98 protein-coding genes and 3 tRNA genes (2 of these 101 running past the window's edge) are annotated in these 115,343 nt (G+C 58.9%); 44 read left to right on the top strand and 57 right to left on the bottom strand.

Annotation, left to right across the window (positions count from 1 at the left end):
- The 3 genes from ACB035_RS02955 to sixA all read right to left on the bottom strand — a co-directional run.
- Positions 1 to 792: the 5' portion of a DMT family transporter gene (locus tag ACB035_RS02955; RefSeq protein WP_193860387.1), read on the bottom strand. The gene continues 126 nt to the left of window position 1, outside the view; only the first 792 of its 918 coding nucleotides appear in the window; the start codon lies at positions 790 to 792; its stop codon lies beyond the left edge, outside the window.
- 164 nt (positions 793 to 956) lie between these two features.
- Positions 957 to 1,163 carry a DUF1107 domain-containing protein gene (locus tag ACB035_RS02950; protein ID WP_005336998.1) on the bottom strand — a complete coding sequence of 69 codons (207 nt, stop codon included), beginning with the start codon at positions 1,161 to 1,163 and terminating at the stop codon, positions 957 to 959.
- 133 nt (positions 1,164 to 1,296) lie between these two features.
- Entirely contained in the window at positions 1,297 to 1,764 is a 468-nt protein-coding gene (gene sixA / locus ACB035_RS02945) for a phosphohistidine phosphatase SixA (protein WP_371166634.1), read from the bottom strand.
- 162 nt (positions 1,765 to 1,926) lie between these two features.
- Here sixA and ACB035_RS02940 point away from each other — a divergent pair, with 162 nt between their 5' ends.
- Entirely contained in the window at positions 1,927 to 4,713 is a 2,787-nt protein-coding gene (locus ACB035_RS02940; RefSeq protein WP_371166633.1) for an insulinase family protein, read from the top strand.
- 331 nt (positions 4,714 to 5,044) lie between these two features.
- Here the strand turns inward: ACB035_RS02940 and ACB035_RS02935 are convergent, their stop codons facing one another.
- Positions 5,045 to 5,692, bottom strand: a complete 648-nt coding sequence (locus tag ACB035_RS02935; protein WP_005337003.1) for a thiopurine S-methyltransferase — start codon at positions 5,690 to 5,692, stop codon at positions 5,045 to 5,047.
- Positions 5,693 to 5,975: 283 nt separating this feature from the next.
- Entirely contained in the window at positions 5,976 to 7,346 is a 1,371-nt protein-coding gene (locus ACB035_RS02930) for a leucine-rich repeat-containing protein kinase family protein (protein WP_371166632.1), read from the bottom strand.
- Between the two features lie 321 nt (positions 7,347 to 7,667).
- Between ACB035_RS02930 and ACB035_RS02925 the strand changes: the two genes are divergently transcribed.
- From ACB035_RS02925 to ACB035_RS02905, 5 genes are all read left to right on the top strand, one after another.
- A complete protein-coding gene (locus tag ACB035_RS02925) occupies positions 7,668 to 8,432 on the top strand; it encodes an SDR family oxidoreductase (RefSeq protein WP_371166631.1) in 765 nt (254 codons plus the stop codon).
- Between the two features lie 51 nt (positions 8,433 to 8,483).
- On the top strand, positions 8,484 to 9,311 hold the full coding sequence (locus tag ACB035_RS02920; protein WP_371166630.1) for a bifunctional transcriptional activator/DNA repair enzyme AdaA: 828 nt from the start codon (positions 8,484 to 8,486) through the stop codon (positions 9,309 to 9,311).
- A gap of 765 nt (positions 9,312 to 10,076) precedes the next feature.
- Entirely contained in the window at positions 10,077 to 10,883 is an 807-nt protein-coding gene (locus ACB035_RS02915) for an SIR2 family protein (protein ID WP_371166629.1), read from the top strand.
- Positions 10,884 to 11,308: 425 nt separating this feature from the next.
- Complete coding sequence (locus ACB035_RS02910; RefSeq protein ID WP_371166628.1) at positions 11,309 to 12,193, top strand: hypothetical protein; 885 nt, start codon at positions 11,309 to 11,311, stop codon at positions 12,191 to 12,193.
- Positions 12,194 to 12,275: 82 nt separating this feature from the next.
- Positions 12,276 to 12,950: a hypothetical protein gene (locus ACB035_RS02905; RefSeq protein ID WP_371166627.1), complete on the top strand. Its 675-nt coding sequence runs from the start codon at positions 12,276 to 12,278 to the stop codon at positions 12,948 to 12,950.
- Between the two features lie 418 nt (positions 12,951 to 13,368).
- Here the strand turns inward: ACB035_RS02905 and guaA are convergent, their stop codons facing one another.
- The 3 genes from guaA to ACB035_RS02890 all read right to left on the bottom strand — a co-directional run bounded on the left by guaA (position 13,369) and on the right by ACB035_RS02890 (position 17,502).
- On the bottom strand, positions 13,369 to 14,958 hold the full coding sequence (gene guaA / locus ACB035_RS02900; RefSeq protein ID WP_149153088.1) for a glutamine-hydrolyzing GMP synthase: 1,590 nt from the start codon (positions 14,956 to 14,958) through the stop codon (positions 13,369 to 13,371).
- Positions 14,959 to 15,042: 84 nt separating this feature from the next.
- Positions 15,043 to 16,506 carry an IMP dehydrogenase gene (gene guaB / locus ACB035_RS02895; protein WP_005360033.1) on the bottom strand — a complete coding sequence of 488 codons (1,464 nt, stop codon included), beginning with the start codon at positions 16,504 to 16,506 and terminating at the stop codon, positions 15,043 to 15,045.
- Positions 16,507 to 16,950: 444 nt separating this feature from the next.
- On the bottom strand, positions 16,951 to 17,502 hold the full coding sequence (locus ACB035_RS02890) for a cytochrome b (RefSeq protein ID WP_371166626.1): 552 nt from the start codon (positions 17,500 to 17,502) through the stop codon (positions 16,951 to 16,953).
- 291 nt (positions 17,503 to 17,793) lie between these two features.
- Here ACB035_RS02890 and xseA point away from each other — a divergent pair, with 291 nt between their 5' ends.
- Positions 17,794 to 19,173 carry an exodeoxyribonuclease VII large subunit gene (gene xseA, locus ACB035_RS02885; protein ID WP_371166625.1) on the top strand — a complete coding sequence of 460 codons (1,380 nt, stop codon included), beginning with the start codon at positions 17,794 to 17,796 and terminating at the stop codon, positions 19,171 to 19,173.
- 127 nt (positions 19,174 to 19,300) lie between these two features.
- Here the strand turns inward: xseA and ACB035_RS02880 are convergent, their stop codons facing one another.
- Positions 19,301 to 20,020 (bottom strand): GntR family transcriptional regulator, encoded by a 720-nt coding sequence (locus ACB035_RS02880; protein ID WP_005337027.1) that lies wholly within the window; start codon positions 20,018 to 20,020, stop codon positions 19,301 to 19,303.
- A 247-nt stretch (positions 20,021 to 20,267) separates the two neighbouring features.
- Between ACB035_RS02880 and mngA the strand changes: the two genes are divergently transcribed.
- Together mngA and mngB are read left to right on the top strand one after the other, a co-directional pair.
- Complete coding sequence (mngA, locus tag ACB035_RS02875; protein WP_371166624.1) at positions 20,268 to 22,214, top strand: PTS 2-O-a-mannosyl-D-glycerate transporter subunit IIABC; 1,947 nt, start codon at positions 20,268 to 20,270, stop codon at positions 22,212 to 22,214.
- An 86-nt stretch (positions 22,215 to 22,300) separates the two neighbouring features.
- Positions 22,301 to 24,955: a mannosylglycerate hydrolase gene (gene mngB, locus ACB035_RS02870; protein ID WP_371166623.1), complete on the top strand. Its 2,655-nt coding sequence runs from the start codon at positions 22,301 to 22,303 to the stop codon at positions 24,953 to 24,955.
- 163 nt (positions 24,956 to 25,118) lie between these two features.
- Here mngB and ACB035_RS02865 read toward each other — a convergent pair whose 3' ends face one another.
- Together ACB035_RS02865 and ACB035_RS02860 are read right to left on the bottom strand one after the other, a co-directional pair.
- Positions 25,119 to 26,108, bottom strand: coding sequence for a D-alanine--D-alanine ligase (locus ACB035_RS02865; RefSeq protein ID WP_042055738.1), 990 nt, complete (start codon positions 26,106 to 26,108; stop codon positions 25,119 to 25,121).
- 204 nt (positions 26,109 to 26,312) lie between these two features.
- A complete protein-coding gene (locus tag ACB035_RS02860; protein WP_335848752.1) occupies positions 26,313 to 26,921 on the bottom strand; it encodes a 2OG-Fe(II) oxygenase in 609 nt (202 codons plus the stop codon).
- 349 nt (positions 26,922 to 27,270) lie between these two features.
- Between ACB035_RS02860 and ACB035_RS02855 the strand changes: the two genes are divergently transcribed.
- Together ACB035_RS02855 and ACB035_RS02850 are read left to right on the top strand one after the other, a co-directional pair.
- The gene (locus ACB035_RS02855) at positions 27,271 to 27,747 is read left to right on the top strand and encodes a glutathione peroxidase (protein ID WP_371166622.1); all 477 of its coding nucleotides are present in this window, start codon (positions 27,271 to 27,273) and stop codon (positions 27,745 to 27,747) included.
- A 182-nt stretch (positions 27,748 to 27,929) separates the two neighbouring features.
- Positions 27,930 to 29,333 carry a DEAD/DEAH box helicase gene (locus ACB035_RS02850; protein WP_371166621.1) on the top strand — a complete coding sequence of 468 codons (1,404 nt, stop codon included), beginning with the start codon at positions 27,930 to 27,932 and terminating at the stop codon, positions 29,331 to 29,333.
- A 98-nt stretch (positions 29,334 to 29,431) separates the two neighbouring features.
- Here ACB035_RS02850 and hutW read toward each other — a convergent pair whose 3' ends face one another.
- Positions 29,432 to 30,793, bottom strand: coding sequence for a heme anaerobic degradation radical SAM methyltransferase ChuW/HutW (gene hutW, locus ACB035_RS02845; RefSeq protein ID WP_371166620.1), 1,362 nt, complete (start codon positions 30,791 to 30,793; stop codon positions 29,432 to 29,434).
- A gap of 256 nt (positions 30,794 to 31,049) precedes the next feature.
- On the opposite strand from hutW, the gene ACB035_RS02840 reads away from it, so the two are divergent.
- Complete coding sequence (locus ACB035_RS02840; RefSeq protein WP_371166619.1) at positions 31,050 to 32,645, top strand: methyl-accepting chemotaxis protein; 1,596 nt, start codon at positions 31,050 to 31,052, stop codon at positions 32,643 to 32,645.
- Between the two features lie 126 nt (positions 32,646 to 32,771).
- On the opposite strand, the gene aroG is transcribed toward ACB035_RS02840, so the two are convergent.
- The 5 genes from aroG to ACB035_RS02815 all read right to left on the bottom strand — a co-directional run bounded on the left by aroG (position 32,772) and on the right by ACB035_RS02815 (position 38,549).
- On the bottom strand, positions 32,772 to 33,827 hold the full coding sequence (aroG, locus tag ACB035_RS02835; RefSeq protein ID WP_042080388.1) for a 3-deoxy-7-phosphoheptulonate synthase AroG: 1,056 nt from the start codon (positions 33,825 to 33,827) through the stop codon (positions 32,772 to 32,774).
- A gap of 220 nt (positions 33,828 to 34,047) precedes the next feature.
- Complete coding sequence (gene aroA, locus ACB035_RS02830; RefSeq protein WP_371166618.1) at positions 34,048 to 35,331, bottom strand: 3-phosphoshikimate 1-carboxyvinyltransferase; 1,284 nt, start codon at positions 35,329 to 35,331, stop codon at positions 34,048 to 34,050.
- 228 nt (positions 35,332 to 35,559) lie between these two features.
- Complete coding sequence (serC, locus tag ACB035_RS02825) at positions 35,560 to 36,648, bottom strand: 3-phosphoserine/phosphohydroxythreonine transaminase (protein ID WP_371166617.1); 1,089 nt, start codon at positions 36,646 to 36,648, stop codon at positions 35,560 to 35,562.
- A 225-nt stretch (positions 36,649 to 36,873) separates the two neighbouring features.
- Positions 36,874 to 37,800, bottom strand: a complete 927-nt coding sequence (locus tag ACB035_RS02820) for an FAD-binding protein (protein ID WP_335820694.1) — start codon at positions 37,798 to 37,800, stop codon at positions 36,874 to 36,876.
- Positions 37,797 to 38,549, bottom strand: a complete 753-nt coding sequence (locus ACB035_RS02815; RefSeq protein ID WP_371166616.1) for an electron transfer flavoprotein subunit beta/FixA family protein — start codon at positions 38,547 to 38,549, stop codon at positions 37,797 to 37,799. Before ACB035_RS02815 ends, ACB035_RS02820 begins: the two co-directional genes overlap by 4 nt.
- A 169-nt stretch (positions 38,550 to 38,718) precedes the next feature.
- On the opposite strand from ACB035_RS02815, the gene ACB035_RS02810 reads away from it, so the two are divergent.
- The 3 genes from ACB035_RS02810 to ACB035_RS02800 all read left to right on the top strand — a co-directional run bounded on the left by ACB035_RS02810 (position 38,719) and on the right by ACB035_RS02800 (position 42,216).
- Positions 38,719 to 40,362, top strand: a complete 1,644-nt coding sequence (locus tag ACB035_RS02810) for an electron transfer flavoprotein-ubiquinone oxidoreductase (RefSeq protein ID WP_371166615.1) — start codon at positions 38,719 to 38,721, stop codon at positions 40,360 to 40,362.
- Between the two features lie 293 nt (positions 40,363 to 40,655).
- On the top strand, positions 40,656 to 41,603 hold the full coding sequence (gene corA, locus ACB035_RS02805) for a magnesium/cobalt transporter CorA (protein WP_005337059.1): 948 nt from the start codon (positions 40,656 to 40,658) through the stop codon (positions 41,601 to 41,603).
- Positions 41,604 to 41,754: 151 nt separating this feature from the next.
- Positions 41,755 to 42,216 carry a DUF2919 domain-containing protein gene (locus ACB035_RS02800; RefSeq protein WP_371166614.1) on the top strand — a complete coding sequence of 154 codons (462 nt, stop codon included), beginning with the start codon at positions 41,755 to 41,757 and terminating at the stop codon, positions 42,214 to 42,216.
- Positions 42,217 to 42,228: 12 nt separating this feature from the next.
- On the opposite strand, the gene ACB035_RS02795 is transcribed toward ACB035_RS02800, so the two are convergent.
- On the bottom strand, positions 42,229 to 42,999 hold the full coding sequence (locus tag ACB035_RS02795) for a hypothetical protein (protein WP_371166613.1): 771 nt from the start codon (positions 42,997 to 42,999) through the stop codon (positions 42,229 to 42,231).
- A gap of 241 nt (positions 43,000 to 43,240) precedes the next feature.
- Here ACB035_RS02795 and ACB035_RS02790 point away from each other — a divergent pair, with 241 nt between their 5' ends.
- Complete coding sequence (locus ACB035_RS02790) at positions 43,241 to 43,792, top strand: lipoprotein (protein WP_042055713.1); 552 nt, start codon at positions 43,241 to 43,243, stop codon at positions 43,790 to 43,792.
- A 195-nt stretch (positions 43,793 to 43,987) separates the two neighbouring features.
- Positions 43,988 to 45,985, top strand: a complete 1,998-nt coding sequence (locus ACB035_RS02785) for a hypothetical protein (RefSeq protein WP_371166612.1) — start codon at positions 43,988 to 43,990, stop codon at positions 45,983 to 45,985.
- A gap of 84 nt (positions 45,986 to 46,069) precedes the next feature.
- On the opposite strand, the gene glgC is transcribed toward ACB035_RS02785, so the two are convergent.
- Positions 46,070 to 47,344 (bottom strand): glucose-1-phosphate adenylyltransferase, encoded by a 1,275-nt coding sequence (glgC, locus tag ACB035_RS02780; protein ID WP_005337070.1) that lies wholly within the window; start codon positions 47,342 to 47,344, stop codon positions 46,070 to 46,072.
- A gap of 189 nt (positions 47,345 to 47,533) precedes the next feature.
- Between glgC and ACB035_RS02775 the strand changes: the two genes are divergently transcribed.
- Positions 47,534 to 49,174: an EAL domain-containing protein gene (locus tag ACB035_RS02775; RefSeq protein ID WP_201946922.1), complete on the top strand. Its 1,641-nt coding sequence runs from the start codon at positions 47,534 to 47,536 to the stop codon at positions 49,172 to 49,174.
- Here ACB035_RS02775 and ACB035_RS02770 read toward each other — a convergent pair.
- The 9 genes from ACB035_RS02770 to ACB035_RS02730 all read right to left on the bottom strand — a co-directional run bounded on the left by ACB035_RS02770 (position 49,137) and on the right by ACB035_RS02730 (position 57,283).
- On the bottom strand, positions 49,137 to 49,631 hold the full coding sequence (locus tag ACB035_RS02770) for a hypothetical protein (RefSeq protein WP_371166611.1): 495 nt from the start codon (positions 49,629 to 49,631) through the stop codon (positions 49,137 to 49,139). The genes ACB035_RS02775 and ACB035_RS02770 overlap by 38 nt on opposite strands.
- 175 nt (positions 49,632 to 49,806) lie before the next feature.
- Positions 49,807 to 50,169, bottom strand: a complete 363-nt coding sequence (locus ACB035_RS02765; protein WP_005337077.1) for a DUF2750 domain-containing protein — start codon at positions 50,167 to 50,169, stop codon at positions 49,807 to 49,809.
- A gap of 180 nt (positions 50,170 to 50,349) precedes the next feature.
- Positions 50,350 to 51,654: an inosine/guanosine kinase gene (locus ACB035_RS02760; RefSeq protein WP_019445536.1), complete on the bottom strand. Its 1,305-nt coding sequence runs from the start codon at positions 51,652 to 51,654 to the stop codon at positions 50,350 to 50,352.
- A gap of 186 nt (positions 51,655 to 51,840) precedes the next feature.
- Positions 51,841 to 52,233: an MAPEG family protein gene (locus ACB035_RS02755; RefSeq protein WP_371166610.1), complete on the bottom strand. Its 393-nt coding sequence runs from the start codon at positions 52,231 to 52,233 to the stop codon at positions 51,841 to 51,843.
- A gap of 34 nt (positions 52,234 to 52,267) precedes the next feature.
- A complete protein-coding gene (gene hemH, locus ACB035_RS02750) occupies positions 52,268 to 53,242 on the bottom strand; it encodes a ferrochelatase (protein WP_180349309.1) in 975 nt (324 codons plus the stop codon).
- Between the two features lie 98 nt (positions 53,243 to 53,340).
- Entirely contained in the window at positions 53,341 to 53,985 is a 645-nt protein-coding gene (adk, locus tag ACB035_RS02745) for an adenylate kinase (protein WP_005337083.1), read from the bottom strand.
- Positions 53,986 to 54,288: 303 nt separating this feature from the next.
- On the bottom strand, positions 54,289 to 55,047 hold the full coding sequence (locus ACB035_RS02740) for a tRNA-(ms[2]io[6]A)-hydroxylase (protein ID WP_005346385.1): 759 nt from the start codon (positions 55,045 to 55,047) through the stop codon (positions 54,289 to 54,291).
- A gap of 205 nt (positions 55,048 to 55,252) precedes the next feature.
- The gene (purF, locus tag ACB035_RS02735) at positions 55,253 to 56,773 is read right to left on the bottom strand and encodes an amidophosphoribosyltransferase (protein WP_371166609.1); all 1,521 of its coding nucleotides are present in this window, start codon (positions 56,771 to 56,773) and stop codon (positions 55,253 to 55,255) included.
- A gap of 21 nt (positions 56,774 to 56,794) precedes the next feature.
- Entirely contained in the window at positions 56,795 to 57,283 is a 489-nt protein-coding gene (locus ACB035_RS02730) for a CvpA family protein (RefSeq protein WP_005337086.1), read from the bottom strand.
- A gap of 8 nt (positions 57,284 to 57,291) precedes the next feature.
- Here ACB035_RS02730 and ACB035_RS02725 point away from each other — a divergent pair, with 8 nt between their 5' ends.
- Positions 57,292 to 57,468 carry a hypothetical protein gene (locus ACB035_RS02725; protein WP_155395816.1) on the top strand — a complete coding sequence of 59 codons (177 nt, stop codon included), beginning with the start codon at positions 57,292 to 57,294 and terminating at the stop codon, positions 57,466 to 57,468.
- A 2-nt stretch (positions 57,469 to 57,470) separates the two neighbouring features.
- On the opposite strand, the gene serS is transcribed toward ACB035_RS02725, so the two are convergent.
- The 5 genes from serS to lrp form a co-directional block, all read right to left on the bottom strand.
- Positions 57,471 to 58,766 carry a serine--tRNA ligase gene (serS, locus tag ACB035_RS02720; protein WP_005337087.1) on the bottom strand — a complete coding sequence of 432 codons (1,296 nt, stop codon included), beginning with the start codon at positions 58,764 to 58,766 and terminating at the stop codon, positions 57,471 to 57,473.
- Between the two features lie 306 nt (positions 58,767 to 59,072).
- The gene (locus ACB035_RS02715; RefSeq protein WP_371166608.1) at positions 59,073 to 60,410 is read right to left on the bottom strand and encodes a replication-associated recombination protein A; all 1,338 of its coding nucleotides are present in this window, start codon (positions 60,408 to 60,410) and stop codon (positions 59,073 to 59,075) included.
- A 152-nt stretch (positions 60,411 to 60,562) separates the two neighbouring features.
- Entirely contained in the window at positions 60,563 to 61,171 is a 609-nt protein-coding gene (gene lolA / locus ACB035_RS02710; RefSeq protein ID WP_041202312.1) for an outer membrane lipoprotein chaperone LolA, read from the bottom strand.
- A gap of 80 nt (positions 61,172 to 61,251) precedes the next feature.
- Complete coding sequence (locus tag ACB035_RS02705; RefSeq protein ID WP_371166607.1) at positions 61,252 to 63,768, bottom strand: DNA translocase FtsK 4TM domain-containing protein; 2,517 nt, start codon at positions 63,766 to 63,768, stop codon at positions 61,252 to 61,254.
- 215 nt (positions 63,769 to 63,983) lie between these two features.
- Positions 63,984 to 64,475 (bottom strand): leucine-responsive transcriptional regulator Lrp, encoded by a 492-nt coding sequence (gene lrp / locus ACB035_RS02700; protein WP_005300047.1) that lies wholly within the window; start codon positions 64,473 to 64,475, stop codon positions 63,984 to 63,986.
- A gap of 150 nt (positions 64,476 to 64,625) precedes the next feature.
- Between lrp and ald the strand changes: the two genes are divergently transcribed.
- The 3 genes from ald to ACB035_RS02685 all read left to right on the top strand — a co-directional run bounded on the left by ald (position 64,626) and on the right by ACB035_RS02685 (position 68,187).
- Complete coding sequence (gene ald / locus ACB035_RS02695) at positions 64,626 to 65,741, top strand: alanine dehydrogenase (protein WP_371166606.1); 1,116 nt, start codon at positions 64,626 to 64,628, stop codon at positions 65,739 to 65,741.
- Between the two features lie 185 nt (positions 65,742 to 65,926).
- Complete coding sequence (trxB, locus tag ACB035_RS02690) at positions 65,927 to 66,877, top strand: thioredoxin-disulfide reductase (protein WP_019445530.1); 951 nt, start codon at positions 65,927 to 65,929, stop codon at positions 66,875 to 66,877.
- Positions 66,878 to 66,939: 62 nt separating this feature from the next.
- Positions 66,940 to 68,187, top strand: coding sequence for a diguanylate cyclase (locus tag ACB035_RS02685; RefSeq protein ID WP_019445529.1), 1,248 nt, complete (start codon positions 66,940 to 66,942; stop codon positions 68,185 to 68,187).
- Between the two features lie 108 nt (positions 68,188 to 68,295).
- On the opposite strand, the gene ACB035_RS02680 is transcribed toward ACB035_RS02685, so the two are convergent.
- Positions 68,296 to 68,766, bottom strand: a complete 471-nt coding sequence (locus tag ACB035_RS02680; RefSeq protein WP_144713543.1) for a glycine zipper 2TM domain-containing protein — start codon at positions 68,764 to 68,766, stop codon at positions 68,296 to 68,298.
- 19 nt (positions 68,767 to 68,785) lie between these two features.
- Here ACB035_RS02680 and aat point away from each other — a divergent pair, with 19 nt between their 5' ends.
- The 3 genes from aat (at position 68,786) to infA (ending at position 70,493) form a co-directional block, all read left to right on the top strand.
- Positions 68,786 to 69,493 carry a leucyl/phenylalanyl-tRNA--protein transferase gene (gene aat / locus ACB035_RS02675; RefSeq protein WP_144713545.1) on the top strand — a complete coding sequence of 236 codons (708 nt, stop codon included), beginning with the start codon at positions 68,786 to 68,788 and terminating at the stop codon, positions 69,491 to 69,493.
- Positions 69,490 to 70,206: an arginyltransferase gene (locus ACB035_RS02670; protein ID WP_019445526.1), complete on the top strand. Its 717-nt coding sequence runs from the start codon at positions 69,490 to 69,492 to the stop codon at positions 70,204 to 70,206. Before aat ends, ACB035_RS02670 begins: the two co-directional genes overlap by 4 nt.
- 68 nt (positions 70,207 to 70,274) lie before the next feature.
- Entirely contained in the window at positions 70,275 to 70,493 is a 219-nt protein-coding gene (infA, locus tag ACB035_RS02665) for a translation initiation factor IF-1 (protein WP_005300033.1), read from the top strand.
- 68 nt (positions 70,494 to 70,561) lie between these two features.
- Here the strand turns inward: infA and clpA are convergent, their stop codons facing one another.
- Together clpA and clpS are read right to left on the bottom strand one after the other, a co-directional pair.
- Complete coding sequence (gene clpA / locus ACB035_RS02660) at positions 70,562 to 72,817, bottom strand: ATP-dependent Clp protease ATP-binding subunit ClpA (RefSeq protein WP_371166605.1); 2,256 nt, start codon at positions 72,815 to 72,817, stop codon at positions 70,562 to 70,564.
- A 59-nt stretch (positions 72,818 to 72,876) separates the two neighbouring features.
- Positions 72,877 to 73,194, bottom strand: coding sequence for an ATP-dependent Clp protease adapter ClpS (gene clpS, locus ACB035_RS02655; protein WP_005337111.1), 318 nt, complete (start codon positions 73,192 to 73,194; stop codon positions 72,877 to 72,879).
- Between the two features lie 229 nt (positions 73,195 to 73,423).
- On the opposite strand from clpS, the gene cspD reads away from it, so the two are divergent.
- The gene (gene cspD / locus ACB035_RS02650; protein ID WP_005300025.1) at positions 73,424 to 73,642 is read left to right on the top strand and encodes a cold shock-like protein CspD; all 219 of its coding nucleotides are present in this window, start codon (positions 73,424 to 73,426) and stop codon (positions 73,640 to 73,642) included.
- A gap of 117 nt (positions 73,643 to 73,759) precedes the next feature.
- On the opposite strand, the gene folD is transcribed toward cspD, so the two are convergent.
- A complete protein-coding gene (gene folD / locus ACB035_RS02645; protein WP_371166604.1) occupies positions 73,760 to 74,614 on the bottom strand; it encodes a bifunctional methylenetetrahydrofolate dehydrogenase/methenyltetrahydrofolate cyclohydrolase FolD in 855 nt (284 codons plus the stop codon).
- 213 nt (positions 74,615 to 74,827) lie between these two features.
- Between folD and ACB035_RS02640 the strand changes: the two genes are divergently transcribed.
- From ACB035_RS02640 to ACB035_RS02605, 8 genes are all read left to right on the top strand, one after another.
- Positions 74,828 to 74,904: transfer RNA gene (locus ACB035_RS02640), tRNA-Pro, on the top strand.
- Positions 74,905 to 74,941: 37 nt separating this feature from the next.
- Positions 74,942 to 75,018, top strand: a tRNA-Arg gene (locus tag ACB035_RS02635).
- A gap of 52 nt (positions 75,019 to 75,070) precedes the next feature.
- Positions 75,071 to 75,146: transfer RNA gene (locus ACB035_RS02630), tRNA-His, on the top strand.
- Between the two features lie 318 nt (positions 75,147 to 75,464).
- Positions 75,465 to 76,175 carry a two-component system response regulator RstA gene (rstA, locus tag ACB035_RS02625; RefSeq protein ID WP_371166603.1) on the top strand — a complete coding sequence of 237 codons (711 nt, stop codon included), beginning with the start codon at positions 75,465 to 75,467 and terminating at the stop codon, positions 76,173 to 76,175.
- 21 nt (positions 76,176 to 76,196) lie between these two features.
- The gene (gene rstB, locus ACB035_RS02620; RefSeq protein WP_371166602.1) at positions 76,197 to 77,522 is read left to right on the top strand and encodes a two-component system sensor histidine kinase RstB; all 1,326 of its coding nucleotides are present in this window, start codon (positions 76,197 to 76,199) and stop codon (positions 77,520 to 77,522) included.
- A gap of 54 nt (positions 77,523 to 77,576) precedes the next feature.
- A complete protein-coding gene (locus tag ACB035_RS02615; RefSeq protein ID WP_005337116.1) occupies positions 77,577 to 77,759 on the top strand; it encodes a hypothetical protein in 183 nt (60 codons plus the stop codon).
- A gap of 153 nt (positions 77,760 to 77,912) precedes the next feature.
- Complete coding sequence (mprF, locus tag ACB035_RS02610; RefSeq protein WP_371166601.1) at positions 77,913 to 80,462, top strand: bifunctional lysylphosphatidylglycerol flippase/synthetase MprF; 2,550 nt, start codon at positions 77,913 to 77,915, stop codon at positions 80,460 to 80,462.
- Positions 80,463 to 80,473: 11 nt separating this feature from the next.
- Positions 80,474 to 81,172 (top strand): AcvB/VirJ family lysyl-phosphatidylglycerol hydrolase, encoded by a 699-nt coding sequence (locus tag ACB035_RS02605; RefSeq protein WP_371166600.1) that lies wholly within the window; start codon positions 80,474 to 80,476, stop codon positions 81,170 to 81,172.
- Positions 81,173 to 81,229: 57 nt separating this feature from the next.
- Here the strand turns inward: ACB035_RS02605 and pflB are convergent, their stop codons facing one another.
- The 4 genes from pflB to ACB035_RS02585 form a co-directional block, all read right to left on the bottom strand.
- Positions 81,230 to 83,512: a formate C-acetyltransferase gene (gene pflB / locus ACB035_RS02600; protein WP_005352571.1), complete on the bottom strand. Its 2,283-nt coding sequence runs from the start codon at positions 83,510 to 83,512 to the stop codon at positions 81,230 to 81,232.
- 46 nt (positions 83,513 to 83,558) lie between these two features.
- A complete protein-coding gene (gene focA, locus ACB035_RS02595; RefSeq protein ID WP_005333620.1) occupies positions 83,559 to 84,407 on the bottom strand; it encodes a formate transporter FocA in 849 nt (282 codons plus the stop codon).
- Positions 84,408 to 84,788: 381 nt separating this feature from the next.
- Positions 84,789 to 86,549, bottom strand: coding sequence for a 30S ribosomal protein S12 methylthiotransferase accessory factor YcaO (gene ycaO / locus ACB035_RS02590; RefSeq protein WP_064335887.1), 1,761 nt, complete (start codon positions 86,547 to 86,549; stop codon positions 84,789 to 84,791).
- A 194-nt stretch (positions 86,550 to 86,743) separates the two neighbouring features.
- Positions 86,744 to 88,177, bottom strand: a complete 1,434-nt coding sequence (locus ACB035_RS02585) for a glycoside hydrolase family 1 protein (RefSeq protein WP_158109222.1) — start codon at positions 88,175 to 88,177, stop codon at positions 86,744 to 86,746.
- Positions 88,178 to 88,343: 166 nt separating this feature from the next.
- On the opposite strand from ACB035_RS02585, the gene ACB035_RS02580 reads away from it, so the two are divergent.
- Positions 88,344 to 89,207 carry a LysR family transcriptional regulator gene (locus ACB035_RS02580; protein WP_111900620.1) on the top strand — a complete coding sequence of 288 codons (864 nt, stop codon included), beginning with the start codon at positions 88,344 to 88,346 and terminating at the stop codon, positions 89,205 to 89,207.
- Between the two features lie 36 nt (positions 89,208 to 89,243).
- Here the strand turns inward: ACB035_RS02580 and ACB035_RS02575 are convergent, their stop codons facing one another.
- Together ACB035_RS02575 and metE are read right to left on the bottom strand one after the other, a co-directional pair.
- Positions 89,244 to 89,993 carry an ABC transporter substrate-binding protein gene (locus ACB035_RS02575; protein WP_120414108.1) on the bottom strand — a complete coding sequence of 250 codons (750 nt, stop codon included), beginning with the start codon at positions 89,991 to 89,993 and terminating at the stop codon, positions 89,244 to 89,246.
- A gap of 175 nt (positions 89,994 to 90,168) precedes the next feature.
- Positions 90,169 to 92,433 carry a 5-methyltetrahydropteroyltriglutamate--homocysteine S-methyltransferase gene (metE, locus tag ACB035_RS02570; protein WP_371166599.1) on the bottom strand — a complete coding sequence of 755 codons (2,265 nt, stop codon included), beginning with the start codon at positions 92,431 to 92,433 and terminating at the stop codon, positions 90,169 to 90,171.
- Between the two features lie 276 nt (positions 92,434 to 92,709).
- On the opposite strand from metE, the gene ACB035_RS02565 reads away from it, so the two are divergent.
- Positions 92,710 to 93,618 carry a LysR substrate-binding domain-containing protein gene (locus ACB035_RS02565; protein ID WP_371166598.1) on the top strand — a complete coding sequence of 303 codons (909 nt, stop codon included), beginning with the start codon at positions 92,710 to 92,712 and terminating at the stop codon, positions 93,616 to 93,618.
- A gap of 6 nt (positions 93,619 to 93,624) precedes the next feature.
- Here ACB035_RS02565 and ACB035_RS02560 read toward each other — a convergent pair whose 3' ends face one another.
- On the bottom strand, positions 93,625 to 94,560 hold the full coding sequence (locus tag ACB035_RS02560) for a LysR substrate-binding domain-containing protein (protein ID WP_371166597.1): 936 nt from the start codon (positions 94,558 to 94,560) through the stop codon (positions 93,625 to 93,627).
- A 192-nt stretch (positions 94,561 to 94,752) separates the two neighbouring features.
- Between ACB035_RS02560 and ACB035_RS02555 the strand changes: the two genes are divergently transcribed.
- The 4 genes from ACB035_RS02555 to ACB035_RS02540 all read left to right on the top strand — a co-directional run bounded on the left by ACB035_RS02555 (position 94,753) and on the right by ACB035_RS02540 (position 98,708).
- Positions 94,753 to 95,490, top strand: a complete 738-nt coding sequence (locus ACB035_RS02555; protein WP_139731006.1) for an isochorismatase family protein — start codon at positions 94,753 to 94,755, stop codon at positions 95,488 to 95,490.
- Between the two features lie 59 nt (positions 95,491 to 95,549).
- Complete coding sequence (locus tag ACB035_RS02550) at positions 95,550 to 96,449, top strand: pirin family protein (RefSeq protein ID WP_371166596.1); 900 nt, start codon at positions 95,550 to 95,552, stop codon at positions 96,447 to 96,449.
- A complete protein-coding gene (locus tag ACB035_RS02545) occupies positions 96,446 to 97,705 on the top strand; it encodes a CynX/NimT family MFS transporter (protein WP_236396912.1) in 1,260 nt (419 codons plus the stop codon). Before ACB035_RS02550 ends, ACB035_RS02545 begins: the two co-directional genes overlap by 4 nt.
- Positions 97,706 to 97,805: 100 nt before the next feature.
- Complete coding sequence (locus ACB035_RS02540) at positions 97,806 to 98,708, top strand: LysR family transcriptional regulator (protein WP_236396910.1); 903 nt, start codon at positions 97,806 to 97,808, stop codon at positions 98,706 to 98,708.
- Positions 98,709 to 98,832: 124 nt separating this feature from the next.
- On the opposite strand, the gene ACB035_RS02535 is transcribed toward ACB035_RS02540, so the two are convergent.
- The gene (locus ACB035_RS02535; RefSeq protein ID WP_236396908.1) at positions 98,833 to 99,723 is read right to left on the bottom strand and encodes a LysR family transcriptional regulator; all 891 of its coding nucleotides are present in this window, start codon (positions 99,721 to 99,723) and stop codon (positions 98,833 to 98,835) included.
- A 101-nt stretch (positions 99,724 to 99,824) separates the two neighbouring features.
- Between ACB035_RS02535 and ACB035_RS02530 the strand changes: the two genes are divergently transcribed.
- The 3 genes from ACB035_RS02530 (at position 99,825) to ACB035_RS02520 (ending at position 103,244) form a co-directional block, all read left to right on the top strand.
- Positions 99,825 to 100,463: an NAD(P)-dependent oxidoreductase gene (locus tag ACB035_RS02530; RefSeq protein WP_021231373.1), complete on the top strand. Its 639-nt coding sequence runs from the start codon at positions 99,825 to 99,827 to the stop codon at positions 100,461 to 100,463.
- A 446-nt stretch (positions 100,464 to 100,909) separates the two neighbouring features.
- Positions 100,910 to 101,953 (top strand): isopenicillin N synthase family dioxygenase, encoded by a 1,044-nt coding sequence (locus ACB035_RS02525; protein WP_371166595.1) that lies wholly within the window; start codon positions 100,910 to 100,912, stop codon positions 101,951 to 101,953.
- A 127-nt stretch (positions 101,954 to 102,080) separates the two neighbouring features.
- A complete protein-coding gene (locus tag ACB035_RS02520) occupies positions 102,081 to 103,244 on the top strand; it encodes a PLP-dependent aspartate aminotransferase family protein (protein WP_371166594.1) in 1,164 nt (387 codons plus the stop codon).
- A gap of 110 nt (positions 103,245 to 103,354) precedes the next feature.
- On the opposite strand, the gene ACB035_RS02515 is transcribed toward ACB035_RS02520, so the two are convergent.
- The 3 genes from ACB035_RS02515 to ACB035_RS02505 all read right to left on the bottom strand — a co-directional run bounded on the left by ACB035_RS02515 (position 103,355) and on the right by ACB035_RS02505 (position 106,611).
- Complete coding sequence (locus ACB035_RS02515; protein ID WP_013723648.1) at positions 103,355 to 105,019, bottom strand: AMP-binding protein; 1,665 nt, start codon at positions 105,017 to 105,019, stop codon at positions 103,355 to 103,357.
- 98 nt (positions 105,020 to 105,117) lie between these two features.
- Entirely contained in the window at positions 105,118 to 105,396 is a 279-nt protein-coding gene (locus ACB035_RS02510; protein ID WP_005333639.1) for a YfcL family protein, read from the bottom strand.
- Positions 105,397 to 105,495: 99 nt separating this feature from the next.
- Positions 105,496 to 106,611 carry an ATP-NAD kinase family protein gene (locus ACB035_RS02505; protein ID WP_371166593.1) on the bottom strand — a complete coding sequence of 372 codons (1,116 nt, stop codon included), beginning with the start codon at positions 106,609 to 106,611 and terminating at the stop codon, positions 105,496 to 105,498.
- 120 nt (positions 106,612 to 106,731) lie between these two features.
- Here ACB035_RS02505 and ACB035_RS02500 point away from each other — a divergent pair, with 120 nt between their 5' ends.
- Positions 106,732 to 107,469, top strand: coding sequence for a TerC family protein (locus tag ACB035_RS02500; RefSeq protein ID WP_042083356.1), 738 nt, complete (start codon positions 106,732 to 106,734; stop codon positions 107,467 to 107,469).
- A 94-nt stretch (positions 107,470 to 107,563) separates the two neighbouring features.
- Here ACB035_RS02500 and ACB035_RS02495 read toward each other — a convergent pair whose 3' ends face one another.
- From ACB035_RS02495 to ACB035_RS02455, 9 genes are all read right to left on the bottom strand, one after another.
- The gene (locus tag ACB035_RS02495; RefSeq protein WP_005333642.1) at positions 107,564 to 108,052 is read right to left on the bottom strand and encodes an OmpA family protein; all 489 of its coding nucleotides are present in this window, start codon (positions 108,050 to 108,052) and stop codon (positions 107,564 to 107,566) included.
- Between the two features lie 35 nt (positions 108,053 to 108,087).
- Positions 108,088 to 109,317, bottom strand: coding sequence for a diguanylate cyclase domain-containing protein (locus ACB035_RS02490; protein WP_371166592.1), 1,230 nt, complete (start codon positions 109,315 to 109,317; stop codon positions 108,088 to 108,090).
- Positions 109,314 to 109,871 carry a YfiR family protein gene (locus tag ACB035_RS02485; protein WP_005333646.1) on the bottom strand — a complete coding sequence of 186 codons (558 nt, stop codon included), beginning with the start codon at positions 109,869 to 109,871 and terminating at the stop codon, positions 109,314 to 109,316. Before ACB035_RS02485 ends, ACB035_RS02490 begins: the two co-directional genes overlap by 4 nt.
- A 189-nt stretch (positions 109,872 to 110,060) precedes the next feature.
- Positions 110,061 to 111,608, bottom strand: a complete 1,548-nt coding sequence (gene tyrR / locus ACB035_RS02480) for a transcriptional regulator TyrR (RefSeq protein WP_371166591.1) — start codon at positions 111,606 to 111,608, stop codon at positions 110,061 to 110,063.
- Positions 111,609 to 111,756: 148 nt separating this feature from the next.
- A complete protein-coding gene (locus tag ACB035_RS02475) occupies positions 111,757 to 111,855 on the bottom strand; it encodes a 4a-hydroxytetrahydrobiopterin dehydratase (protein WP_270905441.1) in 99 nt (32 codons plus the stop codon).
- Between the two features lie 50 nt (positions 111,856 to 111,905).
- Entirely contained in the window at positions 111,906 to 112,244 is a 339-nt protein-coding gene (locus tag ACB035_RS02470; RefSeq protein ID WP_216978931.1) for a 4a-hydroxytetrahydrobiopterin dehydratase, read from the bottom strand.
- Between the two features lie 63 nt (positions 112,245 to 112,307).
- Positions 112,308 to 113,102, bottom strand: a complete 795-nt coding sequence (gene phhA / locus ACB035_RS02465) for a phenylalanine 4-monooxygenase (protein WP_371166590.1) — start codon at positions 113,100 to 113,102, stop codon at positions 112,308 to 112,310.
- Positions 113,103 to 113,255: 153 nt separating this feature from the next.
- Positions 113,256 to 114,686, bottom strand: coding sequence for a gamma-aminobutyraldehyde dehydrogenase (locus tag ACB035_RS02460; RefSeq protein WP_019444919.1), 1,431 nt, complete (start codon positions 114,684 to 114,686; stop codon positions 113,256 to 113,258).
- Positions 114,687 to 114,715: 29 nt separating this feature from the next.
- Positions 114,716 to 115,343: the 3' portion of an ABC transporter permease gene (locus tag ACB035_RS02455; protein WP_042022426.1), read on the bottom strand. Its footprint extends 200 nt past the window's final position; the window shows 628 of its 828 coding nt (coding positions 201–828); the start codon falls outside the window, past its right edge; the stop codon is at positions 114,716 to 114,718.

Below are 115,343 nucleotides of genomic sequence, written 5' to 3'. Positions count from 1 at the left end.
CCGCTCACCCAGCAGGGTGATGGCAAGGCCAGCCGTCATCACCGGCAGCAGGTTCATAAAGATGGCGGTACGATTGGCACCGAGCAGGGCGATCCCCTGCATCCAGAGCCAGGGCGAGAGCGCCGAGGTGGGGATACCGGCATAGAGGATCAGCCACAGGGCCCGACCATCCGGCCACTGGCCATCCACCAGCAAAAAGAAGGGGGTCAGGATCACCACACTGCAGATCACCTGACCGTAGAGCAACGACCAGTTGTCGAGCCCCAGATCCCACTTCTTGAGCAGCACGCTGTAAAGGGCATAAGTACCGGCGGAAATCAGCATATAGACAGAGCCGATATGAATGCCTTGGGTAAACAACCGGGTCGGATCCCCCTGCCCCAGCAAGATAGACAAGCCAAGGATGGAAAGCAGCGCCCCCAGCACGGCGCCCCAGGTGGGCCGCTCACGCAGCAGCCAGATACTGAACAGCACGGTCAGCAGCGGCGTCAGTCCCATCATCAACCCCATCTCGGTGGCTCCCAGGGTTTGCGCCGCGTAGTAACCAAAAGTCTGGTTGAGCACCATGCCCAGCGAGGCCAGCATGGCGATCTGCCAAAGGCCAGCGCGCAGACGGGCACGCGCACGCCATACCCGACGGGCCAGAAACGGGCTTAATACCAGCGCAGCCACCACCCAGCGCGACCAGGCCAAGGCTGCCGGGGACAACACACCAACCGCCAGTTTGCTGACGATGCCATTGCCAGCCCAGATGGCAATGCAGGAGAAGGGAAACAGAAAGGCAAGGGGCATGAGAGGATCCAGACCGAAGAGACAACAGCGGGCCAGTATAGGGGGCTATGGGAGAGAAACAAAGGTGTGGGCCTGAACAGCCACATGGTGAACGCCAGTAGCTAGAAACAAATATGCCCGCAAAAGTGCGGGCATATCAGTGCAGAAACAGGTTCAGAAGCGCATCACGCGGCATCCATGTGCAGTCTTGAGATCAGCTCGTTGACCTCGGTGACTGTCTGGCGGTGGGGAATATCCGCCGGATTCGGCATCAGCAACAAACCGGATTGGAAATCAAACCGCCCCCGACCATGGATGTAAATCCGACCTTTAAAGAAGGTTTTGACATGCTTTGCCACCATCAGTGGTAGGTACTTCTTGAACACTCTCATCGTTTGCAACCTCTTGCAGTTGTATCCGTATGACAGCAGCTTCTGCGAATTAATTCCGTAAATTATTTATAAAAATCCGGAAAACTCGCCCATCTCTTCCCAAAAAATTCAATCTATAACTTTTTATTAACTTTTAGCCTATTGTATGCGGCCCTTCGAGCCAGAGCAAGGCTCCTTTGCCATCGTGCCACTCGATACAAGCGATCCCCGAGGTGGCGAACATGGGTGCTCCTGCTGCCGGGCAGAGGCTTTGCACCAGATAACCCACCAGCGGCAGATGGCTGACCATCAGGATCTGGTCATGTTGCTGCGCCAAAGTGGTGAGGTAGCTGGCCACGAAAGCGGGATCACCGTAAGGGGTAATGTCGCCACTCTCTTCAACGGCTGCTGCGTCAGGTAATTCACTGCATATGGCTTGCCAGGTCTGGCGTGCCCGCAGATAGTTGCTGTGGATCACCAGATCCAGCGGGCCAATCAGCTGAGGCGCCAGCCAGCGGGCCATCTGGATAGACTCTTCAATACCCTGCTCGGTCAATGGACGCTGTTCATCTGTTTTCGCATTCATGCCAGCCTGGCCATGACGCATGATATAGATCTTCATTACAACCTCGCCCAACGGGCCTGTTTTGATAGCCGGGGGATCTTACCCCGCCACGGGTGTGGAAACAATTGCGCTACCTCTCAGAAAAGGGTTTGCCTGACGGGATAGCGGGGTCGATAATCATGTTTAAATTCAAATAAATCCAACGTGAGTCACACGCCAATGAGCCCATATGCCAGTCCCAATGACCATCGGCAATACCATTTTCTGGAGCTGGCCAACCGGCTCAGGGTCTTGTTGATTTGTGATCCCGAAACCGACAAATCCGCCGCCTCACTGGCGGTCAATACCGGCCATTTTGACGATCCCGCCGACCGGCAGGGAATGGCCCATTTTCTGGAGCACATGCTGTTTCTCGGCACCTGCACCTACCCCAAGCCTGGTGAGTACCAGCAATTTATGAGCCGTCATGGCGGCAGCAACAACGCCTGGACCGGCACCGAGTTCACCAACTTCTTCTTCGAGATCGACAACGGCTTCTTCGAAGCGGGGTTGGATCGCTTCTCCCAGTTCTTTATCTGCCCCACCTTTGATCCGGAGTGGGTGGACAAGGAGCGCAACGCGGTCGACTCCGAGTATCGCCTCAAGCTGCAGGACGACATGCGCCGCAGCTATCAGGTGCATAAAGAGACGGTCAACCCGGCGCACCCCTTCTCCAAGTTCTCGGTGGGCAACCTCGATACCCTGGCCGATCTGCCGGGGCGGGATCTGCGCTCCGACCTTATCCGTTTTTACGAAAGCCACTACAGCGCGGATCGCATGGCGCTGGTGATGATCTCGCCGGAATCTATCGATACTCAGTTGCAGTGGTGCTGTCGCTACTTTGCTCCCATTTTGAATCGCAATTTGGGAACCCCGACCCTCACCATGCCGCTCTACCGGCTCGACGATCTCGGCGTGCGCATCCACATCAATCCGGTCAAGGAGACCCGCAAGCTGTCGCTCTGCTTCCCCCTGCCCAATGTGGACGAGTTTTACGACAAAAAACCCCTCACCTTCCTGAGTCATCTGATTGGTTATGAGGGGGATGGCAGCCTGCTCTCCCTGCTTAAGGCGAAAGGGTGGGTCAATCAGCTCTCGGCGGGCGGTGGCATCAGCGGCGCCAACTTCAAGGATTTTGGCGTCAACTTTGGCCTCACTCCTCTGGGCCTTGAACATGTGGACGACATCCTCGCCGCCCTGTTTGGCTATCTGAAACTGATTGGCCGCGAAGGGCTGCAGAGCTGGCGCTATGACGAAAAACGGACCGTGCTCGAATCGGCGTTCCGCTTCCAGGAGCGCGGCCGCCCCCTCGATACGGTGTCGGGGCTGGTGCTCAACCTCTTTAGCTACAAACCTGAGGATCTGCTCTACGGCGACTACATGATGCGCGAATATGACGAGCCGCTGATCCGCCGCTTCCTCGCCAAGCTCACCCCGCACAACCTGCGTATCACCATCACTGCGCCGGAAGTGGCAACCGATCGGCTGGCCCGCTGGTATCAGACCCCCTACAGCGTGGCAACCATTACCGAGGCCGAGAAAATTCGCTGGCAGCAGAGCGAACCGGACTCGGCGCTGGCGCTACCCAAGCCCAACCCCTTTATCAGCAGTAGGCTCGATCCGCGCACGCCAGAGCTTGCCGCCGACATGCCCGCCTGCCTTATCGATCGCCCCGGTTTTCGCCTCTGGCATCTCCATGAGCACCTGTTCAGCGTGCCCAAGGGCAATCTCTATATCTCCATCGATAGCGAACATGCGGTCAAAAATCCGCGCAATATCGCCATGGCACGCCTCGCCGTGGAGCTGTTGGCCGACCACCTCAACGCCCTCACCTATCCGGCTGAGCTGGCGGGGCTGGGCTACCAGATCTATGCCCATCAGGGGGGCTTTACCATCAACCTGAGCGGCTTTGCCGACAAGCAGCCGCTGTTACTCGACATGATCCTCGGCAACCGCACCCTGGGGTATCCGGATCCGGGCCGCTTCGCCGAGATCAAGGAGCAACTCATCCGCAACTGGGACAACCAGTCCAAGGCTCGCCCCATCTCCCAGCTCTTTAACCAGCTCACCAGTTTGCTGCAACCGAACAACCCGCCGTTCGAGCAGTTGCTGCGCCACCTGCGCACGGTAGAGCTGGAGGAGATGCCCGGCTTCGTGGCCCAGCTGTTTGGCGAGGTGCATGTCGAGGCACTGGTACACGGCGACTGGACTGCCGCCGAAGCGCTGGAGCTGGCCGCCCTGATGGAGCGTCACCTGAGCGATATCAATGGCACCAGCAGCAAGCCGAGCGGCGAGACCCGCCGCCCGCTCATCTCCATTCAGGACAGAGGTACCCTTATTCGCGAGCAGGGTTGCGATCACGAAGACTCGGCGCTCCTGGTCTACTACCAGTCCCGTACCACCCGGGCGCGGGATCTCGCCTGCTTTACCCTGGCGAACCACATCATGTCCTCTACCTTCTTTCACGAGCTGCGCACCCGTCAGCAACTGGGGTATGTGGTGGGTGCCGGCAACCTGCCTCTCAATCGCCACCCGGGCCTGATCTTCTATATCCAGTCGCCGGTGGCAGGGCCGCAGATCCTGCTCGATGCGGTGGAGGAGTTTATCGACCTCTTCCCGCTCGCCATGCTCGAATTTACCGAGCAGCAGTGGCAGGAGAGCAAGGCGGGGCTGCAAGCCCAGCTGAGCGAGCGGGATGCCAATCTGCGCAGTCGCGGCCAGCGGCTGTGGGTCAGCATCGGCAACAAGGATCTGGGGTTCGATCAGCGGGAACGGGTCTGCGACGAGGTGGGCAAGTTGAGCCGCGCCGATCTGGTGCGCTTTATCACCCAACTGCGTTCGCGCACCTCCGATCGGCTGATCCTCTGCAGCTATGGTCAGGGGCACGAACATGACGAGCGGATCACCGGCCAGTTTATCGACGACCCGCGGGCATTTCGGCTCAATGCCGCCACCTTCGAGGCCTGATCAGGCCTCGACATCCCCCGTTTTTCCTGCCCACGGCATATCGCAGGCAATAAAAAGCCGACCCATCAGGGTCGGCTGGAAAAACCATAACAATTGCGACCAAAGCCGCCAAAAGTGAACATGAGCGTGAAAATCAGACACTGAGTTGCTGATCAGCAAGCGGGAAAGACCCGAGACTCGCTTTGCAATGCCAACAGTGATTGAGAAACAGCCTCATATTAGGCACTCCCCCCGCCAGTCACGTTGATCTACGTCAAAGGAGGTAGCGAAGAGCGCATAGCCCGACAATTTGTCGGCACAGATCACCCTTTGCCCGCCCGTTAGCTGCCCGTTAGCCACGGCGAACCAGCCGGTAGGCTACCTCATCGAAGTAGGAGAGCTGACCCGACAGCACCCGCGGGTGATCCACCTCGGCGGCGCGCCCCAGCACCTCGATACGAAAGTCCCGTTCGAACAGCGCTCGCACCTCCATCTCACCCACCGAGAAGGGGGGCTGACTCTGCTGCTCCGGCTGATATTCAAGGGTCACCAGCAGGATCTGGCCACCGGTCTCGACCAGCGAACTGATCAGGGCTGCATACTGGCGGCGCATCGCGGTCGGCAGGGCGATCAGCGCCGCGCGGTCATAGACCAGCCGGTAACGGCGACCCAGACTGGGGGCGGCGAAAAAATCCCCCTGAAAAATGCGCAGGCTGTCCACCTGATGGCACTGATAAGGGCCCACCTCGCTCACGGTCGCGGCGAGCTGGTTTTCACTGAAGAACTGACTGACGGCAAGGCTCGATAGCTCGAAACCGTCCACCGGATGACCCTGAGCGCTCAGCCAGAGCATGTCGCGGGATTTGCCACACAGGGGAACCAGCACCGGCTCGTCCGCTTGCTGGGCTGACCACCAGGATTGCAGCCAGTGGTTGAAGTCCGCCTGATGAAAGCCAATCCGGTTCTCTTCCCAACGCTGATGCCAAAATGCAGCTTCCATCGTTATTACCCTTCTGTACTAAAGATGCCTCAATATCACAACTTAACCGGCACCGCGCAACCCTCTGCCCTCCCCTTTTTGCCGCGCAGCCCCAGTGTTTTGACGGATGAATGACTGGAGTTCCCCTTGCCCTGCATCTCGCTGTCACAATGATCGCTATTAGGTGCGTTTATGACGGGCAGAGGCACATCTATCCATGCAAATACGTCATGCATTGATAGCCATTAATGAAAGAAGGAAATGACGTTGGCAGGCCAAAACGTGCCTGCCAACGCCAGAAAGATCACGACAGCGTGGCGCGAGCGGCCGCCAGCTGACGCTCGATATAAGCAAAATCGGGACGATCGGCGGGGAGTTCAGAGAGACAGGCCGCTTTGAGTTGATGCAACCCATCGAGCGTTGAGTCTTGCGTATCGCAATGGGCCAACAGCTCCTCCAGCAGACAACCAAAGGCGCGCACTTCCAGTCGCTCAAGGCCCATGGCCCGCTCGCGGTTGCTGCGCTCATACAAAGAGGCGGCGCCAAAATCCCCCAGTAGAGCGCGAGCCGGCGCGTCAGACCCACGGGCAAACAGAATATTGTGGCCGTAGAGATCCCCGTGCATGATGCCCGCGCGGTGCAGATGGCCTGCCACCGAGGCGATGCCGTGGGCCATCGCCAGCGCATCCGGCACACTCAGATGCAGCCCCTCGGGATAGACATCCCGGGTGCAGGAGTCCAAGCTCGGCGGCCCGGCCAGATTGGCAAAGGCCGGGTCGATCAGCTCCATCACCAACGCCGGAATGCCGGAGGGGTGATCCGCCACCTTGCCCATCACCTTGATAAGGTTTGGATGAGTGCCCGCCGCCAGCGACGCTGCCATCTCGCAGCGGGGCAACCCGTCACTGGTCACCGCCCCCTTGAACAGCTTGACCGCCACCTGACTGCCATCGCCTCTATCGCTCGCCTGAGTCACTTCATCAGCAGGATTACCCACAAGGGTGGCGCGATGGATAACGCCGGATGCCCCCTGCCCCAGCAGCTCGCCCAGCACCAGCGTCTCCCAGGCAAGGGGAGCGACATGGGCATCATCGATGGCCCGCGTCTCCGCCCCTTCGCTAAAGGGGTTGCCGGAGTAGGCAAGCCATGAAAGGCGAGGCAGCGAGAGCAGCCACTCGGGGAAGCATTCGATGCGGTTGGCGGCGATGCGCAGCAGCTCCAGCTTGCGGCAGTTGGCAAGGCTCGTCGGCAGCTCGCGCAGGCGGTTGCCCGCCAGCATCAGCTTTTGCAGGGCGTCGTACTGGCCCAGCTCATCGGGCAGCCTTTCAATTGCGTTATCGGTCAGGATCAGCCAGCGCAAACCGGCGGGCAGCGCTTTGGCCGAAACTGTGACGATCTGGTTGGCCTTAAAGCCCACCATGGTGAGCGCCGGGCAACGCCCCAACACCTCGGGCAGCTCGGTAAAGCGGTTCTCGGAGCAGAAGATGATGCGCAGTTTGCCAAACCCGGCCAGCTCGTCAGGGAGCGTGCTTAGCTGGTTGCCGGTCAAATCCAGCACCTCCAGCGTCTCTTTCAGGCTCAAAATCTCGGTGGGGAACTCCGTCAGGTTTTCAGAGAGCTTCAGATGGCGGGCACCGCACAGTTCACCTGCGCGCAGCTGTTCCAGAGTATGCATAACCGTTTCTCAATCCTGATGATCTGCCTGATGGCACAGCGACCATCAGCGCGCGCCAAACCCGGGTCCGGCGGTTTTAAAGGGGGGCATTATAAAGAATTCGGGGCTCAGTTCTCCCCTTTTGTTGCCGCAAAGGCCTGTATCGACATGTAGCAAAACGAGTTGGAGAGAAAGAGAGCAAGATTCGGGTCGTTCCAGCGAGGAGTGGTTGCCATAGTGGGGGCCAAACCCAAGTCGGTTGGAACCTATTGGGATTCCAATCCACAACCAACCTTGTGCGCCACTTAGCTGGCGCACAACACACTCAGCGAGGGAACTGCCATGTCATTACTGTCCAACAAGGTCGCCATCATCACCGGCGCCAGCTCCGGCATCGGCCGCGCCAGCGCCATCCTGTTTGCCCGCGAAGGGGCCAGCGTCGTCGTCGGTGCCCGCCGCCAGCCCGAGCTGGATCTGCTGGTGGAGGAGATCCGCCATGAGGGGGGCCAGGCGGTGAGTCTGGCGGGAGATGTGAAAAGCGAGAGTTACGCCCGCGACCTGGTTGATCTCGCGCTAACTCGTTTCGGCAGGCTCGATATCGCCTTCAACAACGCAGGTACCACTGGCACGCCGGGCAGCGTAGAGAAGCTTGAACTGACGCAGTGGCAGGAAACGCTGGATACCAATCTCACCAGCGCCTTTGTGGGGGCCAAGTACCAGATCCCCGCCATGCAGGCGCGCGGCGGCGGCTCGCTTATCTTTACCTCCACCTTTGTCGGCCATACCCTGGGGCTGCCCGGCATGGCGGCCTATGCGGCGAGCAAGGCGGGCCTCATCGGTCTAACCCGGGTGCTGGCTGCCGAGTATGGGGCACAAGGGATTCGGGTCAACGCCCTGCTGCCGGGGGGCACCGACACCCCCATGGGACGGGCTTTTGCCAATACGCCGGAGAGTCTCGCCTTTGTGCAGAATATGCATGCCCTCAAACGGCTGGCCCAACCGGAGGAGATCGCCCGTTCGGCCCTCTATCTCGCGTCCGATGCATCCAGTTTTACCACCGGCATTGCCCTGCTGGCAGATGGTGGGGTATCAATTTGTCGCACATGACCTTGTCGCCCCCAACACCCTGCGACCGCAAACTTATCGTGAGAGCGCCTTATGTCTGATTACGCCCGCATCGCCGATGCCATCCGTTTTATCGCAAGTCAGGTGGAACGCCAGCCCACTCTGGACGAGATAGCGGCGCACGTTCACTTAAGTCCCTTTCACTTTCAGCGGCTGTTCAGCCGTTGGGCCGGAGTGACGCCCAAACGCTATCTGCAGGTGCTGACCCTGGAGCGGGCCAAGGCGCTGCTGCTGGAGTCGCGCCCGCTGCTTGAGGTGGCCGATACCCTGGGGCTTAGCAGCGGCTCGCGGCTCTACGATCACTTCGTGCAGCTCGAAGCGGTGACGCCGGGCGAGTACAAGCAGCGCGGGGCCGGGCTGGTTATCGATCACGGGGTGCACGACACCCCCTTCGGTCAAGCATTCGTCGCCCTGACACCACGGGGGGTGTGCAACTTCTCGTTTCTCGATGACAAGGCCCCAGAAGCGCCGCTGGCCGCCCTCGCCCAGCACTGGCCTGCGGCAAGGCTGCAAGAAGCGCCATCACGCACCCAGAACGTCATCAACACCATGTTCGATGGCAGCAAGGCGCCGGATCGCCCCATCTCCTTGCACGTGAGCGGCACCAACTTTCAGATCAGCGTCTGGCGGGCGCTGCTGCAGATCCCGCCCGCCAAGGTGGTGAGCTACGCCCAGGTGGCGAGCGCCGTCGGCAATCCCAAGGCTGCCCGCGCCGTGGGTCTGGCGGTGGGCGCCAACCCCGTCGCCTTGATGATCCCCTGCCACCGGGTTATCCAGCAAAACGGCAAACTCGGCGGCTATCACTGGGGCGAGACCCGCAAACAGGCGATACACGCCTGGGAAGCGGCGAGGTATGAGTGAAGGTGGCTTTTTCTGTCCGGCCTGATGAGGAAAACAGGCATCTTGGTAGTGAGTCAGCAGACAATCAGGCAGCGCCAGACAAGCGGGGGCGATATAAAACGGGGACATAAAAAGAATCGGGGCGCAGATCGCCCCTTTTGTTGCTTTGGCAAAGCTCAGTGCTCAGCCACACCACCCCAGCGGATTAACGAAACAGGTAGGGTGCAATAAGCGCAGCGCATTGCCCCCCACGAGACTGTACAGATACCGAACAGTTAATAATTAATTTGTTGATCCAGCACAGAAAAAAATCACGATCTACTTTCTCATTCAGCCTCAATAGGTAACATCTCCATGTGGAGACACAACTTCATAGGTGTTGCCCATGGCACTTCAATTGCGACAACGCAGGTTAACGGCAGCAGACTGGGGGCTGTAACTCAGGGGCGGTAGCCAACGTTGTCAATAGCATCGCACAAAACACTGCGAGTTTGCCTCCACTATCTATTAGCCGGGTTATATTCGAGGAATACTGGTCTTACTGGGATCGGTTGCTCAATTACGAGAAACACTGTCTCAATAGTGTAAATTTGCAATTCTACATGGGTGAGTAACATTGCTCGTTTCTTCCTGCCGGAAAGAACTCACAATGCCGATAAATAATAGCTTTTGTTATTTTTAATCAAAAAAGCAACCTTTGGCTAACAAAATATTTTTTATAAAACCAAATAACCTTTAACTATTCCGACAACGTTAATTAAATCAAAAAAACTGGATGCTTTATATATGGAAATTACTATCCCACACTCATTACAAAATGCAATAAAATCAAAAAAAATATTACTATTCATCGGTGCTGGCGTTTCAAAAATGTCCGGTCTTCCACTTTGGAATGAGATAGTGATGAATGTACTAAAAAAACCTTCTATTGAAAAAGGACAAGGTTACCTTAATGCACTTGAACAAGATTTATTTCCTCCACTCGAAATTTTAGATAAAATTAAAGACTCAAACATAAAAGATGTCTACGAGGTATTTGAATCATCCACTAAAACAACGATTAAACACCCAATTTATGAAAAACTTACATTGCTAAGTAGGAAAATAATAACTACGAACTATGATAATTTGATTGAATACAACACCCAGATAGAAGTAATTGACCCTACAAGCACATATAAGTTATCAAAACTAGATGGCACTGATGAATTTATATTGAAAATTCATGGCAGTTGTAATGCAATTGATCACGCTATCATATTCTCATCCGATTATGAGACTCTATATAGTAGCAATAATGGATTAGCAAAATTCCAACTACAAAAATTGATATCTTCTCATTCATGCTTGTTTATTGGATTTAGTCTGAGTGACCCTTACATTACCGATTTATTCAATACATTGGATAGCATGTATGATGGGTTGGGCGTTGAACATTTTGTTATATCAACTGACGACATAAGTCACAAATTTGTTGAAACAATAAAAATAAATTGTTTTGATGATATACCTATCGCAATTGACGCATTAATAAATATTAAAGAAATCGACTTACCAACGACAACCCCAGTAGATCAACCAGCAAAAAAATAATAACATCCGAAAGAGAAAATTTATTACATGGGCAAGATACACCACCAAAAATTGAATATTGGGCTGGAAGAACTGATGAACTAGAGGCCTTAAAACTACCATATAAAGTTATATTTATAACCGGTATCGGTGGTCAAGGTAAATCTGCTCTGGCTTCAAAGTTCCTATCTGAGTCAGATAAGCACATATATACATACTGTGATTGGAGAGATTTTAAAGAAGAGGAATTAAATCTTCAGACAAAACTATACTCTCTTATCGAGTTAGTATCTAATGGTTCAACTTCACATAGTGATACTATTGGACTTGATACTGAAACTTTAGTTAATATATTTTTTAATGAACTGAATGATAAAAAAGGATTATTTGTCTTTGATAATATAGACAAATATATAGACCTTCAAAAATTCACCCCAAGTGGGGATATGAAGCTTTTCTTTGAAAAAGCGATAAACACTCAACACAACTCTAAATTTATATTTACCTGCAGGCCATTCATTCATTATGCTGGAATTGGCTCACATCAAGTACGACTTGAAGGACTCAAGATAAGCGATGTTAAAGAGCTAATCAAAAAATACCACAATAAAGTCACACACGCTGAAATAGATAATACCGCTACACGACTGCATGTGCTTACACAAGGTCATCCTCTATGGATGGGCCTGATTCTTGCCCAGTCAAGATTAGATTTTAAAGTTATCGATAACATCTTAAAAAAAATAGAACATAGAGGGATTTCTGAATCAGACGCCAACTTTTCAAGCATGATATCAGCAACTGTCCTTGAAAATCTTTGGGATGGACTTAAGGAAAAAGAAAAAATTATATTAAGAACGTTATCCATATGCAATGTTTCTGAATCAGAAGAGGATTTATCTAAAATAGTTGAAAGAAAAATCAATTTCAATCAGTACACAAAAGCTATTCGTGCATTAAAACACCTCAACCTAATAATATCCAAGGAAAGTGAAGGTTATATCGAACTTCACCCTCTAGTTAAAGAGTTTATAAAAGGAAAATATGACAGAAAAGAGCAAGAAAGTTATATAACGCTATATGTTAACTATCTAAATGGATTTATTTTATTAATAAAACAGCGATTTGGGCATGTTCTTCCACCTGATGATATTGACCTAGTATCAAAAAAGATAGAAGTGCTTATCAATGCAGATAAAGTCAACGATGCAATAACTGAATTAAGACTGGTATGTGAGAGCTTTTTTATTTCAGGATACTGTGAGGAATACTTAAGACTATCAGACTCAACACTTCAGAGAGTCATATGGACACACAAAAAAAATAAATGACATTCAAGGATTCTTTGATTTTATCGATTCATTTTTTACACGTGCTGTTGAGTTTGGTCGAGATGACCTGTTTGATAAATACATGCTCAAGTTCACTCAACTTTTTCAAACCCCTGATAAAACAATGATTTTATCTAAGTCTGCATTATGTCACAAACATTGGATTAATTCAGATTATAAAAATGCCATCACGTATGGGAAAAGCGCTTCCGATTTAATTGATGTTCTAGGTGAAAACGATGTTTGGTCTGGGAAGCATAGGTACCATCTCTCATTACGAGACTCACAGATCAATACAAACGTTGACCTTGCAATTAAATTTTTCTGCAACGATAAAACCATTGAAGAGATGTGCTCTAAAATAATCCACGATAACCTTTCATCAGCATATGGAAATGTAGGAAGATGTTTGTTCTATCTGGGTGACCGAGACTCTGCTCTTTTACTATACTGTAAATCATTTAAAATTTTCTCTTCCGACAATCCAAAGTATTTTGAGAAACACAATATTGGCTACGCATCTAAATGGATATATGAGGTTTTATTAGAACAAGGTGAGTACCAAGGTTCACTTTACTTTTTACTGCATGCAAGAAATACGTGGAAGGATGACTTACCAGGGGAGTCAAATAAAATAGAAAGGTACATCTCCGACATTCCTTATAGTGTAGCAACACAATCTATTATTAGTTTAGAATCATGGCAAATTACAAAGTATTGCAAAGATTGGGTTGACTCATATTTAAATAGAATTTAAAAATACGCCGCCTTTAGCGGCGGCATTTTCTATTGGTACATAAAAACCTAATTAATAAAAACAGAGCCAGCTAAATTACATATGCTGTCAAACCTATTCGATAGGTATATTTCTGGCTATATAATCGTTATTTCTTATACATTGAATAACATTCTTCTTCTCTGCAAAGCTATTAATCTGAGTAAAACTGACCACAATACTGATCAATATAGAAACATACCTAGCTCAGTGGAGGACTGGTATGCAAAGAAAAATCACTCAACCGCGCTCAGCGTGTTGATAAGACAGCTTGATGACGAAACCTTCACTGGTCGCAGCATGGAATCAAATTTTTACGCAAACGATTGAAAAAAGAAAAGACGCCTCAAGGGCGTCTTTTTGCATTTTTATGCTCGAAGGGTAGAAGGGCGCGAGCCGCTTATTCCCATTCGATGGTTGCGGGCGGCTTGCCGGAAACGTCGTACACCACACGGGAGATACCGTTGATCTCGTTGATGATGCGGTTCGATACGTGACCGAGGAAGTCGTACGGTAGGTGAGCCCAGTGGGCGGTCATAAAGTCGATGGTTTCGACAGCACGCAAGGCAATGACCCAGTCATATTTGCGACCATCGCCCATCACGCCAACGGAGCGCACCGGCAGGAAGACGGCGAACGCCTGGCTGACCTGGTTGTAGAGGTCGGCTTTGCGCAGCTCTTCGATAAAGACCGCATCGGCGCGGCGCAGAATATCGCAGTACTCTTTCTTCACTTCGCCAAGGACGCGCACGCCCAGACCCGGGCCCGGGAACGGGTGACGGTAGAGCATGTCGTAGGGCAGACCCAGCTCCAGACCAACGCGGCGCACTTCATCTTTGAACAGTTCGCGCAGCGGCTCGACCAGACCCATCTTCATCTCTTCCGGCAGGCCGCCGACGTTGTGGTGAGACTTGATGACGTGGGCCTTGCCGGTCTTGCTGGCAGCGGATTCGATAACGTCCGGATAGATGGTGCCTTGCGCCAGCCACTTGGCGTTTTTCAGCTTTTTCGCTTCATCGTCAAACACTTCAACGAAGACGCGGCCGATGATCTTGCGCTTGGCTTCCGGCTCGTCAACACCGGCCAGGGCAGAGAGGAAGCGCTCTTCGGCTTCAACCTTGATGATGTTCAGACCAAAGTGGTCACCAAACATCTCCATCACCTGGGTGCCTTCGTTCAGGCGCAGCAGGCCGTTGTCCACGAAGACGCAGGTCAGGCGATCGCCGATGGCGCGGTGTACCAGCATGGCGACCACGGAGGAGTCGACACCGCCGGAGAGGCCGAGGATCACTTCATCGTCACCCACCTGCTCGCGGATGCGGGCAACGGCGTCGTCGATGATGGTGGCCGGGGTCCAGAGGCATTCGCAGCCACAGATGTCTTTGACGAAGTGCTCCAGCATGCGGGCACCCTGACGGGTGTGGGTCACTTCCGGGTGGAACTGCACGCCGTAGAAGCGCTTGGCTTCGTTGGCCATGGCCGCGTGGGGGCAGGTCGGGGTCTGGGCGATGGTGGTGAAGTCGGCCGGAATGGTGGTGACCTTGTCACCGTGGCTCATCCATACATCCAGCAGGGCATTGCCGTTGTCGGCGATGGCATCTTCGATGTTGCGCAAGAGGGCGCTGCTCTTGCCAGCTTCGCCCAGCACTTCCACCTTGGCGTAACCGAATTCACGCTCGGTGGAGGATTGCACCTTGCCACCCAGCTGCTCGGCCATGGTCTGCATGCCATAGCAGATCCCAAACACAGGGACACCGGCGTTGAACACATACTCGGGGGCGCGCGGGCTGCCCGCTTCGGTGACGGACTCGGGGCCGCCGGAGAGGATGATGCCGCTGGGATTGAATTCGCGGATCTGCTCTTCGGTTACGTCCCAGGCCCACAGTTCGCAGTAAACGCCGATTTCGCGCACGCGGCGGGCGATCAGCTGGGTGTACTGGGAACCGAAGTCGAGGATAAGGATACGGTGCTGGTGAATGTCTTTAGTCATTTTATTCCTGCATCAGGCTGATGTTGTCACAAAGGGCACGGGATAAAAAAAGGGTGGAAAAACGGGGCGCAGGGCCCCGTCTTATCAGCCCATCCGATAGTTGGGGGCTTCTTTGGTAATGGTCACATCGTGGACGTGGGACTCTTTCATCCCGGCGCCGGAGATGCGCACGAACTCTGCCTTGGTGCGCATGTCGTCGATGGTGGCGCTGCCGGTCAGGCCCATGGAGGAGCGCAGGCCGCCCATCTGCTGATGGATGATCTCTTTGAGGCGACCCTTGTACGGCACGCGACCTTCGATGCCTTCCGGCACCAGCTTGTCGGCGGCGTTGTCGGTCTGGAAGTAGCGGTCGCTGGAGCCTTTGGACATGGCGCCCAGGGAACCCATACCACGGTAGGATTTGAAGGAGCGCCCCTGATAGAGCTCGATCTCGCCCGGCGCTTCTTCAGTACCGGCGAACATGGAACCTACCATGACGCAGCTGGCGCCCGCGGCAATGGCCTTGGCGATGTCGCCGGAGAAGCGGATACCGCCATCGGCAATCACCGGAATACCGGTGCCTTCCAGCGCATCAACGGCGTCGGAGATGGCAGTGATCTGGGGCACGCCCACGCCGGTCACGATACGGGTAGTACAGATGGAGCCCGGGCCGATACCGACCTTGACGGCGTTGACACCGGCAGCAGCCAGCGCCTTGGCGCCCGCGGCGGTCGCCACGTTGCCACCGATGATCTGCAGATCCGGATAGGCGTCGCGAGTAGCCTTGATGCGATCCAGTACGCCCTGGGAGTGGCCGTGGGAGGAGTCGATCAGCAGCACGTCTACACCGGCTTCCACCAGCGCAGCGACGCGCTCTTCGTTGCCGGCACCGGCACCGACCGCAGCACCGACCCGCAGACGACCCTTGTCATCTTTACAGGCGTGGGGCTTGCGCTCGGCTTTCTGGAAATCTTTAACGGTGATCATGCCCTTGAGTTTGAAGTCAGCGTTCACCACCAGCACTTTTTCGATACGGTGCTTTTGCATCAGGGCAACCACCTCTTCACGAGGGGCCCCTTCACGCACGGTGACCAGACGATCTTTCTGGGTCATGATCTGTTCAACGGTCTGGGAGAGGTCAATCACGAAGCGCACGTCACGGCCGGTGATGATACCGACCAGCTGATTGCCGTCAGTCACCACGGGGTAACCGGCAAAGCCATTCTTGTGGCTCAGCTCCTTGATTTGGGCGATGGTCATGTCAGGGCGCACGGTGACGGGGTCAGTGACCACGCCGCTCTCGTACTTCTTGACCTTGCGCACTTCAGCAGCCTGCTGCTCGATGGACATGTTCTTGTGGATAAAGCCGATACCGCCTTCCTGGGCCAGAGCGATAGCCAGACGGGCTTCGGTCACTGTGTCCATGGCAGCGGAGATCATCGGGATGTTCAAGCTGATGGCGGAGGTCAGCTTGGTACGCAGATCGGCAGTATTGGGAAGAACTTCGGAGTGGGCGGGAACCAACAGTACATCGTCGAAGGTTAACGCTTCTTTGGCAATCCTGAGCATGGCAATATCTCACCGTTGAGGAAGTGGGGGTGTAAAATATTGCCGACGAAGTTTACTCACGCATTGGTCACTGGTAAAGAAGTTTTTTGAATTTTTTATGGCATAGCCCTCTTTTAGGCGGTCAAAACGCCAAAAAACCAAGATTATCAGTACGAAAAGCGCCATTTCGGGGCAAAAGAGTTGGCTAACCGGTGATTTATGCAAAACCGGTAGGTGCCGACACAGCCCAACCCCCATGCAAAGAGATGATCGACAGGGGCTCAGGGGGCAAGCGGCCTCTGACCACCCTCCCCTTGTTTTGTGTCCCTGTATTGTCTCTTGCCCTCGCTGCGACAACTCGCACCGGTATCATTCTCTTCTCAATGTCCTTTGCTTGGTCTGGATAATAAATTTCGCCCGCTGACAATATATATTTTCTGGCACAACAAGGGTTGCCTCTCTTTATTATTTTCGCCCCACCATCCGCAGCAAGGTATTATCTTTATCCAGCAGATGATGTTTCAACGCCCCGACAATGTGCACCAGCAAAAATGCCAGCATGACATATGGCAAATATATATGGACTGTGTGAGCAATATCCCGAACGGATTCACTGAATGGAATCACATTGGCAGGATCACGGATATCTGGATTCATCGGAATAATAGACCAGCCAAATATCGCGACACCTCGGCCAGCAGCTGCGGAATAACAGAGACCGGACACCGGAATCAGCAGCGTTGAAATCAGCAAACCCCAGTGGATCGCCCTGGCTGCCAATGCCTCGTACACAGGATATTGACGCACAGGCTCAGGCCACCCTTTAACAAGGCGGAGAATGGCGCGGGGCAGGATCAAGATCAATGCAATCACCCCCAGAGATTTATGCAGGGCATAGAGATCCCATATTTCAAATTTCACCATCAGATAACCGACAAGGGTCAGGCCAATCATCAGCAAGGCAACCGACCAGTGCAGCAAACGGGTCGTCAAACTTAAGTGGGTTGAGGGATTCATAAGCTACTCCAAACAGGGGGCGAGTGAACGCTGGTCAAGATGGTGGTGCCGTGAATATCAGCAGCAAACTGAGATATCAACGGCATCGAGACAAGCCGTAACTTGGCCCGATGCGGGCAAGCGCGAGGGCTTTTATCGGAAGCCATACTGCCTGCACGGATAAACGGCAGCGTTTCCAATCTTGCTTTTCTGCTGCTGGCGCCTCCTGCTTAACGCCCTCTCCCTGTTTCGGGTTAAGATAGCGGCCATTGTTTTATCCCGGCCCCGCCGGAGCAGACCACAGGTACGCCATTGAACCGATTTACCCCATCCAGTGCGGCGAGCGGCCGCGAGCAGCAGGTCTTTACCGTCACCCGCCTCAACAGCGCCGTGCGCATGATCCTGGAGCAGGATCTCGGGCTGGTGTGGCTGACCGGCGAGCTCTCCAATCTGGCGATGCCAAGCTCCGGCCATTGGTACTTCTCCCTCAAGGACATGTCGGCGCAGGTGCGCTGCGCCATGTTCAAGGGCAACAACCGGCGGGTGGCCTTCCGCCCGCAGGATGGCATGCAGGTGCTGGTGCAGGCGCGGGTCTCCCTCTATGAGCCGCGCGGCGACTACCAGCTGATCATCGAATCGATGCAGCCGGCGGGCGATGGCGTGTTGGCGCTGCGTTTTGAAGAGCTCAAGCGCCGCCTCGGCGCCGAGGGGCTGTTTGACGAGAGCCGCAAGCGGCCGCTGCCCCGCGAACCTCGGGCGGTGGGCCTTATCACCTCAGCCACCGGCGCGGCTTTGCACGATATGCTCACCGTGCTCAAACGGCGGGCGCCGGATCTGCCGCTCTTTATCTACCCGACTCAGGTACAGGGGAGCGCCGCCATCAGCCAGATCGTCGCGGCGATCGCCAAAGCGAACCAGCGCGCCGAGGTGGATGTGCTGATCGTTGGCCGTGGTGGCGGATCCCTCGAAGATCTCTGGTGCTTTAACGAAGAGGCTGTGGCGCGTGCCATTGCCCACTCCGCCATACCTGTGGTGAGCGCGGTGGGCCACGAGGTGGATGTCACCATCAGCGACTTTGCCGCCGACTTGCGCGCCCCAACCCCGTCGGCCGCCGCCGAGCTGGTGGCGCCGGACAATCAGGCCCGCATCCAGCGCCTCGCCCACCTTAAACAGCGACTGCTGCAGGCGATGAACCGCCAGCAGACCGCCGCCCGCCACGATTTCATCCTGCTGCAAAAGCGGCTCGACCATCAGGATCCGAAGCGGCGACTGGAGCAGCAATCCCAGCGCCTCGACGAGCTCTCCACCCGTTTGCAGCAACTGCTGCGCCAGCGGTTGCATCAGGGGGAGCGGCGCCTTACCAACCTTGAGCTGCGCCTGCAGAGCAAGAGCCCGGAACGTTTGCTGGCCGTGGGCAAGCGCCGCCACCAGCTGGCCGAGGAGCGGCTCTATGCGCTGATTGCCAAACGCCAGGATCTGGCGAGCCACCGCCTCGCCATGCTCACCGCCCGCCTCGACGGGGTGAGCCCACTCGCGACGCTGGGGCGCGGTTACTCCATCACCCGTACTGCGCGTGGTGAAGTCATCAGCCGCGCCGATCAGGTCAGCAGCGGCGACCAGCTCGTCACCACCCTGGCGCAAGGGAGCTTGCAGGTACGGGTCGAGGAAATTATCAAAGACTCAGCGCAGTAGAACGGCTGCATCAAACCACCAGCCAATCTGCTATTTAGCTCGGCATCGACCCGTTAATCGGTCAAACAAAAAGGCCACCACCGCAAACAGGGTGGTGGCCTTTTTTATCTCGGGCGCTGTCGCCTGCTCACCCCTTGGCGCGGCGCGCCACCAGGGTGAACTTGTAATCATCGCTCTTGAAGAAGTTGCGGCTGAACTCGAACACTGTGCCATCTTGCAAGAAGCCGCGGGAGACCTTCTCGATAATGGGTTTGGCGGGATCGATACCGAGCGCCTCCACCACCTGCGCCGAGGGGAGCACCGGAATGATCTCCTGCTCGCTGCGGTCGATCACCAGCTGCTTGACCTCTTCGATGTAGTGGTACTTCGAGCCCTGCATCACCGCATAGCTGAGATCGGGGAAGAGAGCGAGCGGCATCCAGGTCTCCTCCAGCGTTACCGCGATCTGGCGAATAAAGCGCACCCGCTTGACGTAGTAGACCAGCGCCCCTTCCAGCAGATTGAGCCGCTCGGCCAGCTCGCTGCTCGCCTTGATCACCTCGAAGGCAAGAATGTCGCTGTGAGTCTCGGCCGCCGGATCGGTCACCTTCTCGTAGAGGCTGGTGAGCTGATAGATGTCGTAGTTCACCTTCTCCTGCCGCACATAGCTGCCGCTGCCCTGAATGCTCTCGATGACGTTGAGTTCGGTCAGCTGCTTGAGGGCCTGACGCACCGTCACCCGGCTCACCCCGAACTGCTCGCGCAACTCAGCTTCGGTGGGCAAGGCATCGCCGGGGGCCAGCTCCCCTTGCGCAATCCACTGCTGGATGGTGTCGGCTATCTGGCGATACATGGGTTTTTTCGACACGAAAGGCCACCTCGTCGGCTCTGCGCCATGATAAATGGAAGAGGCGCCATTCTACCCCACTTGCCCGGCAGACAAAACGGCTCAGCCTCATTTGACCTAACAAATCACCTTGAACTAACAATACAAAAACAATACAAATAACGAATTGTATGATACCACTCACAAAAATCAGTCGGCCGGTTTGTTAGCATCGCTGTCACTTTCACCATGACGGCTTGCTGGCAAGCCAACCTGACAGAGGATCATCATGAATCTGACCAGTCTTACCGGCCCCCATCTCATCACGTTGCAAACCCGGTTTGCCGATCGGGATGCGGCCATTCATGCCCTGGCTGATCGGCTCGATCAGGCCGGCAAGCTGCACGACAAGGCTGCCTTTCTGGCGGCGGTCATGGCCCGCGAGGCGCAGGGCCCCACCGCCCTTGGCGAAGGGCTGGCGGTGCCCCACGGCAAGTGCGATGCGGTGCGTGAAGCAGCCTTTGCCGTCGCTACCCTGAGCGAGGAGCTGGGCTGGGAGGGGATCGACGGCTCCGAGCCGGTCAACCTGATCTTCATGCTGGCGATCCCGACCGATCAGGCAGGCTCCACCCATATGCAGCTGCTCACCACCCTCACCACTGCCCTGGTGGATGACGATACCCGCGAGGCGGTGCTGGCGGCCCAGAGTGCAGAGCAGCTGATGGCGCTGCTCGATGGTGAAGGGGATGGCGACAAGCAACCAGAAAAAGAAGACAATTTAAATACAAATAAACCCACTGTGGTCTGTGTCACTGCCTGCCCGGCGGGGATCGCCCACACCTATATGGCTGCCGAGTATCTGGAAAAGGCGGGACGCAAGCTGGGTATTCGGGTACTGGTCGAGAAGCAGGGTGCCAATGGCATTGAGGATCGCCTGCCGCAAGAGGCGCTCGATGCTGCGGTGGCCTGTATCTTCGCCGCCGAGGTGGCCATCAAGGAGCAGGAGCGTTTTATTGGCATCCCCCGGATCGAGACGCCGGTGGCCGAGCCCATCCGCCATGCCGAGCGGATCCTGAATGACGCGCTGGAAGCGGCCAAGGCCGGGCGCACCGCCCCGACGCCCAACCCCAGCCAGAGCGACGCGCAGACCGGCAAGAAGGTGAGCCTCAAGACCGAGCTCAAGCAGGCGCTGCTGAGCGGCATCTCCTTTGCCGTACCGCTGATCGTGGCGGGTGGTACCGTGCTCGCCGTCTCTGTGCTGCTGGCCCAGATCTTCGGCCTGCAACATCTGTTTGATACCGAGAACTCCTGGCTCTGGATGTATCGCAAGCTGGGCGGCGGCATGCTGGGCACCCTGATGGTGCCGGTGCTGGCGGCCTATACCGCCTATTCGCTGGCGGACAAACCGGCGCTGGGCCCGGGCTTTGCGGCGGGACTGGCCGCCAACATGATTGGCTCCGGTTTCCTCGGCGGGGTGGTCGGTGGTCTTATCGCCGGTTACCTGATGCGCTGGGTCAAGCAGTATGTGCGCCTGAGCCCCAACTTCAACGGCTTTCTCACCTTTTACCTCTATCCGGTGATCGGCACCCTGGTGGCGGGCAGCCTGATGCTGTTTGTCATCGGCCAGCCGGTAGCCTGGCTCAACAACAGTCTCACCGAATGGCTCAACGGCCTCTCCGGCACCAATGCGCTGGTACTGGGCGCCCTGCTCGGCTTTATGTGCTCGTTTGACCTGGGTGGCCCGGTCAACAAGGCGGCCTACGCCTTCTGCCTCGGCGCCATGGCCAACGGGGTCTACGGCCCCTACGCCATCTTCGGCGCGGTCAAGATGGTCTCGGCCTTTACCGTCACCTTCTCCACCCTGCTGGCGCCGCGCCTGTTCCAGACCTTCGAGATCGAGACCGGCAAGTCCACCTGGCTGCTGGGGCTGGCAGGGATCACCGAGGGCGCCATTCCAATGGCCATCGAAGATCCAATCCGGGTGATCGGCTCCTTCCTCGCAGGCTCGGTGGTCACCGGCGCCATGGTGGGTGCCATGGGGATTGGTCTCTCCACCCCGGGGGCTGGCATCTTCTCCCTCTTCCTGCTCCACGATGGCGGCCACGGTGCCCTGATGGCGGCCGCCGTCTGGCTCGGTGCGGCGCTGGTGGGCACCCTTATCTCCACTGTGGTGCTGATCGGCTGGCGCCGTCACGCCATGCAGCGCGGCACCTATCAGGTGGTCGCCGCAGAGTAAGGCGCATCTTCACAACCGATTTTTCAACAGACTATTTTTCCGCACGGCAGGCAAGGGCCGCCGTGCGCCAGCAAAGGATCATTGTCATGACAGTTTCACGAGTTCACATCACGCCGCACATGCACTGGGATCGGGAGTGGTACTTCACCACCGAGGAGTCCCGCATTCTGCTGGTCAACAACATGGCGGAGATCCTGGCGCGTCTTGAGTCCGACCCCGACTACAAGTTCTATGTGCTGGACGGCCAGACCGCGGTGCTGGAGGATTACTTCGCCATCCAGCCCGAGAACAAGGCCCGGGTGAAGGCGCTGGTGGAAGCGGGCAAGCTCATCATCGGCCCCTGGTACACCCAGACCGACACCATGCAGGTGAGCGGCGAGTCCATCCTGCGCAACCTGCTCTACGGGATGCGCGATTGCCTCAGCCTTGGCGAGCCGATGAAGATCGGTTACCTGCCCGACTCGTTCGGCATGTCTTCCCAGTTGCCCCACATCTTCAACGGCTTCGGGATTGACCGGGCCATGTTCTGGCGCGGCTGCTCCGAGCGTCACGGCACCGACAAGACCGAGTTCCTCTGGCAGAGCAACGATGGCAGCGAAGTGACCGCCCAGGTCCTGCCGCTCGGCTACGCCATCGGCAAGTATCTGCCGGAAGATGAAGCGAGCCTTCGCAAGCGGCTCGAATCCTACTTCGAGGTGCTGGAGAAGGCCTCGGTGACCAAGGATATCCTGCTGCCCAACGGCCACGACCAGATGCCGCTGCAACAGAACATCTTCGCCATTATCGACAAGCTGCGGGAAATCTACCCCCAGCGTGAATTCCACATGAGCCGCTTCGAGCAAGTATTCGAGCGCATCGAGGCGTGCCGCGACCAGCTTGCCACCCTCAAGGGGGAGTTCAACGACGGCAAATACATGCGGGTACACCGTACCATCTCCTCCACCCGGATGGACATCAAGTTGGCCCACGCCGCCATCGAGAACAAGATCGTCAACATCCTCGAACCACTGGCGAGCATCGCCTGGGCGCTCGGCTTCGAGTACCACCACGGGCTGCTCGAGAAGATGTGGAAGGAGATCATGAAGAACCACGCCCATGACAGCATCGGCTGCTGCTGCAGCGACAAGGTGCATCAGGAGGTGATGACCCGCTTCATTCTGGCCGACGACATGGCCGAGAACCTGATCCGCTTCTACATGCGCAAAATTGTCGACAACATGCCGGTGGCGCTCTGTGAAGACGGGGTACAGGTGGCCGACAAGCTCTGCCTGTTCAACCTTATGCCCTTCCCCCGTCAGGAGGTGATCAACACCAGCATCCGCATTCGCGCCCAATCCTTTGCTCTGCGCGATGAAGCGGGCCAACCGGTCCCCTACTTCATCCGCGCCAGACGCGAGATTGACCCGGGTCTGGTGGACAGACAGATCGTGCACTACGGCAACTACGAGCCCTTTATGGAGTACGACATCCAGCTCTGCCATCCCCTGCCGGCCATGGGTTACTGCACTCTCCATATCGAGGGTAACCAGCCGGGAGTGGAGCAGCCGGTGACGGCCAGCGGCGAGCTGCTGGAGAACGATTTTTACCGCATCGCCCTCAATGACAACGGCACTTTGCAGATCCTGGATAAACTGCGCGGCACCACCTTTGATCAGGTGCTCACGCTGGAAGAGGGCTCGGATGATGGTGACGAGTATGATTACTCGCCGTCGCGCGAAGAGTGGCTGCGTTACTCCACCGAGTTTGCGGTGACCCGTGAGGTCACCCATCAGGCGTGGCAGAGCATCGCCACTCTCACATTGCGTATGGCCTTGCCTGCCAACCTCGCCGAGCGTGCCAAACGCCAGTGCAGCGGCCACCTCGATGTCACCTGCCGCATCACGTTGGCGCATCAGAGCCCGCGTATCGATATCGAGCTGGAGCTCGACAATCAGGCCGATGATCACAGGGTGCGGGTGCTGATCCCCACCCCCTTCCCAAGCGACACCGTTGTCTCTGACAACCAGTTTGGCTGCATCACCCGCCCTACCCGCGACAGCGCCATGGCGAACTGGGAGGCAGAAGGGTGGAAAGAGGCACCCATTCCGGTCTGGCAGCTGATGAACTTCGTCGCCCTGCAAGATGGCAAGCAGGGGCTGGCGGTGCTGAGCGACGGTCTGCGCGAGTTTGAAGTGATCGGCGAGCAGTGCGACACCCTGGCACTCACCCTGCTGCGCGGGGTCGGCGTACTCGGTAAAGAGGAGCTGCTGCTGCGCCCGGGTCGCCCCTCCGGCATCAAGCTGCCCACCCCTGACTCCCAGGTGCGTGGCAAGCTCAGCAGTCGTTTAAGCCTGCTGGCGTTTGCTGGCGATCACATCAGCGCCAACGTGATGCAGGCGGCGCGCAGCTACCTCACCCCGGTTCACTGCTACAACAAGATCCCGTTCGATGCCATGAAGCTCAACAAGGCGAGCTTCACTACCCCGCTGCACTTCAGTCTGCTCACCATGGCTCCGTCCGGTCCGGTGCTGAGCGCCCTGAAAAAGGCAGAGGATGAAGAGGCGCTGGTGATCCGGGTCTACAACCCGAGCGAGCAGGCGGTACTGGAGGGTGGCAAAGTGAGCTGCGAACACGCCCTGAGCGACTGGCAAGCGGTGCGGATGGACGAACAGCCCCTGCCCCTTGAACTGGCCGCTGGCGAGTTTGGCGAGCTGGCGCCGTGCCACTCCCGCAGCGTGCGCTTTCGGGTGGCTCGCGGCTAACCGCCGGTAACACCCACAGATAGCAACAGGCGGGGAAGAGTCATCCCCGCCTGTTTATCCCTTCAAGCTGGCCTGCCCCGCTTGATAAAGACATAAAAAATCCCCGCCAATTGGCGGGGATTTTTATTGGGTTCTGCTTCATCCCGCGAGCGGGAGAGCGCGCTTAGCTGGCCTTGCGCAGGATCTGCTCAAGGTAGTCGGCGAAGCGGTGGCCGTGATGCTCCAGCAGTTTCGGGAACATGGAGATGGAGGTCATGCCCGGGAAGGTGTTGATTTCATTCAGCAGGATCTCCCCCTCCTCGGTCAGGAAGAAGTCGATGCGCGAGAGATGGGTCAGTTTCAGCTGACGGAACGCCTTGAGGGCATACTCGTGAATAGCTTCAGCCTGCGCCTCAGTCAGCCCCTCGGCACGCAGTGCCGTCTCGGTATGGCTGGCACTGCTGTACTTCTCTTCATAGGTGTAGAACTTGTCCTGCGGCACGCAGATCTCGCCCGGATAGGTGGCCACCAGCTCGTCACCATACTGGTAAACCGCCACTTCCAGCTCGCGCGGCTTGACCGCCTTCTCAATCAGTACCTGTTCGGAGTAACCGAAGGCATCGGCAATGCCTTTTACCAGATCCGCTTCGTTGCTGGCGGAGTAGCAGCCAACGGAAGAACCCTGGGAGGCCGCCTTGATAAAGACCTTTCCCCACTTGGCCAGCGCGGCTTTGGCCTCGGCCAGCGCCGCCTCATTTTGCTCGGTCAGGAACAGGTACGGGGTATTGGGAATGCCGATGGCGGAGAGCCACAGCTTGGTGCTGATCTTGTTGAAGCAGATCTTGCTCGCCTCGGCATCGCAACCGAGATAAGGCAATCCGGCCAGTTCGAGGAAGGATTGCAGATCGCCGGTCTCACCCGGGTAGCCGTGGATGCAGGGCACCACGTAATCCACCGGACGGGCCACGCTGTCAAACGAAAGCAGCTTGTCGAGCCCCAGCTTGCACTCGCGGCCATCGGCACTGAGCCAGCGATCGGCGAACATCTCGACGCGGGTCACTTCGACACCGGGCAGAAGGCCCAGTTGTTGCTCGAGGAAATTGGCGCTGCGCAGAGAAACTTCGTGCTCGGAGCCACCGCCGCCGCACAGCAGCAAGACATGCATGTTCTTCATTAGATGTGATCCCTTGGGAAAAGCGGCCTCGTCATGACCATTTGATAAGCCAACCACCATAAAAACCGGACGAAGCCAGATACGAACATAAGTGCGCGCCAGTGTAGCAAGGGAGATCAACCCTTGTCAGCTGATGGCAGACCCATGACCCCACTTCTTGCAGTGAAAAGTCTCCCCTGTGTCAAAATCGGGACACATTGCCCCTCAGCGCGGGGGATCGACCCTTCCCATGCCGTTGCCATTGACCCGAAACCAGCCGGCAATGCTGTAGCGCTCGCGATTGGCAGGCAGCACCTCGTGGGGAAACTCCTCGGAGAGAAACATGACCAGCCGCCCCCCCTTGGGGCTGACATCCATCAGAAACTGCTCCTTGTCGTCATACATGCGCAGCACTCCACCCGCGTCGGGCAGCCAGTCGTTGTTTAGGTAAAACACGGTGGTAAGACGGCGGTTGGAGCGACCGGCAAAGGCATCCCGATGGGTGGCGTAAAAATCACCGCTGCGATAGCGGGCGAAGTGGGCCTCGTAGTCGAACAATCCCAGCATCAGCATCCGGTTGGCGGCAAGACGCAGGGACTCCATCCGGGCGAGGTAGTCGGCCACCGGCGCACCGAGGGAGGGCTCCAGCCAGTGGATCTGGTCACGGCGAATATCGGGATTGCCCTGGTGCAGGGCGTCACGGCCGATCCCGGCCGGTTGCCATTCGCCTGGCAAACAGGCTTTGAGGGCATCCACCTCGGCGGCGGTCAAAAAATCATCCACTATCACCCATCCCCGGGTGTAAATGGCATCCATGGCAGCTTGATAGTCCAAGATTGGCTCACAATGAGTGGAAAGAGGGCGCTTTGTAGCGACTTACCGGCAAAGTCACAAACCGGTTTGCTTCTCTTGAGAAGTCCCACCATCAATACGCGAGTTGCTGCCCGCCTCCCCGCTTTTTATCGCCAGTTGTGATCCCGCGCTGCCAAGGAGCGTATTGGCTGTCGAAACTGTGATGGCCCTTGCAATCGGTACGAAGAGGCGCCGCGGCCTCCTTGCGGTACCAAGAGCCAGCCGATACCGTATCCGCATCGCCATGTTGCTGTTCATCCGGCGCTTGTCTCTGTCACCGACCGAACTACTCACGGCACAACCCGCACATCACCCACGAAAGGATCTTCTCATGCCTCTGCCCGATCTCACTTTGCAACGACTGGATGGTACCCCCTACCCGCTGACTCAACTGGCGGGCAAGGTGGTGCTGGTGGTCAATGTGGCCAGTCGCTGCGGCTTTACTCCCCAATATGAAGGACTGGAAACGCTCTATCGGGAGCTCGGCCCCAAGGGGCTGGTGATTTTGGGCTTCCCCTGCAACCAGTTTGGCAATCAGGAGCCGGGGGATGCGGACGAGATCGCCCGCTTCTGCTCCCTCGACTATCCGGTCACCTTCCCCATCATGGCCAAGTGCGATGTCAACGGTGAGCATGCCCACCCCTTCTACCAGTGGCTCAAGCAACAGAAACCGGGATTTCTTAGGCTGGAAAACGTCAAATGGAACTTCACCAAGTTCCTGATCGACCGTGATGGCAATGTGGTAGAGCGTTTCGCCCCCCAGGCCAAACCGGAGAGTCTGGCCGAGCAGATCCGCGAGATGCTCTGATGCTCCCGCATCGTTTTACGCCGCTGCGTTGAACGATTGTGTGACGGCCGGTGCGACAGCTACTGCGCATCGGCCGCTCTTTTGCTATATTACGGCCCCGTTATCATTTCCATATCGTGGCTGGCCCCAATACGCTGGCTGCCCGTTGAGCCAAAGGCTCATCTCAGGAGTTTCTCTCGAACATGTCATTCAACGAACTGGGTCTGTCTCCGCATATTCTGCGGGCCGTCAAGGAGCTGGGTTACGAACAGCCAACCCCTATCCAGCAGCAAGCGATTCCGGCCATTCTGGCCGGTCAGGATGTGCTCGGCGGCGCTCAGACAGGCACAGGCAAAACGGCCGGTTTCACCCTGCCGATGTTGCAGCGTCTGCTGGCCAACCACGGTCGTGGCCGTCGTCAGGTACGCGCACTGGTACTGACCCCGACCCGCGAACTGGCGGCACAGGTGGGCGAGAGCATCATCAAGTATGCCCACCACCTGCCGTTCAAGACTCTGATCGCCTATGGCGGTGTCAGCATCAAGCCCAATCTGGACGCCATCAAGCTGGGGGTGGACATTCTGGTCGCCACCCCGGGCCGTCTGCTGGATCTGCTGACCCAGGGCGCCCTGACCCTGAGCCAGCTGGAAGTGCTGGTGCTGGATGAAGCGGATCGCATGCTCGACATGGGCTTTATCGTCGACATTCGCCGCATCATGAAGGCGCTGCCTGCAGAGCGGCAAACCCTGCTCTTCTCTGCCACCTTCTCAAACGACATCAAGGCGCTGGCGGATGACCTGCTGAACGACCCCACCCTGATCGAGGTGGACCCCAGCAATACTGCCGCCGAGCAGGTGACCCAGCGCATCATTCAGGTAGATCGGGAACGCCGCCGCGAGCTGCTCTCCCACATGATTGGCCGTGGCAACTGGCAACGGGTGCTGGTGTTTGTTCGCACCAAGCAGATCGCCGACCGCCTCGCCCAGCAGATGCAAAAAGATGGTCTCAATACCCTGGCGATCCACGGTGACAAGAGCCAGGGTGCCCGCAACCGGGCGCTGGCCGATTTTCGCAGTGGCGAGGTGCGGGTGCTGGTAGCGACCGATATCGCCGCCCGCGGTCTGGACATCGATCAACTGCCCCATGTGATCAACTTTGAACTGCCCCAGATGGCGGAAGATTACATCCACCGTATCGGCCGTACCGGCCGCGCCGGTCGTGGCGGCGAGGCCATCTCGCTGGTCAGCCAGGACGAGCTGGGTCAGCTCAAGGCGATCGAAGCCCTGATCGGCCAATCCCTGTCCGTGGAGATCCTGGAAGGGTATGAGCCAAGCGGCAAGCCGAGTCGCCAGACTCTGCCGGGCAGCAAGCCGGTGCAGAACCCGCCTCGGGCTCGCGGTCATGCCAACGCCAAGAGCAGCAATGCCAAAGGCAAGCCAGTCGCGGGCAAGGGCAAAGCCAAGGGTGACGCCAGCAAAAATCCCGCCCAGTCTCCTCAAAACAAGTCCCGCAAGCGGGAAGTGGTGGGCGAGGATATCGGCTTTGCGCCGATGCGCCGTCTGCCCAAAGCAATGCGCGACAGCTATCAGGAGAGCAGCGACGAGTAAGCTCGCGCGACGCTAACTGCCAAGCCAAAAGAGGGAGCCTGCAAGGCTCCCTCTTTCGTTATGGATCGCTCGGAGCCATGCAAATGCTCCGCTCGGGCTCAAACCAGCGAATGGCGTACCGCGGCAGTACCATGGCTGGGCGGCGCTGAACCATCGAGCGGATTGAGCTGCAAGAACTCGAACAAGCCAGCCTGCATATTGACGTTCCAGAAGCGTCCGGCGAGGGTGAGTTGCAACCGTGCGTTCTCGATCTCGGCCAGCCCGTGCTGCTGCCAGGCGGCAAAAAGCGGCATCAGATGGGTCAGCAAAGGCGTTGGCAGACGATCCAGCGCCAGCACGCCACTGTCGAGAGCGCCACGCAGCAGACCGTCCATCCTTGCATTGGGATTGCGTCCCATCACCATCCCGGGCGCCCGCTTGCCACTGGCCAGCGCATCGTGCCAGGGGGCCAGATCCCGCCCATACATCAAGCCGTGGCCAAGAATGTTGCCCCCTGCCCCGGCGCCAAAGGGGAGGATCTCGGCACCGCGCTTGGCCATCTGGTTATAACGACTCTGCTCGGCCGGGCTGCGCCGCCAGTGGCTGCAAGAGAGACGCTCCCAGCCGTGAGCTTCCAGTTGCTCCCCGCCATAGGCATACATGGCCGCCCGCTGCTGGCCATCGGCGAGCCAATCCAGGGTGCCCTTCTCCTGCGCCCGCTCCAGATTGGTGCCCTGCATGGCGATGAGCTGGTAGAGATCGACCCCGTGTACACCGCTCACCATCACATCGCGGATATCCTGCTGCCATACGACATCATCCTGACCGGGCAGACCAAAGATGAGATCCGCCACGATCACAGCCGCATCATCCCGGGTCAGCTCACCCAGACGGGTCAGCAAAGTCTCCCTGTCATCGAAACGGGCCGCCTGCTGACGCACCCGGGTATCAAAGCTCTGCACCCCAAACGAGAAGCGGTTAAAGCCCCCCGCCAGCGCCACCTGCCATTTCTCATCATCAAAGCCGTTGAGGCGTCCCTCCAGCGTCACCTCGGCATCCGCCGCCAGCGGAAAACGGCGGATCACGGCGGCCAGCATGGCCAGCTCGTCGGCGCTCATGTCGGTCGGCGTACCGCCCCCCACATAGACGGCTGAAAATGGCATGCTCTGCGCCAGCGGGGTGTCAGCCGCCTGCGCAAGGGAGGCGCACAAGGCGTTGACATAGCGGTTGATCCGCGCCGGATTGGCGCCATTTTCAAAGAAATTGCAGAAGCTGCAGCGCTTTCGGCAAAACGGAATGTGGATGTAGAGGGCGCGCTCCTCAGCTTCACTCTCTCGCTGCCACCAACTCTGCCAGCCAGCCTCATCCAGCGGGAAGGGGCGCATCCCTCCCCGACTGGCGTGAGCCGAGGTCTTGGCGCTAAAAGCAAACTTGAGGGGATCCGGCGTGGCAATACCGGTCATGGAAGGGGTCAGATTCATGATGGTCACTATTATCAGCAAATAATGACAATGATAACGATTATCGTTACTAGCAATTTGTTCTGGATCAACCCGAGGAGCAGCGCCCCTCCCGAAAGGCATTTTGGCAACCTGCATTACCGATCTGCTTAACAGATTATTTACTCAAGAGTGGTTATCGTGTGCCGATAGAGAACCATCTCCCGCCGTTTCTTCGTCTACGATCAAGATGATACGGGATCACATAACAACACCAAGCGCATGGAACTTGCCCAAAATGCATAACCTCTCCTTGAACTGGAAAATATTCCTCCCTCTTGCGCTGGTCATCAGCACCACCTTTGGCCTCTGCTTCGAACTCTCCGCCTGGCTGCAACGGGATCTCGCCATCCGGCTGGCAGAGGAGAAAGTTGAGAGCATGGCCAACACCTATATGGATCAGGTGAACGTGCTGATGATGACAGGTGGCATGGCCAACCGGCAGATAGTGCAGACCAAACTCAAGAGTGAAGCGGGCATCGTTGAGGCCCGCCTGGTGCGCGCGCCAGCCGTCAGCAACCTGTTTGGCCCGGGCCACCCGGATCAGAAAGCCCAGGATCCCCTCGATGAGCGTGCCATCAATCAGGGCGAAGCCATCCTGGAGCAGCAGGGCAACCGGCTCACCCTGATCAAACCGTTCAAAGCCTACAAGGAGTATCGCGGCACCCAGTGCCTCACCTGTCACCAGGTCAATGAAGGAACCGTGATGGGGGCAGTGCGGATCAGTTATGACCTCAGCCACACCTTCGGCGAGATCCGCCACAACAACCTGATCCTGAGCGGCAGCCTGGCCGCCGTCTTCAGCCTCGGCTTCGGCTTGCTCTGGTGGGTATTGCAACGCTACGTGAAACACCCCCTGCGCCAACTGCAGCTCACCATGATCCGGATGGCCAAAGAGCGCGACCTCGCCCTCCCCCTGGTCAATCACAGCCGGGATGAACTGGGCCAGATGACCCGCGCCGTCAATGACATGGTGCAGGGATTCCGCCACAGCCTGCAGGAGGTGGAAGGGGCGACCCACCAGCTCTATCAGGAATCAAACCAGATCCGTCAGGTGGCGACCCAGACCGAAAACTCGGCCCGCCAGCAAGAGGGGATGACCACCCTGGTCGCCGCTGCCGTGAGCGAACTGGCCGCCAGCTCTCATGAAGTGCGCGAACATGCCCGCCACAGCGCCGAGCTCTCCGCCCTCACCAATCAGGATGCCGCTGACACCAGCCGTCTCGCCCAGCACTCCATCACCGACATGGGCGAGATGTCGGCAGAGATCGATCGGGTGGATCAGGTGATCCAGCAACTCGACAGCCGCTGTCTTGCGGTTGACGGCGTACTCGAGGTGATCAAGGGGATTGCCGATCAGACCAACCTGCTGGCCCTCAACGCTGCGATTGAAGCGGCCCGGGCAGGCGAACAAGGCCGTGGCTTTGCGGTGGTGGCCGATGAAGTCCGGGCCCTCTCCAACCGCAGCCGCGCCGCCAGCGAAGAGATCTCACAGATGATCGCCGCCCTGCAAAATGAGGCCCAGAGCGCAGTTACGGTGATCGGGGATGCAAAAAGCAAAGCCGATGAGAGTATCAGCAAGACCGAAGCGACCCTGGCAGCCATGCAGAACATCATCGAGCGCATCGCCCGCATCAACGACCTCAACGCCCAGATGGCCCAGTCGGCCGAAGAGCAGGACAGGGTCTGCCATGAGGTAGACAGCTCGGTGAGCGATATTCGCAACACCTCCAACGACACCCTGGGTCAGGCGCACGCCGCCAACCTCGCCAGCATCCAGTTGGTGGAGCAGTGCCAGAAACTGGAGGCACTGCTGAAAACCTACCGTTGGTAATCCACTTCACCAACGCAAAAGCGCGACCCAAGGGTCGCGCTTTTGCTTTATGGATTCGATTTGGCCGAATGGCATCGTTGCTGTTCCAGCGGCGCGCTGACTATTAACAACGCCGCCGGGATGGCTTTAGCGGGCGTTGCGGGTTGCGACGGCATCAGCCAGGTTGCGCAGCAACACTTCGGTATCAGCCCAACCGATGCAGGCATCTGTGATGCTCTGGCCGACGGTGAGTTCACACCCTTCCACCAGATCCTGACGACCTTCCACCAGATGGCTCTCCACCATCACACCAAACACCGCCTTACTGCCGGCACGCAGTTGGCCGGCCACATCCTCGGCCACCACCATCTGGTTCTTGAACTGCTTGCTGCTGTTGGCGTGACTAAAGTCGATCATCACCTTCTGTGGCAGACCGGCCTTCTCCAGCCCCTTCACAACTTCGCTGACATGGGCGGCACTGTAGTTCGGCTCACGACCACCACGCAGAATGATGTGACAATCCGGGTTGCCGCGGGTCGCCACGATGGCGGAGTGACCGTATTTGGTGACCGACAGGAAGTGGTGCGGCGCACTGGCAGCGCCAATGGCATCGATGGCAACCTTGATGGTGCCGTCAGTGCCGTTCTTGAAGCCCACCGGACAGGAGAGACCGGAGGCCAGCTCGCGGTGTACCTGGGATTCTGTGGTACGGGCACCGATAGCGCCCCAGCTCATCAGGTCCGCTACATATTGCGGGGTGATCATGTCGAGGAACTCGGAGGCAGTCGGCAGCCCCATGTCGTTGAGATCCAGCAACAGCTTGCGACCAATGCGCAGACCGTCGTTGATCTTGCAGCTATTGTCGAGGTACGGATCGTTGATCAGCCCCTTCCAGCCCACTGTGGTGCGCGGTTTTTCGAAGTAGACCCGCATCACGATCTCCAGCTGATCTTTCAGCTCGTCGCGCAACGCCTTGAGGCGCTTGCCGTACTCCAGCGCGGCAACCGGATCATGGATGGAGCAAGGACCAATCACCACCAGCAGACGATCATCTTCGCCGGCCAGGATATTGTGAATGGCCTGACGGGATTCAAAAACGGTGGACGAGGCTACCTCGGTAGCCGGAAACTTCTCAAGCACCGCAACCGGGGGTAATAACTCTTTGATTTCACTGATACGAACGTCGTCGGTTTGATGCTGCATGACAAGGCTTCCTGCTAGATGACTGCGATTAGGAAATCTCAACATAGCCCGCGACAGGGCATGTGTAAATAGGAAATTACAGCAATCACAAAACTATTTTATATATCAATCTTGCAAGTTATTGAAATAATGCTAGGCGAAATGAAAGTGCGGATGAGGAAGGCAAAAAGGCCCGCTCAGCGCGGGCCCGAAGCGTCGGTGATGACGGGTTTGTCAGTGATCAGCCACGCTGGCTGATACTGGCCAGCTTGTCGAAGTAATCCGGGAAGGTCTTCGAGGTGCACTTGGGATCATTGATGGTGACCAGTGTATCCGACAGCGCCACCAGCGAGAAGCACATGGCGATACGGTGATCGTTGTAGGTATCGATCTCGGCATGCTTGAGCTGGGTCGGCGGGGTCACGGTGATGAAGTCATGCCCCTCCTCCACTTCAACACCCAGCTTGCGCAGCTCGGTCGCCATGGCGTGCAGACGATCGGTCTCTTTCACCCGCCAGTTGTAGATATTGCGAATGGAGGTCGGCCCCTCGGCAAACAGCGCGGCAACCGCGATGGTCATGGCCGCATCGGGAATATGGTTCATGTCCATATCCACTCCGTGCAGCGGCGCCTGCTCCGCCTCGATAAAATCATCACCCCAGGTGATGCGCGCGCCCATCTTCTCCAGCACGTCGGCGAAGTGGATATCACCCTGAATGCTGTGCTTGCCGATACCGGTGACCCGCACCTTGCCCTTGATGGCGCCCGCCGCGAGGAAGTAGGAGGCGCTGGAGGCATCCCCTTCCACCAGAAAGTCACCCGGACTGATATAGGTCTGGTTGCCCTTGATGTAGAACAGCTTGTAGTTGTCGTGCTCGATGACCACCCCGAACTGCTTCATGATGTGCAGGGTGATGTCGATGTAGGGCTTGGAGACCAGCTCCCCCTTGATGTGGATCCGGGTGTCACCGGCCGCCATCGGCGCCGCCATCAAAAACGCGGTCAGGAACTGGCTGGAGACGGAGCCATCGACGTGCACGTCACCGCCCCACAGCCCCTTGGCATCCACCACCAGCGGCGGATAACCATCGTGTTTCAGGTACTGGATATGGGCACCCGCCTCACGTAGAGCATCCACCAGATGGGCGATGGGACGCTCTTCCATGCGCGGCTCGCCGCCCAGGGTATATTCACCGGAACCGAGGCACAGGGCGGCGCAGAGCGGGCGCATGGCGGTACCGGCGTTGCCGAGGAACAGATTGACCGGCTCTTTCACCGCAAAGCTGCGGCCCAGCCCCTGCACGGTGCACTCGGTCTTGTCGGCGGAGAGCTTGTACTTGACCCCGAGCTGGGTCAGCGCAGCCAGCATATGACGAATGTCATCGCTGTCGAGCAGGTTGGTCAGACGGGTGGTGCCACGAGCCAGCGCCGCCAGCAGCAGCGCACGGTTAGAGACACTCTTGGAGCCGGGCAGATTGACCTCACCGGCCACACGAGAAATGGGTTCCAAACGCAACGAATTCATAGACTTCCTGTGCTATCTCAAAAATAAACGCCTGTCCGGACGTTAACAGCCTGCGTCCCGCTCGGCAAGGGCACTTTCAGGGGAAATCGCACGGTAAACGCCAGCGCGCTGGTTCTGTTGAAAAAAAGACGCCGGGGTATCCCCGGCGTCTTGAATTCACTGCAATAGCTGGAAGCGGCTCAAGGGTTGTCACGAGAGGCCACCAGCAAACACATAGGGGCTCTGTTCTCAGCCGTTGCGCTTGGCAAAGCCATCCATAAAGCTCACCAGGGCCTTTACCCCCTCCAGCGGCATGGCGTTGTAGATGCTGGCGCGCATGCCACCGACAATGCGGTGCCCTTTGAGGGCCAGCAGGCCGGCCGCTTCCGACTCGGCCAGGAACTGCTTGTCCAGCTCGGCATTTTTCAGCTGGAACGGGATGTTCATCCGCGAACGGCAGCTGACATCCACCTGATTGCCGTAGAAGCTCGACTGATCGAGATAGTCATAGAGGAAGTCGGCCTTCTCCTTGTTGCGCGCCTCCATCGCCTCGAGGCCACCCTGTTCTTTCAGCCACTCGAACACCAGACCGGCCAGATACCAGGCGTAGGTGGGCGGAGTGTTGAACATGGAGTCGTTCTTGGCAGTGAGCTTGTAGTCAAAAATCGAGGGGACATCGGCTCTGGCCTGATCCAGCAGGTCATCGCGCACGATGGCGATGGCAAGCCCGGACGGCCCGATATTTTTCTGGGCACCGGCATAGATGATGCCAAAGCGGCTCACATCGAGAGGACGGGAGAGAATGGTGGAGGAGAGATCCGCCACCAGCGGCACCTCGCCAGCGGCCGGGATGTCGAACATCTCGATGCCGTCAATGGTTTCGTTCGGGCAGTAGTGAACATAGGCCGCATCGGCGCGAAACGCCGGCGTCGGCAACAGGTGGGAGATCCCCTGCTCGTTCTTGGCAACCCCCAGGAAGGTCTGGATATCGCCATACTTTTTGGCTTCATCCACCGCGCTCTGGGACCAGACGCCGGTCAGCAGGAAGTCCGCCTTCTTGTTGGCCCCGCCCAGCAGGTTCATGGGCACGGCGGAGAACTGACCGCGGCCGCCGCCGTGCATGAAGAGCACCTTGTAGTTGTCCGGCACTGCCAGCAGCTCGCGCAGATCCGCTTCAGCCTTCTCGGCAACCGCCATGTAGGGCTTGCCGCGATGGGAAAGCTCCATGACCGAGGCTCCCAGCCCCTGAAAATTACAAAATTCGCGCTGGGCGCGCTCCATGACTTCAACCGGCAGCATGGCGGGGCCGGCGCAGAAGTTGTAAATCTGTTTGCTCATGACGCTTTCCGTGAGTGGATGAGAGTAATCGATGACTTGTCAGGTTTTACACAAGAGCAGCCAGCGGATCAAAGGCTTTTTGGGAGCTGGCTCAACCTTTTACCGTCACTCTGCGTCCCCCTTGCAGTAGAAAAAGCCCTGAACGGGTCAGGGCTTGCAGGGAACATGCACAGAAATGGCGGGCAGAGCGCATAAACGACCACAGCCCAGCCATTTCTGACAAATTTACAGTTTGGCGGTGAGCTCCGGCAGCAGAGTGAAGAGATCCCCCACCAGCCCGTAGTCCGCCACCTGAAAGATGGGGGCATCGCTGTCCTTGTTGATGGCCACGATCACCTTCGACTCCTTCATCCCCGCCAGATGCTGGATGGCGCCCGAAATACCGACCGCGATATAGAGCTCGGGTGCCACCACCTTGCCGGTCTGCCCCACCTGCAGATCGTTGGCGACATATCCTGCATCAACAGCGGCCCGCGATGCCCCCACGGCACCGCCCAGCTTGTCGGCCAGCGCTTCTATCAAAGCAAACTGCGTCTTGGAGCCCAGTGCCCGGCCACCGGAGACCACCACCCGGGCGGCGGTCAGTTCGGGCCTGCTGGAGCGCACCGCGCGGCGCTCGACCAGCCGGGTACGACCAGCGAATTCGGGCACGGCCAAGCGTTCGATGGGAGACTGCCCGCCCGTCGCCGCCTTGGCAAAGGCTGTGGCCCGCACCGTCATCACTTTGACGGGCGCCGAGCTTGCCACTCTGGCAATGGCATTGCCCGCATAGATGGGGCGCAGGAAGGTGTCGCTACTCTCGATAGCCGTCACCTCGGAGAGCATCTCCACCCCAAGCCGGGCCGCCACCTGTGGCAGCAGCGCCTTGCCCATGGCACTCGCCGCCATCAGGCAGTGGCTGTAACCTTCGCACCAGCAGGCCAGCAGCTTGTCGACTCCATCCAGCAGCCCGTCGGCCAGCAGGGGATGTTCGGCAAGCAACACCTTGTCGACGCCGCCAATGGCAGCCGCCTGTTCACCCGCCTCGGTCAGCCCCTGCCCGAGCAACAGCAGGTCAACCTGACCGCCGATTGAGCTGGCTGCGGTCACCAGTTGTGCCACGTTGTCGGCCAGATGGCCCTGATGATGTTCGGCAATGATCAGCACGCTCATGGCAGCACCTTCGCTTCGTGTTTGAGTTTGTCCACCAGCTCGTCCACCGAGCCCACCTTGATCCCTGCGCTGCGGGCTGGCGGCGCCATCACCCCGAGCAAACGGGTCTGATTGGCCACCTCAACGGCGAGTGTCGAGAACGGAGCGCTATCAAGCGGCTTGCGCTTGGCCTTCATGATGTTGGGTAGCGAGGCAAAACGCGGTTCATTCAAACGCAGATCGGCGCTCACCACCGCAGGCAACGGCATGCCCAGGGTCTCGAGGCCACCGTCGATTTCGCGGGTCACCAGCAGTTCCCCAGCTTCCACCTTGAGGGCTGACGCGCAGGTCGCCAGCGGCCAATCATTGAGGGCAGCCAGCATCTGGGCCACCTGATTGTTGTCTGAATCGATGGACTGCTTGCCGAGCAGCACCAGATCCGGCTGCTCCTGCTCGCACACCTTGTGCAAGGCGCGGGCGACAGTCAGCGGGGCGAGCGTCTGATCGGTGACATAATGCAGCGCCCGATCCGCCCCCAGCGCCAGCCCATGGCGCAGTTGCTCGGCGGCAGCGTCAGGGCCAAAGGTCACCACCACCAGCTCGCTGGCGATACCCGCTTCCCGCAGCCTGACCCCCTCCTCCACCGCAATTTCACAAAAGGGGTTGATCCCCATCTTCACATTGGCCAGCTCCACGTCGGAGCCGTCTCCCTTCACCCGGATCTTGACGTTGTAGTCGACTACCCGTTTGATCGCGACCAGCAGCTTCATGGGGTCATGCCTCGTCTCTTTGGATTGAATTCATTAGTGTGCCTCTGCGTTTGTTGCAATACGCTCTTCCCTGATTTTTTGCTTTTTCTTGCTCAGTTTTGCTTACAACCACTTTACGTTTACGTAAACTACCAGCATTACCCTAGGCCAACCAGAGCGCAGAGGCAAGATGGAACGGGAAGCAATGGAATTTGATGTCGTCATCGTCGGCGGCGGTCCGGCGGGGCTCAGTGCAGCCATCGCCCTGAAACAGCAGGATGCCACTCTCTCTGTCTGTCTGCTGGAGAAGGGAGCGGAAATTGGCGCCCATCTGCTCTCCGGCGCCCTGTTTGATCCCGTCGCCTTGCAAGAGCTGCTGCCGGATTGCTGGCAGCAAGCGCCGCTCGGCGTGCCGGTCAGCGACGATCAGGTTCATCTGCTGCAAAGCGAGCAACGCTCCCTGCAACTCCCCGCTTGGGCGGTGCCGCCCCGGATGCACAATGAGGGTTGCCACATCATCAGCCTCGGCAATCTCTGCCGCTGGCTTGGCCAACAGGCGGAAAAACTGGGAGTCGAAATTTACCCAGGGTTTACCGCCAGCGAACTTATCATGGACGCGGGCCGGGTCAAGGGGGTCATCACCGGCGATCTGGGGCTGGATCGGGCGGGCAATCCGAAAGCAGATCATGTGCCCGGCATGGCGCTGCTCGGCCGCTACACCCTCTTTGCCGAGGGGGCCCGCGGCCATCTCGGCAAGCAGCTGATCGCCGACTTCAACCTGGCAAGCCCTGCCCAGCCCCAGCACTATGCCATCGGCTTCAAGGAGCTGTGGCAACTGCCTGCTGGCCAAGGCAAAGCGGGACAGGTGCTGCACGGCAGTGGCTGGCCCCTTGGCAAGCAGGGGGGCGGCAATAGCCACGGCGGTTTCTATCTCTATCACATGGAGGGGGATCAGGTGGCAGTCGGGCTGATTGTCGATCTCAACTACCAGAATCCCTGGCTCAGCCCGTTCGACGAATTCCAGCGCCTCAAGCATCACCCACTTATCGCTGGCGTGTTGCAAGATGGGGAGCGCATCAGCTATGGCGCCCGCGCCATCACCAAGGGGGGCTGGCACGCCCTGCCCCGCATGCACTTCCCGGGCGGCCTGCTGATCGGTTGTGATGCGGGCACCCTCGACTTTTCCCGCATCAAGGGGATCCACACCGCCATGAAGTCCGGCATGCTGGCGGCAAAAACCGTCGCGATGGCCCTGCGGGGGGGCGATGAGGGTGGACGGGATCTGGCCCAGTATGGTGACGAGCTGCACCAGAGCTGGCTGGCCCGCGAACTCAAGGCGGCGCGCAACTTCGGCGCGGCTCTTCATCGCTATGGTCCCTGGTTGGGCGGTGCCTTCAACTGGCTGGAGCAACGGCTGTTTGGCGCAAACTCGCCCTTCAAACTGCTCGATAAGGCTCACGATTATCGTCAGCTGCGCGTGGCCAGCCGCTGCGAGCCCATCCATTACCCCAAACCCGATGGCAGACTGAGCTTTGACAAGCTCTCGTCTGTGTATCTGGCCAACACCAGTCACGACGAGGATCAGCCTTGCCACCTCAAGCTGCAGGACGAGCGCATTCCGGTCGAGGTCAATCTGCCCACCTGGGCCGAACCCGCCCAACGCTACTGCCCGGCAGGGGTGTTTGAAGTGCTTGAAATGGAAGGCGCGGCCAAACTGCAGATCAACGCAGCCAACTGCATCCACTGCAAAACCTGCGATATCAAGGACCCCAGTCAAAACATCGTCTGGACGCCGCCACAGGGGGGCTCCGGGCCTAATTATCCGAATATGTGATGAAGCGGGGCAGCGGCAACAAGCAGCCCCAGCTAGCCCTCCCCCAACCAAAGGCTGGGTTCTACCCCGCATAGCCACTCAGGTGATCCGACCTCGCTGTTTTTTTGAACAAACAAGCTGAATCCCTGATGAATAGCCCCTGACAAGCGCGGCCCGCCCCTGTATAGTTCGCCGCATTCAGGTTTTCCATCGGCCCGATCTGCTTATCCACGGGATCGCCTTCTGCAGCGATCTAAGGCCGCATGACCTGTGCAACCATCCCTGATTACCCATGACTTTTTAAGGGGGGACAGATGATCACCGCCTACATTCTCAACAACAAGGTGCTGGACATAGTCACGCTCGGGCCTGACGACATAGTACCTGACAACACGGTCTGGCTGGATGCCTACAAGCCGGACACGGCAGAGCGAGAATGGTTGACGGGCCTGTTCCTGGAAGAGGTCCCCGACAAGGAAGAGCTCGACGACATCGAAGCATCCGCCCGTTTTTACTGGGATACCGATGGTCTGCACATTCACTCCCTGTTTCCCCAGCGGATCGGTCGTGACACCAAGGGTGTCCACGTCTCCTTTACCCTGCGCAACAACCTGCTGATCAGCATTCGTGAAGATGACATCGGGCTGGTGCGCCTGCTGCGCCATTATATGCGCCAGGATCGGCTGGAGGTGGAGGATGCCCTCGACATCCTGCTGGAAGTGCAAAACCTTAAGGTGGAGTACCTCTCCGACCTTATCGAAGATGGTTACAAGACCTTGGAAAACACCGCCGATCAGATCTTCGAGCCGGATCAGATCAACCCCATGCTCAAGGAGTTGATGGCACAGGAAGAGGCCAACGGCCAGATCCGTCTCTCCCTGCATGATACCCGTCGCGCCTTGCGCTTCCTCAAGCGCAGCCTGCGCCAGCGCATGAGCCTTGAGCAGAACAAGTGGATCGACGAGATGCTGCACGACGTGGAGTCACTGCTGCCCCACACCCAGTTCCTGTTCGACAAGATCAACTTCCAGCTGGAGGCCTCCATGGGGGTGACCAATCTGGAGCAGAACAAGGTGATCAAGATCTTCTCGGTAGCCGCCGTGATCTTCCTGCCGCCGACCCTGATCGCCAGTATCTACGGCATGAACTTCGGCCGCATGCCGGAGCTCGCCTGGGAGTATGGTTATCCCATGTCACTGGTGCTGATGGTGATGTCATCGCTCGGCACCGGCCTCTTCTTCAAGCGCAAAGGCTGGCTGTAACGCCGCCGCCGACGCGCGCTGCGATGTCTGAAGAAACGGATTGGGGGGCATGGCCCCCCGATTAATTTGCGCCACACCCAACGCCTTGCAAAGGACGCTTCGTCGCCCCATATCCCCTTCATCACTCAATTCAAGTGGATAACGGGCAACCATGACCCTCTACCCCGAACACCGATATGACGATCACGGCCAGTTGCGCCCGCCCCTCTGGTTCTGGCCCATCGCCCTGTTGCTGACCCGCTCGGTCTGGCTCTTTCTGATGGCGGGAGTGACCCGCGAGAGCGGCAGCGAGATCCTGACCCTCTTTTATCCGGACAAGATCACCCTCTACATCAGCCTGCTGACCGACGTACCCGCCATGCTGGCGTTGCTCGCCTGCGGGGGCACCTATCAGCAGACCCAAAGCATTCGCGCCAGACTCCGGCGCCACAGCCCGCTGCTGCTGCTCTGCTCTGCCGTCAGCGGTCTGCTGATGCAACTGCACAGCCTCAATCTGCAGAAATGGTTATTCAGCTGGCCCACCGCACTGGTGCTGGTCGCCAGCCTCTGGGCGCTCTGGTACCTGCTGCGCAGTCGCCAGCTACGGGAATATGCCGCAGATCAGCCCCACTGACGGGGCTGACACCTATTGACGAGTGACCCGGATCTGCAGGGTCTGGCGCTCGCTCTGGCTGCCTCGCCCGCCCTGTAGCTGGGTGCCGAGGCTACTCCCCTGATCCGCTGAGCTGGTCGAAAGCTCTCCCACCTTCAGCCACTGGCCTGGGGCCCCGCTCACCTCGGTGGCACTCTGCCCACGATTGATGGTGCCCTGATCCAGCCTCGCCTGTTCGCTGCTCAGCACAATCTGCACCCGATCGCCAATCAAGGTGGCCGTGGCATAGAGGCCGTTCACCAGCGGCATCATCCCCACCACTGCGCCCCCGTTCCACTGATAGAAGGTGACCGGCTGATAGGAGCCCATCTGCAGCAGCACGGGACGACCCGACAGCCCCCGCACCTGCCAGCTGTCGTTTTGGCTGCGCTGGTACTGCTGGGCGTTGCCATCGAGCAACCACTGCCGCTTGACCTCGTCGCGACTGATTGAGCCTCCCAGTTGCTGACCGCTGGCGGCCCCCTCTACCCGCCACTCGATAAGCAGGCTTTGCGGTGGCTGGTTGATCTGCGCCAGCGTGGCTTCGGCCTCCTGCAGCTGGGCTGGCGTCCCGCTCAGCACCAGCTGGTTACCCATGGCACTCACCCCAAGCTGGGGATAGATCTCCTTGAGGGTCTGCACCGCCGCCTGCGCCTCGAAGACCGGGATCACCTTCACCTCGGCCCACAGCGACGGGCTCCAGATCCCCATCATGCAGCCAAGCCACAGCAGCGCCCTGCGACCAACCTTGCCCATCCGAACCATTGCGATCTCCTCGTTCTCTGTGCTCTTCTCGCTCTCTGTTCTCTCTCTGCTCAGGCGTAGACCCACACCCGCAGCAAACAGCTCTACCTTATTCCGCTCACTCGTCGATGATGAACCCGGCGGTTGCCAAAAAACAATCGGGAATGCAGCAAGTCCGTGATTTCCCAGGGTATGAGGCTCTCATTCCACGCCCGTTATCGCGTAAGATAGCGCCATCATAGTTGCCCAAGCGGAATCCATCATGTTGAAACAGCTGTTGTTACTCCCCCTCGCCCTGCTGCTGGGGGCCTGCTCCCTGACCCAGTACAACGTCAGCGAGGCCGAAATCAACCAGTACCTCAAAGATCAGGTCTCTTTTGAAAAACAGCTGGGGATCCCCGGCATCATGTCGAGCAAGATCCGTCTGGATGAGATGCAGAGCCGTATCGGCCGCAAACAAGCAGATCGCATCGAGCTGGACGCCGCTGGCGATCTGCAGGTGAGCAGCCCCCTTGGCAGCCAGCAGATGAAGATCCGCTTTGCTTTGAGCGCACGCCCGGACTATGTGGCCGATCAGGGTGCCATCTATCTGCGCGATCTTGAGCTTCTCTCGGTCAAGACCGAGCCGGCCGATATCGGGGCTGCCCTCACCCCGCTGCTGCCCACCTTCAATCAGTCGCTCTCCCTGTTCCTGTCGCAGACGCCGGTCTACCGACTCGACAGCAGCCGCAAGAACGAAGCCAGGATCAAGGAGAAGGTCGAAGCCCTCAAGGTAGAGCCGGGCCGTCTGGTCATCCCGTTCAAGCTGCTCTGATCCCCGCAGCGCTGGCACTTTCAGCGCGCTCAACAGATAACCGTCCTATTCGACAGCGCACATCCGGTTTAACGTGCAGCCGAATGGGGCGGTTTTTTACTTCTCAAGTCCCCTGCAACACAGCATAATGCAGACCATTCTCATTTAGATTCGTCATGAGAAGCGTCAATAATAAAACCAATGGTGAGAAGGGACATGAGAAAAACCGTACTGGTTCAGGCGATCGCCTGCGCACTGATCAGCGGCGCCGCACACGCAGCCGTCAAAGTCGAAGACAAGACATTCAATACCGCTGCCAACATGCTGGCCTATACCGAATTCGAGCTCTCCGGTGAGCCACTGGCCGAAGCGCTGGGGCTGGATCTGGATGTGCTGGATGCCAACCGTGCCGATGAGCCGACCCCGTTCGACTTCGCTGCCGGCATCGAATCCTACGAATACTCCGAAGAGGCGATGTACGCCCTCAACTACCAATCCGGCATGGGCCCGCATCTGGTGAACGGGCCGCAAAACCTAGCTCGTGGTGGCACCATGGCCTCTCTGGGGCAACGAGTGCTGGCCATGGCCGATGCCGTTGGTTTCCCGGCGGATGAAGTGCCGCAGGGCATGTATCCCCTCTCCCTGCCCTACGCCTCCGCCAATCCGGAGTTTGCCCAGGCCGTCAACGCCACCCCGGTCAATGGCGACCAGATCACCATCAAGACCGCCAAAGGGACCGAGAAAACCGTCAAGACCCAGGTGCCCGCCTACTTCCGCGACTACAGCACCCTGCGCTGGAGCGGCAGCGACAACCTGCTGGTGCCCGCAGCGGTGGGCGGCATCCTGCTCAAAGAGGTGATGTGGTCGCAAGACTTCCTCGGCGGCATGCACGTGGCCGAGACCGATGAAGAGGTAGAAGCCGCCTCCGCCACCATGGATCAGGATGGCAAGCACAAGCTGGGCGTCTCTGCCGCCGATGGCTTCAACGGCATGATGCTGACCGAGCAATCCATCGACAAGCTGGCCATCATGCAGAACCAGCTCGGCTTCGATGGCAAGCAACTGGGCGCCAAAATCACCCCGCAGTACGATCCGGCCAAGGGCGTGATTTACTTCCCCCATCAGGTGAAAGTGACCGAAACCAGCAACAACGATGCCGGTGCCATCGGCAAGCTGGAGGTGGTGGATGGCTCCGCCCAGCTGCGCGATGCCTGGATGATGCTGTGGCCGCTCTCCGAGTTCTATGCCTTCAGCGATCAGCGCAGCGCCAACACCAACCAGAACCCGGCCTTCCACGCCGTGTTTGACGGTGCGCCGTTTGCCGCCGCACCGGCTGCCAACAAGACCAATGACCTGGGCAAAGCGGTCGCGGGCAGCGATGCCTTCTCGCTGGCGATCAATCTCTCCAACCTCACCTTCAAGAACCTGGCGGCCCTGCACTTTGATACCAAGGCTGGCACCCTGGTCGACAGCTGGCAGGCAGGCAAACAGGGTAAGCACGTCACCACCTTTGACGCTGCTTACGCACTGGTCGCCCTGCAGATCTTCCAGCGCGCTCAAGATGCGCTGCCGGTCGGCTACGCCGCCGGTGACAATGGCGAGCTGAACCTCAAGACCCAGCAGGGTCAGCAGGCGCTTGAGCTTATCCGCAAACAGGCCGATTTCATCCTTGCCAACCTCAAGGGCAAAAATGGTCTGGTGCATGACGGCATCACCCTGGGTGGCAAGCTCGATGCCGGCCACTCCATCGATGCACAGTTCGCCGCCATCCGTGGTCTGACTGCCGCGTTCCTCGCTACCTCCGATGCCAAGTACCGCACCGCTGCCCGCGAGCTGTTCATCGCCACCGACAAGGCCTACTTCAATGCCAAGGCGGGCACCTGGCTGGCGGGTAAACAGGGTGAATACACCCCCTGGACCCAGGCTGCCATCTCCGGCGCCCTGCGCTCTGCCATGCTGAACCTGCGCAACGAAGGGGCCGAGAAGGCGCCCGAGCTGGAGCTGGCCAAGCTGACCGGTCAGTACGTCAGCTGGTTCCGTGGCACCGTCAATGGTGGCATGCAGATGGCCGAGTGGATCGGTGACTCCGGCGAGAACATCATCGAAGGTGCCGGCAGCGACACCGATGAAGATGGCGTACCGCAAGTGACCGCCGCCGGTGGCAAGCACGGCACCGCCATGGTGATGGCCGCCAAAGCGGTGGTTAGCGAATAATCCTCGCCATTCACCAGCATGAAAAAGGGAGCCAAATTGGCTCCCTTTGCATTACAGCGTCTGACACAGTTTCAAGGGCTTTCCTCAAACCAGCTTGTCCAGCATCTCCTTTGTCACCAGCACAATCCCCTGCTCGGAGCGGTAGAAGCGGCGGCTATCCTCATCGGCATTCTCGCCCACCACCAGCCCATCGGGCAGCACACATCCCTTGTCCACCACCACCCGGCGCAGACGGCAACCGGCGCCAATCTCGACCCCGGGGAAGATGATGGCCTGATCCAGGGTGCAGAAGGAGTGCACACGCACATTGGTAAAGAGCACCGAGTTGAGCACAAACGACCCGCTGACGATGGTGCCGCCCGAGAACATGGAGTTGATGGTCATGCCATGCTGACCATTGCGATCCTGCACGAACTTGGCCGGTGGCGTCAGGGTCTGGCTGGTCCAGATGGGCCAGTTCTGATCGTAGATGTCGAGCTCGGGCAGCACGGAGGCGAGATCCATGTTCGCTTCCCAGAAGGAGTCCAGCGTACCCACGTCACGCCAGTAGGGCTTTTGCCCCTCGCGTGCCCCGACACAGGACATGTTGAAAGGGTGAGCAAATGCCATCCCCTCCTCCACGATGCGGGGGATCACATCCATCCCGAAGTCGTGTTTGGAGTCCTGATTGTGAATATCCTCCTCCAGCAGTTGATAGAGGTACTCCGCCTCGAAGATATAGATCCCCATGGAGGCCAGCGAGCGATCTTCGCAACCTGGCATGGCGGGCGGATTGGCCGGTTTTTCGACGAAGGCGCGGATCTTGCGCTGCTCGTCGATATCCATGATCCCGAAGGCGGATGCCTCGGCCCGCGGCACCTCGATACAAGCCACCGTCACCTTGGCGCCAAGGCGCACATGGTCGAGCAGCATGGCGGCGTAATCCATCTTGTAGATGTGATCCCCCGCCAGCACCACCAGGTATTTGGGGCCGTAGTCACGGATGATATCGACGTTCTGATAGATGGCATCGGCGGTGCCGCGATACCAGTGCACCTCGTCCACCCGTTGCTGGGCAGGGAGCAGGTCGATGAATTCGTTCATCTGGTAACGCAGGAAGGACCAGCCCGATTGCAGGTGACGCAGCAGGCTGTGAGATTTGTATTGGGTGACTACACCAACTCGGCGGATCCCCGAGTTGATACAGTTGGAGAGCACAAAATCAATGATCCGGAATTTGCCACCGAAATGGACGGCAGGCTTGGCGCGGTTGTCAGTCAACTGCTTCAGGCGACTACCACGTCCACCCGCCAGCACCAGTGCCATACTCTGGTTCAATAATTGTCGTGCTTTGGCACTATTTTCGGGCTCTAACAACATGATTTACCTCTGCCTTGTTTGATCTATTTTCAACTCATCTTCGCCTGTTTCGGCACCTGTGAAAGTGGTTTCACTCACATTTAACCGATCTCAATTGACCCTTTTCACCGAGTTGCGAGGAATAGCATGCTTTGCTCCACCAGCTTGGTTAAAATTCCCCCACAAAGCAGCCACTTCAAGGATGACAAGATGGTTCACAAGCTCGGACGTACCCTCTTTCTGATCGCCACCATAGTGACCATACCCCTGCTGCTCCTGCAAGCAGTTTGGTTGGCCCTTCAGAGCACACCGCTCACTTTGGCCATTATTCTGGCCACCACACTGCTTGGCATGATCCTGCTGTTGATGCTGGCCATACGCACCATGGATGGCATGCTCCAGCATCAGGAGCTCACCTGGGTCAAGGCGATCAGAGGGCGGGATCCCTCACAACTCGATGAGCCCGCCTCCCAGGAGGTACTGCAACAGCTGCTGGAGCAGTTCGAAAGTGCCGAGCAGAGCGCTCATCGCCAGCTGACCGAGCTCAGCAACCTGGCTACCACCGATGAGCTGACCCAGCTACTCAATCGTCATGCATTTCGCCGCGACATGACCGAGTTGCTGCAGCGGGATCAGGACACCCAGACCGCGACCCTGGTGCTGATCCGTGCCACCGAGCTTGGCAAGATCAACGCCCAGCGCGGATTCCAGTCTGGTGATGCCTACATCAAGGACATGGCGGCCCTTATCAAGCGGGTGGTAAGCCGCTTCCCAGGCAATCAGGTCTACCGCATTTCGGGGGCCGATTTCGCCGTGCTGGTGCAACCGGTGGCCAATATTCCTCCCCATCTGCTGGGGCAGGATTTGAAGGTGGCCTTCGATCACTATCAGGATCAGCACGAGCTGGAAAGCACCGGTTACTCGGGGCTGACCAAGCTCAGCAGCGGCCAGAAAATTGAAGCCGTGCTGGCCAGAGCGGATCTGGCGCTGGCTCGCGCCCAGACCGAAACCATCAACGGCTGGGCCATCCAGCAGGATGACAGTGCCTCCGATCTGCAGGGCCAACACCACTGGCGCGACGTGCTGACCGAAGTGCTGGCACAGGAGCGCCTCAGCTTTACCTATCAGCCGATCCAGCCCCTGCACCGCAGCATGCAGGCCTACAACGAGATCTACACCCGTTTCAGCGGCAATGACGGCACCGCCCTGCCCACCGACACCCTGTTTGCCATGGCCCAGCGGCTGGATATGGTGATGCGGCTGGAGCAGCTGGTCATTACCCACATCATGCGCCAGTACCGGGCCTTTGGTGCCAACCAGAGTCGCTGGGGGATCAACCTCTCCCCCAACCTGCTGCAAAACAGCGCCTTCCTGATCTGGCTTGACCGCCAGCTGCTCAAAGATCCCAATACCAGTGCCAATCTGGTGTTCGAACTGGATGAAGAGCATCTGGAACGCAACCTGACCGGTGCCAAGCGGGTGTTTGAACTGCTGCGCCGCAACGGCAGCCGCTCGGCCATCGCCAATTTCGGCAAGGGGATCGGCTCCTTTACCCTGTTTCGCGAGCTCAAGCCCGACTACATCAAGCTGGACCCAGCCCTGATCACCGGACTGGAGCAGGATCAGACCAACCAGCAGTTCGTGCGGATGATCGTCGATGTATCACATCGGATGGGGTGTCAGGTCATTGCAGAGGGGGTAGAACAGCTTGGCCAGAAACAGCTGCTGCAGGGGATGTACGTGGATGGTTTGCAGGGCTATCTGATCGCCCGGCCGCAACCGCTGCGACCGGATATCAGCCAGCTGGGGCTCTTTACTGAGGATGCTTCAGCTTCAAAAGGGTCAGAATGATGTCATTGAGCTGGCGATAGCGCTCCAGCTCTTTCTGATCGTAACGGGTCGCCAGCGTGGTGGGGTTGTGGCGGTTCTTGAGGTAACGGTTGATTTGCAGGCGATTGAACCCCGCCACCTGATAGACCTGGCCGAGCAGGGTATTGAGTTCATCGTGCTCCAGACCGGCTCTGGCCAGATAGTCCCCATCGGCGGGACTCTCGGTCTGGTGGCTCCACTTAGCAATACGGCCGCTCTCTTGCAGATAGCTGAGCCACTGCTCGATATAGAGCGGTTTGCACCCCGCCAACAGGTTGAAAAAGCCCACCGCATCGCAACGACAACCGTTCAGGAGCACGACAGCCAGCTGATCATCATCGCACTGGAAGGTCACTGGCCCGGCTTGCGCCCAATCCAGCGCCTGCACCCGAATGCTGGCCTTCTCACCCGCAGCTCCCGTTACGTCGAATACAAACATGGCGCTCCTCCCTTGGCAAAAGGTTGATGATGGACCATCCCCCTGACAGGTGCAAAGGCAAATCGGCTTTTAACTCATCAATCGGGCCATTCGACCATAAAAAAGACCGGCACCCTCACGGAGGCCGGTCTTTGTCCCGATGGCCTGTGTGTTCAGGCCATCAATGGAGGCGCTTTCAGGCGTCCAGTTCAACCAGTGCCTTGGCCAGCTCGATGGGTTCGAGCTCCTGGCCTTCCAGATCGGCGTTCCAGTTCGGGCCGACCAATACATCGTCTTCATCCAGATCGTTGATCCAGATATCGAGAAACTCTTCCAGATCGATCACTTCCGGCTCGTAATCGGCCCACTCGTCGACGCAGTGCAGACGGGCGTCCTCTTCGGCAGACCAGAGCGGCATCACGTCGGCATCTTCAAATTCGGCGGAGCGGCAGACGACCCAGTCTTCCCCATAGCGCAGGCCCCACACCTGACCCGACTCGCGGACTTGTTCGATAAACAGTTGGAAATTGGCGTCAAGGTTGTCGTTAAGCATGCTCATGGGATTCTCTCTTTCTTTCGGGTGCTGCGGCATTGTCGGGCGACAATACGATGGCCAAATGGTGTCGTAAAAGTGACATGGACTCAAGCATATTGGGGTTATTCCGGGGAAAAAGCCGAGATAACTCCCATTTGCCTGCAAAAACGCCTCCCGATGGAGGCGTCTTGCAGATTCAGGAGATCAACGCTCCCAGTAAACCTCTTCCAGGCTGTCCTCTTTCTCCGGCAAACCGCGGGAGAGACGGGGACTGCTCTGGGCCAACACCTCGTAGCTGACTCGGTTGGCGTATTTGCACACTTGGGCCAGTGAGGAGTAAGTCAGGAACTCGGAGATGTGCTTGGCGGAGTTGGGCACATTCATCCGGTGATAGGAGTTAGCCACCATGTCGTGCAGCACGGCGGAAAGGGCACCATCCCCTGCCCCGTTGGTGTTCTTGATCTTCTCCGGGCCACCCATGTACGGGGAGATGTGGGAGTAGATGCGGGCCGGTTTGCGGCACTTGGCGCGGGCCATCGGGCGGCTGAACTCATACATGTTGAACTCGGGGATGACGCCCGGCAACAGGGTATGAGTGGTCTCGCGCTTGTAGTCCTCATCGGTGTAGCTTGCCATGTAGAGGCCGATGGGGCCAGCAGTACAGAGCACCATGTCGGCCCAGTCGAGCGCCTTGTCGGCCGCACCGAGCGGATCAGCGATACCGGTCAGGGCTTCACCTTCGTCTTCGTTCATCGCCAGCACGGTCACGTTCTCGGCAATGAAGTCGCGCCACCACTGGGGGTTTTCGTCGATGACGAAACGGGTGCCCAGGGTCAGCACCACGGGAATACCGGCCTCACGGGCATAACGCACCGCGGTCATGGCCGCCTCTTTCATCGGGTCACCATCGTCACCACGCACCAGATAGGCGGTGATCACCAGGGCAGACGCCCCCTTGATCACATCCTCCGGAATGTGCTGCACATCCAGCTGGTTCATCTTGCCGGCGTTGATGCCGAAGCTGCGCTCGCCGCACTCGGTGATGAAGGTGAAGCAACGGCCGATAGGGCCATCAACCGGCTGCAGATAGTCCAGATTGACGCGGGAAGAGGTGTTGCACAGATAACGGTAGGCGTAGCATCCGATGCGAATATCCTGACTCATCACACCCAGCAGGATGGAGTGGGAGTCGGCCAGTACCGAGTAGTTGTGTACCGTGTTGCCGATGGTGCCACCGGCAAACTCGCTCACCACCATGTTGTTGGCCTTGAGCTCGTCATAAATCCGTTCGGCTACATCATCACTGATGACGACGGAGTGCCCCTTGCTCAGACCATAACGGGTCAGAAAGTCTTCATCCACATGGGCTTCGATATCAACGAGGGTCTGATCAATCCCGACCACGTAGGCTTTGCCCAGCTCGGTTAACAGGGGATTTTGCGGAACCAGGGGATCGCGTCTGTCGACAGGGAAGTAGTGTTTGGACTTGCGCTGACCGGGAAATTTCATGGCAATGTTCTGTGCTCTGGGGGAAAGAGGGGCGGGATTTTAACACAATCCGCCGCCCCGAAAAGTCGCCCTGTTTAAATAATGGAGTCAGTATAGACAAGGCTTGCAAGGAAAAACGTTTGCCTTTTTACCATAAAAAAACCACCCCGTCCGGGGTGGCTCCATAGCATAAAAAAGCGCCGGTTTTCAGGCGGCCGCCATGCCCTGCAACAGAGCCAGTAGCGAGAAGAGGCCGAGGGCGAGCCAGAACAGCAAGGTGCCCAGAAAACGGGGCACATTGGGGGCTTTGGGGATCTGGATGCCGATGGCATGCAGGATGCGGCCAACCAGTAGCATGGCGCCACCCACATGCAGCCAGAGCGCACCGGCACCGGAGAGCTCGCACAGCGCCATCAGCAGCAGGGTCAGCGGCACATACTCGGCAAAATTGCCGTGGGCCCGGATCGCCGCCAGCAGCTCGGGGGCTTCCCCCTGCCCTATCATCACCCCGAACTGGGCGCGGCGTCTGACCACCCAGAAGGAGAGCCCCAGAAACAGCAGTCCAAGCAGGCCTGCGTAGATCAGCGTGATATGTACCATGACTCGACTCCTTGTTTGACTGACTGCCGGTCACTCATGCCAATTCGCGGCAAATGAGCGAGACCATCATCCTGATATGGGCCTGATCGCTGTTGAGGGCCGGAATATATTCAAACCGCTCGCCACCGGCCTCCATGAAGATCTCCCGGTTCTGTACCTGAATTTCCTCAAGGGTTTCGAGGCAGTCGGCCGCAAAGGCGGGGCAAATCACATCGAGCCGCTTGATGCCCGCAGCAGGCATACCGCCAATGGTCACGTCTGTGTAGGGCTTGAGCCACTCCTCCTTGCCAAAGCGGGACTGGAAACTGGCCGTCCACTGCCCGGCCTCCAGCCCGAGCGCCTCGGCCAGCAAGCTGGCGGTATGGCGACACTGGTGACCATAGGGATCCCCTTCGTTCTCGTAGCGCTCGGGAATGCCGTGGAACGACATCAGCAGGTGATCACCCTGACCGTGCTGCTCCCAGTGACGGCGCACGCTCATGGCCAGCGCCTGAATGTATTCGGGATGGGCGTGATAATCACGAATGAGCCGTACCACTGGCAGATTGCGCTCTTTCTTCATTGCCTTGCCCCAGGCATCAAAGACCGAGGCGGTGGTACTGACCGAATATTGCGGATAGAGCGGCAACAGGATCACCCGGTTGACCCCTTTGGCCTTGAGCGCCTGCCAGCCATCATTCACTGACGGGGAACCATAGGTCATCGCCAGTTCCACCGGCACCTCAACCCCCTCCCGCTTGAGCTCCTGCTCCAGTGCGGCGCGCTGCTGCTTGCTGATCACCATCAGCGGCGAGCCCTGCTCGGTCCACACCTGCTGATAGAGCTTGGCCACTTTGGGCGAGCGCGTCGGCAAGATGATGAAATGGAGCAGCGGGCACCAGAGGTAACGGGGCAGGTCCACCACACGGGGATCGTGCAGGAACTGGCTGAGGAACGCTTTGACGGCAGCGGTGGTCGGTGCGGCTGGGGTACCCAGATTGACCAGCAATATTCCGGTTTTCGTGGTCACGTTGGCTTCCTGTCTATCTGTCATTATGCAAAAAGGGCCCGACAGGGCCCTTCTCTTTATTTATCTGATGGCACGGGAAACAGTGCCGGCAGCAAAGATCAGCCCAGAATGGTGGCAAGCTGCTTGCTGACCAGATCAACCGGCTGGGTGCCGTCGATCTTGACGTAACGGGTGTGGCCCGCTTCCGCCTCTTTGCCGTAGAAACCGATCAGCGGCGCGGTCTGCTGATGATATACATCCAGACGCTTGCGTACTGTGGTCTCTTCGTCGTCGGCGCGGATCACCAGATCTTCACCGGTCACGTCATCCTTGCCTTCCACTTTCGGCGGGTTGAACACCACGTGGTAGGTACGGCCAGAGCCGGAGTGAACGCGACGGCCGCTCATGCGCTTGACGATCTCTTCGTCCGGCACATCGAACTCCAGCACGAAATCAACCACGACACCGGCGTCCTTCATGGCTTGCGCCTGGGGAATGGTGCGCGGGAAACCGTCCAACAGGAAGCCTTTGGCGCAGTCCGGCTGAGCGATTCGCTCTTTGACCAGACCGATGATGATGTCGTCAGAGACCAGCTGACCTGCGTCCATCACAGCTTTGGCTTTCAGACCGAGCTCGGTGCCCGCTTTGATCGCCGCACGCAGCATGTCGCCGGTGGAGATCTGGGGAATACCGTGTTTTTCCATGATGAACTGAGCCTGGGTACCTTTGCCGGCGCCCGGAGCCCCCAACAGAACAATGCGCATACACGCTCCTATTGATTGGTTATTCAAATCTTGCGAAGGCAAAAAAGTACACGGTTTCGCCCGTTTCTACAAGGGTGAGCCACCTGAATGAGCACTTTATCACCACAATAACCGGCTGATCGAACAGGATTTCATCGCAAGGGGAAGACGCAAAAATAGCCAGGGATTCAGCATAGAGCGCCAAAAGCAGGAAGGAGGTACGGCAGAAAAAAAGATCCCGGCTCAGGGCCGGGAATTGCGCTCAAAAGTAACTACTTGTCGCTCGTAGTAGGAACAGGGCAATAGTAGTTTGCCCCCTGTGCGTCAACAACTGTCAGATGTGACAGGCAGGCCGCTATGAAACCGGAACTGGGGATCCGGCGAGCAGATAAGCTCGGCTTCCAGCTTGCCAAAGAAGGCCACCCGCTCGCTGATATCCTCCCCTGCGTACTGTTCGGCCAAGCTCAGGTAATCCTGATAGTGACGCGCCTCGGAGCGCAGCAAAGAGACGTAGAAGCGACTCAGCTCTTCATCCAGATGGGGTGCCAGCTTGGCAAACCGCTCGCAGGAGCGGGCCTCGATATAGGCGCCGATGATCATCTTGTCGACTATGGTGGCCGGCTCATGGGTGCGCACATGCTGCATCAACTGGCGGGCATAGCGGGAGGCCGTCACCGGCCCGTATTCGATGCCGCGGGCCTGCATGATCTCCAGCACCTGCTCAAAGTGGTGCAGCTCCTCCTGAATAAGTCGCACCATGGGAAACAGCAGCGGATTGCGCTCCAGCTCGGCAAAGACGGTGCGATCAGACTCCCCCATGCTGCGTTTGCCCAGGATCTCGGCCTTCTCCGGGATGGCATCCAGCTCGCGATAGAACTCCAGCTTGGGCAGCAGATGGCGCTTGCCCTTGGGCAGGCAGTAGCGGCGCACCAGACTGTGGGCAGTGAGTGCGGCTTTGGTCTCGCAGTTGGCGTGATCGATGAGCAGGGTCGGTAAACGGGCCGGATCCCGCGCCATCTCCACCCACTCATCCGGGGTCTCGCACTGCAAAAACTGGCGCACTGGGGCTAGCAGGTCATCCATCTGAACTCTCGTCTCTTAAAAGCGTATCGATCATATATGTTGCCGCCTATGCTAGCGGATCCCGCTGGCCATGCCCATATCCGGCAAGATAAACGGATGTTTTTCAAACAGATACCCCCTACCCCTTCTGCCGGTGCGAGGCAAAAACGACAATGGGGGCCACTGGCCCCCATCTCGCTATCCCATCCGGCAAAACCGCAAACGTTTAACTTCCTTCGTTAAAAATTTCCAGATTGCTGGTGCCTTCCTGCCATTCACGCACCGCTTTGGTGTCATCGTTGCGCAGGGCATTGAGGTGATCCAGATAGGACTGGTCCACGTCGGAGGTGACGTAGTGGCCATTGAAGACCGAGGTCTCGAAGTGACGCAGATCCGGGTTGATCTCCCGTACGGCGGCTTCCAGATCTTCCAGATCCTGGAAAATCAGACCGTCAGCGCCAATCAGCTTGCAAACCTCTTCTACTTCACGGCCGTGGGCGATCAGCTCGTTGGCGGTGGGCATGTCGATGCCATAGACGTTGGGGAAGCGAATTTCCGGCGCTGCCGAGGCGAAGTAGACCTTGGCTGCCCCCGCTTCACGGGCCATCTGGATGATCTGCTCGGACGTGGTACCACGCACGATGGAATCATCCACCAGCAACACCTTCTTGCCCTTGAATTCGGAGCTGATGGCGTTGAGTTTGCGGCGCACTGACTTCTTGCGCTGGGTCTGTCCCGGCATGATGAAGGTACGGCCGATATAGCGGTTCTTCACGAAGCCCTGACGGTATGGCAGCTCCAGGGTGTGAGCGATCTCCAGCGCCACGTCACAGGAGGTCTCGGGGATGGGGATAACCACATCGACGTCGAGATCTTCCCACTCGCGGGCAATCTTCTGACCCAGCTTGCGACCCATGTTGAGGCGGGCGGCGTAGACCGAGACCTTGTCGATACACGAATCGGGACGAGCGAAGTAGACGTATTCGAAGATGCAGGAGCTCATCTGCGGGTTCTCCGCACACTGCTCGGAGAAGAGTTGACCCTGCTCGGTGATGTAGATGGCTTCACCCGGCGCAATATCCCGCACCGTCTCGAAACCGATGGCGTCGAGTGCCACGCTCTCGGAGGCGAGCATGTACTCCACCTGGCCAAGCTCGTCCTGACGACGACCGAGGATCAGCGGGCGAATGCCGTTGGGATCGCGAAAACCGATGAGACCATGGCCAATCACCAGCGAGACCACCGCATAAGCACCGCGGATCTGCTGATGGGTTCTGCGCACCGCAGCGAAGATATCTTCGGGGCGCAGGGCCATCTTGTCACAGCGATCCAGCTCGTGGGCCAGCACGTTCAGCAACACTTCCGAGTCGGAGGTGGTGTTGATGTGACGGCGGGCGACCTTGAACTGCTGCTCCTTGAGCTCCTTGGCGTTGGTGAGGTTGCCGTTATGGGCCAGCACCATGCCGTAGGGCGAGTTCACATAAAAAGGTTGGGCTTCAGCGGCACTTGAGCTGCCTGCGGTGGGGTATCTGACATGACCTATGCCGATGTTCCCTTGCAGACGCTGCATGTGGCGCACTTCAAACACGTCCTTCACCAGGCCATTGGCCTTGCGTTGCCGGAAGTTTCCACTATCAATGGTCACGATCCCGGCGGCATCCTGTCCCCTGTGCTGCAACACCGTCAAGGCGTCGTAGAGGGCCTGATTGACGGGGGTGGTGCCAACTATACCGACAATACCACACATGTCTTTGCTACCTCGAAGTCACTATACCTGTTTAAGAAAACTGGATGAGTTCAACATGAACCCGAAAAACCACTGGATCACCGGCTTGAACTCCGGCACCAGCTTGGACGCCACCCACCAGTCGCTCTGGGAGAGGCTGGTGAAGGTATCCATGAAAAAAAGCAGGGCACTGACGATCAGCACCCCGCGAATTGCACCGAAGCAGACCCCCAGCACCCGATCGGTACCGGAGAGACCCGTCTTGTCCACCAACAGGCCCACCACATAGTTGACCACGCTGCCGAGGATCAAGGTCGCCACAAACAGCGCCGCGATGGCCAGACCGTTGCGAACCAGCGCGTCGGAGAAGGAGGTGAAATAGACGGCGAGATCGGGATAAAAATGGCTGGCAATAAAGAAGGCGACGAACCAGGTGACAAGAGACATGGCCTCCTTGACGAAGCCGCGCACCAGGCTGATGAGAGCAGAGAAACCGACGATGCCGATGATGGCGTAATCAATCCAGACCATAGAAAAAGATGTCCTGCGAAATTGCGGCGCAGTCTAACAAAAACGATTGCGCATTGCTTGATAAAAATGTGTTAACTGTTCAAAGCGACGCCGAAAAGCCGCATTTTTTCAGCACTAAAACGGTTGATCGGCGCCAGAATGCACAACGCCATGGCAATGCCATGGCGTTGTGGTCAGCGGCGTGAACTTACCCGATGTGGGTCAGGCCACCCATGTAGGATTGCAGCGCAGCCGGGATGGCGATGCGACCATCTTCCTGCTGGTAGTTCTCCATCACGGCAACCAGAGTACGACCCACCGCCAGACCGGAACCGTTCAGGGTGTGCAGCAGTTGCGGCTTGCCATCGATGCGCACGCGAGCTTGCATGCGGCGCGCCTGGAAGTCGGTGCAGTTGGAGACAGAGGAGATCTCGCGGTAAGTGTTCTGGGCCGGCAGCCACACTTCCAGATCGTAGGTCTTGGAAGCGCAGAAGCCCATGTCACCGGTAGAGAGCGCCATCACGCGATACGGCAGTTCCAGCAGTTGCAGCACCTTCTCGGCGTGACCGACCATCTCTTCCAGTGCATCCCAAGATTTCTCCGGGTGAACCAGCTGAACCATTTCAACCTTGTCGAACTGGTGCATACGGATGAGGCCACGGGTATCACGACCGTAGGAACCGGCTTCGGAGCGGAAGCAGGGGCTGTGGGCGGTCATCTTGATTGGCAGCTCTTGCGCGTCAAAGATCTCGTCGCGGGCCATGTTGGTGAGCGGCACTTCGGAGGTCGGGATCAGGGAGAACTTGCGCACCTTGCCCTCTTCTTCCCCTTCACCTTCGATACCGGTATTGAACAGGTCCTGAGCAAATTTCGGCAACTGGCCGGTACCATAGAGGCTGTCCGGGTTCACCAGATAGGGCACGTAGCACTCGGTGTAACCATGCTGCTGGGTGTGCAGATCCAGCATGAACTGAGCCAGGGCACGGTGCAGACGGGCAATCTGACCCTTCATCACTACGAAACGGGTACCGGAGAGTTTGACGCCGTTTTTGAAGTCAACGCCCTTGGCCGCTTCGCCCAGATCGATGTGATCGCGTACCGGGAAGCTGAACTCGCGCGGTGTACCCCAACGGCGCACTTCCACGTTGTCGTTCTCGTCACGGCCCACCGGCGTGGTCTCGCTCGGCAGGTTGGGGATGGCGTCGGCAATGGCTTTCAACTGGGCCAGCAGGGCATCCAGCTCGACCTTGCTGGTTTCCAGCTCGTCGTTGATCTTGGTCACTTCGGCCTTGAGCGGGGCAACATCTTCACCACGACGGGCAGCTTCACCGATGGATTTGGAGCGGGCGTTGCGCTCGGCCTGCAGCTCCTGGGTACGGGACTGCAGATCCTTGCGTTTCTCTTCCAGAGCGTTGACAGCCGCTACGTCCAGAACGTAGCCACGTGTCGCCAGACGAGCGGCAGCCTCTTCGATATCGCTGCGCAGATATTTGGGATCCAGCATGGTTTACCTACTTTTTTAAAATGGGATCTGGGCCTGAGTCGTCATGACGGGCTGGGAAACAGATCCGGAAGTTAACATCGGTTGGCGCACCCCAATCGTCTTCAGAATCGGGCCTTAACTATCAGGCCTTCGAGATCAAGAAGATGGCGCAAGGCCAAGACAAGCGGGGTCAGACGGGCAGTGTAGCAGACCGCCCCCCCGCCCGAACAGGGACTATTTGTGTCGTTTTTACCGACTTTGGCACGCAAACCGTCCTGCATATTCAAACGCCTGACCAATTTTCAGCCATGCGAGGTAACAAAGGGGCTATTTGCCCCGTTGCTGCGGACTTTGCCTGTCCAGTTCATGGAGGTAATCGAGCTTCTGGCCAATCTGCTTTTCAAGGCCGCGATCGGTGGGCTGGTAGTACTGCTTGCCCGCCAGCTCGGGCGGGAAATACTGCTCGCCCGCAGCATAGGCGCCCGGCTCGTCATGGGCGTAGCGATACTCGGCGCCATAGCCCAGATCGCTCATCAGCTTGGTCGGCGCATTGCGCAGGTGTACCGGCACCTCGAAGTCAGGGAGATTTTTGGCATCATGAAGCGCCGCCTTCCAGGCGGTATAGACCGCATTGCTTTTCGGGGCACAGGCGAGATAGACGATCGCCTGGGCGATGGCCCGCTCCCCTTCCGCCGGACCGATCCGATGGAAACAATCCCAGGCCGACAGGGCGACCTGCATGGCGCGCGGATCGGCATTGCCCACATCTTCCGAGGCAATCGCCAGCAAGCGGCGGGCGATATAGAGGGGATCGCAACCGGCGCTCACCATACGGGCATACCAGTAGAGCGCCGCATCCGGCGCCGAGCCGCGAATGGATTTGTGCACCGCCGAGATGAGGTCGTAGAAGTGATCGCCCCCCTTGTCGAAGCGGGCCACGTGCTCCCCCACCACGGCAGCGAGCAGGGCACTGTCGATCACCCGCGCCCCTGTGCTGTCGGTTTCGGCCATGTCGGCCAACAGCTCCAGATAGTTGAGGGATTTTCGCCCGTCCCCATCCACCGCCTTGGCCAACGCCTCTTTGACGCCGGGGGCAAAGGTGAGTCCCGGATCATTGAGACCACGGGGATCGGTCATCGCCTGATCGAGCATGGCGAGAATATCGCTCTCCTCCAGCCGCTTGAGCAGATAGACCCGGGCTCGTGAGAGCAGTGCGTTGTTGAGTTCGAACGAGGGGTTTTCGGTGGTGGCACCGATAAAGGTGATGGTGCCATCCTCGATGTGAGGCAGGAACACATCCTGCTGACTCTTGTTGAAGCGGTGCACCTCATCCACAAACAGGATGGTACGCACCCCGCGCCAGCTGTTCTCCTTCGCCTTGTCGATGGCGGCGCGGATCTCCTTGATGCCGGAGGTGACAGCAGAGAGTCGCTCCACTTCCGCCTGACAGTAGTGAGCCATCAGCTCCGCCAGCGTTGTCTTGCCGGTCCCGGGTGGCCCCCACAGGATCATCGAGTGGCAGTGACCCGCCAGAATGGCTTTGCGCAGGGGCTTGTCAGCCCCCAGGATATGTTGCTGACCGATATACTGGTCGAGGTTTTGCGGCCGCATCCGGGCCGCCAGCGGACGAAAGTCCGAAGAGAAATCCAGCGACAAGTTACTCATCTGTATTGACCGTTCAGTATCACGGATACCGCCATGGAAAACGGTCCGACGAGAAATCCAATAAGAGGTTACTCATCTGTATTGACCACCCAACGTCACGCCACTCACCTTTGACTGGCACAGTGGCGAGCAATCCAACGACCGCTTGCTCATTAGCGCTGGTCGTCCAGCTCGACCCCCTTCGGGATCTTGAAAACAAATTCGTTGCCCTTGAGCACCGGCTTGCGGTTGAAGCTGCTCAGGGTGAATTCACTCCACTGCCCTTGCGCCTCTTTCACATCGAAACGACTGATGTTGTCTTGTCTGTCGAAGGTGACACGGAAGGAGGCAATCAGCTCATCCTTGTTACGGCTGGTGACGGTGTAGACATCGCCCTGCTGGGTCACGTCATAGTTCTTCCAGAACTTGTCGTCATTACCAGCGATCAGAATAAAGGGGGTGTTGAGCACCGCATCTTTCAGCTTGAGGGCAGTGACCTGCTCGACGAAGGGATCATAGACCCAGACATCCTGACCATCTGCCACGATCAGGCTCTCGTCCGGCGAGGTAGTGTGCCAGTTGAAACGGTTTGGCCGCTGCACCAGCAGATCGCCGCTAGCCTTTTGCAGCTCCTTGCCCTTGCTGTCATAGACGGTCTGGGCAAATTTGGCGGAGAAGAGGCTCACCCCCGCAAGCTTCTGTTTGAGATCGCTGGCCGCATCGGCCCACACCTGGCTGCTGGCCATCAGCAGCACGGTACCCATCAACAGTTGTTTTTTCATCACGCTCTTCATAAAGACGCTCTCGATAAAAGGCCACGCCCGCGGAGGGCATGGCCAGGGATAGTATGAAACGGTGAGGCTTAGTCCCGCACCGGCGGCGGTGCCAGCACGTCGCGCTGACCATTGCCACCCGGTGAGCTGACGATGCCCTGATTCTCCATCTGCTCGATGAGACGAGCGGCCCGGTTGTAACCAATCTTGAACTTGCGCTGGACGCTGGAGGTCGAGCCACGGCGGGACTCCACCACAAAGGCGACCGCCTCGTCGAACAGGGGGTCGAGCTCTTCATCGCCACCACCGCCATATTCGCCGCTGCCACCTTCGCCACCCGACTCACCGGAGAGGATCTCCTCGATGTAGTTCGGCTCGCCGCGCAGTTTCCAGTCTGCCACTACCTTGTGCACTTCGTGATCATCGACGAACGCACCGTGTACCCGGGTCGGGTTGGAGGTACCGGCTGGCATGTAGAGCATGTCGCCCATGCCGAGCAGAGATTCGGCGCCCCCCTGATCGATGATGGTGCGCGAGTCGATCTTGCTCGACACCTGGAACGAAATACGGGTCGGGATGTTGGCCTTGATAAGACCGGTAATCACATCCACTGACGGACGCTGGGTCGCCAGAATAAGGTGAATACCGGCGGCCCGCGCCTTCTGGGCGATACGGGCGATCAGCTCTTCCACCTTCTTGCCGACGATCATCATCATGTCGGCAAATTCGTCCACCACCACCACGATGTGGGGCAGCTTCTCCAGCTCCGGCGGCATCTGATCCATGGAGTCACCCGGGCGCCACAACGGATCCAGCAAGGGTTCCCCCTCCTCGATGGCAGCAAGTACCTTGTCGTTGTAGCCCTTGAGGTTGCGCACCCCGACTGCCGACATCAGCTTGTAACGGCGCTCCATCTCGCCCACACACCAGCGCAGGGCGTTGGCGGCGTCCTTCATGTCGGTCACCACCTCGGTCAGCAGATGCGGGATCCCTTCGTAGACCGAGAGTTCCAGCATCTTGGGGTCGATCATGATAAAGCGCAGGTCATCGGGGGAGGACTTGTAGAGCATCGAGATGATCATGGTGTTGACCCCCACCGACTTACCTGAACCTGTGGTACCGGCCACCAGCAGGTGCGGCATCTTGGCCAGGTTCACCACCACCGGCTCCCCTGCGATATCCTGACCCAGGCCCATGGTGAGCGGGTTGCGGCTATCGCGGAACGCATCGCAGTCGAGAGTTTCGCGCAGGTAAACGGTCTGACGCACCCGGTTGGGCAGCTCGATACCGACATAGGTCTTGCCCGGGATCACCTCAACCACCCGCACGCTGCTGGCAGACAAGGAGCGGGCCAGATCGCGTGAGAGGTTGGTGATCTTGCTCGCCTTCATGCCCGGCGCCAGATCCAGCTCGAAACGGGTAATAACCGGACCCGGATAGACACCGACCACCTTGGCCTGCACGTTGTAGTCGGCAAGCTTGGCCTCCACCAGACGCCCCATGCGATCCAGCTCATCCTTGCTCATCATCTGGGTCTTGGCGGGTGGACGGTCGAGCAGCTCGATACTCGGCAACGGTGGCATTGTTGACTGCGGACGACGCTTGGGCTTGGTTGGTGCGACGGCTACCGGCGCGGCAACCTCGTCGTCCCCTTCGGCCCAAGGCAGATCCAGATCGTCCTCATCATCGTCATCGGCCACAGCCAGTACCGGCTGACGGCGCCCATTGGCGGCCGCCACCGCACGTTTAGGCTTGGCAGCCGGAGCCGGCTCGTCCTCTTCATCATCAAACTGGGGCTCGAACTCGAAGGTATCGTCGTCGAGTTCCGGCAGCCACTCTTCGGCGGCAGCCTTCTGATTCTTGGCCTTGGGCTTGCGAGTCCAGCTGGTGTGCGGCTCATCTTCCTCATCATCAAACGCGATGGCCCCTACCCCGCTTTCCAGCAAGGGATCCGGCCCCTCGTTGCGGGGTTGACGCCAGCCACCGGTCAGCCAGCGGCCGAGGGTGGTCGGGAAGTGGTAAACAGCGCTGACCGAACCGGTACAGGCCGCGCCGATCTGCTCGACGATGGTGAGCCAGGACCAGCCGGTAAACAGGGTGATGCCGGTTGCCACGAAGCAGAGCAGCATCAGATTGGCCCCGACGCCGCCAAACAGCGGCACCACTGCGGAGGCTATTACATCCCCCACCAGACCACCGGCGGAGAAGTTTTGCATATCGTTGAAGTTCATGCTGGCAATGGCCGACATGCCGAGCACGGTCAGGATAAAGCCGATGATCCGCACCCCCAGGGTGAGGTAATCCACATCGAGCAGACGGCTCGGACGCCAGAACAGACTCCAGCCCAGCAGTACCACCAGCGGCGGCACCAGATAGGAGAAGGCACCAAAGGTAAACATGGTGATGTCGGCGAGCCAGGCACCGGCACTACCGGCGAGGTTCTTCACCTCCCCTTGCCAGGAGGTCTGAGACCAGCCGGGATCAGCGGGATGATAGGACAACAGGGCAAGCAGAAGATAAGCAGCCATCAGGGTGATGGCGATCAAGACGGCTTCGAAGATCCGTTGTGTACCTGATAAAGGAGTAAACAGCTTTTTATCGGCCAAACTCCGGCTCCTTTCTGAAAACATGTAATGCAGGAAATAAGGGGGCCTAGTATCCCCGAAAAGCCCATCGATTGTCAGCCTGTGCCTGATGGGACGGGGCCATATTTGCACTCTTCTTTACAAGAAGTCTTTACAAGAAGAAACGAGCGGACCGGCCGCTCGTTTCTGACTGTCATGGTGTCTCATATGGAAAAGATACCACGGCATAACCTGCTTTATCGGGTGCTGATCACCAGACGACTGCTCTGCTTGACCTCTTCCATCACCACGTAGGTGCGGGTGTCATTGACACCGGGCAGACGCAGCAGGGTTTCCCCCAACAGACGGCGGTAAGCCGACATGTCGCTGACTCGGGTCTTGAGCAGATAGTCGAAGTCACCGGAAACCAGATGACACTCCTGGATCTCTTCGAGTACCTGAACAGCCTTGTTGAACTGTTCAAACACATCGGGAGCACCGCGGTTGAGGGTTATCTCTACAAAAACCAGCAGCGACGCATCCAGATAATGAGGGTTCAGAATCGCAGCATATCCTTCGATATACCCTTGTCGCTCGAGGCGACGAACCCGTTCCAGACACGGTGTAGGACTCAGGCCAACTCGCTTGGACAACTCAACATTCGAAATCCTGCCATCCTTTTGCAGTTCATTAAGAATGTTGCGGTCAATCCTGTCCAAATCCTTTAGCCGACTCTTAGCTTCCATCATTTTATTCCATCCTTTGGCTATTTTTTGGTAAGAATCACCAGTCATTTTATAATTATGGTCACAAATCCTGTCAATACCTGAATATACTAGGCGCAAATGTTGGTTAACATTTTGGCAACATGAAACACCAATCTATAGACGAGGGATAGCATGATTATCGGTGTACCTAAAGAGATAAAAAACCATGAATACCGCGTAGGCATGGTTCCGGCCAGTGTACGTGAACTGACAGCACGAAACCATACTGTTTTCGTCCAAAGCGGTGCCGGAAACGGCATTGGCTTCAGCGATGCAGATTATATCGCTGTTGGAGCCGAAATTTTGGCCTCTGCAGCAGAGGTTTTCGCCAAAGCCGAGATGATCGTCAAGGTCAAGGAACCTCAGCCTGTCGAATGTGCCATGCTGCGTCCGGGTCAAACCCTGTTCACCTATCTGCATCTGGCGCCAGACTTGCCCCAGACCGAAGCCCTGCTGAAAAGCGGCGCCATCTGTATCGCCTATGAAACCGTCACCGACGGCCGTGGCGGCCTGCCCCTGCTGGCCCCCATGTCAGAAGTGGCCGGACGCATGTCTATTCAGGCGGGTGCCCAGGCGCTGGAAAAATCGCGCGGTGGTAGCGGAGTGCTGATCGGCGGCGTACCCGGTGTCGAACCGGCCAAGGTGGTGATCATCGGCGGCGGCGTGGTCGGCTCCAATGCAGCCCGCATGGCCATTGGCCTGCGCGCGGATGTGACCATCCTCGACAACAACGTCGATACCCTGCGCCGTCTCGATAACGAGTTCCAGGGAGCGGCCAAGGTGGTTTACTCCAACAGCGAGACGCTGGAGCGTCATCTGCTGGCGGCCGATCTGGTCATCGGAGGCGTGCTGGTGCCGGGTGCCACTGCGCCAAAACTTGTCCGCCGTGACCACATTGCGCGCATGAAGCCGGGTTCTGCTATCGTCGATGTCGCCATCGATCAGGGCGGCTGTGTGGAAACCTCCCACGCCACCACCCACCAGGATCCGACCTATATTGTCGATGAGGTGGTGCACTACTGTGTCGCCAACATGCCGGGTGCGGTAGCCCGTACCTCGACCGTGGCACTCAACAACGCTACCCTCCCCTTTATCATCAAGCTGGCTCAACAAGGTTACCGCGACGCCCTGTCGTCAGACGTGCACCTGCGTCATGGCCTCAACGTGATGGAGGGCAAGCTCACCTGCAAAGAAGTCGCCGTGGCTCATGGCCTTGCCTACACGGATCCCCTGACCCTGCTGAACTGATCTGCGCTGGCCTGCGCCAGTTGGAGATGAGTGAAAATCCGCCCGCGATGGGCGGTTTTTTTATTCCTTTATTTTGCGTGTCACCCCTTGTGAACACGATTAGTGCAATCGACTCACCAGCCTTTGACCCCGGATCACGAATTACCTACAATCGCGCAAACTCATCACATCCCGGAAATGACATCATGAGCCAAGTCACTCACAGCAAATTGCTGATCTTAGGGTCAGGCCCGGCCGGTTACACCGCGGCCGTCTACGCCGCCCGCGCCAACCTCAATCCCCTGCTCATCACCGGCATGCAGCAAGGGGGTCAGCTGACCACCACCACCGAAGTGGAAAACTGGCCAGGTGATCCGGAAGGCCTGACCGGCCCGGCCCTGATGGAACGCATGAAAGAGCATGCAGAGAAGTTCGATACCCGCATCCTGTTTGATCACATCAACAGTGTCGAACTGACTCAGCGCCCGTTCCGCCTCAAAGGGGACAACGGCGAATACACCTGCGATGCCCTGATCATTGCGACCGGCGCCTCCGCCAAGTATCTGGGCCTGCCCTCCGAAGAGGCCTTCAAAGGGCGCGGCGTCTCTGCCTGTGCCACCTGTGACGGTTTCTTCTACCGCAATCAGGAAGTGGCGGTGATCGGCGGCGGCAACACCGCAGTTGAAGAAGCCTTGTATCTGGCCAACATCGCCAAGAAGGTGCACCTGATCCACCGCCGCGACGAGTTCCGTGCCGAGAAGATCCTGATCAAGCGTCTGCACGACAAGGTTGCGAGCGGCAACATCGTGCTGCACACCCACCAGACCCTGGACGAAGTGCTGGGTGATCAGATGGGGGTCACCGGTGTGCGCCTGCGCAACACTCAGGACAACAGCACCAGCGAGCTGCCGCTGATGGGCGTCTTCATCGCCATCGGCCACCAGCCCAATACCCAGATCTTCGATGGCCAGCTGGAGATGCAAAACGGCTATCTGAAGGTACGTGGCGGCCTCGACGGTTTTGCCACCCAGACCAGCATTGAAGGAGTCTTCGCTGCTGGCGATGTGGCCGACCACAACTACCGTCAGGCGATCACCTCTGCCGGTACCGGCTGCATGGCAGCCCTCGATGCCGAACGCTACCTCGACGCGCAATAAACAAGCGTAGTTGTGATATAAGGCATACCAGTCGGTATGCCTTTTTTATTTAAAGGAGTCTAATGAAACAGAAGATATTGATTGTCGAAGATAGCCTGACCATCCGCCGTATGCTGACTCAGGCCATTGCCCAGCAGACTGGCCTCGAGATTGACGCCTTCGATACCCTCGAAGGTGCCCGTCACTGCCGAGGCGAGGAGTATGTGGTCGCGCTGGTGGACCTGACCTTGCCGGATGCGCCCCGTGGCGAAGCGGTCAACGAGCTGCTGGCTCGAGGTTTGCCGGTGGTGATCCTCACTGCCGACATCAGCGAGGATAAACGTGCCGCCTGGCTGGAAACCGGCGTGCTGGACTATGTGATGAAGGATTCGCGCCACTCGCTGCAATATGCCGTCAGTCTGGTGCACCGCCTCTATCTCAACCAGTCCATCGAAGTGCTGGTGGTCGATGACTCACGCACCTCCCGTCACCGCACCATGGCCCAGTTGCGCAAGCAGTTGTTGCAGGTGCATGAGGCCAGTCATGCCCGTGAAGCGATGGCGATGCTGGAGCAACACCCGGACATCCGGCTGGCACTGGTCGACTACTATATGCCGGATATCGATGGCATCAGTCTGGTGCGGATGCTGAGAGAGCGATACAGCAAGCAGCAGCTCGCGATTATCGGGATCTCGGTCTCGGACAAACGCGGTCTCTCTGCTCGCTACCTCAAGCAAGGCGCCAACGACTTTCTCAACCAGCCGTTCGAGCCGGAAGAGCTGCAGTGTCGGGTCAGCCACAATCTGGAAGCGCTCGAGCAGTTCAACAGCATTCAGGAGTCAGCCAATCGCGACTACCTGACCGGTCTCTACAACCGGCGCTACTGGTTCAACGAAGGGCAAAAATGGTTTGAAGAGCATCAGCGCCAGCAGACGCCTCTGGCACTCTGTGTGCTCGATGTGGATCACTTCAAGCAGGTCAACGATCACTGGGGCCATGCCATCGGCGATCAACTGCTCTGCCATCTGACTCGGTTACTGACCCAGTTCTTCCCCGATGCCATGATCGCCCGCTTTGGCGGAGAGGAGTTTGCCATGATGGTGCCTCACTGTACCGTCCCCGTGTTGATCAAGCGTCTTGAAGGGCTGCGTCAGCAGCTGCGCCAGCAACCTTTGTCACCGGAAACCCCGCTCTTTGTTCGCGCCAGTTACGGCGTGATCAGCGTCGGGCGGATATCCATGGACGAGGCGCTGAGCGTAGCGGATCGGCTGCTCTATCAGGCAAAGAACACCGGTCGCGACAAGATAGTCTCTCAAGAGATAACTATCTGAATCCTCAGGGCATCAGTCCCGTGTATTACCGCCCGACAGACTTTCCGGCAGGAGAGTCTGCGGGTTCCTTTCCTGCCACAGTCTCCCCATCACCATGACTATCGAAAGTCAGTAAGTCTTGTCGACCCGCACCCCATCATCGAAGTAGAGAATGCGCACCTTGTCTCCATTGGCAAAGACCATGGCGGGATCATAATCCTGGATCACGTTGATAAGGGCATTTTGCTCGTTGCGGATCAGCAGCTCCACCAACTTGTTTTCCACCACGGTTCCCCCGGACTGGTATTGCTGCGCAGCCGCAGCACCAGCGAGCGCCCCGACGGCGGTGGCGATCTCACGGCCATGACCGCCGCCAAACTGGTTGCCCAGCAGGCCGCCCAACACGGCACCACCCAGCGTCTTCCAGCCAGAGTGCTCGGACTCCAGGATCTGGCGCTGGGTAATATTGCGCGCCGTTTCGACCTGACCAAACACCACCTGATTGACCGGCCGCGCGGTATTGCGCTGGTAGACCTCCGCCCCGGCGGGCGCCGTGACAAAGCAGAACAAGCTGGATACTATCAGGATAATGGCCTTCATCTATGAACCTCGTTGCCTTATGTCTCGCTATCTTACCCAACTGGATGATGAGCTTTGCTGGTTTCCCGACCCCAGCCATGCGCTGGAAGAGCCCAACGGCTTGCTGGCGATCGGCGGGGATCTCTCCCCTGCCAGATTGCTGGCAGCTTACCACAAGGGGATCTTCCCGTGGAATGAACCCCACCAACCGACCCTGTGGTGGTCACCGGATCCCCGCGGCGTGATCCGTCCCGACCAACTCCATGTGGGGCGGACACTGCAGAAGATTATCCGCCGTACCCCATTCGATATTTCCGTCAATCGCGCCTTTAATGAAGTCATTACCGCCTGCGCCGCCCCTCGTCGCACTGCCGATGGCACCTGGATCAGCCAACCCATGATCGAGGCCTACCAGCAGTTGCACCAACTGGGTCATGCCCACTCTATCGAGATCTGGCAGGAGGGAGAGCTGCAAGCGGGACTGTATGGCCTCTCTATCGGCCGACTGTTTTGCGGTGAATCCATGTTCAGCCGGATTGATAACGGCGCCAAACTTGCCATGGTGGCACTCTGTCGCCACTTCGCCCGCCATCACGGCGCCCTCATCGATTGCCAGATGCAGAACCCGTTTCTGGCGACCCTGGGTATCGAGGAGTGGCCACGGGCCCGTTTTCTGGCTGAGCTGGCGCGCCTTGGCCATCAACCACTATTGGCTTCCTGCTGGCAAGAGGGGGAAATCAGCCTATGACTGAAGAAGTGATCCTAAAAGTAGGGCTGACTCCCAAGCATCCCTGCAGTTATCTGGACCATGAGCAGGAGCAATTGCTGGTACTGATGGATCACAATCTGCTCAACGCCAACGGCTACGAGCGATTGTTGACTGCCGGTTTTCGCCGCAGTGGCAACGACATCTATCGCCCCCACTGCCCGGCGTGCCATGCCTGCCAATCCCTTCGTATTCACAGCGAGCGCTTTCGCCCCAGCCGCGGCCAGAAGCGGATCCGCCAGCTCAACAGGGATATCGAGATCGTCCTGAGCTACGATGACAAGCCCGAGTATTACCTGCTCTACGAACGCTATATCCGCGAACGCCACCACGATGGCAGCATGTATCCCCCCAACCGCAGCCAGTATCGCGGTTTTCTCCATTGTGACTGGATGCCGCCACTCTATCTGGAGATGCGCAAGGAGGGCCGTCTTATCGGCGTGGCCACCACAGACCTGCTGCCCCACTCCTTGAGCGCCATGTACACCTTCTTCGATCCAGATTATGCCGATCGCTCCCTGGGCACCTTTGCCATCCTTTGCCAGCTCGATCTGGCCAGGCGAACCGGGCGAAGCTGGCTCTATCTTGGCTATCTGGTAGAGGCGTGTCGCAAGATGAATTACAAACGCAATTACCTCCCTCATGAGCTGTTAATTCAGGGGGAATGGAAAAATATCGACACCAAGCCCGAGTAAACTTTACACATAGCCTTAAATCCGGCATGATCCAGCGGTTTTTTGTTGTGGCTTATCAAGAGGATTCAATGGCTAAAGAAGACAGTATTGAGATGCAGGGCACTATTCTCGAAACCCTGCCCAATACCATGTTCCGTGTGGAACTGGAGAATGGTCACGTGGTTATCGCTCATATTTCAGGCAAGATGCGCAAAAACTACATTCGTATCCTGACTGGAGACAAAGTAACGGTAGCACTGACTCCCTACGATCTCTCCAAGGGACGTATTGTTTTCCGCTCTCGCTAAGCCAGGAATTCAGCAAAAAACCCCAACCTTTCGGTTGGGGTTTTTTGTCGTTTTCTGATCACTGACGCTTAGTGGGAAACAGCTTCAACATTGACCTGAAAATCAAAGCTGAGGCTGTCATTTACCAACTCAACCTTCACTATCCCCCCGTCAACCAGTGAACCAAACAGGATCTCGTTGGCCAGGGGCTTCTTGAGGTGCTCCTGGATTACCCGCCCCATCGGTCTGGCCCCCATGGCTCTGTCATACCCCTTCTCCGCCAACCAGTGGCGGGCACGCTCGGACACCTCGAGAGAGACTCCCTTCGCATCCAGTTGAACCTGCAATTCGACAATGAACTTGTCGACCACCTGATGGATCACCGTCATATCGAGATGGTTGAACCAGATGGTGTGATCAAGCCGGTTACGAAACTCCGGACTGAAGGTCTTGTTGATCACCGCCATGGCATCGTGGCTCAAATCCTGTTGCTGGAAACCAATCGATTTGCGCTGAGTCTCCTGCACTCCGGCGTTGGTAGTCATGACCAAAATCACGTTACGGAAATCCGCCTTACGCCCGTTGTTATCGGTCAAGGTGCCGTTGTCCATCACCTGCAGCAGCAGATTAAATACGTCCGGGTGAGCTTTCTCAATTTCGTCGAGCAACACAACGGAATGAGGATGCTTGATCACCGCATCAGTCAGCAAACCACCCTGCTCAAAACCGACATAGCCGGGAGGCGCCCCAATCAGACGTGAGACGGTGTGACGCTCCATGTACTCGGACATATCAAAGCGCAGCATCTCGACACCCAGCGCCTTGCCCAACTGCTGGGTCACCTCTGTTTTACCGACACCGGTAGGACCGGCAAAGAGGAAGCAACCAACCGGGCGACGCTCGTTACCCAAACCTGAACGAGAGAGGCGAATCGCATCGGTCAGCACCTCGATGGCTTTATCCTGACCAAAGACCACCATCTTCAGATTGCGCTCCAAGTTCTTCAGTACCTCTTTATCTGAAGAGGAGACTGATTTTTCCGGAATGCGGGCAATCTTGGCCACAATGGACTCAATTTCCTGCACATTGATCACTTTCTTGCGCTTGCTCGCCGGCAGCAACCGTTGACCGGCACCAGCCTCATCGATCACGTCGATCGCCTTGTCGGGCAAGTGACGGTCATTGATGTACTTGGCAGAAAGCTCGGCAGCTGCACGGATCGCCTTGGCGGTATAGCGCACGCCGTGGTGAGCTTCATAGCGACTCTTGAGCCCCATCAGGATGCGAGTGGTGTCATCGATAGTCGGCTCGACAATATCGATCTTCTGGAAGCGACGGGCCAACGCACGGTCTTTCTCGAAGATCTGGGCGTACTCCTGATAAGTGGTGGATCCCACGCAGCGGAGCAAACCATTGGAGAGCAGCGGCTTGATTAGGTTGGCTGCATCCAGCTGACCACCGGATGCCGCACCGGCACCGATGATGGTATGGATCTCGTCGATAAAGAGGATGGCCCCTTCCTGACGCTCAATCTGCTTGAGCAGTACCTTGAGGCGCTTCTCGAAATCACCACGGTATTTGGTGCCCGCCAGCAGAGAACCCATATCCAGCGAGTAGATGGTACTACCGGCGATCACCTCGGGCACATCGCCTTTAACGATACGGTAAGCCAACCCTTCGGCAATGGCGGTTTTACCCACGCCCGCTTCACCCACCAGCAGCGGGTTGTTCTTGCGACGACGGCAGAGCACCTGAATGGTACGATTGAGCTCCTGATCACGGCCAATCAGCGGATCGATGCGCCCTTCCAGCACCAGCTGGTTCAGGTTGGTGGCAAAGCTCTCGATCTGTGCGGCCGAGACATCATCATCAGACTCGGGATTGTTATTGCTGCCGATATCAGGCTTGCTGTCCTTGCGAACCCCGTGGGAGAGGAAATTGACGACGTCGAGACGGCTGATCTCGGCTTTTTTCAGGAAATAGGCAGCTTGTGACTCCTGCTCACTGAAGATAGCGACCAGCACGTTGGCGCCGCTGACTTCGGTATTGCCGGAGGATTGCACATGGAAGACGGCACGCTGCAACACGCGCTGGAAGCCTAGTGTCGGCTGGGTTTCACGATCGTCATCATCGCGCGGTATGAGCGGAGTGGTTTGGGTGATGAATGCGCGGATCTCCTTGCGCATCTGCTCGACATCGGCACCACAAGAGCTCAGCGCCTCATGGGCTGAACTGTTATCCAGAAGGGCTAACAACAGGTGCTCGACGGTCATGAATTCGTGGCGCTCGTCACGGGCCAGTTTGAAAGCCTCGTTCAGCGTCTTTTCTAGATCTTTATTCAACATAGGCACCTCCCCTAGTACAGCTACAATGTGGTGTCACACTCGCCATCAAGTCATCAGATTCAAGCCTTTTCCATAGTACAGAGCAGTGGATGTTCGTTGTTACGTGCATAGGTGTTGACCTGGACAACCTTGGTTTCGGCGATCTCTGCGGTAAACATGCCGCAGACACCCTTACCACTATAATGCACACTCAGCATGACCTGAGTCGCCTTGTCCAAATCCATACCAAAGAACTTTTGCAGCACCTCCACCACAAACTCCATGGGCGTGTAGTCATCGTTGTTCAACACAACCTTATACATGGGTGGCGGCTGCAGCTTTGTTTTCTCTGCTTCTGCAATCTCTTCATTAGCAAAGAGTTCTTTCTGCTTGCTCATAATCGCGCTTTGGTACCTCTAGATTACTACCGTCTAACACAAGGTTGTCAATAGACTTGTTAACCAGATCACATCAGCTGTTAACAACTTCTTGACTCGCTCAAAAGTTAGACTAGATTGGTTACTTGCTAATCTGTGCCCGTCTGCTATGGGCCCATGTCCCTAGTTATAAAGGGCTGGCGCAGGTTACTCAACGACTTCTGGGTAATCAATAAAAGGATGTAGAAGTATGGCAACCGGCACAGTTAAGTGGTTTAACAACGCAAAAGGATTTGGGTTTATCTGTCCGGAAGGGGGCGGTGAGGATATCTTCGCTCACTACTCCACGATTCAAATGGAGGGCTACAAGACCCTGAAAGCGGGTCAGGCTGTCAATTTTGAACTGCAACAGGGGCCGAAAGGAAATCACGCCTCTGTGATTGTGCCAAACGAAGCACAAAATATGTAAATAACACCCGTTGGATAAATAAAAAACCGGTTCCTCTCTGAGCAACCGGTTTTTTATTGTCAGATTTCTGGCGAATCCTGCCTCCTCACGGGATCACAGGGTTATCACCAGCCATGATCAGTCGTGATATTCACTGCAGGCGATCAGGGTATTTTCCATCAGGCTGGCGACCGTCATCGGGCCCACACCACCGGGTACCGGAGTAATGAAGGAGGCATGGCTGCGCGCCGTCTCAAACTCCACATCACCGACCAGCGAACCATCAGCCAGGCGATTGATGCCCACATCGATTACCAGTGCCCCCGGTTTGATCCACTCGCCAGGAATGAAGTTGGGCTTGCCGACCGCAATAACCAGCAGATCGGCACGGCGTACCTGATCTTCCAGATCCCGGGTAAAGCGGTGACAGGTCGTGGTTGTGCAGCCCGCCAGCAACAATTCGAGGGTCATGGGACGCCCCACTATGTTGGACGCTCCCACCACGACCGCATGCAGACCGTGCGTCTTCACGCCGGTGGTCTCGATCAGTGTCATGATCCCTTTCGGAGTGCAGGGGCGCAGCGCCGGAATACGTTGGGCCAGACGGCCGACGTTATACGGGTGAAATCCATCTACATCCTTGTCAGGCTGGATTCGCTCCAGCACCTGAGTGGTATCAAAGTGATCCGGCAACGGCAGCTGAACCAGAATGCCATCTACGTGGCTATCCGCATTCAGCTGATCAATCAGCGCCAGCAGCTCTTCCTGACTGGCAGTGGCACTCAGGTCATAGGAGCGGGAGAGAAAACCCACCTCCTCGCACGCCCGACGTTTGCTGCCGACATAGACCTGAGAGGCGGGATCCGCCCCCACCAGAATGACTGCCAGCCCTGGAGCCCGTTTCCCTGCCGCCAACCGCTGTTGGACTTGCGCCGCGACCTGGCTGCGAATCGTTTGCGCAACCTGTTTTCCATCTATGATTTTGGCAGACATCGTTCTCCACTCACCATGTGTTCAACTGCCGCGCATTGTCGCATTTTTTTAGCCGGGATGTTAGCGGCAGACGCACGCCAGACCTGTAGCGGGCAATAAGTAGGCACTTGAATTTACTGGGGGAAAAAGTCGTTGACGCTGCCCCTTACGCTTGGCTATGATGCCCGCCCGTTGCCCAGTACGACTCATGTCGATATGCTGGTCAGGAATTTTCGGTGATTAGCGCAGCCCGGTAGCGCATCTGGTTTGGGACCAGAGGGTCAAAGGTTCGAATCCTTTATCACCGACCATGTTCATCGACTCGTCCTTAAGACGTGTTGATACAAAGCGCCCTTAGCTCAGTTGGATAGAGCAACGGCCTTCTAAGCCGTGGGTCGCAGGTTCGAATCCTGCAGGGCGCGCCATTGATGCTCTCCTTCTCTTCTGGATTGGCGAGTGTTGATGAAAATTTCAGTGGTGGCTGTAGCTCAGTTGGTAGAGTCCCGGATTGTGATTCCGGTTGTCGTGGGTTCGAGCCCCATCAGCCACCCCATTATTCTGTCGATAATCGCCGCAAGGTGATGTCCATCGACTTGGTGCAGTGAATTCTGGTCTGCTCCGCGAAAAACCGGCCTTGGCCGGTTTTTTTGTTTTTACGCCCGACAGCGCCTTGCCTTGTCTGCAAGGCCATCATCCTCCAGATCAATAAACGCGGCTCCGCCCATTTGTCACGATGTGCGCCTCCCCATCGATACACACAACCACCCCCCCCCCTACACATCAGCCTGCCTGGTTCTTTTTCTGTATTTCCCAAGCGCCATTGATATGCTGATCGCTCTTCTTCTCTCCTGCTTTCCGTTGGAGCTTTTCTATGCAACGCATTCTTTTTGTCGAAGATGATCCCGAGATTGGCCAGCTCATCAGCAGTTGGCTCGGTCGCCACGATATGGAAGTGATCCTCGAGCCCAGAGGGGACATGGCGCTGGCCCGGGTCGAGGCCGAACAGCCCGACCTGGTGCTGCTCGATATCATGCTGCCAGGGCAAGATGGCATGTCCCTCTGTCGGGAACTGCGGCCGCGCTTCGACGGCCCTATCGTGATGCTCACCTCGCTTGATAGCGACATGAACCAGATCCTGAGTCTGGAGCTGGGTGCCAACGACTACATCCTCAAAACAACGCCGCCCCCCGTGCTACTGGCCAGACTGAGGGTGCAGTTTCGCCAGCACCAGCAAGCATCAACCCAACCGGCAGCCACCAGCAGCGTTCCCCAGCAACTGCAATTTGGTCGGCTGCGGGTGGATGGTCCGGGACGAGATGTGCGGCTCGATGGCGAGAGCATTGCTCTCTCGACCGCCGACTTTGATCTGCTGTGGGAGCTCGCCTGCCACGCGGGCCAAATCTTGAGTCGGGAAGCCCTCTTTCGCAGCTTGCGCGGCCGGGAGTACGACGGTCAGGATCGCAGCATGGATGTGGCCATCTCCCGCCTGCGCCGCAAACTGGGTGATAACCCCGACAACCCGACCAGGATCAAGACGGTGCGCCAGAAAGGCTACCTCTTCGTCCCCCACGCCTGGGAATAACCCTCTTTCGGGAGCACCGCCATGCGCCGTCTCTTTATCCAATTCTATCTGTTGCTGATCGGCTGCTTCACCTTGGCCATCCTGCTGGTTGGCGTGGTCTATCAGGTGACCGCCGAACGGGCGGGTGATCGCTATCTCGAACGCATGATGCAGGGATCCCTTGGCCTATTGACCGGCGAGTTGGCAAGAACCCCGCCCGAGCGCTGGCCCGCTCGGCTGGCCGAGCAGAGCAGTCAGTTTACCCTCCCCCTCAAGATCGGCGAGCTGGTGCGCCAGCCGCTGGCCAGCGAGGATCAGGCCTTTTTGGCCGCTGGCAACATTGTCATCGTCGAGGAGGATGACACCTTCCTGCAGCGCATCCCCGATACCGACCGGGTGCTGATTGTCGGCCCTGTACCCTACCTCTCCTACCTGCACGAGCTGCACTGGGTCGATGTGGGGCTGCTGCTGGTGATCGGCCTATCCCTCGGCCTGCCCATCCTTCTGTGGTTGCGTCCCCACTGGCGCGGCTTGCAGCAGTTAGAGCAAACCGCACGTCGCGTAGGCGATGGGGATCTCTCCTGCCGAACCAATCTGCCACCGGGCAGCAGTCTGGCCCGGGTGGGACGCACCTTCGATCAAATGGCGACCCAATTGCAGGCCATGATTGCCAGCCGCAAACAACTGACCGATGCCATCGCCCACGAGTTGCGCACCCCGCTGGTCCGGTTGCGCTATCGGCTTGCCATTCTCGATCCTGCCCCTGCCGAGCACGAGCAGCAGGCGCTGGAGCGGGATCTGGGGGCGCTGGACGCTCTGATCGAAGAGATGCTCACCTACGCCAGGCTGGATAGACCCGAGCTGCCGTTGCAGCACGACGAGCTGGAGCTCAGTCACTGGGCACAAGCGCATCTCGGCGACTGGAAAGCGCTGGCCCCCGAAAAGAAGCTCACCCTCGATCTGTCGCAACGCCACATGCCCTGGTGCGGCGATCAGCGTCTGCTGACGCGCGCAGTGGAGAACCTCATCGGCAACGCTCTGCGCTACGCCGAGAGCGAGGTTACCCTCTCCATCTCGCGGCTGCAGGAGAACTATCTGCTGGAGGTGAGCGACGATGGACCGGGGATCGATCCGACGCTGGCGCCCCAGATCTTCGAGCCGTTCGTGCGCCTTGATCAGAGCCGGGATCGTCGCACCGGCGGCACCGGACTGGGGCTGGCCATCGTGCGCAGCATTGCCCGTCATCACGGGGGGGATGTGGCGCTGCTGGCCAGTGACCACGGCGCCCGCTTCTGCCTCACCCTGCCTGTACATTTGGATACAAACCGTCACCAACCGCTCACTGAAGGGCCGCAGCAACCGTCATAGGATGACTGTCATGGAGAACGCTCCATAACATCAACCCGAATAAGGAAATTGAACATGAAAAAGATCATTCCTCTGACCCTGGCAGCCGTCTTCGCCCTCACTTCCGGTTTCACCATGGCGGCCACCCCGACCAAGACAGCCACACCGCAGGCTACCCAGACCAAGGTGGTGAAAAAACACCATAAAGCCACCCACGCCAAGACCCCTGCCGTCAAAGTCGCGCCGAAAACCAAGTGATCCAACCGGTCACTGGATAGCACAGAGGGAGGCTGACGCCTCCCTTTCCATCTCTTCCCGAAATTTTCCTGACGAGCGCCTCCCTCGTCCAAACCGGATCCACGACCCGGCTCCCCCTTTGCGGGAAACGGTCAATGACCACAGGAACATGGCATGTGGCGTCATCTGCTTAAATGGCTCGGCCCCTTGTGCAGCTTGCTGCTGCTCGGCACCGCACTGACCGTGCTGTATCACCTGACTCAGGCATGGCACTGGCACGATATTCGTGTGGCCATCTGGTCCCAACCCCTGCCGCGACTGGCGGGCGCCCTGTTGCTGACCCTGCTCAGTTATGGTTGTCTCTGCAGCTATGACATGCTGGCGCTCCATGCGCTGGGCAAGCGCCTTCCCTGGCAACAGGTCAGCATCACCTCCTTTATCGCCTACACCTTCTCCAACACCCTGGGATTTGCCCTGCTAACCGGCACCTCGGTACGCTATCGCCTTTACTCCGCACTGGGGCTCACCACCGGAGAAGTGGCCCGCGTGGTGCTGTTCTGCTCCATCACCTTTTTCCTCGGCCTGCTGGCGTGGGGAGGTGGCGCCCTACTGACCTGCGATGTATCACAGTTGCTGCCTGACTGGCCGCAATGGGCAGATACCCTGCTCAAGCTGGCGGGCGTCATGGCTCTGCTGTTAGTGGCCTGCTACCTCTGCTGGCCCACACACCGTCTCTCCTGGCGGAAACACACGCTGACCCTGCCCGGCTTCAAGGTTCGTCTGTTGCAGCTGCTGGTCGCGCTGGCCGACTGGATGGCCGCCGCCGCCGTGCTGTTTGTGCTGTTGCCTGCAGATAGCGTCCCCTACCCCGTGCTGCTCAGTGCCTTCGTGCTGGCCAGCTTCCTCGGGGTGCTGGCCCACGTGCCGGGCGGGATTGGGGTGTTCGAAGCGAGCATGAGCCTGTTGCTGGCTAACTACCTGCCAACCGACAAGCTGCTCGCCTCGCTGCTGCTCTATCGCTGCATCTATTACCTGCTTCCCTTTCTCTGTGCCCTGCTGCTCTTTACCAGTCAGGAGATGCTGCAACAAAAAGCGCGCTGGCAGCGGCTACAGGGGCTGATGAGCGCAGTGCGCGAATTTCTGCCCGCCCTTATCAGCATGGGCACCTTCGCCGCCGGCAGCCTGCTGCTCTGCTCGGGGATGATCCCGACCATGCGCAGCCACATCGAAGTGTGGCTGCAGGTGTTACCGCTCCATCTGCTGGAGCTCTCCCACGTGCTCGGCAGCGTGAGCGGTATCCTCCTGATCCTGCTGGCACGCAGCCTCTATCGCCGTCACGACGCCGCGTTTCGCATCACCCAGCTGCTGCTGGCTCTGGGTATCGCCTTCTCCCTGCTCAAGGGGGGAGACTGGGAGTCAGCCCTGCTGCTTGGCAGCTTCCTGCTCATCATGACACCCTGCCGCGCCCTCTTCTATCGCAAGGGGTCGCTGCTCTATCCCCAGTACACCCCGGGCTGGCTCATCTCGGTCGGCGCCGTGCTGCTGGGGGCGCTGTGGCTGCTGCTCTTCTCCTACCGTCAGGTGGAGTATGACCACGCCCTCTGGTTCCACTTCTCGCCCCACGGCGGGGCGGCCCGCGGCCTGCGCGCCATGGGGAGCGTGGTGGCCGTGCTGGCCGTGGCCGGGGTTGCCCAGCTGCTTGCACCGCTGCGCATGGTCGGTGAAAAGCCGGACAAGGAGACGCTGGCGCGCGCCCACGAACTGGTGGTGCGTGAAGGGGGGATCCACGGCTATCTGGCCCAGCTGCAGGACAAGTCCCTGCTGTTCCATCCCGCCGGCGACACTTTCCTGATGTATGGCATCGAGGGCAACAGCTGGATTGTGATGGGGGATCCGGTCGGCCGCCCCGAGCAGATCGAAGAGCTGCTCTGGCAATTTCGCGAGCGGTGCGACGAGCACGACGCCAATCCGGTCTTTTATCAGGTCTCGGCCCGCTATCTTCCGCTCTATCTGGAGCTGGGGCTGATCCCCTTCAAGCTCGGTGAAGAGGCGATGGTCGATCTGGCCACCTTCGATCTGGCGGGCAGCCGCCTGCGCGGCCTGCGCCAGAGCCACGCCAAAGGCAAACGGGAAGGGTTGACCTTCGAGGTGGTCGAGGCCAGTGCCGTGGCCCCACTGCTGCCCAGATTGCAGACCGTCTCCGATACCTGGCTGCAGAGCAAGATGGGCAAGGAGAAGGGCTTCTCGGTCGGCCGCTTCGAGCCTGACTACCTGACCTTGAGCCCGGCTGCGCTGGTGTGGCACGAGGGGCAGATCGTCGGTTTTGCCAACCTCTGGGTGAGCGATAACAAGGAGATGCTCTCCATCGATCTGATGCGCTACAGCCTGGATACCGGCACCGCCCCCATCATGGATTTTCTCTTTGTCGAACTGCTGCTGTGGGGCAAGGCGCAAGGGTACGCCAGCTTCAATCTGGGGATGGCCCCCATGTCCGGCTTCAACGATCACCCGCTCAACAGCTACTGGGCCCGCCTTGGCAATACCCTGTTTGTGCGTGGCAGCCGTTTTTACAACTTTCAGGGGCTCAGACGCTACAAGGAGAAATTTTCGCCCCGCTGGGAACCCCGCTACCTGCTCTGCAGCAGCAAGCTAGTACTGCCCAGAACTCTGACTCACCTGATCACCCTGATTAGCCGCGGCCCGCTGGGGCTGATCAAGAAATAGGAGCATGGCCAATGAGAGCCCTGATATTGCTGTTACTCAGTCTCGTACTGCCCGTTTCATCTTTTGCGGCGCACGCCGCCCCGGTCAAGGATGACCTGAGCCTGATTGAGCTGCCGGTCAAGCAGCCATCCGACACCCCCATGGTGATCTTTCTCAGCGGCGATGGTGGCTGGGCAGCCCTCGACAAGGGGTTGAGCGCCCAGTTTCAGCTGCACGGCATGCCGGTCGTGGGCTGGAGCTCCCTCACCTACTACTGGAAGAAGAAAACCCCGGAGCAAGTGACCGCCGATCTGGAGCGGATCCTCGATGATTATCAGGCGCGCTGGCAGCACCCTCGCTGGCTGCTGGTCGGCTTCTCGTTTGGTGCCGAGATTGTCCCCTTCGTCATCAACCGGTTGCCGGAGCACTATCGTCAGGGGCTGGTCGGGGCCGTGATGCTCTCCCCCTCCACCAGCTCGGACTTCGAGATCCACGTCAGCGATATGCTGACCCACAAGGCCCGCAGCTACCCGACCGAACCACAGGTGAAGACCATCCGCGACCTGCCGATGCTCTGCCTGCAAGGTGCCGATGACGATGACGGCGACCGCCTCTGCCCCCGTCTCAACCAACCCAACGTCACGACCGTCACCCTACCGGGAGGACACCATTTTGACGATAACTACCCCCAGCTCTATCAGGCCATCACCAAGCATCTGAATCGCCCCTGAATCGCACGCATAAAAAAACCGGCGCCTTGGCGCCGGTTTTTGCTCACTATCTCTCTATTACAGAGAAGCAGTGAAGGTACGGGTGATGACGTCTTGCTGTTGCTCTTTGGTCAAAGAGTTGAAGCGAACGGCATAACCGGATACGCGGATGGTCAACTGCGGATATTTCTCCGGGTTTTCCATGGCGTCCAGCAGCATTTCACGGTTCATCACGTTAACGTTCAGGTGCTGACCACCCTCTACGTTGGATTCGTGGTGGAAGTAACCGTCCATCAGGCCAGCCAGGTTGGCTTTCTGGGCTTCCATATCTTTACCCAGTGCGTTCGGCACGATGGAGAAGGTATAGGAGATACCATCTTTAGCGTAAGCGAACGGCAGCTTGGCTACGGAAGTCAGGGAAGCAACAGCACCTTTCTGGTCACGACCGTGCATCGGGTTTGCACCCGGGCCGAACGGAGCACCAGCACGACGGCCATCCGGGGTGTTACCGGTCTTCTTGCCATATACCACGTTGGAGGTGATGGTCAGAACAGACTGGGTAGCAACAGCACCACGGTAGGTGTTCAGCTTCTGAATCTTCTTCATGAAGCGCTCAACCAGGTCACAGGCGATATCATCGACGCGAGCGTCGTTGTTACCGAACTGCGGGTATTCGCCTTCGATTTCGAAGTCGATGGCAACGCCATCTTCGTCACGAATCGGCTTGACCTTGGCGTACTTGATGGCAGACAGGGAGTCAGCGGCTACAGACAGACCAGCGATACCACACGCCATGGTGCGATATACGTCACGGTCGTGCAGCGCCATCAGAGAGGCTTCGTAGCTGTACTTGTCGTGCATGTAGTGGATGATGTTCAGCGCAGCAACGTATTGCTTGGCCAGCCAATCCATGAAGTGGTCCAGACGATCCATCACGTCGTTGTAGTCGAGGTACTCGGACTTGACCATCTCGGTTTTCGGACCGACCTGGATCTTGAGCTTCTCGTCCATACCACCGTTGATTGCATACAGCATGGTCTTGGCCAGGTTGGCACGAGCACCGAAGAACTGCATCTGCTTACCAACGATCATCGGGGATACACAGCAAGCGATGGCGTAGTCATCGTTGTTGAAATCCGGACGCATCAGATCGTCGTTCTCGTACTGAACGGAAGAGGTCTCGATGGATACCTTGGCACAGTACTTTTTGAAACCGACCGGCAGCTTCTCGGACCACAGGATGGTCAGGTTCGGCTCAGGGGACGGGCCCATGGTGTACAGGGTGTTCAGCATACGGAAGCTGTTCTTGGTGACCAGAGTACGGCCATCAACGCCCATACCAGCCAGGGTCTCGGTCGCCCACATCGGGTCGCCGGAGAACAGTGAATCGTATTCCGGAGTACGCAGGAAGCGAACCATACGCAGCTTCATGACCATGTGGTCCATCAGCTCCTGGGCTTCTTGCTCGGTGATCAGGCCTTTTTGCAGGTCACGCTCGATGTAGATATCCAGGAAGCTGGAGGTACGACCGAAGGACATGGCTGCACCGTTCTGGGACTTGACTGCCGCCAGGTAGGCGAAGTAGGTCCACTGTACGGCTTCTTTAGCGTTCTTGGCCGGTACGGAGATATCGCAACCGTACTTGGCAGCCATCACCTTCATCTGTGCCAGGGCACGGTGCTGCTCGGAGATCTCTTCGCGCAGACGGATGGTGGCTTCCAGGTTGACGCCGTTTTCCAGGTCAGCTTGCAGGGACTTGAACTGGGCCAGTTTGTCGGCCATCAGGAAGTCAACACCGTACAGAGCAACACGACGGTAGTCACCGATGATACGGCCACGGCCGTAGGCATCCGGCAGACCGGTGATAACACCAGACTTACGGCAGTTCAGGATGTCTTTGGTGTAAACGTCAAACACGCCCTGGTTGTGAGTCTTGCGGTATTCAGTGAAGATCTTCTCGACCATCGGGTCCAGTTGACGACCGTACACTTCGCAAGAAGTTTTAACCATCTTGATACCGCCGTTGGCGATGATGGCGCGCTTCAGCGGCTTGTCAGTCTGCAGACCAACGATCTGCTCCAGGCTCTGATCGATATAACCGGCATCGTGTGCGGTAATGGTGGAGGGCAGGTCAGTATCAAAATCAACCGGCGCATGAGTGCGGTTCTCGATTTTGATCCCTTCCATGACCTTGTCCCACAGCTTGGTGGTCGCTTCGGTCGCGCCAGCCAGGAAGGACTCGTCACCTTCATACGGGGTGTAGTTCTTCTGGATGAAGTCACGGGTGTTGACAGAGGTCTGCCATTCACCGGCCGCGAAGCCTTCCCATGCTTTTTGGAACTGTTCGTTAAGTTCTGCCATTTTTCATTACCTCACACGGTATTGATGTAGTATCCCGCAATCATCCTTAATGATGACGACGGAAGATAAACCAGTAAGTCAGACCAACCATCACGCCACCACCGATGATATTGCCGATGGTCACGGGGATGAGGTTGTGTAGGACGAAGTTGGATACGGTCAGGTCAGCAAAGGTTGCCGGATCCTGGCCGATGGCCTGCCAAAATTCCGGACTAGCCACGCTGTGGATAGCGATACCAACCGGAATCATAAACATGTTTGCGATGCTGTGCTCGAAACCTGATGCAACGAACATGGCAACCGGCAGCAGCATAACCACTACCTTGTCAGTCGCGCTGCGGGCACCAAAGGCCATCCAGGCAGCAAGACATACCATCAGGTTACAGAGGATACCCAGTGCCACCGCTTCGAAGAAGGTGTGGTGAATTTTGTGTTGGGCCACTTTTAGGGCGTTAAGGCCCCACTGACCGTCTGCGGCCGTGTACTCTGCAGAAACGATGATCAGCGCCACCATCAACAGACCACCAATCAGGTTGCCGAAGTAGACCAGACCCCAGTTCTTGAGCAGCTGAGCCCAGCTGATGCGATTGGCAGCCTTGGCCACCAGCGTCAGGGTGGTGGAGGTGAACAGCTCGGCACCGAGCAGCACACAGAGAATAAGTCCGAGAGAGAAGCAGAGACCGCCCACCAACTTGGCCATACCCCAAGGCATGGAACCGGTTCCGGTCGTCACTGTGATGTAGAAGATAAATGCGATGGCGATGAAAGCGCCTGCAGTAATGGCCAGTGGAATGACCTTGTATGCCGGCTTGGTAGCCTTGGCATAGGTGATGTCTTCAGCCAGTGCAGCGATGGCTTCGGGCTTGAGACAATCGAATGGAGATTCAGCTTTCAATTATTTTCTACCTGAATGTTTTGCCTGTTGAAATCATAACAAAGGGCCAAATAGCCAAAATTGACATTGATCAAGTTTATCAGAGTGCGAATGTAATTTTACTACAAATATTTTAGTACGATGGCTACGCCACTTTACACCAGGTATCAGCTGAAACAGAAATATCACATTTTTAATGCAATGATTTTAAAGAATTTATTCCAGAGCATGGAAATATGGTATTGGCAAGATATCTTTGCAGATCGCCAGCACATCCCCTGCCCTGTCATCAACCCCCTTAGGGGTATTTTTTGTTTTTTATTTCATCTTTGAATAACAATCCCGTGCTTTGCCGCACGATAAACAGAAGGGGCCACACGGCCCCTTCCTTTACAGCAACAATCACGCCCAGTGATGGGCTCGCTTGGCCTTTTGCAGCTTCTCGTAAGCCGCCAGCAGCTTCTGGTGCAGCGGGAACTGGGAGAGGGACAGGTCGGCCGCCTCCAGCCCGTGGAAGCGTGCTTCGCCACTGGCGTTAGCCCATGCCTGTGCCAGCGTCTCTTCGCCATACATGCGAGTGAAGACGGCGCGATACTGCTCCGGATCCCGCTCCTCGTCGAGGAACAACTCGACGCAGGCACGCAGGGCGCGGTAGTAGCTGGCACGCTCGGCAGTAAACACTGACTGGTTGAACTCCATGGTCCAGTCGATGAGATCCAGCGCCGTCTCCAGCTCACCGGCGGCCAGCGCCAGCATGGCTTTCAGCTCGCCAACGCGCAGGGTGTGCAGCGCGGTCCCCTTGGCAGCGGCGATGCCCAGCAGCTCGCGTACACGGGTACGCTCGTCGTGCCCCTCTTCATCCAGTTGATCAAACAACGCCATGTACTGCTCGGCATCCCAATCCAGCGATGGCAGTGCCAGGATCACTTCGCGCAGGTTGGCGCCCATATTGTTGTTGGCCAGCAACAGATCTTCGGCCGGATAGATGTCGGACATGCCGGGCACCAGAATGCGGCAGGCGTAGACACCCAGATGCTCGTAGTCGGCGATATAGACCGGCTGCTCCAGCTCATGGAAGATGCCGATCAGGTGATCGAACTCCTCCTGCGAGGTGCCACGGAAGTCCCAGTCGGCAAACTCGAAGTCCGCATCCTGCTTGAACAGATCCCAGCTGATGAGACCAGAAGAGTCGATGAAGTGGGTCTCGAGGTTGTGGTGATCCGCCACCTGCTCGTTATCGAATGACGGTGGCACGAATACGTCGAGATCCTTGAGACCACGGCCCTGCAGCAGCTCGGTGACGGTCCGCTCGAAGGCCACTTCGAAGCGCGGGTGGGCGCCGAAGGAGGCAAAGCAGGTGCCATTGCTCGGGTTGAGCAGCACCACACAGATGACCGGATAGCGGCCACCCAGGGAAGCATCGAAGCTGTAAATGGGGAAGCCTTCCGCTTCGAGGGCGGCGATGGAGGCGGCAATCCCCGGATAACGGGCAATCACCTCGTCCGGGATCAGCGGCAAGCTGATGGCCTCGGCGATGATCTTGTTCTTCACGTGGCGCTCGAACACTTCGGAGAGCGCTTGAGTGCGCGCTTCGGTCTTGGTATTGCCGGCGCTCATGCCGTTGGAGACATAGAGGTTGCCGATGATGTTCATCGGGATGTAGACGGTCTCGTGATCGGACTGACGCTCGAACGGCAGCGCGACGATACCGCGCTCTTCGTTGTTTGACTGCAGATCCACCAGCATGTCGGCGGTCACTTCACCATCCGGGTTGTAAAACTTGCGGGTGAAGCTGTCGAGCAGACCGGCCGGGAACTGGTCACCCTCGATGGGGAACCACTTCTCGTTCGGGTAGTGAACGAAATCGCCGTTGGCGACCTGCTCGCCCAGATAGAAGTCGGCGAAGAAGTAGTTGGTGGAGAGACGCTCGAAATATTCGCCAAGGGCAGACGCGAGGGCCGCCTTCTTGCTGGCACCCTTGCCGTTGGTAAAGCAGAGGGCGCACTCTTTGTCGCGAATATGCACCGACCAGACGTTCGGCACGGGGTTGAGCCAGGAGGCCTCTTCAATATCAAAGCCCAAGGCTTGCAGCTTGGTCTGGAAGCGTTCGATGGAGTCTTCCAGCGCCGCGTCCTTGCCGGGAATAAAAGTGTGGTCAGTCATCACGATATCCTGATTTTTATTGGCTCATGTTCGGCCGCAGATAATAGCAGGGGTCGGCGGCTTTGGCAGGACAAAAATCAGTAAACAGGGATGAGTCGCACGGTGAGAAACCGGCTTGCCCCCTCTTCCCCCGCCACAAACAGCGTGGGCCCGGGGATTGCCTGGACCCGCTGGTTACGCGACGCGATAAACCGTCAGAGCTGCTTGCCCTGGCTCGCAATCACCTGGCTATACCAGTGGAAGCTCGCCTTCTTGATCCGGCGAAGGGAGCCCCCCTGCTCGTCACGCTCCACATAGACGAAGCCGTAACGCTTCTGGTAGCCGTTGAGCCAGCTCAGGATGTCGGTGAACGACCAGGCGCAGTAGCCGAGCAATTCGACCCCATCCTGCATCGCCTCCTGGCACGCCTTGACGTGGCTGCGCAGGTAATCGATGCGGTACACATCGTTCACCTTGTCGCCCGCCTCCAGCTTGTCGAACTCGCCAAGGCCGTTCTCGGTGATCATCAGCGGCAGACCATAGCGGGAAGAGAGGCGACGCAGGGCGATACGCATACCGGTCGGATCGATGGCCCAGTCCCAGTTACTGGTCTCAAGGTGCGGATTGGGCGCCGTCTTGTAGAGGCCGGGGATGCCGCTGGACGGCGTAGTTCCCTTCTTGCCGGTGGTGTTGATCCGCTGCAGGGTCTGACCGCCCAAGGGGTTATCTGTGTAGGTCAGGGTGTAGTAGTAGTTGACGCCGATGTAGTCGGGCGTCCCCTCGCGCAGCAGCTCCATATCGCCCGGCAGGATCTCCGGGGCCTCGCCGTTTTCTCGCAAGTAAGCGAGCGCCGCCTGCGGATAGCGGCCAAAGCAGTAGGCATCCAGCCACCAGAGGTTGTTGAACTCCTCGGCGTTCTCATAGGCCAGCATATCTTTCGGGTCGCACGACGCCGGATAGGCAGGGGAGTAGGCAAAGCTCGGGCCGATGAGGCCATTTGGCACATGCTGGCGAAACGCCTTGATCACCCGGGCGTTGGCCAGAAACGCGATATGGTTGGCGGCAAAGAAGCGCTTGCGATCCTGCACAGCCGGCGGATGGGTGCCGAGCTGATAGGCGTTGGTCAGGTTGTAGTTCTGCTCGTTAAGCGACACCCAGTACTTCACCTTGCCGGCAAAACGCTGATAGAGGGTCACGCAGTAGCGCTCGAAATCCTCGATAATGCGTCGGTCTTCCCAACCGCCGTACTCATCCTGCAGCGCCTGCGGCAGATCCCAGTGATAAAGGGTCAGCACCGGTTCGATCTGGTGGGCCAAGAGGGTGTCGATCAGCTTCTCGTAGAAGGCCAGACCCGCCTCGTTCACCTCCCCCCGACCGGTGGGATAGATGCGCGGCCAGCTCACCGAGAAGCGGTAAGCCTTGAGCCCCATCTCGGCCATCAGCGCCACGTCCTCTTCCATACGGTGGTAGTGATCCACCGCCACATCGCCGTTACTCCCCTCAAAGGTCTTGCCCGGCAGCTTGGTGAAGAGATCCCACACCGAGGGCCCCTTGCCATCGGCATTCCAGCCCCCCTCCACCTGATAGGCAGCGGAGGCGGCGCCCCACAGAAAATCGCTCGGGAAGTCGTTGAACTTGTGGTGATGCATCTGGTGTTGCTCCTTCTGCGCTGATGGTGTCAGCCATCTCTGATAACTCGGCGCCCCCTGTCTGGGCATCCGAAATGAATTGGCATAAGCATCCTTCACTTCTAAAATTCCGTCCAATGACAAATTTGATCATTCAACATTCCCAACAGGAATGAAAGGAGCCCTGATGGAGCTACGGGATCTGAAAGCCTTCGTCACTCTGGGGGAGGTGCTGCACTTCGGCCAGGCGGCGGTGCGTCAGCACGTTACCCAGTCGGCCCTGAGCAAACAGATAAGGCGGCTGGAGGAGGAGCTGGGCGGCGAGCTGTTCGAGCGCAACGCCAGTACCACTCGCCTCACCGGACTGGGCAGGGCGCTGTATGAGGATGCCCGCGCAGTGGTCATCCAGAGCGAGCAGCTCTCGCGCACCGCCCGCGACGTGCTGGCGGGCAATGTCGGCACCCTGCGCATCGGCTTTGGCGTGGCCACCAAGATCCTGGTGCCCGCCGCCATCGCCCGCTTTCGCGCCGAGCGGCCGCAGGTGACCATCGAGCTCAACGATCTCTCCACCCACCACCAGTTGCTGGCGCTCAGTGAAGGCAAGCTGGATCTCGGCTTTTGCCGCATGCCCGCCCCCAAGGGGTGGCACGCCCTGCCGGTAGTCGAAGCCCACTTTGTCGCCGTACTGCCCGCCAGCTACCGCGATGTGAGGGAGTTGGCGGATCTGGTGGACAAGCCGCTGGCGATCCTGCGTCGTGACAAGGCCCCGTCCTTTTACGATCACCTGATGAACTATCTGGCCCAGAGCGGGCTGCGTTTTCGCGATATCCAGTACGTCAACGACTTCGCCGCCGGTGTTGCCACCGCGGCGGCAGAGATCGCCTGGACCCTGGTGCCCTCCTCCACCACCATAGAGCACCCGGATGTGCTCACCCTCCCCTTGAGAGACGGGGAAGCCTGCTGGACCATTGGCCTTATCCGTCCGCCCCACAGCAAGGGGCCCTTGATCGATGCCTTCTGGGCAACCATCGCCGATATGACGCCAAGATAGACACGCCGTTGGCAAACAGCAGATGGCGGCCGCGCATCAACGATAGCGTTCGACGATACGCGCCAACTCGCCGCTTTGTCGCAGCTGTTGCAGGGCACGGTTGAACTCGGTTATCCGGGTATTGAAGCGGGAGTGCTTGCCGATGCAGAGATTGAACGGGGTAGAGGCAAGCTGCAGCGGCACCTCGACCACCTGCCCAGACAATCCCAGCTGATTGAGTTTGAAACGTGCCACCAGTGGGTCGGTCACCATCAGATCCCCCCGACCCGCCGCCAGCATTTTGAAAACATTATCGACATTGATGGTGTGATGAACGGTGAAGCCCGCCAGGTTCTCCTTGCCCCAGCCGTTACCGAAATAGTCGAGAAAGGTAAGTGATTTGAAGTCGCTCAAGCGGCTGGCACGCTGAAAATCGCTCATCCGGGGGTGGCCAAGCCGGGTAAATACCGTCAAAACCGTCGTGGTAACGGGCTCCTCCACCACCAATGTGTAAGAGCGGCGCTCCCGGGTGGCGATGGTGACAAAGCCATCGGCCTGCGCCATCCGCACCAGTTTTTGCGCCCGTTGCCACGGATAACCTTCATGGCGCACCCGCAGCCCCATCTGCGCTGCCACCCGATCCATCACGTCTATCATCAGCCCGCGCATCCTGCCCTGTTCGTCACGCCACGAATATGGGGCAAAGTCGTCAAAGTAGACCATCTTCAACTCGGCCGCTGGCGCCGCCCATGCACTCTGCCACATCAGCAATCCCCACAGGATTGCGCTCCCCAGACTGACTCTCATGGCCGCGACTCCATCCACTTCTGCCAACTCTGAGCCTAGTGCAAAGCGGGCTGCGGCAAGGTTCAGGATCCAGTGGAAAAGTGGCCAACGAAAAAAGAGAGAGGAAGCAATGGCTTCCCCTCTCTCGTTCGTTTGTCAGCACGCCACCTTACCGATGGCGGTCACGGCTAGCCGGTTACGCCAGCTCGGCCCGCAGCGCCCTGGTGGCATCGACCATCACCTTGAGGGCGGCCTCAGTCTCTTCCCAGCCCCGGGTCTTGAGGCCGCAATCCGGGTTGACCCAGAGCCGCTCGGCCGGGATCTGCTTGGCCGCCTTGCGCAGCAACCCCTCAATCCAGCTCTGGCTCGGCACGTTCGGCGAGTGGATGTCGTAGACGCCCGGGCCAATCTCGTTGGGGTAGTTGAAGCGTTCGAACGCTTCGAGCAGCTGCATCTGGCTGCGGCTGGTCTCGATGGTGATCACATCCGCATCCAGCGCCGCCACCGCCTCGATGATGAGGTTGAAATCGCTGTAACACATGTGGGTGTGGATCTGGGTGCGGTCCGCCACCGGGCTTGCGCTCAGACGGAAGGCGCGCACCGCCCAGTCGAGATAGGCCTGATGATCCTGCTTGCGCAGGGGCAAGCCTTCGCGGATCGCCGGTTCGTCGATCTGGATGATCTTGATGCCAGCGGCTTCCAGATCTGCCACCTCGTCACGAATGGCCAGCCCGATTTGCAGGGCAGATTGCTCGCGGCTCACATCTTCCCGCGGGAAGGACCAGCAGAGGATGGTCACAGGGCCGGTCAGCATCCCCTTGACCGGCTTGTCGGTCAGGCTCTGGGCAAATCGGGTCCATTCGAGCGTCATGGGAGTCGGGCGGTCAATATCGCGGGTGATCACCGGCGGCTTGACGCAGCGGGAGCCATAGCTCTGTACCCAGCCGAAGCGGGTGATGGCAAAGCCATCCAGCAGCTCCCCGAAATACTCCACCATGTCGTTGCGCTCGGCCTCACCATGAACCAGCACGTCCAGCCCGATGGCCTCCTGACGCGCAATGGCATCGCGGATCTCGGCCTTTATGCCCGCCTCGTAGGCGCTGTCATCGATGCGACCGGCGCGCCAATCCTGCCGCAACACCCGGATCTGCGAGGTCTGCGGGAAGGAGCCGATGGTGGTAGTGGGCAGCAGCGGCAGCTTGAGATCCGAGCGCTGCAGCTCGGCCCTGACCGGATAGGGGCTGTGGCGATCAAAATCGCTGTTGGTGAGGCTGGCGAGCCGTGACTGCACCGCTTTTTTGTGCACCCGGCTGTCGGACTCCCGATCCACGATGGGCTGGCTGTAGGCGGTGATTTTGTCGAGCTCGCCCCCATCCAGATACTCTCTGAGCAGTCCCAGCTCGAAACATTTTTGCAAGGCGAAGGCGAACCAGCTGCGAGTCTGGGGATCCAGCTCCTGCTCCAGGGTCAAATCCACCGGGCTGTGCAGCAATGAGCAGGATGAGGCCACCCAGAGTCGCTCGCCGAGTTTGGCTTTCAGTGCCTTCAGTGTCGGCGCCAGCTTGGCCAGATTGGCACGCCAGACGTTACGGCCGTTGATCACCCCGACTGAGATGACCCACTGGGCGGGCAGATGCGGCACCAGGGTCTCCAGCTGCTCGGGGGCGGCCACCAGATCCAGATGCAGGCCATCTACCTTGAGGCTGGTGATGATGTCGCGCTGATGGGCCACCGAGCCGAAATAGGTGGTGAGCAGCAGCTTGCAAGGGCCCGCAAGGCGCTCGTAGGCGTTGAGATAGGCCAGCCGCCACTCGTCCGGCAGGTCCAGCGTCAGCGCAGGTTCATCGATCTGTACCCACTCCACCCCTTGGGCGGCCAGTTTGGCCAGGATCTCCTGATAGACGATGAGCAGGCGATCGAGCAGTTCAAGGCGGGAGAAGCCGCTCTCTTTCTCCTTGCCGAGCCAGAGGTAGGAGACCGGTCCCAGCAGCACCGCCTTGACCGGCAGCCCCAGAGCTTTGGCCTCTTCGACCTCGTCAAACAGCTGGCTCCAGCCCAGTTTGAAACGCTGATCACGGCTGAACTCCGGCACCAGATAGTGATAGTTGGTGTTGAACCATTTGGTCATCTCGGCGGCGGCCGCCGCCGGGCCGGTCGGCGCACGGCCACGGGCCACCCGGAACAGGGTGTCGAGATCGGTCTCGCCATGGCGGTGGCGGGCAGGCACCGCATCCACCAGCAGGCTGGTACCGAGCACCTGATCGTACCAGGCAAAGTCGCCCACCGGCAGCAGATTGACCCCAGCGCCGTGCTGGGCCTGCCAATGGCGCTCACGCAGCGTCTTGCCCACGGCAACGAGTTCGGCCTGAGTGGTCTCGCCACGCCAGTAGGATTCGAGGGCAAATTTCAGCTCGCGCTTGGCGCCGATACGGGGGAAGCCCAGGGTGTGTGCTCGTGTCATAGGTTCATTTCCTTATGCTCATTCATCTGATGGGAAACTGGATGATTTAGCCATCCAGATGTTTACACATCCAAAATGACAAGATAAGGTGACGCTGACTATTGAATCCTCTTCAAGTGGCTCTCAAATAATCCTCAACTGACCGCCGAACAGGTTCACCGCGAGGATACAGAGGCTGATTTTTACCGGTGCAAGAGGTGCCGCAGTCAAGAAGCGCAGCAGGCCACCGCCGACCGCAACCTCAGCGCCATACGCAATCTCACAAGGAGCCATCTTATGGCAGTGCCAAGCAATGCAGGGATAGAGATCAAACACTTGAAAACATTGACCGCGCTGGCCGAGCAGGGCTCGCTGGCCGGTGCGGCGCTGACCCTCAACCTCACCCAATCCGCCCTCTCCCACCAGCTCAAAGAGCTGGAGACCCGCCTCAATCTGGAGCTTTACCTGCGCAAAAGTCGTCCGCTGGTGCTGACCGCGGCAGGCAGCCAGCTGCTCGCCCTCGCCCGTCAGGTTCTGCCCGCCCTGACCCAGACCGAGAAACAGCTGCAGGCCCTGCAGAGCGGCGATGCGGGCAGGCTGCATCTGGCGCTCGATTGCCACAGTTGCATCCAGTGGCTGTTGCCGCTGTTGCCCGATTTTCGCCGCCAGTGGCCCGGGGTGGACCTGGAGGTGGAGTCGGTGCCGGGCTTTGATGCCATCAATGCCCTGCTAGGCGGCCAGCTCGATCTGCTGCTCACCTCCGATGTGCAGGCCCGGGGCGATCTCCACTTCGAGCCGCTGTTTGCCTTCGATCTGACTCTGGTGATGGCGCCGGATCATCCCCTCTGCCACCAGAGTCGCATCGAGCCGGGAGATCTGGGGCCGGAGGTGCTGCTGGTCTACCCGGTGGAGCGCAGCCGCATGGATATCTTCAGCCGCTTTTTGCAACCCGCCGGGGTGGAGCCCGCCCGCTGCAAGCCGGTGGACAACACCTCGGTGATGCTGCAGATGGCCGCCGCCGGCCTCGGGGTTGCCGCCTTGCCGCGCTGGGCCAGCGACGAGTTTGTCAGACAGGGGATGCTCTGCGCCCGCCCCCTCGGCAGTGGTATTCGTCGCCATATGTACGGCGCGGTGCGGGCCGCCGATCGGGATCAAGCCTGCCTGCAGAGCCTGTTCGAGCGCATTCGCCGCAAGATGGAGGGATAGCTCTCCTCAGCGTGGCTGACCGACCTCTGCCAGCAGTGCAGGCAACTGCACCTTGATAAAGTCGATGAGGGCCCTGACCGCCGGTGACAGACCGCGCCGCGCGGGATAGAGCATCACCAGTTTGCCATCTTTGGGACGCCACTCGGGCAGCAGTTGTTGCAGCCGCCCATCCGCCAGCTCATTGACGCAGGCGTAAAGTGGCAAGCCCACCATCCCGAGCCCCGCCAGCGCCGCCTGTTTGAGGGTTTGCACATTGTCGCTGCGCAGCAACACATTGACCGCCACCTCCTCACTCTCCCCGCTATCGTGCCGCAGCCGCAACAGATCGGCCTGACGCTCCAGCGAGCTGAAAAGCAGGGCATCCTCTCCTTCCAGCTGCCGTGGATGCGCCAGCGCATTGTGGCGCGAGAGCCACGCCGGGGTCGCCAGCACGCCCCACTGCACCGTACAGAGCGGCACCTGCACCAGACTGGAGGGGGGCTGCTCGAAGGCCACCCCGCGGATCACCACATCCAGCCCCTCCTCCAGCAGATCCACCTGCCGATTGCTGGCTTGCACGGCGAGCCTCACCTTGGGGTATTGCACCATAAACGCGGGCAGCAAGCGGGCGAGCAGCGCATCGGCGATGGTAATGGGTACGCTGATCCGTAACAGACCGCTCGGCTCCTGCTGCCGTTGCCGCACAGCCGCCTCTCCCGCCTGCGCTTCGGCCAGCATCGCCTGACAGTGGCGATAGAGCACCTCACCGGCATCGGTCAGGCTGAGTTGGCGCGAGGTACGTTGCAGCAGCCGGGTATCCAGCCGCTCCTCCAGCAGCCGGATCCGGCGCGAGATCCGCGACTTGGGCACGCCAAGCGCCCGCGCGGCGGCAGTGAATCCCTGTCGCTGCACCACATGGGTGAAGAGATAGAGATCATTCAAATCAAGTTCCAGTGGTGTCATCGGGCAGCCTTGGTCAGGGTGAGGTGGATTCATATCGTTCCACCAATAGAACGATAAGAACCTATTTCACCAGATTGTCGCCATTTTTGCAGCCATCATAATGGCCCTGTCCCCATCAGACGGTTGCTGCGCGGGCAATCCGCCCCACCAGCAAGGGCCGTTTGACTGTTCCGATATCACAAGGAGTTCACCATGAAACTGCGACAAATCTGCTCTGCCACCCTGCTCGGTCTGGCGACCCTGGCCGCCACGCTGGCCACCACAGCGACACCGGCCATGGCCGCCGAGGCTGCCAGCCATCCGACTGTATCACCCAACCGCTATCTGGAGATGCTCTCCCGAGACAATGCGGTACTGCTGCTGGTCGACCATCAGGTCGGCTTGCTGAGCGGTGTGCGCGACACCACGGTGGGCGAACTCAAGCACAACGTGGTGGCGCTGGCCAACGCCGCCCGCGCCCTCGGCGTGCCGGTGATCGTGACCGCGACCATGCCCGATGGCATGTGGGGCCCCACCATGCCCGAACTGACCAGCGCCCTGCCGGATGTGAAGGTGATCAACCGCACCGTCATCAACGCCTGGGACGATCCTGCCGTTCGCGCCGCCATTGAGAAGACCGGCCGCAAACAGCTGATCATCGCCGGGGTATCCCTCGAGATCTGCGCCAGCTTCCCGGCCCTCTCTGCCAAGGCTGCCGGCTATGATGCCCGGGTGGTGCTCGATGCCTCCGGCACCTTCAACGAAGCCAAGCGCACCACGGGTCTGCAACGCTTGCTGGGAGCCGGTATCCCGGTCACCGACTACGCCTCTGCCGCGGTCGAGATGCTGCGCAGCAACGTCGACCCCAAGGCGCACGATGTCTACAGCGCCCTCGACATGCCTTTCGCCACCCTGGTGTGGCAGATGCAAGAGGGTGCCAAGAAGTCGTAACTCGCCCCGCCTTCGGTCAGATGACCGAAGGCTTCTTTTGTCTTCAAGAGGTTATATCGATGACCAGACGCCTGACTCTCTCCGCCCCCGTCAAGGGCCAACCGCTGCGCATTGGCAGCGGCTTTGCAGCCAGCCATTTTGGCGAACACTTTTTCAACGGTCTGATAGACCCCGTGGTGATGGTGGATCACTTCCAGATGACCGCCCCCACCTTCGAGCCCCATCCCCACGCTGGGATCTCTGCCGTCACCTATCTGTTTGAGGATTCGACGAGCCCCCACGTCAACTACGACTCCCTCGGCAATCAGGGCCCCATCGAACCGGGCGCGCTCCACTGGCTGGTGGCCGGGCGCGGGGCCGTGCATACCGAGCAGCCGGAAGGGGCATCCCCCTATGTCCACGCCCTGCAGATCTTCGTCAACCTGCCTGCCCGTCAAAAGATGATGTCGCCTTTTGCCGTCCACGCAGCCGCTGCCACCATCCCCGAATTTCATGGCAAAGGGGTGCGAGTACGGGTGGTCGCAGGTCACAGCAACGGCATAACGGCGCCACACTCGGCAGCGCTGCCCCAACCCTTTACCCTGCTCGATGGCAATAGCGAGCCAGGTAGCCGCTTCACCCATCTGCTGGCGACAGGCTGGAATGCGATGATCTATCCCCTGACCGGATCGCTGACCCTGCAGGCGGAGGGAGAGCGGCACCTCATCCCGGCAGGTCACGGGATGGCAGTCAGCCTCCCTGCCGAGGGCGGCGAGGCGGTGGCTCTGCAGCTTGAGGCCACCGAGCCCTGCCACTTCGTGCTGCTCTCAGGCCAGGCGCTCAATGAACCCCTGGTCAAACATGGCCCCTTCGTCATGAACAGCCACGACGCCATTGCAGATCGGCTGCATGCCTATCAGCGCGGCGAATTTGGCCAGCTCAACGATGAGTGGCTGCACAACGGCCAATATCGACCATGAACACACTCGCTGGCCACCAGCCACAAAGCACGCGCTGGCCTCTGGTCTTTCTCGCCATTTTTGCCGGTGCCAGCGGCGCCCTCTGCCTTGGTAAAGTGCCCGCCGTGCTCGGCATACTGCGCAGCGAGCTGGGGCTGACACTGGTTGAAGCCAGCTATCTCGCCTCGGCTTTCAATACGCTGGCTATCCTCTGCAGCCTCTTTCTCGGCCTGTTGCTGACCCGCTGGAGTGGGCGGCAAACCGGGGTTGTCGGGCTGCTAGTTATCGTGGCAGGCGGGGCGTTGGCACTGCCCGCCACCGGGCTGGCCATGATGCTGCTGTCGCGCATTGTCGAGGGGATTGGCTTTTTGCTGGTCTCGGTGGCCATGCCCGCCTTTATCGTGGCGGTGACCCGGGAGGAGGATAAACGACTGGCCCTGAGCCTGTGGGCGGTCAACCTGCCCCTTGGTGCGGCGGCCGGCATGCTGCTCACCCCCTGGCTCACGGCGCAAGGTGGCTGGCGACTGGCCTGGCTGATCCTGATGGCTCTGCAACTCTCGGCCCTGCTGCTTCTGCTCGCCAGTCGCTCGGCAGATAAACTGCGGGTCGGGGCCCCCCAAAACTCGATCAACTCGGGCCACCCGCTGCGCCAACTCACGGTGCTCCGGCAGAAGGCACTCTGGCGCTACGGGTTGGCGTTCACGCTCTACAGCCTGATGCTATGGGCGCTCTTTGTCTGGCTGCCAACCATGTTGCAAGGCACTCCCGGGATTGGCCAAAGCCAGATCGCTCTGCTCTCGGCGCTGGCGGTGGTCGCCAATATTCCCGGCAACCTGATGGGGGCATGGCTGCTGCGCCGGGGCGTGGCACGAGATCGGCTCATCAGCTGGGCACTGAGCCTGATGGCGCTGTGCGGCATGCTCGCCTTCTGGCCCGGCCTGTCGCCGTGGTGGGCCTATGGATTGTGCCTCGTCCTCTCCCTTTCGGGTGGCATGGCGCCGCCGGCGCTCCTCTCGTCTGCGCAGGGAGTGAGTCAGGGGCCGGTGCGACTGGCCATCGTGCAGGGCTTTTTTGTCCAGCTCGCCAACCTCGGTCAGCTGCTTGGCCCCCTGTTGCTGGCGGCCCTGATGACGGACAACGGCCAATGGGGGAACGCTCGCTGGCTCTTTCTGGGAGGCTTGCTGCTGGTCGCGCTGCTCTATGCCGCGGGCCACCTGCCGAACTCAAGTGCGACCGCAAAACAGGCTCGATCGCATTCGCGGCATGATGGAAGATGACGAATAGAGAGGGAAACATCACAGTTATCGCAGGGAGTACTGGCCGGACAAGAGGCTGTTCAGTATGTTAAATGTTTAATTTTGCTTAACGGTAGCCACCATGTCTCAAGTCGATCTCAATCTCTTTCGTGTCCTCGATGCGGTGATCCGCTATGGTGGTGTCACCACGGCCGCCGAGATGATGGAGATGACCCCCTCGGCCATCAGCCAGGCCATCAGCCGCCTGACCACCCTGGTGGGCGAGCCGCTGTTTGTCCGCCAGGGACGCGGCATCACCCCCACGGCGCGAGCGCTCAGTCTGCACCACGAGATCATGGTGCCGCTGCACGACATGGAGCGCAGCCTGCAGCGCACCGATCTCTTTGATCCCCAGACCAGTCGGCGCACCTTTCGCATCGCGGGGGTGCCCGATATCGATATCTTCTTCCTGCCGGAGCTCAACAACCTGTTGCAGACCCAAGCCCCCAACTGTCAGCTGGAGTGGAACACCCAGGTGCAGGACGAAGCCCTGCGCCAGAACAGCCTCTATCTGCACAGCGTGGATCTGGTGCTGGCCACCAAGCCGATGGCGGAGCAGGGGATCGAAAACGAGCAGATCATGTCCCAGGCCCTGCGCATCGCCTGCCGCAAGGATCACCCCAGGATCCGCCAGGCCCCCGACATGGCCACCTTCTTCAACGAAAAGCACGTGGTATTGCAAACCAGGCGGCTCGACAGCTTGCTGCTCAACACCCTGACCAAGGCGCCGCTGCCGCCGCGCCAGATTGCCTACGAGAGCGACTCCCTGCTCACCGCCCTTCATCTGGTGAGTCGTACCGACTGGCTCTGCGTCGCCAGCCAGTGGCATATGGAGAAGCTGGGGCAGGCGCTGGATCTGGCCAGCTATCCCCTCCCCTGGCTCTCGGAGGATTGCCCCGTCTACATGAGTTGGCACAAGAGCTCCGGTCAGGATACCGGGCTTAATTGGCTCAAAGATCAGATGCGGGCCGTCAGTTCGTTTTAAGTATGCTTAACAGTCAAGCATGCCCATCTCCTCATCCGGGCTATCGCTCTTCTCGACAAACCGCCTATGGATAATCCCTCCTTCAGGATAATCGGGGGCCTTTTCTCAACCATTAAGGCGCAGCTCATGACGACATCGTCGTGCCGAAGTAGCTGCGAAGCGCCACCACCACCCGCCGCACTTTCTCCGGGATCTCCCGCTGCGGCGTGATGGCGTGGATCTCCATCGGCTGCACCCGAAAACCAGGCAACAGTTCGAGCAGACGCCCCTGTGCCAGATCCTCGCCAATTTCTCCCTCCGGTTGCAGCGAGATCCCCTGCCCCGCCAGCGCAAACTGGCGCAGGGGCAACACGTTATTGCAGAGCACCTTGGCCTTGAACCTCACCCTGTGCTCGCCCCCCTTTTCATCCTGCAGCAGCAAACCGTTGCCCAGCATGTCGCCACAGAGCCAGTCGTGAGTGGCCAGATCGGTGGGTGTGCGCGGCGTCCCCTTGCGCGCCAGATAGGCGGGAGCTGCGCAGAGCAGCATACGGGTTTGCCCCAGTTTACGGGCAACCAGGGTTGAGTCGGGCAAGGTGCCGACCCGCAGTGCCACATCGATCCGCTCGGCAATGAGATCCCGTTTCTCGTCGTCGGCGATGATCTGGATAGTGAGGCCGGGGTGGGCCTGCAGCAGCGGTGAGAGGGCCAGCGCCAGCGGCTGGCCAGCCATCCCCACCGGGGCGGTGATCCGCACTTCACCGAGCAGGGCGTCGCGCACCTCCGAGAGGCGCAACTCGGTCTCGCTCAGGGTCTGCTGCAGCGCCCGGCACCCTTGCCACACCACCTCTCCCGCCTCGGTCAGACTGAGACGACGGGTGGAGCGATGGAGCAGGGGCAGTCCGAGCAGGCTTTCCAGCTGGCTGATATGCTGACTGACGGCGGAGGGGGTCATGCCAAGGGATTTGGCTGCCCCTGTCATGCTGCCCGCTTCCACCACGGCGGCGAAGATGGCGTAACGTCTGAGCTGTTCCATTATTAAATCCAGCTTATAAGTGAATGCATTTTTGAGGTGATTATTAAATCATAAATGGCGGCGTAGGATAGCCCCATTCCAACAGTGAAGGAGAGTTCCCCATGAAGATTGCCCTGATCGGTGCCAGTGGTTTTGTCGGTTCAGCCATCCTGAACGAGGCCATCAGCCGCGGCCATCACGTCACCGCCATCGTCCGCGATGTCAGCAAAGTGGCCGCCCATCCGCAGGTCACCGCCGTGGCGGTAGATGCCCAAAACCCGCAGGCGTTGGCCGAGGTGCTCAAGGGGCACGATCGGGTGATCAGCGCCTACAACCCGGGCTGGACCACACCGGATATCTACGACCAGTACCTCAAGGGCGCCAACGCGATCGTCGCAGCAGCCAAAGCGGCCAACAGCTGGCTGCTGGTAGTAGGTGGCGCCGGCAGTCTGGAGGTTGCCCCCGGCGTGCAACTGGTGGATACCCCTGAGTTTCCGGCCGAGTGGAAACAGGGGGCGCTGGCGGCCCGCGACGGTCTCACCGCCCTGCGCCGTGAAACCACCCTCGACTGGCGCTTTGTCTCTCCCCCGGTGTTCCTCGAACCGGGCGAGAAGCGCGGCGGCTATCGGATTGGTGGCGATCAGGTGCTGTTCAGCGGCGAACAGCCTGCCGGGATCACCGCCGGAGATCTGGCCGATGGCGTGCTGAACGAGGTGGAAAAACCAGCTCACCAGCGCCAGCGCTTTACCCTGGGTTACTGAGAGCCAGCAGGCGGTTAAGGCCAGAATACGCGGTCACTCGCCTGTGCTTTCGGTCAGGTGAAAAACCGCTCAACCAGAAGGGAGGCATCCGCCTCCCTTCTGTTTTGGCCATTTTCTGTTTTGGTCATTTTTTGCCACTGGCAGCTTGCCTCTGGTTATCACTCTCCCCCTCATCATTGCCCCTTTACCCCGCAATGGCTGCGCAAAAAACCTTCAGCCCATCAGTCACCGAATTCAGTTTCGAATTTTGTATATAACTAAGAATAATTTGTTGTTTCCGTCTTATAACACCGAACAGTAGCATCCCCCTTATTCCAGATGGCGCCACACCGCAGCGCATACCGACACACTGTCGCGCCATCCCGTTTGCCGCTTATCAGGTCTGCCAACAGCGGAGGCAGTGCAAGAGATGGCGCCAGAGATAACGAAAGAGTGAGGAGGTGCACATGGAACATTCACCACTGCCGATCATCGATCTGGCTGCCCTCAAGGGGGCGCCCGAGGTGCGTCGCCCTATGCTGGCCAGGCTGGCCGCGGCCGCCCGCGATGTGGGCTTTTTCTATCTGGTCGGCCACGGCTTGAGCAAGGTTGAGATGCTAGAGACCCTGGCGCTGGCAGAGCGCTTCTTTGCTCTGCCGGAGCAGGAGAAGTTGGCGGTGCAGATGGTCAACAGCCCCCACTTTCGCGGCTACAACCGGGTCGGTGCCGAGCTGACCCGCCAGCGGCCGGATCTGCGAGAGCAGTTCGATATCATGAATGAGGCGCAAGCCCTGCCTGCGGCCCTGATCCGTGAACCCTGGCGGCGGCTGATCGGCCCCAACCAGTGGCCAAGCGCCCTGCCAGAGATGAAAGCCCATCTACTGGCGTGGCAGGAGCGGCTGAGCGATATCACCCTCACCCTGCTCGCGGCCTTCGCCGAGGTGCTGGAGCAACCGGCCAACGTGTTTGACGACAGTATTCGCGGCGCCCCCTACCAGCACATGAAGCTGATTCACTACCCGGGGCAAGAGGCGGGCGGCAGCAGTCAGGGGGTCGGCGCTCACAAGGATCCCGGCTACCTGACGCTGGTGATGCAGGACAATCATTCAGGGCTTGAGGTCGAGACGGCCGACGGCTGGATCTCCGCGCCCCCCCTGCCGGGAGCGCTGGTGGTCAATATCGGCGAGCTGCTGGAGCTGGCCTCCAACGGCTATCTCAAGGCGACCCTGCATCGGGTGGTGAGCCCGCCGTCCGGCGTATCGCGCCTCTCCTGCGCCTTCTTTATGGCGGCGCGGCTCGATGCCACCGTGCCCCTGCTCACCCTCTCACCCGAACTGGCAGCGCAGGCGCAAGGGCCGGAGAGTGAGCCGACCAACCCGCTCTTTAATCAGGTGGGGGAGAACGTGCTGAAAGGGCGGCTGCGCTCCCACCCGGATGTGGCGGCCCGTCACTATGGGCCGTTGGAGCCGGCTCGCCTCCCGCGCACTGAAAGCGAAGCGATACCGGCCTGAGCAGCGCAGAGATCCGCCGGCGGGTATATGCATAAGCCACAAGCAGCATGGATATACCCGCCCTGACAACGAACAACAAGCAACAAAACAAGTCATGGCCAGAGCTAGGCCATCACGGAGCAACACGATGAAATTCAAGACCATGAGCGTACACAGCGGCCAGCGGATCGACCCCCAGACCGGCGCCCTCACCACCCCGCTCTACCAAAGCAGCACCTTCAGCTACTTCAACGCCCAGGCGGGCAAGGAGCGCTTTGCAGGTCAGGCCCCCGGCTTTATCTACAGCCGCTTTGGCAACCCCACCACCGCCGAGCTGGAGCAGAAGCTGGCGGCGCTGGAAGGGGCTGACGAAGCGCTGGTGGTGGCGAGCGGCATGGCGGCGGTGAGCGCCATCATGTATGCCCTGGCCGACAGCGGCGATGAGGTGGCCTATATCGGCCCGCTCTACGGCGGCACCGATGCGTTCCTCAAGCAGACCTTCAGCCGCGCCGGTATCAAGGTCACCGCCTACGAGAGCGATCGGGATCTGCTGGCCAACATCCGCCCTGCTACCAAGGTGGTACTGTTCGAAACCCTGACCAACCCCACCCTCACGGTGGTGGATCCGCGGCTGGTGGTGGAAGCGGCCCGCAAGGTGGGCGCCATTACGGTATGTGACAACACCTTCCTCACCCCCTACCTGCTGCGTCCGCTGGAACTCGGGGTCGATGTAGTGATGCACAGCGGCACCAAGTATCTGGGCGGCCACGGCGACATCATCGCCGGGGTGGTGGCGGGCTCCCACGCTCTGATGAAGTCGATCCGCACCGTGGCCCTCAAGCATATCGGCTCCCCCATCGGCCCGCAGGAGGCCTACCTGCTGCAACGCGGGGTCAAGACCCTGCCGCTGCGGATGGATGCCCACCTACACAATGCCCAGAAAGTGGCCGAGTTTCTGGCCGCCCATCCGGCGGTGAAGAAGGTGATTTACCCGGGGCTTGCCAGCCATCCGGGCCACGATGCCCTCGGCGCCTTCGCCAGCGGCTTTGGCGGCATGGTGAGCATCGAGCTGGAGGGCGGGTTTGAGCGCTGCGCCACCCTGCTCGACAACCTGCAGCTATTCGTGCAGGCGGTGAGTCTGGGGGATCTCGAGAGTCTTGCCTGCCATCCGGCCAGTACCACCCACGCCGCCATGGACGAGGCGAGCCGCCTCGCCGCCGGGGTCAACGACGACCTCATCCGCTTCAGCATCGGGGTGGAAGATGCGGACGATCTGATCGCCGATCTGGCCGCCGCGCTGGCGCAGATCTAACCGGGCGCGCTTTTACTCGCCGACAAAACAGCGGCGAGTGATATGCCCCAAACACAACAACGGCCCATCAAGGGCCGTTGTTGTTTGCCGCGATGTGGAAAATGCGGGATTTACTCCTCCCACACCACCACTTGGGATGAGGGCCAGCGATCCCCGACCTGGGCGTACTTTTGCTCCAGCAGGTGACGCTTGATCTTCATGGTGGGAGTCAGCACGCCGTTCTCGATATTCCAGGGAGTCTTCACTACCAGAATGCCGCGAATTTTGGCATGAGATTCCAGCTGATCGTTGACCCGTACCCGCGCCGCTTCCAGTCTGGCGTTGACCTCCTCCCGATTGCCCTTCATGGCACTCTCGGCCAGCTGCACCAGCGCAATGGGCTGGGGCATGCCGTAACCAATCACGCAGAGCTGTTCGATGATGGGCTCCTGCCCCAGCAGTCCCTCGATGGGCACCGGCGCCACATACTTGCCCTTGGCGGTCTTGAACACATCCTTCATCCGGCCGGTGATGGTGAGATAACCCTCCTTGTCCAGCTTGCCCATGTCACCGGTGTGCAGCCACCCCTCGGCATCGATGGCCTCGGCGCTGTGCTCGGGATCCTTGTAGTAACCCAGCATCATCCCTTCGCAGCGGCAGAGGATCTCCCCCTCGTCGGAGATCTTGATGGTCACCCCGATCCCCGCCTTGCCGACGGTGCCGATCTTGTCGGCGCGGAACGGGTAGTTGATGGTTGAGTAGGCGTGGTTCTCGGTCATACCCCAGGCTTCCGTCACCTTGAGGCCGATGCTCAGATACCACTCAAGCAGCGCAGGAGAGACAGGCGCAGAGCCGCAGCCGAGTACCCGGGCCTGATCCAGCCCAAGCCCCTTTTGCAGCTTGCGTTTGATCAGGCCGGAGATAAGCGGGATCTTGAGCAGCAACTCCAGTTTGTTCTGGGGCAGCTTCTCGTGGATCTTGATGCGGAACATGGCCCACAGCCGTGGCACCGAGATAAAGACGGTGGGACGGCAGCGTTTGACATCTTCGATAAAGGTGTCGAGAGATTCAGGGAACGCGATGGTAGCGCCGCCATAGAGACTGCCGCCGTAGATGTAGACCCGCTCGGTAATGTGGGCCAGCGGCAGGTAGGAGAAGCCCCGATCGGCCTGGCTCAGGCTCACCGTCTCCACCAGCTTCTCGCACGACCAGGCGTAACGCTCGACGCTCAGCATCGCCCCTTTCGGCTTGCCGGTGCTGCCAGAGGTGTAGACCAGACTCAGCAGGGAGTCAGGGGCCTGCACCGGGCTGTCAGGGATCGGCTCGTGCGCCTCCAGCAGGTCATCCCACTGGTGGCTGGCCGGCATGGTGTCATAGGGGAAGGCGATGCGCAGCAGATCAGCGGGTACGCCAGCCTCCTGACTCTTCCAGTCATCCAGCTTGCCGACGAAGATCGCCTTGGCCTCGCTGTGGCGCAGCACATATTCGATGGTGTCGACGTTGGCAGTCGGGTAGATGGGCACGCTCACATACTGCCCCATCTGCATCGCCAGATCGGCGATAAACCACTGGGCGCAGTTCTTGGAGAGCAGCGCCACCTTGTCACCCGCCACCAGACCGAGGTGACGCAAGGCCGTCACCATCCGCCGCGCTTCATCGGCCACTTCACCCCAGGTGAAATCGACATATTCGCGGTTGATGGTTTGACGCAGGTAGGTTCGATCAGGACACTGCCGCTCCCAGTGATAGAGCATCTCGAGCGGCAGTTTATTGGCAATGCGTGAGGAGGAGGCCATAGTTTAATCCCTGAAACAAAAGGCGAAACTTATTATTAACCTTTCACTAACTTCAGGGGAAGGATAAACTCAAACTTCAGTTTGAATTGTGTATCCGATCAAGCTTCTGCGTCTTGTTGCAAACGACTCCACATCGCCTGCACCAGTTTTTCATCCTCTTCAGATAGCTCACCTTGCAAGATCGCCTCGTTGAGGCTGCGCAGCACATAGCTCTTGACGTCCCGCACCAGGGTCTTGCCTTCCAGCTCGGCCCGGGCAACGGCCAATGAGATATGACCTCGCAGGTAACCCCCCGCAAACAGCTCATCGTCGGTCGCGGTGGCAACCATGCTGTCGATCAGTCCCAACAACTTGTGCTCAAAATCGTGAATCGTCATGTAACGCAGCCTCATTTGCGGCAAAAAATTCGGGGGTATGGAACCGCAATCCGGTTGATTGCAGCTCTCTGGCGCCAGGCCAGCAGCGTCCTTGGCGTCCTATTCCGGGTTGGCCACCGGGTAGATGACCTGATCCTTGTATCCCGTGGTTATTCGCAGATAACCACGCAACGCCCGGTTTAATTCGGGATCATCGGTGTCCACCAGCAGCGGCCTGCCCGCAAGGGCGGCAAGCTTGGCTTTGGTTGCCAGCACCTGGATATTGTCCAGCCCGACACACCGAATCACCTCAGGACTCAATTGCTGATTTCCGCGCCCGAACAGATGTCCCTGTCCGCCGATCAGGGTAATGATCAGTCGGCAGCGACGGCCGCGGATCCGGGTCAGGATCTCGGCGGCGCTGAGATCCTGCCCGATAAGTCGGCCATTTTCCACCAGATCCACACCGAGCAAAGTATTTTCCAGACCGAGCTCTGCCATACAGGCTGCCACCGTGCTGCCGGAGCCCATCAGATAGAGGGTATCGGGCTCCATCTGCTCCACCACACCGGCGGCGAGATCCGCCAGCACCAGTTCTTCGGACTCCTTGCCCCCCTGTTTTACCGCCTGTACGTAACGCAGATCGCTGGGCACCTTCAGCTGGCCGTAGTGGCGGGCCCGCACCTTGCCCGCGCGAAACGCCTCTTCGTCGATGTCGCGCACCTCGGCATCGATCAGGCTGAGCAGTTCCCCTGCAATCATCCGCGCCACCACCCGCCCGCTGGCTGCGGGCGTCACCCCGTAGACGCCGGAGTGGATCTTGCACCCCGCGGGAATGCCGAGCACATGGCAAGACTCCCCCACCGCGGCGCAGATATCCCGCGCCGTACCATCGCCACCGGCAAACAGCAGCAGATCGACCCCGGCTTCGCACATCAGCTCGGCGGCGTGGCGGGTATCATCGGCCGAGGTGCTCTCCCCGGCCGGTTGATAGATGACCCGACAGGGCAACCCCAGCTCGCGGGCTACCGCCTCCCCCATCTCTCCCGCCACCGTCAGCAGTTCAAACGGGACGCTCAGCTCGCACAGTGGCAACAGAGCTTGCCGCGCCCGCTCCTGCGCTTTGGGCACAGCGCCTCGGGCCAGCGCCTCGGCAACCACACCGTCACTGCCCTTGAGCCCCACTGCACCGCCAATCCCGGCGACCGGATTAATAATGAACCCTAATCGAAACATGCCTGCCTCCCTTGCGATGGCCACCATTTTTATCTTTTCCCCCCTCTGGGACAAGCAGTGGCGCCCCTGCTAGAATGCGCTGCTTCAATTTTCCAACCAATTTTCAACCAAGGTTCAATCATGCTGGAATGGGTTCTTGATCCCTCTGCCTGGGTCGCACTCGCCACCCTTACCCTGCTCGAGATCGTGCTGGGCATCGACAACATCATCTTTATCTCCATCCTGGTAGGTCGCCTGCCGGAGGCGCAGCGTCAAAAAGCGCGCATTCTGGGTCTGGGGCTCGCCATGGGTACCCGGATCCTGCTGCTGCTCTCGCTGGCCTGGGTGATGCGCCTCACCGATCCGCTCTTCACCGTGCTGGGTGAAGCCATCTCCGGCCGCGATCTGATCCTGCTGCTGGGTGGCCTGTTCCTCATCGGCAAGAGTGCCCACGAGATCCACGTCACCCTGGAAGGGGCGGCCGAGCCGGAGAGCGTCAGCAAAGCGGCCTCTGGCTTTATCAGCACCCTGATCCAGATCGCCATCCTCGATATCGTGTTCAGCCTCGACTCGGTGATCACCGCGGTCGGCATGGCCGATCACGTGCCGGTGATGGTGCTGGCCATCATGATTGCCGTCTTCATCATGATGTTTGCCGCCAAATCCATCGGTGATTTCGTCGACAACCACCCCACCATCAAGATGCTGGCCCTCTCCTTCCTCACCCTGGTGGGCTTCGCCCTGATGGCCGAGGGGATGGATCTGCATATTCCGAAGGGCTACATCTACTTCGCCATGGCCTTCTCGCTGGTGGTGGAGATGATCAACATCCGCCTGCGCAGTCATCACGACAATAACGGGCAAAATAGCGCGCAGTAACCCTGCCCCACATGCCCCCGCGACCCCAGCTGTCGCGATCAAAAAGAGCGCCGGTCGGGCGCTCTTTTTTATGGGTAACGAAACGATGAAAGGGTTATTGATCGCTGATGACGATGGCAACCCGGCGGTTGGCGGCCCGGCCCTCTCTGGTCTTGTTATCTGCCAGCGGCATGGTCTCGCCACGGCCATGGATCTCCAGATTGGCTGGCTTCATGCCGACCGAGACCAGCACATCGGCCACCGACTGGGCCCGCTTCAGTGAGAGTTGCTGGTTGTAGCTGCTCTCGCCGGTATTATCGGTGTGGCCATCCACCCGCGCCTTGTCCAACCCTACACCAAGCAGTGTTTTACCCAGTTTTTCAACGGATTGGCGAGTCTGGGGATTGAGCGCCCCCACGTTGTTGGCAAACAGCACCCGGTTGGCCAGATCCAGCGTCCACCCCTCATCGGTCAGATAAAAGCCCTGCTCCTTGAGCACGGCGATTTGCTCCGGGGTCAACCCCTTGGGCGCGCTCTGGCAACCGGCCAGCAGCGACAACATCAACCCCAGCAGGGTCACTTTCAACAGGTGGGTGATCTTCATGGTTTGCTCCTTGTTTATGTTGTTATTCTTGCCAGTCAGGCGATGGTTTTCTGTTCGCTGCGGCGCGCCCGTTTCGCCAGATACATGGCTGCATCAGCCTGATCACACAGCACGCTGGCACTCATGCCCGCCTGATAGACGGCGAAGCCGACACTCACCTCGGCCACCAGCTGACGACCGTCACGCAGCGCCACCGGTTCGCTCATCGCCTGCTGGATGCGGCCAATCACCTCTTCCACCTGATGCTGTCGCTGGAGTGGGCCAACCAACACCGCAAACTCGTCACCACCGAGGCGAAACACCAGATCATCCGGACGCAGCTGATGTTGTACCCGTCTTGAGAGCGCGATCAGCACATCGTCACCGGCGTTGTGCCCCAGCGTGTCATTAATTTGCTTGAAGCGATCGCAGTCGAGATAGAGCAGCGCAAACCCCTCTTGCTCGCCGAGGGAGATGGCCTGCGCGAGCCGCGCTTCAAACAGGGCGCGATTGGGCAGTCCGGTGAGGGCATCGTGAGTCGCCTGATGGAGCAGGCTGGCATTTTCGCGGGCCTGCTGGGCCTGCCAGGCTTGCAGCTCGTCCAGCAGGGAGTTGAAGTCATCCCCCAGCTCGTTAATCTCGACGATATCGGCCGGTGGTGCCCGCATCCCCAGGGTGCGCTGTCGGCGTACCGAGTGGGCGACAAGTGCCAGTTTGCGCAGCGGTGCGGTGATGGAGACCTGCATCCGGTCAGCCACATAGAGTGCCACCATGGCGCTCAGCATCAGGCAAACCACCATCGCCAGCAGCGCCGAGAGCAAAAACAGCAACAGATATTCACCGTGGCCGCGCAGCTCGATGGTGGCGATCTGCTCACCACCCCGCAGCATGGGGAGTTTGACAGGCCCCGGCATCAGCAGTTGGGCCAGATAGTCTTCGAGCGTCACCAGCGGATTGCTTCTGGGGCGCTCCCAACTGGCAAGCAGCTGACCATTGGTCAGCACGATAGTGGCTTCGGCCACCTCTTCCTTGGCAACGATACCACTGAGCGCCTCGCTCGCCGCTTCCTCATCGTGGAACACCACCGCCGCCTCGGCGCTGTAGCTGATGGCGCGGCCTACCAGCTCCAGATTGTGGTCGGCGTAAAAACGCACTACCAGCAGGGCCACCAGTGTAAAAAAGAGTCCCGCCACGCTGACGGCTGTGATGGCGGCCACCAGATGGGTTCGCCCCAGGCTCTGACGCAGGGTCAGACGGCGGGGAGCCGCGCTCACCTGTCGTCTCATGGGACCCCCTTGTCGGCATGGGCCAGCTTGAGCACGGCGGGATGCACCCGCACGCCGCTCAGGGCCAGGGCATCGAGGTTCACTTTAAACCGCACCCGCACGCTGTCCGGCGAGGTCTGCAGGCAGAACACCGAGCTGGTGGAACAGTCGTGGTTGTATTCGCTGATGCTGAGCACAGGGTGCCCCTGCAGGCGGGCAAACAGCGCAATCCGGGTCGGCTCGTCGAGCACTCCCAGATAGAGCACATCGCAGTGATCGCTGATAGCCGGATCGCTCGCCTCGTAACGATGGACCTGCACGGTACGGCCATTGGCCTGACGATCGATGGTAAAGAGGGCGCCGGCATATTCGGTCGGCGCCGCCACGCACATACGCAGCACCGCAGGCTCGGTGGGCCAGCGGGTGTAACTCATGATATCGAGCACCAGCTCCCTGACCGCCGTCGCCCGGCTCTCTGCGGCCGTTTCCGCCAGCGCGCGGGGCAACAGCAGGCCAAACGCAACCAACAGGAGCGCAAGACGGGCAGTTAAACGGGGGGAAAAGAGTAACAGCATGATCGGGAGGTGGTCGCCTTGACAATACCGCTGCTATGGCATTGCGGTTCGGGTACATGAACCCAGATAGTAAGTTGGCTGACACTGGCCTGACAAGTCTCACCCCGCCATAAACTACAGAGTTCGTGTAAAGAAAACGGAGAGCCCGTCTGGTAACGGGCTCTCTGGTGGCAGGCAACAAGACGGAAATCACTTCTTGCTGATGCCGTATTCTCGCAGCTTGTTGGCGATGGCGGTATGCGACACGCCCAGGCGTTTGGCCAGCTGGCGCGTTGACGGGAAGGCGGGATAGAGCCGAGCCAGCAGCTGGCTCTCGAAGCGCTTCACCGCATCGTCGAGATTCCCCTCAAACCACTCGTCGATCAGCGGCATGGTATCGGCCGCCACCGGCAGGTCGATCTGCTCGGGCCCCAGCTCATCCCCTTCCAGCAGGGTCATGGCACGGTAGAGACAGTTGCGCAGCTGACGCACGTTGCCCGGCCAGCGGTAGGCGGTCAGGTAATCGGCCATGTTGCGGGTAAAGCGCGGACGGGGTCGCTGCAACTCGCTGGCAAAGCGGGAGACAAACTGCTGGGCCAGCACCATGATGTCCGCCTTGCGCTCGCGCAGGGGGGGCAGCGCCAGACTGAGCACGTTGAGGCGATAGTAGAGATCCTCGCGGAAGGTTCCTTCGTGCACCAGATCCAGCAACTGCTTCTGGGTGGTGCAGATGAAACGCACGTTGACCTTCACCTCTTGCTCGTCACCGACCCGGCGGAATACCCCATCCTGCAGCACCCGTAAAAACTTGGTCTGCAGATGGGGAGACATGTCGCCGATCTCGTCCAGCATCAGGGTGCCGCCGCTCGCCAGCTCCAGCACGCCGCGCTTGCCCTCGGTGTTGTTGCCAAAGGCGCCGGGGGCATAACCAAACAGCTCGCTCTCGGCCACGTTATCGGGCATGGCGGCACAGTTGAGGGCCATAAAGGGGTGGCTGGAGCGCAGGCTGGCCCCGTGACAGGCGCGGGCCAGCAGCTCCTTGCCGGTGCCGGTCTCGCCGACAATCAGCAGCGGCGCATCCTGCATCGCCAGTTTGCGCGCTTGCGACAGCACCTCTTTCATCTTGGGACTCTCGGCCTGCAGATGCTCAAAGCCCCCCACTTCCACCGCATGAAGCGCGCTGAAGTGCAGGCCGACCCGACGGGCAGATTTGAGCACCACCACGGCACCGGCCAGCGCCTGCTTGCCGCGGGCTTCTGCCACGAACAGCGGCATCAGATCTGCCAGATACTCTTCGCCATTGAAACTGAGCTTGCAGGTCTGCGGCTTGATCTCGCTCGCCTCCAGCCAGCGGGTGAAGGAGAAGCCCTTGACCAGCGAACCGAGCGCCGCGCCGCGCACCTCCTCCACCGACAAGCCGAGGGTGGTGAGGGCCGACTGGTTGGCCTGGGTCACCTTGCCCTTGCTGTCGAGGGAGAAGACCAGGTCCGGCAGCGCCTTGAGCAGCGCCTCGATCTCGTGATGCTCTCGCTCGGAAGGCATGTAGGGGATGGTCTTGACGTCGTAGACGCCGGGAATGCGGCGGATCTCCGGCATCAGGTGCTGAAAATCACTGAACTCCAGCTCGGGAAAGTTGAGATAGATGATGCCTGAGGTATCGATTTCGATGCCGCGCAGATCGATATTGTGCTCCACCAGGCGGTCGAGCAGTTCCCGGGTCAGGCCCAGGCGGTCTTCACAGCTGACTTCAAGACGCATTCGGGACACACTTCCTAGCTAACTCTATGAATGAGCGGATAATACAGTCTCGATCCCCCCAGTGCGAGCGCCAGCCCATAAAAATGCGGGCCTGCCCCGCTTTCGCAGGCAGGCCCGGGTCAACCGATGACGCTGGTGTGGGGTGCGATTACCGGAGCAACTGATCGGTGCGCGCCGCCATGATGAAGTCGTTGCGATGCAAGCCGCCGATCTTATGCATCCACCAGCTGACGGTCACCTCCCCCATTCGGTCAGAAATGCAGGAAGGGGGATACTCCGCCTCAACCTGTTCTCAGGTTATCTGGGCAATTGGTCTGTACGCGCAGCCATGATGAAGTCGTTGCGGTGTAATCCGCCGATCTTGTGGGTCCACCAGCTGACGGTCACCTTGCCCCACTCGGTCAGGATGGCCGGATGATGGAACTCTGCCTCCGCCAGCTCGCCCAGGCGGTTGGTAAACGCCAGCGCCTCCTTGAAGTTGCGAAACGTAAATTCCCGCCGCAGTTGCAGCGCCCCCCCCTCCACCAGCGGCTGCCAGTCGGGAATAAGCTGCATCAGCTCACGCAGCTCCTCATCGCTCACCTTGGGGGCATCGGCGCGACACGCTTCACACTGTTGGCTGGCCAGTTCGGACATGGGTTACTCCTGCTTGAATTAATGAAAAATTAATGAAAATGAAATAGGGTTGTTTGCTTTTGGTCAGCTCGCCTGTTTGCCAGCGGGAACCTCAAAACGTGGCGGATAGAGGCCAAGACGACTGGCCTCGGCCAGAGCAGCCATGATCTCCTCCCCAGTCAGTTGGTAGAGATGCTCGAGACTCGGCAGCACAAAATAGGTGGGCTGCATGATGTCGATGCGATACGGGGTGCGCAGCACGGTCAACAGATCGAAAGGTTGCAGCAGCGGCTGGCCGGAGAGGGCATAGGCGGTCTCACCGATGGAGGAGAGAATGCCGCCACCGTAGATACGCAGCCCGTCGGGCGTTGCCAGCAGGCCAAACTCCACGGTGAACCAGTAGAGCCGCGCCAGAAAAACCCGCTGCTCCTTGCTCGCCTGCTGCCCCAACTGACCGTATAGGTGGGTGAAGTGGGCAAAGGCCGGATTAGTCAGCATGGCGCAGTGGCCAAAGATCTCGTGAAAGATATCGGGCTCTTGCAGGTAGTCGAGCTCGTCCCGGCGCCGGATAAAGGTGGCTACCGGAAACTGGCGGTTGGCCAGCAGGGCGAAGAAGCGATCGAACGAGATAAGCGCAGGCACCGCCGCCACCGACCAGCCGGTAGCGGGCTGCAAGACAGCGTTGATCTCGGCCAGCTGGGGGATGCGATCACGGGGCAGCCCAAGCCTGTCGAGACCGGCCAGATACTCGTTACACCCCTTGCCAGCAAGAGCGGCGAACTGACGTTCGATCAGGATCTGCCAGGTGCCGTGCTCTTCGTTGCTGTAGTGGATCACCCCGTCAGCATCCGGCTGGTGGGCGGTGTAAAAGGTTGCCATAGCGGTTCCATCCTCTGGCGCCACATCAAGGCGCCTTGCCGTTTCATCACGATTTCACTGTAACGAAATGGCAACAAAAAAAGCAGCCGACCCATGAGTCGGCTGCCTGAAACAGTTGTAAATAAATTGTGACAACCCGCTCACCAATCCCCACTACAACTTGACCATGATATGGCGCGGCACCGTGTAATCCTCCAGCGCATAGAGGGAGAGATCCTTGCCGTAGCCCGACATCTTCATGCCGCCGTGGGGCATCTCGGAGGTGAGCATGAAGTGGGTGTTGATCCAGGTGCAGCCATATTGCAGGTGGCTGGCCACCTTGCTGGCGAGGCTCAGATCTTTGGTCCAGACCGACGAGGCGAGGCCATAGTCCGAGTCGTTGGCCCACTGCACCACCTGCTCGGCATCGTTGAAACGGGTCACCGACACCACAGGGCCAAACACCTCGCGGCGCACGATCTCATCCTCCTGACGGGCCCCGACAATCAGGGTCGGCTCGAAGAAGAAGCCGTTGCCTGGGCGGATCTTGCCCCCCGCCGTCACCTCCACATGACCGCTGCTCTGGGCCCGCTCGACAAAGCTGGCGACCCGGTTGCGCTGTCTGTCCGAAATAAGCGGCCCCATCTCCACCCCCTCCTCGTACTGGCTTCCCACCTTGATGGAGGCCACCGCATCGGTCATGGCGGCGACGAACTTGTCGTAGATCTTGCCCTGGGCATAGATACGGCAGGCGGCGGTGCAATCTTGCCCTGCGTTGTAGAAACCGAAGGTGCGAATGCCTGCCACTACGGCCTCCAGATCCGCATCGTCGAAGATGATCACCGGCGCCTTGCCCCCCAGTTCAAGGTGGGTGCGTTTCATGGTGCGGGCGGCGCTTTGCAGGATCTTCTGGCCGGTGGCGATATCGCCGGTGAGCGACACCATCCGCACCAGCGGGTGCTCCACCAGCGGCGCCCCCACACTCTCGCCCCGCCCGCAGATGACGTTGATAACGCCGCGGGGAAAGATCTCGCTGGCCAGCTCAGCCAAACGCAGCGCGGTAAGCGGGGTCTGCTCGGAGGGTTTGAGCACCACCGTATTGCCCGCCGCCAGCACCGGCGCCATCTTCCAGGCCGCCATCATCAGCGGGTAGTTCCAGGGGGCAATACTGCCCACCACCCCGATGGGATCGCGGCGGATCATGCTGGTGTGCCCCTCGAGATACTCCCCCGCCAGCGGCCCTTGCAGGCAGCGGGCCGCCCCGGCAAAGAAGCGGAAGCAGTCCACCACTGCGGGCAGCTCGTCGTTGAGCACGGCCAGATAGGGCTTGCCGCAGTTGAGGGATTCGAGCGCCGCAAACTCCTCGGCGTGGCGCTCGACGAGATCCGCCAGACGCAGCAGCAGGTTGCTGCGCTGGGCAGGGGTAGTGCGGCTCCACTGGGCGAAGGCGCGCTGGGCACCGTTCACCGCTCGGTTCACCTGTTCGAACGAGGCTTCGGGCACGGCGGCGATCTGTTCGCCGTTGGCCGGGTTGAGAATGGGTTCGGCCTGCCCCTCGCCGGTCACAAACTGGCCATCAATCAAGAGTTGGGTAGAGAGTTTCATGGTTGCATCCTTGCGCACGCGTTGAGTCATCATTTGCCACTGCCAGCGACATCATGGGTGTCGCGAGTGAGGTAGTAGGCAAGCAAAATAGGGATAGTGGTGAAGGCCACTATGATGAGGGCCACCACGTTGGTGACCGGCCTGTCTCGGGGACGGATCAGCTCCTGATACATCCAGATGGGCAGCGTGGTCTGCTGGCCCGCCGTGAAGGTAGTGACAATCACTTCGTCAAAGCTCAGGGCAAAGGCCAGCATGCCCCCCGCCAGCAGCGCCGTGGCCAGATTGGGCAGGATCACGTAGCGCAGGGTCTGGAAGCCGTCGGCCCCGAGATCCATCGACGCCTCGATGAGGCTCTGGTTGGTGCGGCGAAAACGGGCCAGCGCATTGTTGTAGACCACCACCACACAAAAGGTGGCGTGGCCGATAACGATGGTCCAGAAGCTGAACGGGATCTCCATCAAGCCGTAGGCCGAGCGCAGCGCGATACCGGTGACAATACCGGGCAGCGCGATGGGCAGCACCAGCAAGAGCGACACCACCTCCTGACCGAAGAAGCGGCTGCGGGCAATGGCCCCTGCCGCCAAGGTGCCGAGGATCATGGCCGCCAGCGTCGCCAGCCCAGCAACCTCCAGCGACAGCTGGATGGCGCGCCACACA

The sequence above is a fragment of the Aeromonas sp. S12(2024) genome (genome assembly GCF_041402305.1).
GTDB lineage: Bacteria > Pseudomonadota > Gammaproteobacteria > Enterobacterales > Aeromonadaceae > Aeromonas > Aeromonas veronii.
The sequence above is the reverse complement of the archived record's forward strand: the minus strand, read 5'-3'. Positions and strand labels throughout refer to the sequence as shown.

Bases quoted from the DNA above. Each gene is read 5' to 3' on its own strand.
- ACB035_RS02950 (WP_005336998.1), bottom strand. From the start codon at position 1,163: ATGAGAGTGTTCAAGAAGTACCTACCACTGATGGTGGCAAAGCATGTC.
- sixA (WP_371166634.1), bottom strand. From the start codon at position 1,764: ATGAAGATCTATATCATGCGTCATGGCCAGGCTGGCATGAATGCGAAA.
- ACB035_RS02940 (WP_371166633.1), top strand. From the start codon at position 1,927: ATGAGCCCATATGCCAGTCCCAATGACCATCGGCAATACCATTTTCTG.
- ACB035_RS02935 (WP_005337003.1), bottom strand. From the start codon at position 5,692: ATGGAAGCTGCATTTTGGCATCAGCGTTGGGAAGAGAACCGGATTGGC.
- ACB035_RS02930 (WP_371166632.1), bottom strand. From the start codon at position 7,346: ATGCATACTCTGGAACAGCTGCGCGCAGGTGAACTGTGCGGTGCCCGC.
- ACB035_RS02925 (WP_371166631.1), top strand. From the start codon at position 7,668: ATGTCATTACTGTCCAACAAGGTCGCCATCATCACCGGCGCCAGCTCC.
- ACB035_RS02920 (WP_371166630.1), top strand. From the start codon at position 8,484: ATGTCTGATTACGCCCGCATCGCCGATGCCATCCGTTTTATCGCAAGT.
- ACB035_RS02915 (WP_371166629.1), top strand. From the start codon at position 10,077: ATGGAAATTACTATCCCACACTCATTACAAAATGCAATAAAATCAAAA.
- ACB035_RS02910 (WP_371166628.1), top strand. From the start codon at position 11,309: ATGAAGCTTTTCTTTGAAAAAGCGATAAACACTCAACACAACTCTAAA.
- ACB035_RS02905 (WP_371166627.1), top strand. From the start codon at position 12,276: ATGCTCAAGTTCACTCAACTTTTTCAAACCCCTGATAAAACAATGATT.
- guaA (WP_149153088.1), bottom strand. From the start codon at position 14,958: ATGACTAAAGACATTCACCAGCACCGTATCCTTATCCTCGACTTCGGT.
- guaB (WP_005360033.1), bottom strand. From the start codon at position 16,506: ATGCTCAGGATTGCCAAAGAAGCGTTAACCTTCGACGATGTACTGTTG.
- ACB035_RS02890 (WP_371166626.1), bottom strand. From the start codon at position 17,502: ATGAATCCCTCAACCCACTTAAGTTTGACGACCCGTTTGCTGCACTGG.
- mngA (WP_371166624.1), top strand. From the start codon at position 20,268: ATGAATCTGACCAGTCTTACCGGCCCCCATCTCATCACGTTGCAAACC.
- mngB (WP_371166623.1), top strand. From the start codon at position 22,301: ATGACAGTTTCACGAGTTCACATCACGCCGCACATGCACTGGGATCGG.
- ACB035_RS02865 (WP_042055738.1), bottom strand. From the start codon at position 26,108: ATGAAGAACATGCATGTCTTGCTGCTGTGCGGCGGCGGTGGCTCCGAG.
- ACB035_RS02855 (WP_371166622.1), top strand. From the start codon at position 27,271: ATGCCTCTGCCCGATCTCACTTTGCAACGACTGGATGGTACCCCCTAC.
- ACB035_RS02850 (WP_371166621.1), top strand. From the start codon at position 27,930: ATGTCATTCAACGAACTGGGTCTGTCTCCGCATATTCTGCGGGCCGTC.
- hutW (WP_371166620.1), bottom strand. From the start codon at position 30,793: ATGAATCTGACCCCTTCCATGACCGGTATTGCCACGCCGGATCCCCTC.
- ACB035_RS02840 (WP_371166619.1), top strand. From the start codon at position 31,050: ATGCATAACCTCTCCTTGAACTGGAAAATATTCCTCCCTCTTGCGCTG.
- aroG (WP_042080388.1), bottom strand. From the start codon at position 33,827: ATGCAGCATCAAACCGACGACGTTCGTATCAGTGAAATCAAAGAGTTA.
- aroA (WP_371166618.1), bottom strand. From the start codon at position 35,331: ATGAATTCGTTGCGTTTGGAACCCATTTCTCGTGTGGCCGGTGAGGTC.
- serC (WP_371166617.1), bottom strand. From the start codon at position 36,648: ATGAGCAAACAGATTTACAACTTCTGCGCCGGCCCCGCCATGCTGCCG.
- ACB035_RS02820 (WP_335820694.1), bottom strand. From the start codon at position 37,800: ATGAGCGTGCTGATCATTGCCGAACATCATCAGGGCCATCTGGCCGAC.
- ACB035_RS02815 (WP_371166616.1), bottom strand. From the start codon at position 38,549: ATGAAGCTGCTGGTCGCGATCAAACGGGTAGTCGACTACAACGTCAAG.
- ACB035_RS02810 (WP_371166615.1), top strand. From the start codon at position 38,719: ATGGAACGGGAAGCAATGGAATTTGATGTCGTCATCGTCGGCGGCGGT.
- corA (WP_005337059.1), top strand. From the start codon at position 40,656: ATGATCACCGCCTACATTCTCAACAACAAGGTGCTGGACATAGTCACG.
- ACB035_RS02800 (WP_371166614.1), top strand. From the start codon at position 41,755: ATGACCCTCTACCCCGAACACCGATATGACGATCACGGCCAGTTGCGC.
- ACB035_RS02795 (WP_371166613.1), bottom strand. From the start codon at position 42,999: ATGGTTCGGATGGGCAAGGTTGGTCGCAGGGCGCTGCTGTGGCTTGGC.
- ACB035_RS02790 (WP_042055713.1), top strand. From the start codon at position 43,241: ATGTTGAAACAGCTGTTGTTACTCCCCCTCGCCCTGCTGCTGGGGGCC.
- ACB035_RS02785 (WP_371166612.1), top strand. From the start codon at position 43,988: ATGAGAAAAACCGTACTGGTTCAGGCGATCGCCTGCGCACTGATCAGC.
- glgC (WP_005337070.1), bottom strand. From the start codon at position 47,344: ATGTTGTTAGAGCCCGAAAATAGTGCCAAAGCACGACAATTATTGAAC.
- ACB035_RS02775 (WP_201946922.1), top strand. From the start codon at position 47,534: ATGGTTCACAAGCTCGGACGTACCCTCTTTCTGATCGCCACCATAGTG.
- ACB035_RS02770 (WP_371166611.1), bottom strand. From the start codon at position 49,631: ATGTTTGTATTCGACGTAACGGGAGCTGCGGGTGAGAAGGCCAGCATT.
- ACB035_RS02765 (WP_005337077.1), bottom strand. From the start codon at position 50,169: ATGAGCATGCTTAACGACAACCTTGACGCCAATTTCCAACTGTTTATC.
- ACB035_RS02760 (WP_019445536.1), bottom strand. From the start codon at position 51,654: ATGAAATTTCCCGGTCAGCGCAAGTCCAAACACTACTTCCCTGTCGAC.
- ACB035_RS02755 (WP_371166610.1), bottom strand. From the start codon at position 52,233: ATGGTACATATCACGCTGATCTACGCAGGCCTGCTTGGACTGCTGTTT.
- adk (WP_005337083.1), bottom strand. From the start codon at position 53,985: ATGCGCATTGTTCTGTTGGGGGCTCCGGGCGCCGGCAAAGGTACCCAG.
- ACB035_RS02740 (WP_005346385.1), bottom strand. From the start codon at position 55,047: ATGGATGACCTGCTAGCCCCAGTGCGCCAGTTTTTGCAGTGCGAGACC.
- purF (WP_371166609.1), bottom strand. From the start codon at position 56,773: ATGTGTGGTATTGTCGGTATAGTTGGCACCACCCCCGTCAATCAGGCC.
- ACB035_RS02730 (WP_005337086.1), bottom strand. From the start codon at position 57,283: ATGGTCTGGATTGATTACGCCATCATCGGCATCGTCGGTTTCTCTGCT.
- ACB035_RS02725 (WP_155395816.1), top strand. From the start codon at position 57,292: ATGTCCTGCGAAATTGCGGCGCAGTCTAACAAAAACGATTGCGCATTG.
- serS (WP_005337087.1), bottom strand. From the start codon at position 58,766: ATGCTGGATCCCAAATATCTGCGCAGCGATATCGAAGAGGCTGCCGCT.
- ACB035_RS02715 (WP_371166608.1), bottom strand. From the start codon at position 60,410: ATGAGTAACTTGTCGCTGGATTTCTCTTCGGACTTTCGTCCGCTGGCG.
- lolA (WP_041202312.1), bottom strand. From the start codon at position 61,171: ATGAAAAAACAACTGTTGATGGGTACCGTGCTGCTGATGGCCAGCAGC.
- lrp (WP_005300047.1), bottom strand. From the start codon at position 64,475: ATGATGGAAGCTAAGAGTCGGCTAAAGGATTTGGACAGGATTGACCGC.
- ald (WP_371166606.1), top strand. From the start codon at position 64,626: ATGATTATCGGTGTACCTAAAGAGATAAAAAACCATGAATACCGCGTA.
- trxB (WP_019445530.1), top strand. From the start codon at position 65,927: ATGAGCCAAGTCACTCACAGCAAATTGCTGATCTTAGGGTCAGGCCCG.
- ACB035_RS02685 (WP_019445529.1), top strand. From the start codon at position 66,940: ATGAAACAGAAGATATTGATTGTCGAAGATAGCCTGACCATCCGCCGT.
- ACB035_RS02680 (WP_144713543.1), bottom strand. From the start codon at position 68,766: ATGAAGGCCATTATCCTGATAGTATCCAGCTTGTTCTGCTTTGTCACG.
- aat (WP_144713545.1), top strand. From the start codon at position 68,786: ATGTCTCGCTATCTTACCCAACTGGATGATGAGCTTTGCTGGTTTCCC.
- ACB035_RS02670 (WP_019445526.1), top strand. From the start codon at position 69,490: ATGACTGAAGAAGTGATCCTAAAAGTAGGGCTGACTCCCAAGCATCCC.
- infA (WP_005300033.1), top strand. From the start codon at position 70,275: ATGGCTAAAGAAGACAGTATTGAGATGCAGGGCACTATTCTCGAAACC.
- clpA (WP_371166605.1), bottom strand. From the start codon at position 72,817: ATGTTGAATAAAGATCTAGAAAAGACGCTGAACGAGGCTTTCAAACTG.
- clpS (WP_005337111.1), bottom strand. From the start codon at position 73,194: ATGAGCAAGCAGAAAGAACTCTTTGCTAATGAAGAGATTGCAGAAGCA.
- cspD (WP_005300025.1), top strand. From the start codon at position 73,424: ATGGCAACCGGCACAGTTAAGTGGTTTAACAACGCAAAAGGATTTGGG.
- folD (WP_371166604.1), bottom strand. From the start codon at position 74,614: ATGTCTGCCAAAATCATAGATGGAAAACAGGTTGCGCAAACGATTCGC.
- rstA (WP_371166603.1), top strand. From the start codon at position 75,465: ATGCAACGCATTCTTTTTGTCGAAGATGATCCCGAGATTGGCCAGCTC.
- rstB (WP_371166602.1), top strand. From the start codon at position 76,197: ATGCGCCGTCTCTTTATCCAATTCTATCTGTTGCTGATCGGCTGCTTC.
- ACB035_RS02615 (WP_005337116.1), top strand. From the start codon at position 77,577: ATGAAAAAGATCATTCCTCTGACCCTGGCAGCCGTCTTCGCCCTCACT.
- mprF (WP_371166601.1), top strand. From the start codon at position 77,913: ATGTGGCGTCATCTGCTTAAATGGCTCGGCCCCTTGTGCAGCTTGCTG.
- ACB035_RS02605 (WP_371166600.1), top strand. From the start codon at position 80,474: ATGAGAGCCCTGATATTGCTGTTACTCAGTCTCGTACTGCCCGTTTCA.
- pflB (WP_005352571.1), bottom strand. From the start codon at position 83,512: ATGGCAGAACTTAACGAACAGTTCCAAAAAGCATGGGAAGGCTTCGCG.
- ycaO (WP_064335887.1), bottom strand. From the start codon at position 86,549: ATGACTGACCACACTTTTATTCCCGGCAAGGACGCGGCGCTGGAAGAC.
- ACB035_RS02585 (WP_158109222.1), bottom strand. From the start codon at position 88,177: ATGCATCACCACAAGTTCAACGACTTCCCGAGCGATTTTCTGTGGGGC.
- ACB035_RS02580 (WP_111900620.1), top strand. From the start codon at position 88,344: ATGGAGCTACGGGATCTGAAAGCCTTCGTCACTCTGGGGGAGGTGCTG.
- ACB035_RS02575 (WP_120414108.1), bottom strand. From the start codon at position 89,993: ATGAGAGTCAGTCTGGGGAGCGCAATCCTGTGGGGATTGCTGATGTGG.
- metE (WP_371166599.1), bottom strand. From the start codon at position 92,433: ATGACACGAGCACACACCCTGGGCTTCCCCCGTATCGGCGCCAAGCGC.
- ACB035_RS02565 (WP_371166598.1), top strand. From the start codon at position 92,710: ATGGCAGTGCCAAGCAATGCAGGGATAGAGATCAAACACTTGAAAACA.
- ACB035_RS02560 (WP_371166597.1), bottom strand. From the start codon at position 94,560: ATGACACCACTGGAACTTGATTTGAATGATCTCTATCTCTTCACCCAT.
- ACB035_RS02555 (WP_139731006.1), top strand. From the start codon at position 94,753: ATGAAACTGCGACAAATCTGCTCTGCCACCCTGCTCGGTCTGGCGACC.
- ACB035_RS02550 (WP_371166596.1), top strand. From the start codon at position 95,550: ATGACCAGACGCCTGACTCTCTCCGCCCCCGTCAAGGGCCAACCGCTG.
- ACB035_RS02545 (WP_236396912.1), top strand. From the start codon at position 96,446: ATGAACACACTCGCTGGCCACCAGCCACAAAGCACGCGCTGGCCTCTG.
- ACB035_RS02540 (WP_236396910.1), top strand. From the start codon at position 97,806: ATGTCTCAAGTCGATCTCAATCTCTTTCGTGTCCTCGATGCGGTGATC.
- ACB035_RS02535 (WP_236396908.1), bottom strand. From the start codon at position 99,723: ATGGAACAGCTCAGACGTTACGCCATCTTCGCCGCCGTGGTGGAAGCG.
- ACB035_RS02530 (WP_021231373.1), top strand. From the start codon at position 99,825: ATGAAGATTGCCCTGATCGGTGCCAGTGGTTTTGTCGGTTCAGCCATC.
- ACB035_RS02525 (WP_371166595.1), top strand. From the start codon at position 100,910: ATGGAACATTCACCACTGCCGATCATCGATCTGGCTGCCCTCAAGGGG.
- ACB035_RS02520 (WP_371166594.1), top strand. From the start codon at position 102,081: ATGAAATTCAAGACCATGAGCGTACACAGCGGCCAGCGGATCGACCCC.
- ACB035_RS02515 (WP_013723648.1), bottom strand. From the start codon at position 105,019: ATGGCCTCCTCCTCACGCATTGCCAATAAACTGCCGCTCGAGATGCTC.
- ACB035_RS02510 (WP_005333639.1), bottom strand. From the start codon at position 105,396: ATGACGATTCACGATTTTGAGCACAAGTTGTTGGGACTGATCGACAGC.
- ACB035_RS02505 (WP_371166593.1), bottom strand. From the start codon at position 106,611: ATGTTTCGATTAGGGTTCATTATTAATCCGGTCGCCGGGATTGGCGGT.
- ACB035_RS02500 (WP_042083356.1), top strand. From the start codon at position 106,732: ATGCTGGAATGGGTTCTTGATCCCTCTGCCTGGGTCGCACTCGCCACC.
- ACB035_RS02495 (WP_005333642.1), bottom strand. From the start codon at position 108,052: ATGAAGATCACCCACCTGTTGAAAGTGACCCTGCTGGGGTTGATGTTG.
- ACB035_RS02490 (WP_371166592.1), bottom strand. From the start codon at position 109,317: ATGAGACGACAGGTGAGCGCGGCTCCCCGCCGTCTGACCCTGCGTCAG.
- ACB035_RS02485 (WP_005333646.1), bottom strand. From the start codon at position 109,871: ATGCTGTTACTCTTTTCCCCCCGTTTAACTGCCCGTCTTGCGCTCCTG.
- tyrR (WP_371166591.1), bottom strand. From the start codon at position 111,608: ATGCGTCTTGAAGTCAGCTGTGAAGACCGCCTGGGCCTGACCCGGGAA.
- ACB035_RS02475 (WP_270905441.1), bottom strand. From the start codon at position 111,855: ATGGGGGAGGTGACCGTCAGCTGGTGGATGCATAAGATCGGCGGCTTG.
- ACB035_RS02470 (WP_216978931.1), bottom strand. From the start codon at position 112,244: ATGTCCGAACTGGCCAGCCAACAGTGTGAAGCGTGTCGCGCCGATGCC.
- phhA (WP_371166590.1), bottom strand. From the start codon at position 113,102: ATGGCAACCTTTTACACCGCCCACCAGCCGGATGCTGACGGGGTGATC.
- ACB035_RS02460 (WP_019444919.1), bottom strand. From the start codon at position 114,686: ATGAAACTCTCTACCCAACTCTTGATTGATGGCCAGTTTGTGACCGGC.